This window comes from Parahaliea maris, from assembly GCF_008064665.1.
Classification (GTDB): domain Bacteria; phylum Pseudomonadota; class Gammaproteobacteria; order Pseudomonadales; family Halieaceae; genus Parahaliea; species Parahaliea maris.
This window is the reverse complement of record NZ_VRZA01000001.1, coordinates 57,672-173,014: the sequence shown is the minus strand read 5'-3', so window position 1 is coordinate 173,014 and position 115,343 is coordinate 57,672. Positions and strand designations below refer to the sequence as shown.

Sequence of the window (115,343 nt, the reverse complement as noted above, 5' to 3'; positions counted from 1 at the left end):
GCGGTCGGTGCAGCGGTGTTGGGCTTTTATGTCGGGGCGCTGTCGGACCGGCACGGCCGGCGCAGCATCATGCTCGCGGGTACCGGCATCAACGCGCTGGCCTTCGCGGTACTGGCGGTGGCGGAGAGCCTGCCGGCCTTTGTCGCCGCCATGAGCCTGTGCTCCGTCGGTAGAGCGATCTGGGAACCACCTTCAAGCGCATTGATAGGCGACCTGCTGAAGGAGCGGCGGGCGCGGGAGCTGGCGCTCCAGTTGCGCTATTTTCTGGTCAATGCCGGTGCGGCCATGGGGCCGATTGTCGGTGTCTGGGCGGGGCTGAGTGCCCAGCAGTCCACCTTTGGCCTGACCGCGTTCAGCTACCTGCTGCTCAACCTGGCAATCATCTGGGCCTTCGCTCACACCGCCAGCGGAAGAGTGGCGCGGCAGCGGCGCGACAGCAACGCCTCCTTTCGCGGAACGCTGCAGGTGCTGCGCCAGGACCACAAGTTCATGGTGGTCATTCTCGCCAATGTGCTGGCCCTGTTCATCTATGCACAGATGGACTCCAGCCTGGTGCAGTACCTGACGCGGGTTGAGGCCCCGAACCTGGTGGCGCTGATCTCCAGCCTGATCCTGGTGAATGCATTGACGGTGATCACGCTGCAGTTTCCGCTGCTGTCGCTGATGTCCGGGATGCCCGCCAACCAGCGCATCATCATCGGGCTGGTGATCCTGGCGGCAGGACAGTTGTGGGTTGCCCTCAATCCGGTCGACTTCATCCTGGGCTGGCTCGGTGCCACTTTCGTGGTGAGCGTTGCGGAAGCGATCCTGTTTCCGACAATGAGCGTGCAGATCGACCAGATGGCGCCAGATCACCTTCGGGGCAGCTACTTCGGTGCTTCCTCGTTTTACTCGCTGGGCTGGTCGCTGGCCCCGCTCGCGGGGGGGATTGTGATCGAACTGTGGAGTGGCTCCATCCTGTTCGGCGCCATGTTCCTGCTCTGTGGCCTGGTATGGCTGCTGTATCGCTATGCCGAGGGCCTGAGCCGGCCGGACTGGAGTGAGATCGAGCAAGGTGACCGCACACCGATAGCCAGCGCGACCGCCGAGTCGTAGCAAATCCGCCTCCCGGCGTGGTCGGGAGGCGCTTTCCTCTGCTAGTCTTTTGGCTACCGATTCCAACAGCCAGCAGAGGTATTCCCATGGGCTTCGCTCTTTCCGACATCCAGATCACCAGCAGCGCTTTTGAACCCGGCGGCGCCATCCCAGGCAAGTACACCGGCGAGGGCCCGGACGTATCGCCGGCACTGAGCTGGAATAACATTCCAGGCGGCACAAAATCCTTCGCGGTGTTCTGCCACGACCCGGATGCCCCCCTGATCAAGCCCCGTGGCGTGTACGGTTTCGTGCACTGGGTGCTTTACAATCTGCCTGCCTCGGTGACCGAGCTGCCGGAGGACTGCAGCGAGTACACCTCGGGGGTCAATGATTTCGGCAGCACCGGATACGGCGGCCCGATGCCCCCTCCCGGCCACGGCACCCACCTCTATTACTTCTGGATCGTGGCCCTGGACGCGGAGCTGAACCTGCCGGAGGGACTTGAATTGTGGGACTTCCTCGCGAAGGTAGAGCCCCACGTCCTGGGCATCAACCGGCTGGTGGGCAGCTACCAGCGGAATTAGGGCCCACGCGGGGCGCGCTACACCAGTTGCGCGGAGTGCGCCCCATCCACCAGCAGTACGCTGCCGTTCACGAACGAACCCGCGTCGCTGGCCAGCAGTAGCACCGGCCCGGTTAACTCTTCCACTTTCCCGAGCCGCCCGGCGGGGAGAATTGCTTGATCGGGTTCACAGGTCGCAACCTCCCTTTTACGCTGTTCAGCTGGTGTAGGCCTTGATGATCTGCTTGCCCAGCGCCATCTGGTGGACCTGGTCGGGGCCGTCCGCCTGGCGGCACCAGCGCGCGTAGTTGAAGGCTTCGGCCATGCAGTAATCCTCGGTGAGGCCGCCGGCGCCGTGCATCTGCATACAGCGATCGATAACCGTCTGGATCATGATCGGCACGCTGATCTTGCTGGCGGCAATCAGGTCCATGGCCCCTTTGGCGCCTACCTCGTCCATGCGCTTGCAGGTTTTCAGCACCAGCAGGCGTGCCATTTCGATTTCCGCGAAGCTCTTGGCGATATCTTCCCGAACGGACTGGTGGGTGCTCAACTCGCGGCCGAAGGTGGTGCGCGAAGTGACCCGCTCGCAGGCCAGTTCCAGGGAACGCTGGGCGGCGCCAATCAGGCGCATGCAGTGGTGGATGCGGCCCGGGCCGAGGCGGCCCTGGGCGATTTCGAAGCCGCGGCCCTCACCCAGGAGCAGGTTCTCCTTCGGCACGCGCACGTTGTTGAAGCGCAGTTCCGCATGGCCGATGGGGGCGTCGTCATAACCCAGGGTGGTCAGCGGACGCACGATTTCCAGCCCCTCGGTACCCTTGGGTACCAGGATCTGGCTTTGCTGCAGGTGGCGGCTGGCGTTATCCGGGTCGGACTTGCCCATCACGATGAAAATCTTGCAGCGCTCGTACATGGCGCCGGTGATAAACCACTTACGGCCGTTCAGCACGTAGTCGTCGCCGTCGCGCTCGATGCGCAGTTCGATATTGGTGGCGTCGGATGAGGCCACCTGGGGTTCGGTCATGGCGTAGGAAGAGCGTATTTCACCGGCCAGCAGGGGCTTCAACCACTGTTCCTGCTGCTCGGCATTGCCGTACTTCATGAACACTTCCATGTTGCCGGTATCCGGGGCGTTGCAGTTGAACACCTCCGGACTCCACAGCACCCGGCCCATCTGCTCCGCCAGCGGAGCGTAGTCGAAGTTGGACAGGCCGTCGTGGTCGGCGAACTCCGCCAGTGACGGGGGGATGAACAGGTTCCACAGACCGGCCTCACGGGCCTTGGCCTTGAGCTCGTCCATCAGCGGCAGGGCGGAAAAACGGGAGGGTGCGGCCGCCAGCTGCTGGTGGTAGTTCTCCTCGTTGGGGTAGATGTGGGTGGTCATGAAGTCGGCCAGTTGGGCCTGGTACTGCCGGGACTGCTCGCTGAACTCAAACATGCTCGATTCTCGCGGTGGATACATGGGGATACAGCTTAGCGGCAAATCAGTGTATTAAGATAATTTATTATGATTATGGGTTAATATTAAAAATATGAATTGTCTAGCCCACGGGAAATGCCGTTGTGCGCCTTGATCAGGTCGACCTCAATCTTTTCGTGCTGTTTGATGCCCTCTATCAGGAGCGCAATGTGACCCGGGTAGCCCAGCAACTCAACCTGACCCAGCCCGCCGTCAGTAACGCATTGGGGCGTCTCCGGCAGTCCTTTGATGATCCCCTTTTTATTCGCACCCCGGACGGCATGCAACCCACTCCCGTGGCCGACAGCATTGTCGCTGACGTGCGCGAGGCCCTGTCCCTGTTGCGCCGCAGCGTGGGAGTGACGGCAAGGTTCGATCCCGCTATTTCTGAAAAAACCTTTCGCCTGGGTATGAACGATCTGGCGGAATCCCTGTTGTTGCCGTCACTGCAGGCCAGGCTGGCGGAAACGGCACCGGGCGTAGCGGTGGCCAGTTACTACGTGGACAGGGCGACGGCGGCTGAGGAACTGAAAGCCGGGCGCTCTGACCTGCTGCTCGATGCGCCGGTATTCAACGCCCGGGAGTTGCAGCAGCTACCACTGGCCCGACTGCCCTACGTGGTGGCGATGCGGCGAGGCCACCCGCTGGCGCGGCGAAAACTGACCGAAAAGGCCTATCTCGCGGCAGAGCATCTGCACGTATCCAGCCGTCGGCGGGGAAGAGGGCAGGTGGATATCGCCCTGCACAGCCTGGGATTGCGCCGCCGGGTTGCCATGCGGGTGCAGAACTACCTGGTGGCAGCGCGGATCGCCCAGCAGACCGACCTGTTGTGGACCATGCCCGGCGTGCTGCTGCCCCTGCTGGACCTCGTTTCGCGGCCCGTTCCCTTTGCCGTGGCGCCGCTGGAATGGAATCTGTTCTGGCACAACAACGCTGATAACGATCCCGCCAACCGCTGGATGCGGGATTGTCTTGCCGAGCAGGTGCAGCAACTGTTGTAGGGTTTTCAGGCCAGGGCAAGGAGGCCGAACAGCGCCACAAACCACAGCAGCAGTACAATGCTGCGCCAGCGCCAGTTGAGGTTCGAGGCCTGCGCCAGGACCTTGAGCGGATGTGGCTGTGGCAATGCTTCGGGTGCTTTCGAGGTGCTCTCACTGAAGAGCAGGCCGAACGCAAAGCTCACCCCGAAACCAATGACGTTCCACCACAGCCAGGACACCCCGGGCGCGTAGAGCCACAGGCCGGCATTGCCGCCAATGCCCAGCACCAGCCCGATACAGGCGCCGCGGCCGCTGGCCCGGGTGGTGAGGATACCCAGCGCGAACACCGCGAGGATGGGGCCGTTGGCCAGGGAGCCAATTTTATTGATGGCCTCCAGCACTGTGGGGGCGATGTCGCCCACGTAGAAGGACATGACCAGGGTCAGTACGCCCCAGGCCACGGTAATCAGCCGGGAAATGAGCAGTTCCCGGGCCGCGCCCGGCGGGGTGCGGGCAAAGCGCAGGACAAAGTCCTCCATGGTGGTGGCACTCAGTGAGTTGAGCACAGAGTCCAGCGATGACATGGCCGCTGCGAACAGGGCTACCAGGCCCAGGCCCACCAAACCCGGAGGCAGGGTGTCGATCATGTAGCGCGGCACCGCCAGGTTGTACTGCGGCTCTCCCTCGTGCAGCGGCAGGCTGGGTACAAAGCCCGCGTGCTGGCTGGCGTAGACGGCGATGCCGATACCGACCAAGCAGTACAGCGCCACCAGTGGAAAGCGCAGAATCCCGTTGATCAGTAGCGCCCGGTTGGTGGTGTCGATATCGCGGGTACTGAGCAGGCGCTGGACCTGGCTCTGGTCGCAGCCGTAATACGCGAGGTAGAGGAACAGGCCGCCAAACAGCATTGGCCAGAAGGCGAAGGTCTCGCCGTCGCCAAGGCCGTGGTGACTGAAATCCAGGGCCTGGCGGCGGGCGGGTTCCACTGCGTCCAGCAGGCCACTGATGCCGCCATACTCCGCTGCGAGCAGGAACAGTAACAGCACCAGCACCGCCACCAGGATCAGCATCTGGATAACGTCGCTGTAAATCACCCCACGGATGCCACCGAGCACGTCGTACACGACGGTGAACACGCCCAGCAGCACCACCGACCAGAAAAACCCGATGCCGAGAATGAGGTCGATGACAATCGCGATGCTGAACACGGTTACCGCGGTGGCGAAGGCACGCACAAACTGGAACAGGGCCGACAGCAGCAGCCGGGTGCGCAGGTCGAAGCGACCCTCCAGGTAGGCGTACACCGAAACCAGGTTCAACTGCCGGAACAGCGGCATCACCGCAAGGATCAGCACCACCATGGCCAGCGGGACGGCCAGTTCATATTGCAGCCACACCAGCCCGCCACCGGCGGCGAAGGCCACGAAGGCGGGGGCGCCGAGGATACTGTTGGTGGAGCACTGTGTCGCCATGACCGAAATGGCCACCGGCCAGGCACCTATCTGCCGGCCGCCCACATAGTAGTCACTGCGATCGCGCTGGCGCCGGGCCAGCCACAGGGCGAACAGCACCAGGAACACCAGGTAAACGCCGATCACCAGCCAGTCCAGCGGTGACAGTGAAGGGTTCATCGATGCCGCTCGCTTTTCTCCATGACTCCGATGGTAGGGAGGTCATCCATGAAATGCCAGTTGCACTGCATGGCGCGGTCATCGACTGTCCTATATTCTGCGTATCTGATAGTTATTTTCATTTAGCCAGGGATTGACCTACTTCGTGCGACGCCTTTTCTGTATCCAGAGTTTTTGCCTGTCCATGATCGTTATTCCCGCGCTGTTCGCCGCGGGGGCGCGGGCCCAGTCCGGCGTGCCGGTGACGGTAACCGCGGTGCGGGAGATGCCGATTTTGCAGCAGGTGCCCCTGACCGGGACGGTCATGGCACAGCGCAGTGCCCGCCTGTCTACTGCGACCAGTGGCCTGGTGAAGGCGTTGCAGGTGGACGCCGGGGTGCAGGTGGAGGCGGGCGACGTCCTGCTGGAGCTCGATCCCGAACTGGCCAGGCTGCAACTGGATAGCGCTGAAGCGCGAGCGCGGCAGGCGGACAATGCCCTGGCTGATGCCCGGCGCCGTCTCAAGGAGGCCCAGGAGCTCATTCCCCAGCGCAGCATTGCCGAGACCGTGGTTCGCGACCTGGAGTCCGAGGTACAGCAGGATCTGGCCGCCCGGGAGCAGGCCCTGGCGGACGCCGCCTACCAGCGCGCCGTATTGGCCCGGCATACCCTGAAAGCGCCCTTTGCCGGTGTGGTCAGCGCCAAGCTGACGGAACTGGGCGAGTGGGTCACACCGGGGCAGGCGGTATTTGACCTGGTGGCCACCGACAGCATCCGCATGGACTTTCCCGTCGCTGAGGATTACCTGGCGGCGATCCGTGATGGGGGCAAGGTCTATTACTCCCCCACCGCGAGCCCCGGGCAACGATTTATTGGTGAAGTGGAAAACGTGGTGCCGGTGACGGATCCCGGCGCGCGCACCTTCCTGCTACGGGTACTGCCCGTAGAGCGCAATCCATTATTGCTGCCCGGTATGTCGGTGAGTGCCGTGCTGCAGCTGCCCACCGGACGCGAGGGCCTGGTGGTGCCGCGCGATGCCACCCTGCGCTACCCCGATGGCCGCACCGTGGTGTGGACGGTCACCCGCGGCGGCGATGGTGCCATCGCCAGGGAGAACCTGGTCCAGACCGGTCTCCAGTTTGACGGTATGGTTGAGATACGCAGTGGGTTGTCTGGTGGTGAGCAAGTGGTAACGCAAGGCAACGAGGCACTGCAGATGGGCCAGTCGGTCGTTGTGCGACAGGGATCGACGTCACCGGGAGGTCGGTAGCTCATGTTCGAGAAGATTGTCGCCCGCGGCACCCTGGTAACGGTGACGGTACTGATTGTTTGCGTGCTGGGAATTGTCGCTGCCACCCGTATCCCCGTGCAGATGATTCCTGACCTCGACGTGCGGGTGATCAGCGTACGCACCAACTGGCCCGGCGCCACGCCCCAGGATGTGGAGAAAGAAATTCTCATCGAGCAGGAAGAGTACCTGCGCAACCTGCCCAACCTGTCGCGCATCGTGGCCTCGGCCCAGAGCGGTTCCGCCGAAATTGAACTCGAATTTCCCTTCGGTACCGATATCACCGAAATGCTGATCCGGGTGAACAATGCCCTCAGCCAGGTTCCCTCCTATCCGGAGGCGGTGGACGAGCCGCGTATCTACGCCAATTCGTTCTCCGCCAACAATTTCATGTTTTTTTCGGTGACGCCGTTACCGGGCAATCCGCGACAGCTGGACATGGATCTCAGCCGGGACTATCTCGAGGATAACGTGCGTCCGCGGCTGTCGCGGGTGCAGGGCGTTTCGGAAGTCAGTATCTGGGGCGGCGCAGAACGCCAGGTACAGATTCTTATCGACCCGGCGCGCCTGGCGCAGCGGGGCCTGTCCCTTGCCGACGTCCGCTCGGCCATACGCGCCCGCAACCGTGATCGCTCGGGGGGTGAGATTGAATCCGGCAAACGCCAATACCTGCTGCGCACGGTGGGTCGCTTTGACTCGGTCACGGCGCTGAACAACCTGGTGCTGGCCCGTCGTGGCGATTCGGTGATTCGCCTGTCGGATGTTGCGCGTATCCGCCTCGATCACTTCGAAAAGCGCTCGACCTCCTCGTTCAACGGCCAGGACAGCATCATGGTCTCCCTGCGCAGGGAGTCCGGTTCCAACGTAATCGACATCAAGCGGGCTATCATGGCCGATCTGGAGCCGCTCAATCGCGAGGTGCTGGAACCGGTCGGGCTGCAGATGACGCACATCTCCGACGACGTACGCTACGTCGAGGATTCAGTGGCCAATGTCTGGCAGAACCTGATCCTGGGGGCGCTGCTCGCCACCCTGGTGATGTACCTGTTCCTGCGCTCGTTTCGTACCACGCTGCTGGGGGTGATGGGGATTCCCGTCTGTATCATCGTGGCGTTCTTTGGCCTGTTGCTGGCCGGACGGACGGTGAATGTGATCTCCCTGGCGGGGATCGCCTTTGCCATCGGCATGACCCTCGACAACAGCATCGTGGTGCTGGAGAGCATCGAACTGGAGCGTCGGCGAGGGTTGGACCGGGTGAAGGCCGCCATCAACGGTGTCCGCCAGGTCTGGCCAGCCGTATTTGCTTCCACCATGACTACGGTGCTGGTGTTCATCCCGGTGTTGTTTGTGCGCGAGGAGGCAGGCCAGCTGTACTCTGATGTTGCCATGGCGATCTCGGCAGCCATTCTCGCCTCGATGCTGGTGGCCATCACCGTACTGCCCACGGCAGCGGCGCGGTTGAGTGTGCGATCCCGCGGAGCCGGGGAGGGCAGCGCCACCGGTGAACGCCTGCGTCGGCGTACCCTGGCGCTGGTGAGTGCTCTGTTGTCGACGCCCGCACGGCGCTACACCTGCATTGGCGTTACCCTGTTGCTCAGCCTGGGAATCATCATCTGGCTGACTCCGCCCGCGGAGTACCTGCCGGAAGGAGAGGAGCCCAAGGTGTTCGCTGTCATGAACGCGCCGCCCGGCTACAACCTTCCGGCAATGCAGGAGATTGGCGCGGAGATCGAGGCCGTCCTGCTGCCCTATGTGGACGCGGATCCTGCTGACTTCCAGCGCGGTGATGCCCCGGTGCCGGCCATCGCCTACGTCAACCTGCGGGTGCAGGCCAGCGGCCTGCGCGTTATCTCGGAACCGATCGACAGCGCCGATATTGAGCCGTTGATGGATGCGCTCACCGGGATCTTTGAGCAGTATCCCGGCATGCGTGCTTTCGCCGCTCGCGGCTCCATTATTACCAGCAATGACGGCGGTACCCGTAGTATCAACCTCGACATCGGTGGTCCCCGGCTGGAGGATATCTATCGCGTTGCGCTGGCGGCCTACCGGCGGGCGGAGGAGGTGTTCGACAATCCGCGCATCCAGAGCCAGCCCTCGTCCCTCACCCTGGCCCAGCCCATGATTGAGATCCGACCCAACTGGGAGCGGGCGGCAGAGCTGGGGCTGACGGCGGACGACCTGGGCTTCACGGTGGCCGCGCTTACCGACGGCAGCTATGTCGATGAATTTTTCATGGAGGACGACAAGGTCGACATCTATCTCTACTCCGATGTTGGCCAGCGGGCGGAGCTCGATAATCTTGCCCAGTTGCCGGTCTACACGCCGTCGGGTGGTGTCCTGCCGCTGGGGGCCCTGGCCAGGATCGAGGAAACCGTGGATACCAATTCGCTGCGCCGGGTCAACGGCCGGCGCACAGTGACGCTCAATGTCATTCCCCCGCGCAGTGTGCCGCTGGAAGTGGGCGTGGCCATGGTGCGGGAGAACCTGGTGGCAGACCTGCGCGAGCGCGGCGAGATTCCGGCCGGGGTCAGCATAGATATCTCGGGCGCGGCGGACCAGCTCGACGCCACCCGGGAATCGCTGATGGGTAACTTCGCCGTGGCGCTGTTCATTATCTACCTGCTGATGGTGGCCATTTTCACCCACTGGGGTTATCCCCTGCTGATCATGACTTCCATTCCGCTGGGCATAGCGGGGGGGATTGTCGGCCTCGCCCTGTTGAATGGCGTGGGTGCACTGTTGCCCGCCCTGGGGATGGCGGCCATTGTGCAGCCTTTCGACATGATTTCCATGCTCGGCTTCCTGATCCTGATGGGAACAGTGGTCAACAATCCTATTCTCATCGTTGACCGTGCCGTGCGGAATGTGAAAGAGCAGGCCATGCAACCGCTGGACGCGGTGCAGGAAGCCGTGGAGGCGAGGTTGCGTCCCATCGCCATGTCTACCATTACCACCCTGTGTGGCCTGGCGCCGCTGGTGATGATCCCGGGAGCGGGTACCGAGCTGTACCGCGGGGTAGGCGCGATCGTGATGTTCGGTATCCTGGGCGCCGCGCTGGTGACCCTGAGCATGCTGCCGGCCCTGCTGGTGGTAGTGCTGGAGTTCAGCCAGAAGTTGCGGCCGCTGGCACCCGCAGGTAGCGGTACATCGTCTGAATAACTGGACTGCTCTCAAGGTGTTGTCGCCGGCAGTAGCGCTATACTGTCTTCGGCCGTCACAGCAGCCGTGTGGCGGCCGTTACAGTTGGAGCAACCATAATGAACAATACGCTCGAACGCCTGCAATCCGAGAGTGAGATACGCGCGGTGCTGGCCGGTTACTGCCGCGCCCTCGACCGGATGGACAAGCCCGCCGCCTACGCAGTCTGGCACCCCGATGGCACAGCGCTCTATCACGATATTTTTGAGGGTACAGGTCACGGCTTCGTGGACTGGGTGTGGGATGCTCACGCCGGGATGGAACGGCACTCACACCAGATTTCCCAATCGGTGATCGCAGTGAATGGCGATGTTGCCCGCAGTGAGACCTACATCACCGTGTCGCTGTGGATGTTGCCCAACGCCGACGGAGCCCGCCAGGAGATCGTCAGCCGGGGGCGCTACCTCGACCGCTGGTCCCGTCGCGAAGGGCGCTGGGCCATCGACCATCGGGAGCATGTGCTGGATATGCAGACCCTGCATCAACTGGTGCCGGGTTACGTCAGCCAGGTGTCCGCCCGCGATTACAGCGACCCCTCCTTCAATTACCTGTAAAGCCAATACCGGCGCGCTGGTAGCCGCGCGGGGGTGATGGTGAGAGCCCGATGGCCGCCTGATCGACAGCTCGACCTGTGTATGACGACGGGCCCCGCGGGGCCCGTTCGTTATTCAGCCCAGGCTGTCTTCCGCTACGAAGTACTTGGGATCCTCGATCACGTTCACTTCCACCAGGTCACCGGCCTGGTGCAGCAGCTTGCGGCACTCCTCGGACAGGTGCACCAGGTGCAGGGTCTTGCCGGCATTGAGGTAGCGCTCGGCCAGTGAGTCGATTGCCTCCAGCCCCGAGTGATCCGCCACCCGGGAGCGGGCGAAATCGATAATCACGTCGTCGCGATCCTGGCGCGGATCGAACTGCTCCAGGAAGGAGGCCACAGAGCCGAAGAACAGCGGGCCGTACACCGCGTACACGGTGGAGCCCTTGTGATCTTCCTTCGCTTCCACCCGGATGTGCTTGGCGTGCTCCCAGGCGAAGACCAGGGCCGAGATGATCACGCCCACGATGACGGCAATCGCCAGGTCAGTGGCCACCGTCACGGCAGACACCATGATCAGCACCAAAGCATCGGAGCGGGGAATTTTGCGCAGCACCCGGAAGGAGCTCCACTCGAAGGTTCCGATTACCACGATGAACATCACCCCGGTCAGGGCCGCCAGCGGGATCTGCTCGATCAGCGGCGACGCCACCAGAATGAACAGCAGCAGGCTGAGGGCGGCGGTGATGCCCGACAGGCGTCCGCGGCCACCGGAGTTCACGTTGATCATGCTCTGGCCGATCATGGCGCAGCCGCCCATCCCGCCGAAGAAGCCGGTGACGGTGTTGGCCACGCCCTGGCCCACACATTCCTTGTTGCCGCGGCCGCGGGTCTCGGTGATTTCGTCCACCAGGCGCAGGGTGAGCAGGGACTCGATCAGGCCGATGGCCGCGAGAATCACCGCGTAGGGGAAAATAATGCCCAGGGTCTCGAAGTTCAGCGGCACCGCGGGAATGTGGAAACTGGGCAGGCCACCCTTGATAGAGGCGACGTCCCCGACCACGCGGGTGTCGAGGCCGAGGCCGATGACCAGCAGGCTGACGATGAGGATGCCTGCCAGGGAGGCCGGCACTGCCTTGGTCAGCCGCGGCAGGAAGTGGATGATGACCATGGTCAGGAACACCAGGCCCAGCATCAGGTAAAGCGCCTCACCCTGCAGCCAGGCCACGTCGATCACCGAGCCTTCCAGCCCGGTGCCTTCGAGCCAGCCAGGCTGGCCCTTTTCGCCGAACTGGCTCAGCTGGGCGAGGAAAATCACGATGGCCAGGCCATTGACGAAGCCCATCATCACCGGGTGGGGGACCATGCGGATGAACTTGCCCAGGCGCAGGGCGCCGGCGGTGATCTGCAACAAGCCCATCAGCACGACGGTGGCGAAGAGATACTCCACTCCGTGTTCCGCCACCAGTGACACCATCACCACCGCCAGCGCACCGGTGGCGCCGGAGATCATGCCGGGGCGGCCGCCGATGCAGGCGGTGATCAAACCCACCATGAAGGCAGCGTACAGACCCACCAGCGGTTCAACGCCGGCGACAAAGGCAAACGCGACCGCTTCGGGCACCAGGGCCAGGGCGACGGTCAGGCCGGACAGCACATCGTTCTTGACGCTGCTGGTCCGGTTGGGGCGAATCTCAAACATGTGCTGCTGCTCCAATAGCGAAATGCCCGATCCCGGCCATGGCGGGTACAGGCGACGAGGGGTCCGGTCGGGCTATTGTTATGCGGGGACGTTGTGGCGGCGAATGATACCCAAGGCAGGCCGGCGGCTCAAACCGGCCGTGGGCCGGGCGCCCTATGGGGTGCCGGCTTCCAGGGCCTTTTTGCGTGCCGCGGCCTGCTCCAGCAGGGCGTCGAGGACGGCGCGGTCGTAGAGCTGGCCGCCGTGGACCAGCGCCTGTATGCGGGTCGTCGCCCGGATATCCTCGAGCGGATTCTCCTCCAGTACCACGAGGTCTGCCTGCTTGCCCGGGGCGATGCTGCCGTAGTCATCCCCCAGGCGCATGAAGCGGGCGCCATTGATGGTAGCGGCCTGCAGGGCGTGCAGTGGCGACAGACCCGCGTCGGTGAACAGGGCCAGTTCATCGTGCAGGGCCTGGGCGGGGTAGACGTAGGTATTGAGGGCGGCGGAGTCGCTGCCGGCCAGCAGGGTGACACCTGCCGCCTGCAATTGCGGCACCTGGGCCGCGGTCAGGTTGTAGCGGGCCTTGCGTGCGGCGCGCTGATCTTCTGTCTCCCCGGCCATGCGATCGATGCGCCACTGGTACTTGGCGGTAAAGTCATCCGTCAGGTAACGCAGGAAGGCGTCCTCCCGGTGGTCGGATTCCGCCAGCCAGGCGAGTTGGCGGCCGCCGATCAGGGTTGGGGTCACGGCGACCCCCGCGGCAGCCAGGCGCATATAGGCCGCATTGGCGGTGTCCTGGTCAAAATGATCGCTGTAGGCGGCGTTGGCCTGCTCGGTGCCCAGCCGCCCGTCGCGGACCTGGCGGGCGATCGTCTCCTCGTCGACATTCTCCTTGTCGATATAGCCCAGACGCAGCAGGTAGCTGGCGTGCTCGATGCTGGAAAGCCCGGCCTCGGCCAGCTCGAAAATGCCGAGACCCAGCGGCACGTGCGTCGACACCAGCAGGCCCCGGCGGTGGGCTTCGGCCACGGTTTGCAGGAACAGCTCCGGTGGCAGGGTATTTTCCGTCACCTTGATGAAATCCACACCGAGTTCCTGCTGCTCGTCCATACCTGCCAGCATCTGTTCGCGATTGCCAACCTCGCGATCCCCTTCCCAGAGAGAGTCGATACCCTCGAACTTCTGGCCGGAAGTGAAGATGCGCGGCCCCAGGCGCTCGCCCCTGGCAATTTCACCGCGCCACTGGAGGACGGTGTCGGCGAGGCTGCCGGAAGCGTCACGCACGGCGGTGACGCCGTAAGCCAGGTACACCGGCAGCAGTAGCGCATTGTCCTCTACCAGGTCGCGGCCCTCGAAGTGGACGTGCATGTCCCACAGGCCGGGGATCAGGTAGCGACCTGCCAGGTCGACGCGCTGGCCCCCGTCTGGACCATCTCCAGGGGGCAGCAGGGCGCTGATCCTGTCGCCTTCCACCAGTACGTCGAGCAGCTGCACCGTACCCTGTTCGACATCGACCACCTGTGCATTCTGCAGCAGTAGAGTGTCACTGGCGGCGCTGGCCAGAGGCGCAAGCAGGGCCAGTGTGAGACAGCACAGGGCGTGCAAGGCTTGTGACATGGGGGGCGGCAGGGGGGCTGGCATGGGAACTCCGGGCTCGAACAGCGTAGTTAGCGTGTATAGTGAAGTGAACGCCAGCACGGGGCGGCGTCTTTCGACGGGCGAGGATGGTACGTGAAAAGCAGTCTGGACAACAATTACCGGGCCAGCCAGTGGCCGTTGCCGCCACGGCAGGAGACCGCCACTGGTGACCCCCGGCGGGTGGGCGTGGAGCTGGAATTTTCCGGGATGGATATCGAATCCATTGCCGGGATCATGCTCTCGGAACTGGGGGGCGAGGCCGAGGTGATTTCCCCCTACGAGCAGATACTGCGCGACTCGAGCCTCGGTACCTTCGGCCTCGAACTGGATTACGGCTACCTCAAGCAACTGGGGCGTGAACGCAATATCGAGGAGGACAGTGATCTCGAACAATTCGGCGAGGCCCTGCTCAAGCTGGTGGCCGAGCAACTGGTACCCCATGAGATTGTCAGTCCGCCCATTGCCATGGGAGACCTGTGGCAGCTCGGTGACCTGTTGCAGCGTCTGCGGCAGGCGGGCGCGAAAGGCACGCGGCACGCGGCGGTCTATGCCTTCGGGCTGCATCTCAACCCGGAGCTGCCGGATCTGGAAGCCCCGACCATCCTGGCTTACATGCGCAGCTTCCTGTGCCTTTACGAGTGGCTGGTAGAGCGCGAGCAGGTCGATCTCAGCCGTCGTATCACACCCTACATCGATCCCTTTCCCCGCAAGTACGTTACCCGGGTGCTGGATGCGGACTACAGTCCGGACCTGCCCCTGCTGATCGACGACTACCTCAAGTTCAACGCGACCCGCAACCGGGCCCTGGACATGCTGCCGCTGTTTTCCCACCTGGATGCCCCCCGGGTGCGTGCAGCGGTAGACGATGACCGGGTCAATCCCCGCCCGACCCTGCACTACCGGCTGCCCAACTGCCAGGTAGATGAGGGCAACTGGAGCCTGGCATCGCCCTGGCGTAACTGGCTGCAGGTGGAAGCCCTGGCCAGTGACGAGCGGCGCCTGGCACTCGCCTGTCGCGCCTACCGCCAGCATCTCGATTCGCCAGCCGGCGGCCTGTTCCGGGACTGGCCTGAAGGTGTGAGCCGCTGGCTGTTGCCGGAACTGCTCTAGACTGCGGAGACGCCGACGCGTGCATCGACCCCTGATTGGCGTGACCGGTGACGACGGCCATTTTCCGGTGGCCTGGTGGTTTATTCGCTGGGCCCTGTGGCGTTGCGGTGCCCGGGCCTGCCGGATGACACCGCGACGCGACGTCATCGAAGCGGTGGACGGCCTGATCGTTAGCGGTGGCGACGACATCGACCCCGGGCTCTACCTGCCCCACGACCCGGAACGTGCGCCGATCAATCCCGAGCGCGACCGTTTCGAAATTGAAGTGCTGGAAACGGCACTGCCCGCCGACCTGCCGGTGCTGGGCATCTGTCGCGGCGCCCAGCTGCTCAATGTGGTACTGGGAGGATCCCTGCTCACCGACCTGCGCCCGCTGCGACGCCGAACCTCCAACCGGCGTACTCCGCTGGCCAGGAAAACCCTGCTGGTGGAGTCGGGTTCGGCCCTGGAGGGCATCCTCGGGGCCTCCCGTCTGCGGATCAACAGCCTGCACCACCAGGCCATTGACCGGCTCGGAGAAGGGCTGACGGTGTGCGGTCGTGACCTCGATGGATTCGTGCAGGCGGTAGAGTCACCGGGCCGGCGCTTCCTCAAAGGCGTGCAATGGCATCCGGAGTACCTGCCCACCCACCGTGCCCAGATCAACCTGTTTCGCAGCCTGGTGCAGGCGGCTTCGCCAGCAGGCGGCCGAGAGTGCTAGAATCGGCGCTTTGTTACCAGCCAATATAGAGGATTCAGGCATGGCTACTCCGGAAGAAGCCGAACAGCACCAGCAGTGCATGCAGCGATTTATCGATCTCGCCAACACCATGAAGAATGAAGGTGTGGCCACCCGGCTGATTTCCGCCGCGTTGATGACGGCATCGGGCGTGTATACCACTTACGCATTCGCCGGCAACTCCGGTGGCCTGAATGCCAAGGGTATCGACAAGGTCACCCAGGCCTACCGCCAGAACCTGGAAAACATCCAGGAAGCCAAGCGCGAAGAGCAGGCGCAACAGCAGCAGTAATCTGCCCGGTACTACCTGCTCCTTTAACCCGATCCCCATCGCCCGCGGCATGCCGCGGGCCGACCGAGTCCCGATGAAGACAAGCCCCCCCGATATCGACGCGGCCTCCCTGCTGGATCCAGCGGACTGGGAGAGCTTTCGCGACGAGGCCCACGCCGCCCTCGACGTGGCGCTGGAACATATTCGCGAGCGCCAGGCCCAGGGCGTGTGGCAGGAGTTGCCAGACCGGGCGCGGCAGGTCGATGCGCCGCTGCCGGAGGAGGGGGAACCCCTGCCGAACCTGGTGGGCGAGTTGCAGGACAGGGTGTTGCCCTACACCCTGGGCAACATTCACCCGCGCTTCTGGGGCTGGGTGAACGGTACCGGCACGCCCAGCGGAGTGATTGCCCAGATGATGGCGGGCGCCATCAACGCCAACATGGGGGGGCGGGATCACGCGCCGATTTACCTCGAGCGCCAGGTTATTCGCTGGATGCAGGATCTGTTTGGCATGCCCGCGGGCGCCAGCGGGATGATCTGCAGCGGGACCTCCACTGCCACCCTGCTAGGCCTGGCGGTGGCGCGCCAGCGAGCCACCGGCGGCGAGGCCCGCACCGGAGGCAATGCGGTGCGACCCGGGCTGAGGGTGTACGCCAGTGCCCAGGCCCATGTGTCGGTAGACAAGGCGCTGGAGCTGATGGGGCTGGGCAGCGAGGCCTTGTGCAGTGTGCCGGTACAGCCCGATTTTCGTATGGATACCGTCGAACTCGCCCGGCATATAGAAGCCGACATCGCCGCCGGGCTCACGCCCCTGGCCGTGGTGTCCTCGGTCGGCAGCGTCAACTCCGGCGCCATCGACGACCTCCCGGTCATCAATCGCCTGGCGCGGGAACACGGCCTGTGGCATCACGTGGACGGCGCTTTCGGTGGTCTGTGCGTGCTCTCCGATGTTCTGAAACCGCGCCTTGCGGGCATTGAGGCAGCCGACTCTATCGCCTTTGATTTTCACAAGTGGATGCACGTGGGCTACTCCGCCGGCTGCCTGCTGGTGGCCGACGGCGAATTGCACCGGCAGACCTTCCAGACATCCCACGCCTACCTGCAGGGGGAGCGGCAGGGTATTGCCGGCGGTTCACCCTGGCCAAACGATTTTGGCATCGAACTGTCTCGTGGCTTTGCCGCCCTCGGGGTCTGGTTCCAACTCAAGGAGATGGGCACGCGGCGCCTGGGGCAGGCAATTTACCGCAATTGTGTTCAGGCCAGCCGGCTTGGCGAGTGCGTCGAAGCCAGCGAGCACCTGGAACTGCTGGCGCCGGTCTCCCTCAATATCGTCTGTTTCCGCTATCGCATCCCGGGTCTGGATGGCCCCGCGCTGGATCGGCTCAATCGGCGAATAGTGGTGGAACTGCAGTGTCGCGGGATCGCCGCGCCGTCTTTTACTGTCATCAATGGTGTGGTTGCCATTCGCGTAGCAATCACCAACCACCGCACGCGCTGGCGCGATCTGCAGGCGCTGCTGGATGCCGCCGAGGCCTTGGGCAGGGAATTACTGGGCAGCCCCGATATCGGGCCCTGACGTTTCCGGAACTCAGCCCAGGCTGGGCTCGGCGCGCTCTGCTATGGTCTCGATCACGCCGGTGATGTCCATGACTTTGCTCGCAAACCGGCCTGGCCGCAGCACTTCATGCAACTCCTCCAACGGCAGTGGTTTGCTGAACAGGTAGCCCTGGAAGATGCGCGCGCCCTGTCCGGTGAGGTGGCGGAATTGCTCGCTCGTTTCCACCCCTTCAGCGACCACTTCCAGGCCCAGGTTGTTGCTCATGGCGATGATGGCGGCGACCAGGGCGGCCTGCTGGTTTTCCCGCTCCACCCCGTCGACGAAACTGCGGTCGATTTTCAGTTCGTCCAGGGGAAAGCGGCTGAGGTAGCCGAGGGAGGAGTAACCGGTGCCGAAGTCGTCGATGGACAGCTGGACGCCGAGCCCCTTGAGCCCGTGCATGGTGTTGAGGGGCTGGTCGCCGCTTTCGACGGCGATACCTTCCGTCAGTTCCAGTGACAGGGAGCGCGGGTCCAGGCCGGTCCGGGCCAGTGCATCGTCCACCTGCTCGATCAATCGCGGGTCAAACTGCAGGGCGGAGATATTGACGGCGACCTTGCTGAGATCGGTGTCGATGCCCTTCAGGCTCACCATGTCCACGCAGGCCTGGTGCAGGCACCAGTTGCCGATATCACCGATCAGTCCCATCTCCTCAGCGAGGGGAATGAACACGGCGGGCGAAACCATGCCCCGCTGCGGGTGCAGCCAGCGCACCAGGCTCTCCACACCCACTACGCTGCCACTGCGGGAATCCACCTGGGGTTGGTAGTAAAGCTGCAGTTCCTTCCTCTCCAGTGCCCGGCGCAGGTCGGTTTCCAGTTCCAGGCGGTCGATGCCGGCGGCATCCATGTCCGGGTTGTAGAAAACACAGTTGCTCTTGCCGCCGCGTTTGGCGTGGTACATGGCGGTATCGGCAGCGCGCAGCAGTTCCTCGATGCTGTCGCCGTCCCGGGGGGCAACGGCAATCCCGATGCTGGGGGTCACCACGATTTCGTGACCCTCGATGGTAACGGGCTCGGTCAGTGCCGTGAGCAGGCGCTCGGCGACGAGGCCCGCGGTTTCCGGCTCGTTCAGCTGGTTGAGAATAACCGTAAACTCGTCGCCGCCCAGGCGCGATACACCAGGCCGCTGCTCCGGATCCTCGAGGTGGGCGACCACGTCGCTGTCGCGCACGCAACTGGTCAAGCGGTTGGCAACCTCCTTCAGCAGCAGGTCCCCGGCGGCGTGACCGAGGGAATCGTTGATGCGTTTGAAATTGTCGAGATCCAGGAACAGCAGTGCGAGCAGCTGCCGGTTGCGGCGGCTGAGCCGCAGCAACAGGTCCAGTTGCTCCGTGAACAGGCGGCGATTGGGCAGGGCGGTCAGGCTGTCGTAGTAAGCCATGTGGCGCAGGCGATTGCGGGCCTCAGTTGCTTCGCGCACCGCGGCGTTGAGTTCCCGGTTGCGCGTGGACAACTGCTCGGTGCGCTCGTCGACCTTCATGCGCAACAGGGTCTGGTCGACGCCGGTGCGGGCGCGGTAGGAACTGAGGCTCTCGATCATGGTGTTGAGGGCGGCCGCCAGGTCGCGGATTTCGCTGCTGCCGGAGACGCTGATGGTCCTGTCCTGGGTGCCGGAGGCAATCCGTTCCGCCACGGCGCTCAGCTCATTCAGCGGGCGGGTGATGCGCCCGGCGCTGAGCCGGACCATGAGGACGCAGAAGGCGGCAAACACCAGGTTGGCCAGCGCGATCACGCTGAGCGAGGGCAGCGCATCCGACAGCAGGGTGGTGCGGCTCATGGCCAACTGCACATAGCCCATGACATGGCGGCTGGCATTGGCGGACGGGTCGGCGAGGGCGCGGGCAAAATCGTTGCGCGAAAGCCCCTTATCGATCGGGCTGAGCAGGGAAAACACCGGTGTGGTCAGGTGCATCACCCGCTCGCCGCCGGTAATGGTGGCAAGGGGAGAATGCGCCGTGCCCGATTCGGTGTCGGTCACCGTTATCAGGGTGGTGGCGAGGGCGTCGGCGTTGTCCCGGGCGCGGTCGAAGGACAGGCGCGGCGGGCTGCCGTTGCCCACGGCGTGGCGCTCGGCGAGGATTTCGCCGTCGCCATTGAGCAGCGCGGCGCGCTGTACCGCGGGCGAGACGGCCAGCAATGCCTGCAGTGCACTCTGCATACGGACGGCGTCGCGCAGGTACATATCCGCCTGCAGTTCAGGGCGACTGGCTACCACTGAGGCGAGGTCTCGCAGCAGTAGCCGTTTTTCGGTCTGGAACTGGTGTAAGCAGAGAAAGAAGGAGAGTAGCCCCGCGGCCAGCAGTGCCACGAAACCGACTGTCAGATTGATACGTCCGGCAACGGTCATGGCCGCGCCCTCGTTATAGCGTCCCCACAGGCAAAACTAGCACGGTGGCTGGCGCTGGTGCAATGTCAGCCCGCCGCCCGGTGGGGCAGGAACTCCGGGCGAATCTCCGGGACGGGGTACACCTCCGCCAGTGGTTCGGGCAGGCCTCGCTCGTTGATGATCTGGGCGTGGCTGCGGTTCAGCTGGCGCGGCTCAGTCGCCCCGCAGGAGTGGGCGATGAGTTCCACCTCGTGCATGAGGTTACCGGCATAGTGCGCCACACGCTCGGCCTTGTCGGTGGGGTCCAGCCCCTGCTGCAGTTTCGGGTCGTGGGTGGTCACCCCGGTGGGGCAGGTATTGCGGTTGCACTGCATCGCCTGGATACAGCCCAGGGCGAACATGAAGCCGCGCGCCGAATTCACACAGTCGGCCCCCAGGCAGAGAGCGGCGGCGACCCCGGCAGGGTTGATCATTTTGCCCGAGCAGATCACCCGGATGCGCTGGCGCAGGCCGTATTCCACCAGTTTGTCGGCCACCAGAGGCAGGCTGCGGCGGACCGGCAGGCCCATCAGGTCCATCAGGCTGAGGGGTGCGGCACCGCTGCCGCCGTCGGCGCTGTCCACGGTAAAAAAGTCCGGCGCATAATCCAGGCCCAGCTCATGGATGCGCTGGCAGAACTCGTCCAGCCAGGCGGTCTGGCCGATCGCGGCCTTGATGCCCACCGGTTTGCCGGTGACATTCCGCACGTGATGAATCAGGTGCAGCAGGTCCTCGACCGTGTGGATTTCCCGATGCCGGTTGGGGCTGATGGAGTCCACCCCGACCGGGATACCGCGGGTGCTGGCGATGATATCGGTCACCTTGATCCCGGGCAGGATGCCGCCCTTGCCGGGTTTGGCGCCCTGGGACAATTTGATCTCGAACATGCGCACCTGTTCGTGCTGGGCGATGTGCCGCAGGCGGTCATCGCTGAGTCGGCCCTGTTCGTCGCGCACTCCATACTTGGCGGTGCCGATCTGGAAGATCAGGTCACAGCCACCCTCCAGGTGGTAGGGCGCAAGCCCGCCTTCGCCGGTATTGAGCCAGATGCCCGCCTTGGCTGCGCCGCGGGACAGGGCCCGGACCGCGGGTTCCGACAGGGCGCCAAAGCTCATCGCGGAGATGTTGAAGAAGGCTTCGGTGGTGTAGGGCTGCTCTGCGTAGCCCTCGCCGAAGCTGAGCTTGCTGCGCGGCTTGATGTCTTCTTCCAGCGGGGGGATCAGGCAGTTGAGGAAGAGGATGTCCCCGGGCTGGTTGAGGGGCAGGGTAGAACCGAAGGCCACCGTGGAGTCGAGATTCTTGGCCGCGCGGTAAACCCAGCTGCGCTGGGCCCGGTTGAAGGGGAGTTCCTCGCGGTCCAGGGCGAAGAAGTACTGGCGGAAGAATTCCCCGAGGTGCTCGAAAAAATAGCGAAAACGGCCGATGACCGGGTAGTTGCGGCGCACGGCATGCCGGGTCTGGGTGACATCCACCACGTACATCCACGCCAGTACTCCCAGGCCCACCACTACCGACACGGCGGTGGCCACCGCCAGTAGTTCCAGAAATCCGAGGGTGAATTGTTGCAGTCCGTTCATCGGGGCACTCCCTTCCGCTTGGGGCCTGGCACCCGGCAGGCTTCACGATACGCTTTACGATACATGCCGGGCGACAGGCAGGTACCCGCCATTTTGGCACAGTGAGCAAGCAAGTATACTGCCCGCATGCTCCCACCCGGCGCGTGTGGCGTCGGGGCTGACCGGAACGCCACAGGGGATAGTGAATACGCCGAATACGCTCAGGTTGCTCGCCATGCCCGCCCTGTGGATGGGGGTGGTGCAGTTTCTGTTCGGCGCCGTAGCGCTGGTGCTCCACGACGACACCATCGCCGAGCCCTTTCTCATTCCCGGTGGCATCACGGTGCTTGCCGCCGGCGCGGTGCACCTTGTCCTGCGCACCCGTATTCACCAGATTTCCTATCGTGACGCGCTGGTGTTTGCCACCCTGACCTGGGTGCTGACCGGGGTGCTGGGCGCGCTGCCCATTCACCTCATTGCCGGTATCAGCTATACCGATGCGGTGTTCGAGTCGATCAGCGCCCTCACCACCACGGGCGCCACCGTGCTGACCGGGCTCGATTCAATGCCGGGCACCTTCCTGATGTACCGCCAGTTCCTGCAGTGGATGGGGGGGCTGGGGGTGGTGATATTCGTGGTGGCTGTGCTGCCCATGCTCAACGTGGGGGGGATGCGCCTGCTGAAGGCGGAGACGTCCGGGCCGGTGAAGGACGACAAGCTGTCGCCCCGGGTCAGCCACGCGGCCCACAGTCTCTGGTTTGTCTACATTGTGATCACCGGGGCCTGTGCGCTGGCCTTCTATCTCGGTGGTATGAGTGTCTTCGATGCGGTCGCCCACAGTTTTACCGCAGTCTCTACTGGTGGGTTTTCCACCCACGACGCCAGCATGGGCTATTTCAATAGCCACCTGCTGCTGAATATCGCCAATGTGTTCATGCTGTTGGGGGCGATCAGTTTTGGCCTTCATTACCGGATCCTGCTGACCGGTGACGTGGCTCGCTACTGGAAGGACGAGGAAACCCGGGTGTTCCTGCTGACCGTCGCGATCATCTCGCTGGTGCTGGCGCTGTACCTGTTCGGGTGCGGCCGGTATGACAGTTTCTGGGAATCCCTGAGCTTCGCTACATTTCACCTGGTTTCCTTCATCACCAGTACCGGTTTTGGCGACGAAGACCTGTCCAGCTGGCCCCTGGTTGCACCAGTGGGGCTGATCATCGCCGGCTACCTGGGCGGCTGTGCAGGGTCCACCGCCGGGGGTAGCAAGTTCATTCGCAATATCATCGCCTTCAAGACGGTGCGCAGTGACGCCCAGCGCATCCTGCATCCGGCAGCCGTCAAGGAGATTCGCTTTCAGCGCCAGATCGTGACACCCGATATTCGCCATTCGGTGATGGCCTTTTTCTCCTTCGTGGCGGGGAGCACGCTGGTATTGACCATGGCACTGGTCTATACCGGGCTGGATCTGCTGTCGGCCTTCTCGGCGGTAGCGGCCTGTCTCAATGTGCTGGGTCCGGGCCTGGGGCAGGTGGGGAGTAATTTCCAGGTCGTGACGGACACCGGTATCTGGATTCTTTCCGCCGCCATGATTCTGGGCCGGCTGGAATATTTTACCGTGCTGGCCCTGTTTTTCCCGATGTTCTGGCGCTATTAGTCCTGCCGGCCGGTTGGATTGGGCTGCAACGCGGCGGCCAATGGCAGCTGCTATAGTGACACTGAGCCGGCCCGACTTGAGGCCGCCAGCCCACTGACCGACGGAGACCGCCATGAGTACCCGCTATAGCAAAGCCGCCTCCCTGGACACTGCCGGCAAGCAGTACCGCATCTACCCGATGGATCATCTCGCTTCGCTTGGCGATGTGCGCAGCCTGCCGTTCTCACTGAAAATCCTGCTGGAAAACCTCCTGCGCCACGGCGCCGAGGACTACGTCACTGACGACGACGTGGAAGCCCTGGTGAATTGGGATCCGCAGGTCGAGCCGACCCAGGAAATCGCCTTTGTGCCCGCGCGGGTGCTGCTGCAGGACTTCACCGGGGTGCCGGCCATCGTCGACCTGGCGGTGATGCGCGATGCCATGGTCGAACTGGGTGGAGAGGCGGGCCAGATCAACCCCCTGTCGCCGGTAGAACTGGTGATCGATCACTCGGTGATGGTGGATCATTTCGGCAGTGAGCGTTCGCTGGCGCAGAACACCGACATCGAGCTGGAGCGAAACCTTGAGCGCTACCGCTTTCTGCGCTGGGGGCAGGAGGCCTTCAGTAACTTCAGCGTGGTCCCCCCGGGCACGGGGATCGTGCACCAGGTCAACCTGGAATTTCTCGCCCGGGGTGTCTTTGCCGGGGAGCAGGACGGGGAGGCCGTGGCCTACCCGGACACCCTCGTTGGCACCGACTCCCACACCACGATGATCAACGGCCTGGGGGTACTGGGCTGGGGGGTTGGGGGCATCGAGGCAGAGGCCGCCATGCTGGGGCAGCCGGTGACCATGCTGATTCCCCAGGTAGTGGGCTTTCGCCTCGATGGACGTATGTCCGAGGGGGCCACCGCCACTGACCTCGTACTTACCGTTACCCAGATGCTGCGCCAGCACGGCGTGGTGGGCAAGTTTGTGGAGTTTTTTGGTCCCGGTCTCAAGCACCTGACCCTGGCGGATCGCGCCACCATCGCCAATATGGCGCCGGAGTACGGGGCGACCTGCGGTATCTTTCCGGTGGATCAGCGCACCATCGACTACCTGGAATTGACCGGGCGCGACCAGGCCCAGCGAGCCCTGGTCGAGGATTACATGAAAGCGGTGGGCCTCTGGCACGACGACAGCTCACCCGAGGCACGCTATTCCGCGACGCTGCAGCTCGACCTGGGTGAAGTGGTGCCGTCCCTGGCGGGACCCAAGCGGCCCCAGGACCGGATTCCCCTCACCGACAGCAAGTCCAGCTTCGTCGGGGTACTGCGCGAGTTCGACGAACTGGCACTGGTGCCCGAGCCGGAGGGCGGCTGGGAAGACGAGGGCGGTCACCTCGACGAGCACAAGGAGGCGGTCAAGGGTGTTCATGTGGAGCGCGGCGCAGACAGTTTCGATCTCCGTCACGGTGCGGTAGTGATTGCGGCAATCACCAGTTGTACCAATACCTCCAATCCGGCGGTGCTTATCGCGGCGGGGCTGGTGGCCCGCAAGGCCCGGGAGTTGGGCCTGACTTCCCGGCCCTGGGTGAAAACCAGCCTCGCGCCGGGCTCCAAGGTGGTGACGGGCTACCTCGAAAAAACCGGGTTGATGGATGACCTCGAGGCGCTCGGCTTTTACCTCGTGGGCTATGGTTGCACCACCTGCATCGGCAATTCCGGGCCGCTGCCCGATGACATCACCGACGCCATTCGCAGCGGCAACCTGCTGGTGACCTCGGTGCTCTCCGGTAATCGCAACTTCGAAGGGCGGATTCACCAGGATGTCCGGGCCAACTACCTGGCATCGCCGCCGCTGGTGGTGGCTTACGCCCTGGCGGGCAACATGGATATCGACCTCTACAAGGAGCCGCTGGGTAGGGGGGCCGAGGGCAAGCCGGTCTACCTGGCGGATATCTGGCCCTCCAGCGATGAGATCAACGGTATCCTGGCGGGCGCGCTGGATACGGCGATGTTTCAGGACAAGTATGCCGACGTTTACAGTGGCAATGCCGACTGGAATGCCCTGCCGGTCGAGGGCAGTGAGCGCTATCCCTGGCCGGACTCCACCTATGTGCGCAAGCCCACCTTCTTCGAGGGGATCGCTGGTATCGAACCGGGTGTCGCCGCCATAGAAGGTGCCCGCTGCCTGGTGAAGGTGGGTGACAGCGTCACCACCGACCATATCTCGCCAGCCGGGGCGATTGCCGCCGACAGCCCGGCGGGCAAGTACCTGCAGGACAAGGGCGTGGCAGTGAAGGACTTCAATTCCTACGGCTCACGCCGGGGGAACCACGAGGTCATGATGCGCGGGACCTTTGCCAACGTGCGGCTGAAAAACCAGCTGGCTCCCGGCACCGAAGGGAGCTGGACCACCAACTTCCTGAACGGCGAGCAGGAGTCGATATTCGATGCTTCGATGGCCTATCAGGAGCAGGGTATCCCGCTGGTGGTACTGGCCGGGGCAGAGTACGGTACCGGGTCCTCCCGGGACTGGGCAGCGAAGGGCCCGTCGCTACTGGGCATTCGCGCGGTGATCGCCAACAGCTATGAGCGCATTCACCGTTCCAACCTGGTGGGGATGGGCATACTGCCTTTGCAGTTCCAGGGCAGTGACAGTGCCGACAGCCTCGGGCTGGACGGTAGCGAGCTCTTCGCCATACCGGCGGTCAGCAAGGGGCAGGGTGAAGTGACGGTGACCGCTACCCGCAGTGATGGTGAAACCGTGAGTTTTACCACCCGGGTGCGCATCGATACGCCCAACGAGTATGCCTACTATGAGAATGGCGGCATTCTGCATTTCGTGTTGCGGCGACTAGCGGCGCGCTAGCGTCGCGAGGCCTGGCACTACCGTCCAGCGTGCTGGCGGTAGGCCGCTGCGTACTCCAGCGCGTCACGGTTGTCGATCAGGGTGCCGTTGGCTAACTCCCCGGGGCGCGCACTGATCTCCAGCATGGCGCGGCCGAGATCAGTGCCGCGAATGACCAGGTGCCCCGGGCGCAGGAGGCGCTCCAGGAGGTAGATCCCCCAGTGGGCATTTTCTGCCGTGGGCCGGATCCAGGCGGAACGGTGACCGAAGCTGCGCAAGCCCGTACCCTCGGCCATTTCCGCCACCAGTCGCTCCGCGCGGCCCTTGTCGCGGGCCCATTCGGCGCTCTCGTTCTCGCCGGTGCCCATCCCGGTGACGTAGTGGAAGGCCATGGGGCCCCTCGTCCTTGCTGCCAGCCAGGCGCTGACAAAGGCGGTGGGAAAATCCACGTGAATCCGTCGGTACAGCTCCGGATCCATACCGATGGAGGATGTACCCAGCCCCCACATCACCGTATTCACCCGGGCGAGGATATCCTCCATGCCCTGGTAGCGGGTGAAGTCTTCGTGCAGGAGCACGGTGACCCGGCCGGAGGCCTGGCCGGCCTCAAGCCGCGGTGACAGGCGCCGGGTGACGGCATAAATCTGCTCGACCTCCGGGTCCTGCATTGCGGCTTTCAGCAGGCCGTCGCCCACCGAACCGGTGGCTCCGAAAACCATCACCACCCGGTTGGCCCCGGGTTGGCGCACTGCGCCGGGGTCTGGAGTGAGGTGACCCAGGGTCAATGCGCCCCAGGTGTTCAGGCCGATAATCAGCACAGCCAGTGTCAGCAGGAGCGCAATGAAAGATTTTTTCAGCATGACCGTACCGGGGTGTTATTGGTATCGGGCTAGCTGACCACAGCGCTGTCATCCGGGCAAGTTGGTCGTAACTGGGCTGCCGGGCCGCAGCGTGCTGCCTCACGCCCGCCGTGGACTGTCACCCTGTTGCTTCAGTCTTACTTCAGTTGTCCACGCAGGTGCCTGCAGCCGCGGTCGTCGAATTCGTCTTTCTTCTCCTGTCGCGCGCGCTTCCAGCGGTCCATCTGCGCTGTGGAACCGCCCGCCCGGCGTTTTTCCTCGTAACGGTCCATACTGTTTTTGAGACGCTGACAGGCTTTCACATCGGGATCTTCGGCTGCTGCTGTCTGCCCCTGCAGCACCCACAGTGATACCAGTATCCAGGCTGGTGTTCTCATTGGCTGACCTCCTTGTTCATGCCATGCATGGCTTTTCGACCTTGCTCTTCCAGCCTAGCCTACGGGGCCAGATAATCAGCCGGTTGGCGGCATCTGATGGAATGCAGCTGGCGCCGCTGGAGGGTGGTTCCCGCCCGGTGCTATTATCGGTCGTTTGCAAGTCAATCAAGGATTAGAGATGGATAAGGCCGCGGTTATCGCCAGAATGAACGAACATATCCCCCCCTGTTTGCAGGTGCTGAACGGCAGGGTTGTGGACGCGGATCCGGAAGCGGGCGAATGTGAAATCCAGTTCGAGGTATCCCGGCAGTTTTGTCACTCGGTCAACGTCGTTCAGGGCGGCAATGTTACGGTGATGCTGGATGCGGCCATGGCCCATGCGGCTTTCGCCATGGACGCGTCCATAGCGGCCTTGCCTTCGCTGGAAATCAAAGTCAGTTTCCTGGCGCCGACGCTGGCGGGGCCTGCGCGGGCTGTCGGCAAGGTGATCAAACTCGGCAGGAGTACCGCCTTCCTGGAAGGCACCCTGATCAATGGCGACGGCGAGGTATCTGCCCGTTCGACCTCGACCGCCAAACTGGTTCGCCGCAAGTGACACCCGAAAAGTACAGGGAAAGCCCATGAAGTTGATACCAAAAACGTTGCTGGCATTTGCCATGGCGGCAGCTACCGCCGCCTCACAGGCACAGGACATCTACATCACGGCAGCGGCCATGGTGGATACGGTGAGCGGCAAACTTATTGAATCACCTGCAGTGCTGGTGTCCGGTGAACGTATAGTTGCCGTGGGCCGGGAAGGGGCGCTGCCGGTGCCTGACGATGCGCAGCAAATCGACCTCGGCAACCTGACGCTGGTTCCCGGCCTGATGGATATGCACGTGCACCTTTCCTCAGCCGCAGAGGGAACGCCCTTTCTCGAGGAGATGCTGCAGTCTACCCCGCGACAAACCGTTAACGCCGTGCGCAATGCCCGCGCCACCCTGCAGGCGGGCTTTACTGCAGTGCGCGACCTGGGCGATTCAGGTTATGCAGTGATTGCTGTGCGCGACGCCGTCGCCGCCGGCGAGTTAGAGGGACCGCGCATCTGGAGTGCCGGCAACGCCCTGAGTGTGACGGGCGGGCATTGCGACAACAATTTTTACCCGCCCGAGCTGGATTTCAAGGCAGAGGCGGTCGCGGATGGCCCCTGGGCGGTCCGCGAGGCCCTGCGCAAGAACATCAAGTACGGCGCCGACACCGTGAAGTTCTGTGCCACCGGCGGGGTGTTCTCCCGCGGCACCAAGGTGGGCGCTATCCAGTACACGCCAGAGGAAATGAAGGCGATTGTTGACGAAGGCCACCACCGCGGCCAGGTGGTGGCGGCTCACGCCCATGGTACCGAGGGTATCAAGGCGGCCATCGAGGCCGGTGTCGATAGCGTCGAGCATGCCAGCATCCTCGACGGGGAGGCGATCAAGCTGGCGAAGAAGCAGGGCACCTGGTTCTCCATGGATATCTACAACACGGACTACACCCAGACCCAGGGGCGGGCCAATGGTGTTCCCGAGGAGAACCTTCAGAAGGATGCGGCGATTGCCCAGGTTCAGCGCGACAGTTTTCGCGCTGCGGTAGAGGGGGGAGTGAACATGGTGTTCGGCTCCGACGCCGCCATTTACCCCCACGGGCAGAACGCCCGGCAGTTTGCGCGGATGGTGGAGTACGGAATGACGGAAGTGCAGGCATTGCAGTCGGCCACCATCAATGCGGCGACGCTGATGAAACGGGATGACCTGGGCGCCATCAAAACCGGCTACCTGGCGGATATCATTGCCGTCGAGGGGAATCCCCTGGAGGATATCACCGTGCTGGAACGAGTGTCCTTTGTGATGAAGGGCGGGACTGTCGTCAAGGCGCAGACACCGTAAGTCGGGTTGTTCACGGGCTATCCGGGCTTTGTTACGGGGACAGTACTGAAATGTCGTTAAAAGTCATTGGTGCGGGCTTTGGCCGCACTCAATGGCAATCCCGACTGGGGTAGCATTTTCGAGGCCTTCGAGGCAACGGTGGACTTTCCCGCCTGTACCAGCTTACGGGCACTGGCGGAGTATTCGGTTTTTAACGCCTGAGGCTAACGTTCCCGGTTGGGAATGCCCGCCTTGCGGCGGGCAATGAAGCAGAACAGGGCGTCGTCCCCGTTCTGGGGGGCTCAGTACAGCACCACCGAGCGAATACTTTCCCCCGCGTGCATCAGGTCGAAGGCCTGGTTGATGTTGTCCAGGGGCATGGTGTGGGTGATCAGGTCGTCGATGTTGATACGACCGTCCATGTACCAGTCCACAATCTTTGGCACGTCAGTACGCCCGCGGGCGCCACCGAAGGCGGTGCCACGCCAGGAGCGGCCCGTCACCAACTGGAAGGGCCGGGTGGAGATTTCCTGGCCCGCGCCGGCCACGCCAACGATGCAGCTTTCGCCCCAGCCTTTATGGCAGCACTCCAGCGCCTGGCGCATCACATTGACATTGCCGATGCACTCGAAGCTGTAATCGACACCGCCGCCGGTCATCTGGATGATGTGATCTACCACGTTCTCCACCTCCTTCGGATTCACGAAGTCGGTCATGCCAAAGCGTCGGGCCATGGCTTCACGGGCGGGGTTGAGGTCCACGCCGATGATGCGGCTGGCGCCCACCATCTTCGCGCCCTGGATCACGTTGAGGCCAATGCCGCCCAGGCCGAACACTGCAACGGTGGAGCCGGCTTCGACCTTCATGGTGAAAGCGACGGCGCCGATGCCGGTGGTAACACCGCAACCGATGTAGCAGATCTTGTCGAAGGGGGCGTCCTTGCGCACCTTGGCCAGTGAAATCTCCGGCAGTACCGTGTAGTTGGAGAAGGTGGAGCAGCCCATGTAGTGCAGGATCGGCTTGCCCTCAAAGGAGAAGCGGCTGGTGCCGTCCGGCATCACGCCCTGGCCCTGGGTAGTGCGCACGGCCTGGCACAGGTTGGTTTTGGGATTGAGGCAGAAGTCACACTCGCGGCACTCTGCCGTATAGAGCGGAATGACGTGATCGCCTTTCTGTAGGTGTTTGACGCCGGGGCCGACGTCCACTACCACACCGGCACCCTCGTGGCCCAGGATGGCCGGGAAGGCGCCTTCCGGATCGTCGCCGGACAGGGTGAAGGCGTCGGTATGACATACGCCGGTGGCCTTGATTTCCACCAGCACTTCGCCGGCCTTGGGGCCCTCCAGGTCGACTTCGACAATTTCCAGTGGTTTGCCTGCTTCGAAAGCAACAGCGGCGCGCGTTTTCATCTTCGGCTATCTCCTGAAATACCTGAATGGGTCGTCATTCTATTTGTTTCTAAATAGACCTAAAATAGAAAAAATGAAATATACAATTTCTATATAGAAATAATAGTTTGGTCGGGAGTCGATATGCATAACTTTGAGGCGATTGAGGCCTTCGTCAGCGTGGTCGATCACCAGAGCTTCGCCCGCGCCGCGGAAGGGCTCGGGGTTTCCCGGTCCCATGTCAGCAAACTCATCGCCGCGCTGGAGTCGCGCCTTGGTGCCCAGTTACTGGTGCGCACCACCCGCAAGCTATCGGTGACAGAGGTGGGCCAGGCCTTCTTCCTGCGCTGCCAGGATGTACTGCGCACCCTGAGAGAGGCAGAGGAGGCGGTGCAGGACCTGCAGGAAACACCGAGGGGGCGATTGCGGATTACGGTCGCCGGAGCTTTTGGGGAGGATTTCATCGCTCCCGCTGCGGCTGAGTTCATGGCCCGCTATCCGGATATCTCCATTGAACTGGATTTCAGCAACCGCCTTGTCGACCTCATTGCCGAGGGCTATGACCTGGCCATTCGCGCCGGCACCCTGCAGGACTCCTCACTGATCGCCCGGCGCATTGGCAGCCGGCGGCTGGTGACCTGCGCCTCCCCGGATTACCTCGAGCGCTGCGGAGTGCCCGGCGAAGTACACGAACTGGTCAATCACAATTGCCTGGTCGGTACACTCAGTACCTGGCGCTTCCGCGAAGCCAGGAAAAATTTTGATCTTGCGGTGAGTGGTAACTGGCGCAGCAACAACGGCAGGGCGCTCACCCACGCGGCCATCATGGGGGTGGGAATCGTCCAGCTACCTGACTTTTACGTACGCGAGGCGTTGAACCGGGGCACCCTGTTGCCCGTACTTGCTGACTGTGTGGCAACGGATGCTGCGGTGTGGGCGGTGTATCCGCACAACCGGCACCTGTCCGCCAAGGTGCGGATGTTTGTCAGCCATCTGGCGGAGGTGTTGCCCGACTGACAGGTATCAGGCGGTGACTGGCCCACCCTCAGTTCTGTCAGTGTCTGGACCGCTACTCGCAGTTCTATACTACTGAGTGCAGGACAGGCAGGCGGTTGCTGCCAACGTTTATCGCGCTTACCAAGGAGACCTTGATGATTACAATCCACCACCTCGGCGTATCCCAGTCGGACCGAATCGTCTGGCTGATGGAGGAACTCGGCCTGCCCTATGAACTTAAGTGGTATGACCGCGGCGAGGACTTTCTCGCGCCGCCGGAGTACCGCGCGCTGCACCCTGCGGGCACGGCGCCGATCATTACTGACGGTGACCTGGTCCTGGCCGAGTCAACAGCGATCGTCGAGTACATCTCCCAGCGCCATGGCGGTGGCCGCCTGTCAGTTCAGCCCGACAGCCCGGACTACCCGCACTACCTGTTCTGGATGCAGTTCAACAATAATCTGCAATCGGCACTGTTCATCAAGATCGCTGCCGGGCCGGAGGCGGGCCCGGATAACCTGATTCTCACCACCGCTCAGCGGCGGGCGGACGGTTTGTACCGGGCCCTGGAGGAACGACTGTCTGCATCGGAATACCTGGGTGGTCCCGAGTTCAGTTGTGCCGACATCATGTCGATCTTCAACCTGACATCCCTGGCTATGTTGGGCGCCCGTGAGATAGATGACAGTCTGCCTGCGACCAAGGCCTACGTTGAGCGAGTGACGTCGCGACCGGCCTACCAGAAGGCGATGGACATCGCCGGGCCGGGGGCGAGCCGGCCCTAGAATGCTGCCGTACCCATTGCCGAGGCTATCGACGTGAATCGACCGGTATGGACCTGACCAGTGCGCTTCTGGTGTTGGTCGTCATCATGGTCGCGCTGTTTGATTTCACCAATGGCTTCCATGACGCCGCTGATATGGTGGCCACCGCCATCGCCTCGAGAGCGATGAGCCCCGGCATTGCGATTGCCTTGCTGACGTTCTTCACGTTTATCGCGCCCTTCACCGTCGGCCTGGCAGTTGCTGACACCATCGGCACCTTTGTCCAGATCGACAATGTCAGTGTGGTCGTCGGTGAAAGTCTGGTCATCGCGGCCCTCGCGGCTGCGGTTACCTATAACATCGTGACCTGGCAGCTCGGTTATCCCTCGTCCTCTTCGAACTCACTGGCCGGGGGGTTGGTTGGCGCTGGGCTCTACGCTGTGGGTGCAGCACAGATCAACTGGGGAGTGACGGCGTTGCAGGCGGGCGAACTGCAAGGTATTGCAAAGGTCGTCACCGGGCTTTTTGCGTCACCCCTGTTGGGCTTCCTGCTGGGCTTTCTCCTGATGAAGGTCCTCATGCGACTGCTGTCGCGTGCAACCATCCAGATGGAACGCGTATTTGTTGTCTCACAATACGTCAGTGTCGCCTGGTTGGGCTTCTCACATGGCGGTAACGACGCCCAGAAGGGCATGGCGGTGATCGCCATGATGTTGCTGGCCAGCGGGGTCACTCCCTCGTTTACCGTGCCGGACTGGGTGATTGTATTGTGCGCCTCCTCGATTACCGCGGGCACGGTCTTTGGCGGCTGGAGCATCATTAAAACGCTGGGGTTCGGTCTGTTCCGGGTCAGGCTGATTCACTCTGTTGCCAGCCAGATCAACGCTGCGCTGGTCAACTCGGTCGCCACATTATTTGGCGCACCCACGTCGACCACGCAGGTGGTGACTGCCTCGTTATTGGGCGTCGGCGCCGCGGAGAGGCCGGGTCATGTACGCTGGAAAACGGCGCTGGGTATCGTTGGCGGGTGGTTTCTCAACGTTCCGGTGTCGATCTTACTGGGCTATGTTTACTGCTATCTCTGCCTGGAGCTGTGGCAATGAAAACGGGATTTATCGAGAAGTTCATACTGCCGAAGTCGGAGGATTTCGAGGACGCGATGCGGCAGCAAACCCTTATCACCCTGAACATCGTTGGCAGACTGGAGGATGCCTGTGCATGCCAGCGCGAAGAGGCTTTGGCTGCGATCCGGGAAGATGCGGCCCGCGCGCTGGAGATGAAAAACGAGAACATGCAGCGATTGCTGAATGTGTTCCTGACGCCCTACGACAAGGAGTCCATCTACCGGTTTCTTACTCAACTGGACTGGGTGGTACTCAGTGTGAAGCATTTCGTCATCGAGCAGGAGGTTTACGGTATTGCCTCGGTTGCCGATTACCGGGAGATATGTGCCCTCCTTACCGAGATGATGACCCTGCTGGGAAAATCTTTCGATCTATTGGCGGCCCGGGAGATGATCGCGCTGGCGGCCACCACCGACCGTATCGAGGACAAGTACGACCGCGTGGTGGAGGGCTGTGCTCGCGCCATCGCGACGCTGCTCGAAGCGGAAGACTGCCGGGAGATCCTGCGTCACCGGGATATCGTCGGTCAATTGAAGGAGATTGCGAAGCGCATTCATATCACTGCCAATACGCTGGAGGATATGGCGATCAAAGTTGTGTAGCGGCTTTAGCGAAGGCGTCTATATCCGAGTTATCCCTTTGAGGGAGCTACTGGAACCAGGTCAGGCGTACTCACCATCGCGGGCTATCTGGTCCTGGGCCAATACGTAGGTGCGAGGCGCCACCAGGGATGCGAGGGAAGCCGTAGTAGCGATAGCGATCAGGATGATATTCATTACCTTTTCCTCAGTTGAAATGGTAGCAATAGGATGGCCAGCGATTGAGCCATGAGGCTCGACTATTCTTCGGCTGGCACAGGTAGGCTACTGCGTGACGCAAATGGAGTGCATGGCACCGAGCGCCAATTGCATGGCTTGTTGCGCCGAGGGTTTGCCCGTGGAAATGTGGTGCCGCAGGCCGGAATCGATGGTCCGGCATCCCGGCCGGCGCGCGCAAGCGTGCCGCGCATATCAGGTGGTACCGGAGGCCGGAGTCGATGGTCCGACACGTCGGCCGGCGCGCGCAAGCGTGCCGCGCATATCAGGTGGTACCGGAGGCCGGCCAGAAGACCCGCCCTGCAAAGACATTATAAAACAAGAGGTTAGAGGTCTGTAGAGGGGGGCGCGTTTCGGGCTTTGCTTCGTGAGGAGGTGTGTAGCTCTGTTGGCCGCTGTGGCGGCCTGCTGGCGCGGGGTAGGCTAGGGTGTTGCCGGGGGGCTGGCGTGGCCGTAGGGGGCTCTGTGGGGCGCTACGAGGGGGGTTGCGCGTTGCCCTTACGCTTGCGGCTGGCGTATACCCGGCACTTGGCCCCGCAGTATCTGCCGGTACTCCGCTTGGGGTAGAAGTCCTCCCCGCAGTGGGCGCACTGTTTGATTGAGGGCAGCGTAAGCTGACGCCCCCTCCGCTCCGTTGTTTTACGACAATTATGACTACAGGTTACGTCACCCTTACGCAGCCCCTCGCTCCAGTACAGGTAGGTGACGGGTATGCCGCAAACGCAGCACTCTTTGCGAACGTGCTGAAACTCTCGATCACTGTGTACCCCCTCCACAATTAGTTGGTCACCGTTTTCTTCTGGATTGGTCGCCATTGCACAACGTCCGCACAAGGTCACACGACGCTTGCGGTTCGCCCTTCGCTTGTCAGCATCGTTGCGTCGCCCGATGGCTTTCGCGGTTTCAACGTCGTTGCGCTCCAGGGCGGCGAGCATGATGCCGTTCCGCCATTCAAAGATCTCAGACGCGGACATACGTCGGACCCAAACTGCGTCAGTCTTATTGATACACAAATCGCACTCAGCCAAGTTCAGCACTCTTGTTACGTCAAAACATGCCGCCATAAAAGCTGGCATGTTTTAGCGTAACAGGGTTAAAACTCAGAGCAAGCTGTTTATTGGTTCGGTACCAAAGCATTAGTCTGTGAGTTCTGAACGTAGTAAACTCGCTACATGGACTTGGCGATAGACATTACGACACTAGCCGCAAACGGGATAGCAATCACTGCTGCTCTGGCTGCGTTTGCCGAGGCCTTTTTAAAAACGCCGAAATTTTATCCACACGATATCCACAGCACATCCACAAGACATTTTGCCTGATTTGGTAAATGTCACCGCCCCGCTCTAAGCGCCGCGCGCTCAGCACACGCCTTGTCGAACTCGTCTTGTGCCAATTTCAGCTTGGCCGCGTGGTAAGACCCCGACTGGGGGAACTTTTGCAGCTTGTGTAGAGCGCGGTGCGCCCGGCTCCATCTGGCTGTGGCTTGGTCTAGGGTTCTCATCTACCTCCCCCGTTTCACGTAAGCCCTGAAGCCTTCACATTCCCGGCGACATCGGTAGCGGTCGGGGCAGGTGAAGCAGGGGCAGCGTTGAGCTATAGCTATCTGGTCTTCAACCATCTTGCCCCCGGTCTCCGGGCCGTGATCTGCCAGTAGGGCAGTGTCTACGCTAATGGATAGTGACTGCACCTTCCCACTCCACGGCAACCGTATCGCCCTGTTCCAGTTCCACGTACCGGGTAGCGGAGTCCGCGCCCTTTAGGAAGCCACTCACCATCTCCCGGACTGCCTGCACCTCCTCGCCAGCGTGCTCGGTGTGGAGGGCGATCAGGTTGGCGAACATCTGCCCCACCGAAAAGGCCAGGTCCTGAGTAGCGAGGTCGTGGTGCTGAGGGGAGGCTGATAGCTGCTTCTGCAACTCCTGCTGTAGCAGTTTCACGATACGCACCATGTCGCGGTGGGGGAGCGTGTGGGGGTTCATCGTAGGATTCCCATGCTTTGTAGCAATTCTTCAAGTTCCCGCTGGTAGGTTGAGCCAGTCGCAGCGGGTAGTCCCGAGGCGGCGGCAGCGGCGAGGGGCGCTGATAAGCCCTCCGCCCCATGACTACGCAGCATGTTCGCCATCGGGGAGGCCACCGCGCGGACCGGCATGGCGGCTGGATACAGCACAGGACTGAACTTGGTCGAGAACTCCTGTAGCCTGTTAGACGCTGGGTCGCCCAGCACGTTGAGGCCGCGTTGAGCCTCCTGCTGCATCAAGGCTTCGCCCTGAGCCGCTGCGGGCCGGTTGGACTTGGCGCTACTCGCCAGTAGTTCAGAGGGCGTGATGGTGCCGGGGGGCACTCGCTTGAGGGGGGCGACTTTGGCGGTGGCGTCCTGCAGCACTTTGAACGCGGCGTAATCGCGGTTGTGCTTCACGATCTGCTTGCCTGCCTCACCTGGAAGTTGCTGGCGTAGCAGTCGTTGAGCAGCGTCGTAGGCTTCGCCGGTGACGCCATCACCGCGCTTGTACGCTTGGTTCGCCAGCTTGCCAATGTTCCTGTCCACGACCTGTATAGCCCGCCCGCTGACGTCGGGGCGGTTTATCATGTCAAAGTAGCTGCCGAGGGTCTTGAATACTCGGTTGGCTTCTTCGTCCGGCAGTTCTCGCCTGAGCGGGATTTGTATGCCCATCCACTTCCGGCCAAGCTCGTTGGTGTCGATGGTCCAGTTACCGGCGAATATCCTGTCGTACTCCTTGCCGAGGCCCTCCTTGATCTTCTTCATGGCCTCCTGCGGGGGGCGCTCGCCGTTGCGAAGCATGGTGTTCCACGACTGTAGCGCCTCGTCTTTGCCCTTGCGGACGCCACCAGCGAGGCCGGGAATGTAGGAAGCCAGTTCCTCAATGCCCTGTAGCAGACCGCCCGTGTAGGCTTGTCCGGGGGTGAGCTTGACGCCCTGATCGAGCAGGTAAGCGGCGTCCGGGGTCACACGGCCCGCAAACAGGAAGGGGAACACGGCCCCTAGAGCCATCGTGGTGGCTGCTGCCCCGGCCCCCGTGGTTAGCCTGTCTGTGGGTGCCTGTAAGCCCTCCACAATGCCTGACCCCAGCCCCTCTAGGCCCAGCGTCGCCGCCACGCGTTGACCACGCGCAAGGTTTGACAGCTTCCCGGAGAAACCGACCACGGGGGCAGTCGCCATTGCTGCATCACCGGCTATCTGGCCTGTGGTCTTCCAGCCACCCTCTACGGCCTGCTGGCGGGCCAGTTCCTGCCGTTCCTGCGGGGTGAGATCGGGCAGGCCGGGGATAAGCTCTTGCAGCCCGTGGCCAAGCTCCCGCAGCGACTGGTTCACTCCAAGCTGTAGCTTCTCCCACGGCGAGGCCGCGTTGTACGCCTCTTGGTCAAGCTGTGCCTGCGTCTTCACGGTGGGCGGAGGTGTACCCGCCCCGTTTAGCCGCTTCAGTAGCTCGGCCTGCGTGATGTGGTCCGGTACGTCCTCGATGATCGTGCCGTCCGGCATTTCAACGTCATAGGGCATGGTCTAGCTCCCCGGGGGCAAGTCCCCGAACTTGATAACACGCTTGGCAGGAGGGGGCTGACCCGTTCCGGGCGGGGTGCCTCCCTGACGCTGCGCGTATGCCGCCTCGGCGGTGGCCATTGCCTCCTCTCGCATCTGGGCCTTGCGCTGGACGTCTTGGGGACCATCGCCAGGTTGAGGCCAGAAGTTTTGCATGGCCGCGTCCACCTCGTCCTTGCGGGCGGTGGCTCCGGAGCGCATGAACACCAGCGTTGCGGCCCACTCGCGGGCGCGGTTGTTCATGGCCTTGTACTCGTCGGAGGTGAAGTAGCCCTTCAGAAACTCGGGCGCGTACTGCTCGGCAGCAGCGTCCGTGATACTTGGGACCATCTCGCTGGCTGCGTTGTTCAGTTGTCGCAGATTGGAGGTGGTGTACTGGCCCCGCTTCTCGCCCTCGGTTGGAGGCTTCGGTACAAAGTCCGGAGTACCACGCCTGCCGCCCATGAAGCTGGTGTCGTAGCCGGGGGTGATGTAGGTGCCCTCCGGGGTGGCGACGGTGGTCTGGCGGCCGAGGCGCTGGGAGGCCACGTCCCGCATGAAGTCGTCATGGCTCATCTGGCCACCGCCGACTGACTGCCGGTACGCCTCGTTGAGCATTTGGGCCTCCATCCCGGTGCCCTTGAAGGGGCCAGCGCCCTTGTCGCGGGAACGGCGGAGGGCTTCGGCCAGTAGCAGGTCATCCCGGGACTGACCGGCACGTTGTCTGGCCAGCCGGGACGCCGCCTGTTCACGGCTGCGCATCTCAGCAGCCTGAGCGGCCTGTGGGATGTTGGTTTGCGATAGGATGGCGTTCAGCGCGTCGGCCTGAGCCAGTATGTGCTTCTCGCGTTCAGCTAGTGTGTCCATTTCACGTGCCCTCCTGGGCGGCGGTGAACTCGTCTTTGTATTCCGGGTCGATGTCGTAAGTAGGCCCTTCGTAGTTGGATACGTCTGCTTCCATAGCCTGCTCATGCTGGAGCATGGCGCGAGCTATGTCCCCGGAGCGGCCTGTGTCTTCGAGGTAGGAGGGGTGGTATCGCTCAACCAACTTTTCACGGGAGTTGGGGGACTTAACCGCGTCATTCACCCAAGCGTCGGCCAGTTGTGAGCGCAACACCTCCGATTTTGTGGGGGCAGTCATGTGATCGGGGGTTGTCCGCCCCTTTGTCAGCGCCATGACCTCCGAAATACCGGAGTTGTTGAAGCCTTCAATAAGGTCGCCCATTTGGGACGCCTTTTTCCCGAATTTCTCGGTGAGATATTTGGCAGGGTCACGTCCGTGGCGCTTGGCGTCGTCCACCGCGTCCACGTGGGCCAGGAACTGATCGTAGTTGAGCTTGTGGCCAGCCTTTTTCAGTATAGATTCCACCCGTACTCTCGCTTGTTCCGGCTGGAATCTACTGCCTTTCACGGCGTACTTCTGGCCGTCCTTAGCGGCGACAACTTGGTCCGCTGTTAGCCCCGTCATAGACTTGGCAAGGTCATCTCGGTAGTAATGATTTGCTGCGGCCTCGCGCTGGGCGTCCCGTGCCACGGCATGTTGAGTGTATTGGGCCTTCAAAGCGTCCACGGCCCTCAAAGCCATTGACGCCTCCTGTGGGGTCAGGACTGAGGCGGCCTTGTTGTACAGGAAATTGGCCCGGTCTGTGACGTGGGAGGGAACGGGCTTACCCCTCGCGCGGCAGTGGTCAATACCTGCTTGAAGGTAAGCGTATTCTTGTACAACTTGAGTCATATTCATAATTAGGGGCCTCCAAACAGGCGTGCTCTAAGGGCTTTACGTTCTTCTTCCTCTTTGGCGGCGCGTGTCGCCGCCACCTCTGCGTCGATGGCGTCCCTCCGCGTGAGCAGGTCAGCCGCAGCCTCACGGCCTTGTCGTTCTCCGCGGTTAGCTCGCCCGACCAAGTAGCCCCCCACGCCCTTCTGCAGAGCATCGGCAGCAATCTCCCAAGCGTTCGGGGCGACGTACAGACCGCTAGGACCTACGCGCTTGCCCTGCGGACCGGGGGCGAGGGTCATCTCGGTGCCTAGGTCACGCTGGGCTTCCCAGTTCTTAAATACCGCTCGCTTCTCCTCCTCGGAGAGCTGTTCCCATCCCCTGCCGGGGTGCATCGTTGCGGCGTACTCAATGAGCTGCTCAATTTCTTGGTTTGTCATGGTTAGATCCTCCCTGCAAATCTGCGGGACAAACTTAGACGCTCATCATGATCGTCCCAGAGTTGCCCCAGCGTGGCGGTGGTCTGCATGTTGCCGTAGGCGTCTAGTTCTATGCTGCTTCTGATAATGGGCTGGGCTACTTCATCGGACTCCGCGCTTGGGTTGGACTGCTTACCGATGTGGCGGCCGATGAGGGCAAGGGCGTCTACAAAGTCGTCATGTATGGCCTTGGTCTTGGGCGGGAAGTTCAGGATTTGCTTGATAGCCTCCTGATTCCACCCGGATTCAACAAGGAACACCTTGTTCTGCATGAATAAACTACGGATGGCCGCCCCACGCGTCTCCTTGTCCCTGCCACGGGTGGGCATGGGATACAAAGGTATTAACTCACTGCGAGTCCGGCTGTGCTCCCGCAGCGCCTCAAGGAACACCTTTTCGGCCGGCGAGTCTTCAATGAGAACCACAGAGGGGGAGTACTGGGCGCAGACCGCATTGAGCTTGGCCATCGTTTGATGCACTGGCACCTTGTCTAAGTGGACGTCCACAACGTACAACTCGCGGGAGGGACCTATCCCCGCCACCACGATCGCTGTGTAGTCACCGACTCCGTCGCTCAGCGCTAGATCAACCGACACCACGTACTTCAACGGGTGGGGCGGTTCCGTAGTTTTGATAATCTGGATGTACTGCGCGTCTACCCAAGTGCCTGACGCGTCCACTGGCTCCTGTTGATACAGCGCGGACCACAGCAGCGGGTCTTTCTTGTTCTCCTCTACTTGGGTCGCGCTAAACCAGTCTGGCCACAGTCTCTCTCCAGGTTCCCTGCCCAGCGGGTCGTCGTCTTTGGCTTCCATTGGGAGGGTTAAAATTTTCCACTTCCGCTTTTCTTCTCCGGAAGCTATTTGCTCCTTAATCCTGCCTATCAAGTCCCACTGCGACCAGCGGGTGCTGATAATCACTTGCTTGCCGTGGGGGAGCAGCCTGTTCCGGTACTCGTAGAGGTATGACCCCCACTGCTTTTCCAACTGCCCCGGACTCATTGCCTGCTCAAGACTGGCAATGGGATCGTCGATTATTAGCAGGTCCGCTCGGCGACCACTGACCGCCGAGCCCATACCCACGGCCAGCATACTTCCACCTTTACTGGTCCCGAAGTTGGCGAGTGATTGGTGGTCCTTAGGTATGGAGCAGTCAGCTAGATTTTGCCATTCCTGTTCTAGACACGCCGACCTCCGCCGCCTTGAGAAGTCTTCGGCCAGCGCCGTGGTATTCGAGATGGCGACTATTTTCCTGTCCGGATGCTTGGCGAGATACCAGCACGCGAAGTGAATAGAACTGTAGGTGCTCTTGGCGCTACCGGGGGGCATCTCAACGATCAGCCCGTCATAGTCTCCGTGGTACAGCTCCATCAGGTGCTGCTGTAACAGTCGGTGGTGGGCGACGGGAGGGTGCTGGAAGTCGCTGTGATACGTACGGGAGAGATATTGCCGGAAGCCTTCAATGTCGTTCAGGGCGCGCTGGCGGGAGGTAAACTCCTCCAGTAGCGCCTTATCTTGGCGGGAGAGGTTAGGCACGGCAGCGGCACCGGGGCGTGGCGCAGGGCGTCCTCTGTGGGGGCCTACAGAGGACGTGTGAGGGCTTTTGTGGCCGGGGTAGGGCTAGGGTAGGGGTACACCCATTTGAGGGCTTACAGGTGTTCAGGTTATATGCCGATTGTACTTTATTGAGTATTCCGGTTGGCATGTATTGAGTGCTACGCGCCACTTCTACGTACTCCGGATTTACCTGATATTTGTGTGGCGACGGGGCAAGGGCAACTCCTCGTCGTTTAAAATTGATCACGGGGGTGAGTTTGACGTCCGGAGCGCAAGGCGTGGAGTTCCCAGCCCGCCGACCTCCGTGCCCAGTGCCACGCACCGAGGACGATGAGGATGAAGGTGCCCTAGACAGGTACATCGGAGTCCCCGTAATCTGCTGTTTCTAAAAGCATTTCCTCCACGTTGGCAACGTCTACGTCGCAGCGTACTTCGCTAAACTCCGCGTCAATGGCTTCCTCGTCCGGTGGGGCGGCAAGGAGGCGTTCTGCGGCGGCTGCCAGTTCTGCCGTGGACATGGTGCCGGGGTTGGAGGACTCTTGGGCCACCAGAACGCCCTGTAGCGCCTTTCCCCATCCGCGGTCGAGTACCTTATCGGCTGCTATTAACTTCTCCTTACGCGAGGCGTTAGGGTCCTCTAGCACGGCTATGATTGTTTGAAAGGCGACCTGGGTCTTTTCCCGGGCCAGTTCGCATAGGGTTTTGTTGTCTTTGTAACGTGGCGCGGAGTTGCGGCGGGGGTCGTATCCGGGCTTGAAGGAACCAGAGTGCTTCTGTCCCGGTTTTAATCCTGAAAGACCTGCTACTCCTGCCATACTCGTTTTACCCTGCGCTTAGCGCTCCGGAGTCCGGTTTATTACAGTATTTTGCAACAGTGGTTTTGTAGATGAAATGACTCGACCGGAAAAAGACTATAAAAATAGTGGTTTTAGAAGGAGTCCTTAGTTCTTGCCCCTATATTTTCAGTACCAATTCGCACCCCAACCGCTATAACGCTATAACCGCTATGGCAAATAACGTGTATGGTCTATCGGGAGGTTTTGTAGCCCATTGGGGCTATAGCGGTTATAGCGTTATAGCCCGGTTATAGCCCTCAATACTTCCTGTCTATCGGTGTGACCACGCCACCTTCATGGAAGTAAGCCACTATCATCCCCGGTTCAAGCTGGTCGGCGCTGAACACGTAGAACTTAGTGTCACCAACCGCGTGTCTGTACACCCAGAAGTTTTCCACGTTAACCTCATCACAGGTAAGGGAAGATGTGCGGACCTGCGTTACGTCGTTCTTCTTAAACGCTGGTCCGATCTTACGTCCGATGGTTCGAACTTTTGCCACGTCGTCCGCGTCCTGCTTGGTTGTTACATCAAGCGAGTAGGCCTCGCACACTTCCAGGATTTCAGACGCCCTTACGACCCTGCACAGTTGGCCCTCCTGCTTAAGAGCGTTGAACACTTGGCGCAGCCAGCTTTGACTGGCATCCCGCACTGTCTCCTTGGTTTTGCCATGACCCTTTAGCGCGGAGTGCAGGCCAAACAGTTCTTGAACCATGTACTCAATCGCACCGCCCCACCGCGTCATGTCATGGTCATAGGTGCTGACTGGCAAGCGTGGAGCGCCACGCGCCCACCACTCTCTAATAACGCTGTAGACACAGGACAGGTAGTGATGCTGGTTTTGGGTGACGTGGTTACGCAGACTGCCCTCAGGCCATGCGTGGAACGTGTAGTCAGAAGGCTGCTTTTCCAGCGTAGACATGCACATCCGGTTAACAAGGTCCGGAGTAGCGGACATGCCGTTGCTTGTCATAAAGCCAGACAACATACTGATGTCAACGGTGCGGAGTGGCTTGAACGCCATGCGGACTTGCAGCTCGCCCTCGGTGATGGCCGATTCCAAGGACTGGCTGGCAATGTGACCCCGCACGTTGTCGATAACGTAGAACTCGGCGGCGCGGAATATGGCGTCACCTAAGCGTTCCTCGAAACTTCCAACACCGTTGTCGTCGTCCTTGTTGGTGCTCTTAGGTGGAGGTTTACCAGTCCACACCAACACAGTCACGTTCACCAGTTCGCCCTTACCTGCCTGACTTTGGTCAGCAAGGACGCAGCCGAGAGGGAACGGGCCGTCGAGCAGCCTACCCCGGCGGAGGGCCGGGGTAAGGAGCATGGCGATAGCGCGTGAAAAGTCAGAGGGTGTCGTAAACTTGAAGTCTCGGTACAAGTTCTTAAGGTCAGCGACAGCCCGTTCCCACTGGACTGCCGCTAACGGTTGGTCGGAGCACACGAACACCTCAGCATCGGGGTTGTACCCCGGCTGTAGTTCTACAAGCTCCGTACCGCGTCGGTGTAAGAACGGGAACTGGCTTATGATCTCCACGTTACTGAGTTGCTCTATGCCTTCGTCATTGGCAAGTAGCAGCTCCGCTTCGGACACCAGCAGGTGACTTTCCTTAAACCTGAGCTCCTCTCTTCCATTTCTACCAGTACGAAGCGTCACCGCGTGGACAGGTAGCCCCGGCTTCTCAACCACGGAGCAGAAGCGGTGCTTGCTGATAGCAGAGAACCTCAAGTTCTTTTCATCAACAGTCACCACGCTGTTCCAGCGCCTGTAAACTCCGCCCATATCCGCGAGGTGCTTGAAAACACAGCGCCCTGAGAACATAACGCCCACGTTCAGTGGGCGTATGATGGCGTGGCGTGCGGCGGCGATAACTTGTGGGCTGTCTTGCAGACGCATCGGTAATCCAGCGGCTGCCATTTCAAGTATGTCTTGCTCAGCTTGCTCAATTTCGTCAGTCATAACAGCCCCCGCTCGAAACGGTCATACAAGACCTCAAAGCGAATGCCCGACTTCCACGCTGCCAGCCTGTGGACAGCAGATCTGGCATTTTTGATGCGCTTGTCTTGGCAGTGAGCGTGCTGGCATTTGAACCCGCCGCTAAACCAGTTGGCTTCGGTAGGCTCGAAGTACACTGTACCTGACTGGTCACCGTCCGTGTGGCGGTGGACCCACGGACATATGACGTTGTGCCGTCCAGTAGACACCTCACCTAGATACATCCCGGCCACCTGAAACCACGGCACCAGATTGTTGGGATGGCGCTTTTCCGGCGGGCCAGAGGGCTTACAGATGGGCACCGGGGGCGGAGCGCTACCTAACCACGCGGTGAGGTTGTCCTGCGTAAGCGGGACCGGCTCGGCTGCCCGGTGGATAACACTAGACAGGAACGGCTCTGCTTTGTGGTGGTAGAACCCGGGGACGCGCAGTATACGAGCCAGGTCGAAGCAGCTAGGGTCGCCGCCGTACTTATCAATAAGCTGCTTGCTCCGGCCTTCGTAGTGCTCGACCGGTAACGACGCCTGCCAGTAGCAGTGATACTTGCCGGGGCTGGATTCGACAACCAGATGCGGGGCGTGGACACCCTGCATGACAGCCTCCAACTTGGCAGGCCCGTCCTCGTCCAGATCGACAAACAACGCGCGGATGCGCTCAACGTTCGCCTTGCCGAAGCCCTTGCTATCGTTGGCCTGTATCATTAGGTAGACAGCGGCGCGGTGGGTGACATTGGCAGCGCTGAGTTGTGCGTTTACCTGACCGAACGTGCCCCGAACATTCCGGGGCCGAGCAGGGGTTGGGATGAAGCCCTTGTTACAGGGCGGCTCTATGACACGCCACGAAAACACTGTATCTATAGCGTTTTGGGGTTCCAAGAGGGTTAAAAGCTCTATCGTCTGCGCTGGCGCAGTGCTATAGTTGCTCATGTAAAACTCCTTGCATGGCCCTGACTCAAGCTGCAACTTGGTCAGGGCTTTTTCATTACGGGTTCGGGATAAAGGCGTTCCCAACAGGGCGTTCTTGCTTGGCCCAGCGTCGGTACGCGTCGCACGAGGCGCAGTAAAGTCCGACGTGTGTGACTCCGTTCTTACAGTGCTTTAGCTTCACAGTTGAAGGGCCAGTGACCCCGCAGTGGTAGCAGTAGACTTCCTCAGCCGCCTGTTCTTCGATGTACTTAACGTCTGGATTTGTCACGCTGCGTCTCCTTTAGATTTTGGGGCAAAGCCAATGCGATCACGGTGCCGGCGAATTAGCTCACCCATGACGTACATGCACATCGGAACAACAGACCTCAAAACTTCACTGTCCGACATTCGCTGCATGGTTCCGCGTATGGGCGTTCTATCCCACCACCATGAAGCACTGGGAAACGCAGCGTAGAACTCCACGCCTACAAGTCCCTGTCTGTTTGCCAGCACGTGGAACGTGGCGTCATACCTGTCGTTAAGCTCGTCGTAGTGCAGGGTGCTGTGAGGGGCGGCTATACATCGGCCTTGTACAATCGGTGTGGGGTTGTCGTTATCTTCTACCCGTGGGTGAAACTGGTAGCGCTCCTTGTAGTTTTCAACAGGAAGGAGGGGCGTCCGTGAAATGATGCCCACTTCTTCGAATGTCGGGGTGTGTGTGGGGTAGCCTCTATCTGTACGGGCGTAGTCCACGCTGGCATCAACGCGGACGTACGCTTCTCGCTCTATTTTCATACGTCACCCCGCCTTCTTTGCGCCGGGGATCTCCACCAGCTTTAGGAGGCCGACAAGGTCGGTGTGTAGGATGACCATCTGGCCAGAACCGCCGAACTGGTAAACGGGGAGCTGCCCTAGGTCTTTCTTCTTGCGAAGGTAGGACTGGGATAGGCCGGACACTTCCTCAGCTTCAGCGAAGCTGTAGTGCTTCGGAAAAATGTCGCCGCCTTTGAAGTTTGGGTTGGACATGGTGCTGTCTCCAAAGTTAATCGGTGAGAAATTTGGTGACAGTTTTTTGATCTACTTGGAAGGCGTACGCAGGTACTGAATCCTGCGCCTCGGGCTCTGTATTATTATGGTGTGGCCTATGTGCCAGTGTAGCAAGCCGGGGGCCAATGAGTAAGCCCCCGCGCTGTGTTTTATAGGGTCAAACGTACTTTGGCTTTGTAATATCCCTGTGTGAACGGAGCGCCACAAGTTCTCCTTCTTCAAAGTATAGCGACAGGGAATAATCACCCACCCACCAGCTTCCTCTTTCAAGATGACGCATAACGTGCGCCCTGTTCTTAGGCGCATCCTTGCCACGGGTTTGAAGATAGCGTTGCACTGCCTCGTGCAATGACATACCGACACGGTAGCCCCGGCATTCTGTGTACTCGTAAGGTTCTTCCTTGCTAGCACTCATAGCAACGCCACCTCTGCTAGCTTGTCATCTACGCTTCCCTCAATTAGATGGAAATAATTTTGGTTGATGCGCTCAATGGACGTGCCGCACATTCTGGCCACCGCTGCCACCGGAATGCCTGCCGTGACCCAGTCACTAATCGCTGCATGGCGGAAGCAGTAGGCCACGACGCCCTTCGGTAGTGCTAACTTCCTGCGTACCTTTCGGATAGAGCTACTTAGCACTGCCTCCGCTATGAAGCCTCCTGCTGCCGTGGGGAACAACGGAGCGCTAGGTAGCTTCCCGGAGGCCTGCTGTTTGAAGAAGGCGTAGGCTTGGGGGTTAGATAATGGGAAGTGGCGCACCCGCAGAGTTCCGCCGTTGCCTTTTCTGGTGGACAGCTTCAGGGTGCGGGCTTTCAGGTCAAGGTCGCCAACTGTGGCCTGTCTCAGTTCCCCAGGTCGTGCGCCAGTGTGGGCGAGGCCAGTCAGGAACGCCGCGAGCCACGAGTAGGCTCCGTCGATCAGTTCCCGGCGCTCAGCGGGGGACAGGTACAGCTCCCGCCTGCCGTCTGCACCGGGGAACATGCCCACCAGTCCCCACGCATCATCGGTGGATGCCAGCCCCTGTCGGCGGGCGTAGTTCATGGCTGCTTTGAAGGAGCGTAGGTTGCGGTTGGCGGCACACTTCGTGGACTTGGTCGCCATACCATTGCGCCACTTCTCGACGTCCGTGGTGCTGAGCTTGCGTAATTGCTTCTTGCCGATGGGGTGGTCATACACTTGGGCCTTGAACCGCCGTTCGGCATCATCGGCGGTACTGTCGCCTTTCTCTACACGTCGGTTCTCGACGTACAGGCGGCAAGCCTCGGTCACGGTCACGTAGGATGTTTTTTGGCCAGCCTCGCACTCAGCGAACCACTTCTGGGCTTGCTTGAGTGCCTGCTCCCATGTGGTGACGGATACCCGCCCGAACTTAGCGAACTGCTTTACCCCGTCCAGGCGGTAGCGACCCACCCACGTATCCTCCCCGGTGCGGTTGCGGCGGAGGCCCACCGCACAGCCCTTCTTGATGACCCGCCAGTAGGGAGCGGAACGCTGGGGTAGGGTGTCTCTTACTTTGGCAATGTGGATATCCATTATCCGGTTCTCCTGCATTTTGCTGCGCGAAATGCTTCGCGAAATGACGTAGAACCCCGTGTAGACCTGTGGCCTGTGCGGGGACGTTGTGCAGGGCGGATATTAGAAATATGCTGCTATACAAGCACGAAACGTGTGTTTCTGTGAGGAATCGTGTTGGCCTGTGGAGGCCCGTATAGCGGATATGTGGTACCGGAGGCCGGACTCGAACCGGCACGCTTTTAAGGGCGGGGGATTTTGAATCCCCTGTGTCTACCAATTTCACCACTCCGGCACAGGAGTTGGGGCGGCGTGAGCGCCCCGGGAGAAGCGCGCGATTATAGCAATCGCCGGCCAAATGGCAATCACCCAGGGCCTTAACCTTGGCCCGGATTACCTGTACACTGCGCGCCGTCCCGCATGTGGCGGAAAACGGCGTGGCTGCCCGCCAGGCAGCGTGCTATGAGTACCCGAGGAGAAACAACATGGCGATGAAACTGGTTAAGAAAACCGCAGACTACAGCATCTTCCAGCGTGGCGATGAGCGCTACGCGGTCAAGGACGCGGCCAAGAAGCCCGTCAACGGCGAAGAGAAAGTGGCCATCCTGCTGGCCGAAGGCCTGATCACCGTAGCAGCGCCTGCGCCCAAGCCGGTAGAGGAAGAAGCTCCCGCCGAGGAAGCAGTTGAAGAAGCTGGCGGTGAAGAAGCCGCTGAATAAGGCTTTTCGCGCTATCATAAGCCGGCCGAGTGCCGGCTTTTTTATGTCTGAAACCGTCAAACCATGAAACGCAGCGATTTTGCCTACCATTTGCCTCCGGAACTGATCGCCCAGCACCCGCTGGCCGAGCGCAGTGGCAGCCGCTTGCTGTGCCTGGACGGCCAGAGCGGTGATTTGGCACACCGGCAGTTTCCGGAATTGCTGGACCAGTTGCAGCCGGATGACCTGCTGGTGTTCAACAACACCCGGGTGATTCCCGCACGGCTGTGGGGGCAGAAGGAGACCGGCGGCAAGCTGGAGATTCTGGTTGAACGCCTGACCGGTATCGACATGGCCCTGGCCCATATTCGCTGTAGCAAATCGCCCAAGCCGGGCAGCCGGATCCTGTTGTCGACAGCCGAGGGGGGCGAACCGGGGCCCTTCACCCTGGAAGTCACCGAGCGGGTGGGGGCGCTTTTTGGGCTGAAAACGCCTGAGGGTCAGCCTCTCAGCGAGATACTGCAGGTGATCGGCCATATGCCGTTGCCGCCCTATATCGAGCGGCCGGACGATGCCGAAGACCAGGGCCGCTACCAGACAGTGTACGCCGAGCGCGAAGGCGCCGTAGCGGCGCCCACCGCGGGCCTGCACTTCACCGATGACCTGCTCGCCGCCATCGATGCCCGGGGCATTCGCCGGGCCTTCGTCACCCTGCACGTGGCGGCCGGCACTTTTCAGCCGGTGCGTACGGAGGAGATCGAGGATCACCCCATGCACGCCGAGTACCTGGAGGTTGACGAAGCCACCTGTGCCGCCGTGGCCGAGACCCGGCGCCGGGGTGGGCGGGTCATTGCCGTGGGCACCACCGCGGTTCGTTCGCTGGAGACCGCCAGCCAGGCCAGCGGCGAGCCCCGGCCCTACTGCGGCGACACCGATATTTTCATTTACCCGGGATATCGCTTCCGCGCAGTGGACGCCATGGTTACCAACTTCCATTTGTCGGAGTCCACGCTGCTGATGCTGGTCAGCGCCTTTGTCGGACGCGAGACCATGCTCGCCGCCTACGCCGAGGCGATTGCCCAGCGCTACCGTTTCTTCAGTTATGGCGATGCCATGTTTATCACCGCGGGCCCCCAGGCGGGGAGACGGCCCGACCCAGAGCAGGGAAATGACGCATGAGCCGCGAATGCCACATGCAGTTTGAACAGTTCGGCAGTGACGGCGCAGCCCGCCGTGGCCGCCTCCACTTTCCCCGTGGCGTGGTGGAAACCCCCGCCTTCATGCCCGTGGGTACCTACGGCACGGTCAAGGGCATGCTGCCCCGGGATATTCGCGAGATCGGTGCCCAGATCATCCTGGGGAACACCTTCCACCTCTGGCTGCGGCCGGGTACCGACATCATCGAGCAGCACGGCGACCTGCACGACTTCATGGCCTGGGACGGCCCCATTCTCACCGACTCCGGCGGCTTCCAGGTGTTCAGTCTCGGCGACATGCGCAAGATCACCGAGGAGGGCGTCAAGTTCCAGTCGCCGGTCGACGGTTCGCCGGTGTTCCTGGACCCGGAAAAGTCCATGGCGATCCAGCGCAGCCTCGGTTCGGATATCGTCATGATCTTCGATGAGTGCACGCCCTATCCGGCGACCGAGAAGGAGGCGCGAGACTCGATGGAGCTGTCCCTGCGCTGGGCCGCCCGCAGCAAGGCCGCCCACGGTGAAAGCCCGGCGGCCCTGTTCGGCATCGTACAGGGGGGCATGTACAAACAGCTGCGGGAGGAATCCCTCGCGGGGCTGAGTGAGATCGGCTTTGACGGCTACGCGATTGGCGGGCTCTCGGTTGGCGAACCCAAGGACGAGATGATGGCGGTACTGGAGATCATGCAGTCCATCATGCCCGCGGACAAACCTCGCTACCTGATGGGGGTGGGCACCCCGGCGGACCTGCTGGAAGGTGTGCGGCGCGGCGTGGACATGTTCGACTGCGTAATGCCCACCCGCAACGCCCGCAACGGCAACCTGTTCACTTCGAAGGGCCAACTCAAGTTGCGCAATGCGCGGCACAAAACCAGCACCCTGCCGGTGGACGAGAACTGCAGCTGCTACACCTGCCAAAACTTCAGCCGCGCCTACCTGCACCACCTGGACAAGTGCAATGAGATCCTCGGCTCCCAGCTGAACACCATCCACAACCTGCACTTCTACCAGCAGCATATGGCCGGCATTCGCGCGGCGATTGAGACTGAGAGCCTCGATGAATTCAGCCGACAGTTCTATGCCGAACAGGCAGAGGGTGTGTAGGGCTATGTACAAGCTGTGTTTCTACGTGCCCGAATCGCACCTGGAGGCGGTCAAGGCCGCCGTCTTTACTGCCGGTGGCGGCCGTATTGGCGATTACGACCAGTGCTGCTGGCAGGTGGCGGGGCAGGGGCAGTTTCGTCCCCTGGCGGGTGCCAATCCCTTCCTGGGCAAAGCGGGTGAACTGGAGACCGTGGACGAGTACCGGGTGGAACTGGTGTGTGAGGACGACAAACTGGCCGCGGTGATTGCCGCCCTGCGCGCAGCGCACCCTTACGAGGAACCGGCTTTCGACGTCCTGCGAACGGTCACGGATTTCGGTGCCTGAATGAATGCGACCTGCGCCCTGCTGTCTCCGCTGGCGGAACACTTTCCCGCCGATGACGCCCCCTGGCAGGGGAGCGGCCGGCAGGCCGGGGTATTGGTGGCGCTTACCGATGAATCCGAACCGCGGGTGATCCTCGGGCGTCGCGCACGGCATTTGCCCCTGCACCCGGGGGAAGTGGCCTTTCCCGGTGGCAAGCGGGAGGCGGAAGATCGCAGCCCCTGGGACACCGCCCTGCGTGAAGCCACCGAAGAAGTCGCCCTGCCGGCCGGACTGGTGCGCCCCGTGGCGCAGATGCCGCCCCTGGTGACCCGCACACGCTACGAAGTCCTGCCCTGCATTGGGGTCATCCCGGCGGACGTGTCCCTGCAGGTGGACCCGGCTGAATTCGACAGTGCGTTCATGCCGCCGCTGTCTGCCTTCGATGGCCGGGAGGGCTTCCGCCTGGAGCTCATGCCGTACGGTGAACATAAAGTCTATGTACCCCACTACCAGATTGGTGACGACAATGTCTGGGGTGTCACCGCGGCGGTGCTGGCCCGCATCGCCAACCTGGTCTACGATGCCGGCCTCGATTTGAAACGCAACTGGGAGGATCTGCCATGAAATACGCCCTGGGTGACAAGGCTCCGCAACTCAACGGTGAAGGCCACTTCATTGCGCCCAATGCCGCTGTAATTGGCGATGTGACCTTGCAGGACCGGGCCAGTGTCTGGTTCTCCTGTGTCTTGCGCGGCGACGTGGAGCGTATCGAAATCGGCGCGGGCAGCAATATTCAGGACGGGACTGTTGTGCATGCGGACCCGGGATTTCCCTGCGTGGTGGGGAGCAACGTGACCGTGGGTCACAATGCCATGCTGCACGGTTGTGATATCGGTGAAGGCTCGCTGGTCGGCATCGGTGCCGTGGTTCTGAACGGCGCCAAAGTGGGCAAAAACTGCCTGATTGGCGCCAATGCCCTGGTCACCGAAGGCATGGAAATCCCGGATGGCAGCCTGGTGCTGGGCGCACCGGCCAGGGTCAAGAAAACCCTCGGCGAGGACGCTATCGCCATGCTCCAGATCAACGCCGAGCACTATGTGAACAACGCGGCCAATTTCAATGCCCTGCTCGCGGAGCTGCCGTGAGCGAGCAGGAACCCAAATCTCCCTGCATCTCGGTGTGTGTACTGAACACCGATGACGTCTGTCTGGGCTGTTACCGTACCGCCGAGGAGATTACCGACTGGTTTATGGCCAGTGCCGAGGAAAAGCGCGCCATCATCGAGCGGGCCCGGGAACGCATGCTGGCGGACAATCCCATCCGCCTGTCCTGACCTTTCGCCCGCCTGCTCGGAGGCTGCTTCAGGTATCGCCCATGGGGGGCAGGAAGCTGGTGTCCATGTGGTAGCGTGAGGGGTTCCCCCGCTGTACGTACACCGTAATCTCGTCGATGGCGACGTAATCGCTGGGGTCGTACCAGATCGCGTCACTGCTGAATACGTAGACCTTGCGCGATCCGGGGTCCTGCCACTGGGCGTGTATCCGGTAGGGGCTGCGACCGTTCTGCTTGAAAGAGGTGTCGAGGTCCACGGAGGTAATCTCCGCGCTGACTGGCAGGCCATGTTGGCGCAGGTGCTGGTTGCGGCGCTTGCGCAGCACCTGGCTTGCAATGATCCCCCAACCGACCAGGCTGAACACCAGGCCCATGCCGCCAACAATCATTGGCAAGCCCCACAGGGAGAAAAAGGACCCGATGCGAGCCTGCTCCGGCGTATCCGGCTGGTAGAGTACGGTCACGGTCTCACCCCGGTGGAAGGAGGGCGGATTGCTGCCCGAGCTGGAGGTGAATTCCACCGACCGGCCCGCGGCCGTGGTGAAGACCACGACCGGTCGATAGGTGTCAGAGTCCGAAGACCGTGAACGCACCAGCTCGGTGACTTTGCCCTCGGTCACCGCGGCGGTAGCAATGAAATCGCGCGTGTTCAGGAATAGCGCCGTAGCGCCAGCCAGCATCAGCAGGCCAGTCACCCCAAAGATAGCCGGGACTATTTTTAGTACCTTCATGGCATTCCCCTGTTGTCCGCCGCACGTGGGTAGCGGGCGGCACGTTCCCGTCTACAAGCGCCAGCGGCATCCCCCAAGCCCTTCAGCGTGACGCGGATTGTCGTCTGGTTGCCAGAGTTTTCTACCAGCTTAGCTAAAATCGGGACTCAGCGTGGGAGTATTGCGGCCCGTTCGGGTTACAGCTCCTGTCACAACAGCCAGATTGACTCAGGCGGGAGATAACACCATGAATACACCAGCTGTCATCAGCCCCACGGCAGAGGCCCACTCCGCGGACCACATTCGCGACGAACTGATGGAAGCCTTCGAGCTGCAGCGGCAGGCTTACCTGGCCGAGCCTTTTCCAAGCTACGCCCAGCGCAAGGAAGACCTGCTGACCCTGAAGCGGATGGTATCCGAGAATATCGATCCCATTATCGCTGCCATCAGCGAGGACTACGGCAACCGCTCCCTGCACGAGAGCAAGTTCGCGGAGATCGTCTCCGTGGTCGATGGCATTGCCGACACGCTCAAGCACCTGAAGTCCTGGATGAAGCCCCAGAAGCGCCATGTCGACAAGACCATGTATTTTGGCGCCAAAAACCGGGTCATTCCCCAGCCGCTGGGCGTCATGGGCATGATCATTCCCTGGAACTTCCCGATCAACCTGACCATCTCCCAGCTGACGGCGGCCTTCGCTGCCGGCAACCGCGCCATGGTCAAAATGTCGGAGAACTCAATCGCCCTGACCCGGCTGCTGCAGGAGCTGTCGCCGCGTTACTTCCCGAAAGAGAAACTGGTGTTCTTTGAGGAGACTGGCGGCGTCGGCATCCAGTTTTCACAGATTCCCTTCGACCTGATGATCTTTACCGGCTCCGGCCAGACCGGCCGCGCGGTGATGGCCTCGGCGGCCCGCAACCTGACCCCGGTAATCCTCGAGCTGGGTGGCAAGGCGCCGGCGGTGATCGCCCCGGACTACCCGCTGGCCAAGGCGGTCGAGCGCATCATGTTCGTCAAACAGTTCAACGCCGGGCAGATCTGTACCAACGTCGATTACGTGTTCGTGCACGAGAGCCAGCGCGAAGAGTTTGTCGCGCTGACTCGCGAGTACGTCGCCAGCCACTGCCCCGACATCAACCACGTGGATTACACCTCCATCATCGACGACCGCTCGTTCCAGCGTCTCGAGGCGACCCTGGCGGATGCCCGTGACAAGGGGGCGACGGTCATCAACCTGAGCGAGGGGCAGGAACCGAACCCGGAGCTGCGCAAAATGCCGCTGCACCTGGTGCTGGATACCACGCCGGAGATGACCATTCGCCAGCGTGAGACCTTCGGCCCGCTGCTGATGGTGCTGACCTACGACAAGCCCGAGGAAGTGCTGGAGTACGTCAATAGCAACGACCGCCCGTTGGCGCTCTATCCCTTCACCAACAACAAGGCCCTGGCCGAGATGTACATCGAGCGCATCATGTCCGGTGGCGTAACGGTGAACGATGCCCTGTTCCACGTGGCCCAGCACGACCTGCCCTTTGGCGGTGTCGGCCCTTCCGGTATGGGTCACTACCATGGCTACGAAGGCTTTGTGGCGTGCTCCAAGATGCGTCCGGTGTTCTACCAGGCCAACCGCACAGCGATGAAGCTGCTGGCGCCGCCTTACGGCAAGCTGGCCACGCGGATCCTGGATACCATGATCAAAATGAAGAGCTAGGATCAAGATAAAAAGCCAGGATCAGGATGAAAGGCTGACAAACAAAAACGGGCGCGATAATCGCGCCCGTTCAGAGAAGATAAAAAGGGAAGGGCGAGAGCTCTTCCCTTTTTTGTTTTAGAAGCGGTACATCGCCTGGATCATGTAGCTGCGAGGGCGGTCGGTCAGCTTGAAGCCGTTACCGGCCACCAGTGGCTGGTCGTTAGCGTTACCAGTGGTAGTGCGCTCATCGGTCAGGTTCTTGCCGATCAATGCTACTTCCCAGTCTCCCGCGACGTTACCCAGAGCCACACGCAGATCGTACTTGGTGAAGGACTCCTGGTAGGCGTAGACCGGGTCGAGGTCGGAGGCTACGAACTGATCATCGGCGTAGTTGATGTTCAGAACAAAGCGGGCTTCCAGGGACTCAGCAACCGGTTGCACGTAGTTGAAGTTCAGGTTGTAGGACCACTCGGGGGAGAACACGTTGGTGTCACCTCCCGCATCGCGATAGGCGCCGGGCGTACCGAAATCAACGCAGCCACCGCGGACGTCGTCAGCCGGGCTGGCCCAGCAGGGAGCATTGGGCCACTCGGCGTAGCTGGCGTCGAGGTAGCTGCCGGCAAAGCGCACGGTCAGCTCTTCGGTCGCCGCCCAGTTCACATCCACCTCTACGCCCTGGGACTCGATCTCCGCTGCGTTCTGGACAAAGAAGCCCGTGGCGCCGTCGAAGATGTTCACCTGGTAGTCTTCCACGGTGCTGTAGAAGGCCGTGGCGTTGAAGGTCATGGTGTTGTCGAGCAGGTAGGCCTTGATGCCGAGCTCGTAGTTTTCCGCAGTTTCCTCGTCGTACTCGAACAGCGGGTTATCGGTGGTCAGCAGGAAGCGACCGTCGAAACCGCCGCCCTTGGTACCGGTCGACGCCGTGGCAAACACCATGATGTCCTGGGTCAGGTCGTGCTCCAGGGTGAGCTGCCAGTTCCAGTCCTGTTCCTTGCGCTTGCGGTTCTGGATGTCGTGCTCGTAGGTACCCAGCAGCTGCTGGTAGATGAGCTCGGTGATCTGGCCGCCGGTGATGCCGCCCAGGTCGACGCTGCCGAAACCGTTGAGAAAGGCGTCGTAATCTTCCGGGGTATCGCCAAACGCGATGCTGCCCGCGGGCAGGCCAGCCAGGGCGCTGAAGTCCCAGCCGCCGCCGAAGTATTTGTCGAGTACGTGGCCGGCGGTCTTCTCTTCTTCAAAGTAGCGCAGGCCTACGGTCAGGCGGGTCGTGTCGGTGAAGCTGTAGGTGGTGGAGCCAAATACCGCCCACATGTCCTGTTCCTGGTCCATGGTGTACTCGCGGGCCAGGTTGGGTACCAGCAGCGGGCTGGGTACGCCCAGCATCTGGTAAGCCATGGTGGTGCCAAAGCTGTCGCGGGCGTTATAGGTCAGGTCGCTCTCGTGGTAGTACATGCCCACGATGTAGTCGAGCTTTTCGCCGCCGGGGGAGGTCAGGCGAATCTCCTGGCTGAACTGGTCGTAGTCTTCGCGGGCGTCGGCCTGGGTCAGGGGCAGGGCAGCGAAGTCGCAGTCACAGATGTCCCGGTACTCGTACTGGGCGTAGCCGGTGATGGCGGTCAGGGTGTGGTCACCCATGCCCCAGTCCAGGGTCAGGGTGCCGATATCCATCTCGTTGGTGTTGCCTTCCTCGAGGTCGGGGAAGCCCGGCAGGCCGGCAAACACAGGGAGAACCTGGCCCAGCAGTTCGCCGCCATCGTTGACCACGGCGCGTTCGTCGTCGTATTTCTCCAGGCCATTACCGCCGGTGGCGGCGGCCACCAGGGCCTGGTTCAGGTCGCTGAATCCCTGGGCACCCGCATTGAAGGGGTTAAAGGTAGAGAGCTGGGAAGTCGTGCCACTCGCATCGAACTGGCTGTTCTCCCACTTGCCGGTCACGGTGAGGTTGTCGGTTGCGTCCCAGGCTAACTGCACACGTACGGTGGTGTCCTCGCGCGATGGTTCGTCATCGCCGGTGATGACGTTATCCAGGTAGCCGTCGGTCTCGTAACCACGAGCCGAGATGCGGCCGCTCAGGGTGTCGGTGATGGGGCCGGACAGGTAGCCGTTCAGCTCTTTTTCACCGTAGGAGCCATAGGTCGCATTGACCATGCCTTCCAGCTCCTGGGTCGGCTTGGCGGTGATCAGGCTGATGGCGCCGCCGATGGTGTTCTTGCCGAACAGGATGGACTGGGGTCCGCGCAGTACTTCCACCCGCTCAAGGTCCATGAAGGGGGAGCGAGAAAGCTGGTGCCGCCCCATGTAGATGCCGTCGTGGAAGATCGACACCGACTGTTCCATGCCCTGGTTGGCGCCGGGGGTGCCGATACCGCGTATGAAGATGAAGTTACCGATGGGGTTCTGGGCGATGGTCACTGCGGGCATGTCGACAGCGAAGTCTTCGCCGCGGGTGATGTTCATTTCCTGGATCGATTCACCGCTCATGGCGACCATGGAGATCGGCACATCCTGCAGGCTCTCTGCCCGCTTGGTGGCGGTTACGACCACTTCTTCCAGCTGTTGGGCGGAGGCGCCATGGGCGACCAACAGTCCTACGGCGATGGCAGAAAGTTTTGACAGGGGTTTCATTGGTTGCGTCACGGGATTCCCTCTTTACATTTTTAGGTTGGGACAGCAAGGCTTTACTCGCGCCTGCGTTAGCGCGGTGAGTGGCAGGCTACGGCAATACGACTCCAGGCTCTGTCACGCCGGCGACAAAGCTGGTGAATTTATAGGCACTGGTAACCGAAAGGAGGCTGTCCCGCCACCGGCTCGGTGGCGGGCGCAGTATGCTTATTTCCCGGTGCTTTCGCCACCTTCTTCTGCGCGACTCGCGTCCTGCTTGAGCAGTTCGCTGCGCCAGTGGTGGCTGCGGGAAATGATGTACTGGCGGATGCTTTCCACCTGGTCAGGCTCGAGAATGCCACCGAAGGGCGGCATGCCCTTATTGGAGCGCAGGCCAAACACAATGGGCAGGAAGTCCTTGTGCTGCTGCTCGCCGAGATAGCGCAGGTCGGGGATGATATCGGCGCTCATGGCGGACAGGCCGTGGCATACGCCGCAGTGCAGGGCGAACAGTTCACCGCCCTCGGCAAGCGTTGCCTCATCTGCTTCAAGTGGCGGCGGGTTGGGCAGTTCGATCGTGCGGCGTTTGACCGGCGGCAGGTCCGCCTTGCCGCCGAGCTTGAACACGTACAGGCGGGAGTCGTTCACCACGTGGGTGCGGTAGGCCAGGGCGCCGAAGGTGATGGGGAAGGCGCCGCCCCAACCCACGTTGAAGGCAATGTACTGTTCGCCGTCCACGGAGTAGCTGATGGGGCCCGCACCGACACCGCTGGACACCGGTTGCTCCCAGAGTTTCTCACCGGTATCGGCGGCGTAGGCCAGGACCCGGCCATCCGCAGTGCCCTGGAATACCAGGTTACCGGCGGTGCTCAGGGTGCCGCCGTTGGCGATGTGTTCGTAAGGCTGGCTCCAGCGCTCCTCCTGTTTGACCGGGTCCCAGGCCAGCAGTTTACCGCGGTAGATGCCGGCCAGCTGTTCGATTTCCTCGATTGTCTCCGGCACTTTGGGGACCACAAGGCCCAGGTTGGGCACGCCGGCCTGGGGGGGCTTGGCGTCCATTTCCGTGAGCGGCTCGAAGTACTCCATGGTCACCTGCTGGGGAATGTAGACCAGGCCTGTATCGGGGTTGTAGCTCATCGGGTTCCAGTTGTGGGCACCCTGGGAGCCGGGGAACACGATCTTTGGTTCGCTGCCCTTGCTCCAGTAGTCTGCCGCTTCCATGTCAAAGATGGGGCGGCCGGTTTCGGGGTCGATACCCTTGGCCCAGGTCAGCTTGCCGTAGGCCTCTGCTGACAGGAACTCGCCAGTAGCGGCATCAAGTACGTAGAAGAAGCCGTTCTTGGGTGCCTGCATCACGACCCGGCGCGGCTTGCCAGCGAATTCCAGGGTGGTGACGATGATGTGCTGGGTGGCGGTGTAGTCCCAGGCGTCACCGGGGGTAGTCTGGTAGTGCCATACGTACTCGCCGGTGTCCGGGCGAATGGCCACGATGGAGGAGACGAACAGATTGTCGCCCTTGGCTTCCGAGCGCAGCATCGGGTTCCAGAAGGAGGCATTGCCCACCCCGATGTACAGCAGGTCCAGGTCCGGGTCGTAGGCCATGGAGTCCCACACGGTGCCGCCGCCACCCTGCTTCCAGTAGTTGTCGCCGTGCCAGGTCTTGCGAATCATGCTGATGGTGTCGGATTCGTCACCCTTGGCAGGGTCTCCCGGTACGGTAAAGAAGCGCCAGGCCTGCTTGCCGGTTTCGGTGTCGTAGGCGGTGATGTAGCCCCGTACGCCAAATTCTGCGCCGCCGTTGCCGATGATCACCTTACCCTTGACGATACGCGGGGCGCCGGTGATGGTGTAGTTGCGGTCGGGGTCGACCAGCGTGTTGACGGACCAGACCAGTTCGCCGGTGCTGGCGTCGAGCGCTTCCAGGCGACCGTCGTACACCCCCACAAAGACCTTGTCACCCCACACGGCGACGCCGCGGTTGGCCGCATCGCAGCAGCCCCGGCCCTGGATGCCGCGCCAGACTTTGGGGTCGTAGCGCCACAGTTCCTCGCCGGTTTTGGCGTCCAGGGCGAACACCATGCTGTAGGCGCCGGTGGTGTACATCACACCGTCGACCACGATGGGGGTCGCTTCAACCACGCGGTCAACTTCGTATTTGTAGCTCCAGGCGAGCCCCAGGTTGTCGACGTTGTCGTCGGTAACCTGCTTCAGGGGAGAGTAGCGTTCCTCGCCGTAGTTGCGGCCGGTACTCATCCAGTTGCCGGGCTCGCTGTCAGCCTTGACCAGGCGCTCTTCAGTGACCGCCTTACCCTGGGCGGAGGCCGCCAGGCAGGAGGCCAGTAGCAGCGGGGCAATCTTTCTTATTGTGGTCATGGTGTTCCTCTTAGTACACGGCCTTTTTCTGGTTGTCGTTCTGTTCACCGCTGGCGGTGGTCAGCGCCTGCTGGGCGCCGCTGCGGAAGAAGCTGATATCGGTGCCGGCGGAGGCGAAGGCAAAACCGTTGTTGATCGCCATGTGCGCCATCTCGGCAGTGTAGCCAAACATGCCGGCGGCGATACCGGCGCTGCGGGTGGCGGCCAGGATGCGTTCGATGGCCGCGGTAAACACTGGATTTTCGAAATCCCCCGGCGCCAGGCCCAGACCGTAACAGAGGTCCATGGGGCCGACGAACAGGGCATCCACGCCCTCGGTGGCGGCGATGGCCTCCACGTTGGCCAGGCCCTCGTCGGTTTCGATCATGGCGATGCAGGCAATCTGTTCGTTGGCCGTTGCCAGGTAATTGAAGCCTTCGATCATGGCGTCACGCAGGGGGCCGCAGGAGCGGGTGCCGGCTGGCGGATAGCGGCAGGCGGAGGCGGCCCGTCGGGCGTCTTCGGCGCTGTTGACCATAGGCACGATCACACCGTGAGCGCCTGCATCCAGTACCTTGCCGATCTGTTCCGGCTGGTTGGCCGCAACGCGTATCAGGGGGGTGACCGGCTGGCCGCAGATGGCGGGCAGCAGGCGGGTCAGGTCGCCGTAGTCCATGAGGCCGTGCTGCAGGTCGAAACAGATCCAGTCAAAGCCCATGCGGGCCAGCGTTTCCGCCAGGTGGATATCGGGCAGGTTGGACCACGCGCCAAGGGAAGCTTCCCCGGCGCGCCAGTGTTGTAGTGCCTGGTTGATCATGGTGTCGCTCCTGTGAGTGCCGAGGCGTAATTCAGTCGAAGGTCAGCAGTACGTCGCCGAAGCCGTTGTCAAAGCGGGCGACCACCTCGTCACCGGCCTGTACAGGCAGGGCACGGAGGAACGAGCCGGACAGAATCACATCGCCGGGCTCGAAGGTAACGCCAAATTCCGACAGCTTGTTGGCCAGCCAGGCAACGGCGGTGAGCGGGTTGCCGAGTACAGCGTCTGAGCAGCCGGACTCGCGTACCTCGCCGTTGATCAGCAGATCGCCCCGGACGCCGCGCACGTCGAAGTCTTTCAGGTCGAGCGGGTTGCCGCCCAGGACCACGCCGCCCACGGCGGCCAGGTCGGAGATGGTGTCACGGACGGTCATACCCGGCGCCATGGCGACCCGGAAGTCCACGATCTCGATGGCGGGGAGGACGAAGTCGGTGGCGCGGATGACATCGGCCACGTTGATGCCGGGGCCCTCCAGGCGCTCCTTCATGACAAACGCAAGTTCGATTTCCACCATCGGGCTCTGCCAGTCGCTGCGCGGGGTGTGGCTGGCCTCGGGCAGAAACATATGATCCAGCATGGCGCTGTAATCGGGTTCGTCGGTGCCGGCCATTTCCTGCATGGCTTTGGAGGTCAGGCCGATCTTGTAGCCCTTGATCTTGCGGCCGTCCGCCTGGAAGCTGGCAACGACTTTCTCCTGTATGCGGTAGGCATCTTCCATCTCCAGATCGGGGTACTGGGCGCTGAGGAGGGGGATTTGCTCACCCTGCTGGAAACACCGGTAGATCTGGGTGGCGATGGTACTGCGCAGTTCTTCTGAGAGCATGCTGACCTCACTTTATAGGGTTTTGCGAGGTTGCCGAGTGTAGCGCCGCCCTGAGGCGGCATCTGTCGCGCGCGTGACAGTCCTGCGGTGCAGTTTAGCCGGCGGAGGCCCGTACTGCCTGCACGACGTTGCCCTGTAATTCGAGGATCTCCAGGCGGTAGTCTTCTATCTTCAGGCCGGCATTGGCGTCGGGGAAGGATTCCAGGTACTCCAGAATCAGCCCGCTGAGGGTTTTGGGGCCATCGGTTGGCAGTTCCCAGTGCAGGGACTTGTTGATCTCGCGGATGTTGGCGTTGCCGGTAATGATGTAGCTGCCGTCGCGCTGGGGGAAGATGGTGTCGGCCGTGTCCACCAGGTTGGAGGTGAATTCACCGACGATCTCTTCGAGGATATCCTCCAGCGCCACCAGGCCCATCACGTCGCCGTATTCATCCACCACCACGCCCAGGCGCAGCTTGTTCTTCTGGAAGTTGAACAGCTGGGTGTGCAGCGGGGTGCTCTCGGGGATGAAGTAGGGGGTTTCCATCTCCCGCTCCAGCGCGTCGCGGTCGAGGCCCTGCTTGTCGATCACCCGGCTGATGTTGCGCATGTGCAGCACACCGACGATGTTATTGATGTCGTCGCGCCACACCGGCAGGCGGGTGTGGGAGCTGGCCTGGATGGTGCCGAGAATTTCCTCGTCCGAGTCGTCCAGGTCGATGCCGTACACATCGTTGCGCGGCACCATGATGTCATCCACCGACACCTCTTCGAGGTCGAGGATGTTCAGCAGCATGCCGCGGTGGCGGGTGGGGATGAGCTGGCCGGCCTCGGTCACGATGGTGCGCAACTCTTCCGTGGACACGTGTTCGTCGCCGCCCTTGGATGGGTCCACGCCCAGCAGGCGCAGCAGGCCGTTGGTGACACTGTTGATCAGCCACACCGCCGGGTACATCAGCTTCATCAGCGGCAGCAGGATGATGCTGGCGGGGAAGGCGACTTTCTCCGGGTGCAGGGCGGCGATGGTTTTAGGGGTGATCTCGGCGAAGATCAGGATGACCAGGGTCAGGCCGCCGGTAGCGATGGCGATGCCGGCATCGCCCCACAGGCGAATGGCGATCACCGTGGCGATAGCGGAGGCCAGGATATTGACCAGGTTATTACCGATCAGGATCAAGCCGATCAGGCGGTCGGGCCGCTGCAGCAGTTTGCTGGCCCGGCGCGCTCCGCGATGCTTGTTTTTCCTGAGGTGTTTCAGCCGGTAGCGGTTCAGGGACATCATGCCGGTTTCGGAACTGGAGAAGAAACCGGAAAGCAAAATGAGGACTACCAGAACTGAGCTTAAAAGACCCAGCGGTGCTTCGTTCAAGTCAGGAAAAAACCCTTGGTAATGAGCAAACGGCTATCTTGAAGAAAAAGCCCGGGCGGGGCAAGCCTGTTTGCGGCGTGAATGGAGGGGCTGGATTAGCGCTGGAGGATGAGTTCCAGCACCAGTTTGGAGCCGAAAAACGCCAGCATCAGCGCCAGGAATCCCGCCAGGGTCAGGCGCACCGCCGTCTGGCTGCGCCAGCCCAGCTGGTAGTGGCCCCACAGCAGGGACGAGAAAGTCATCCACGCCACGATGGTCAGCACCGTCTTGTGGACCAGGTGCTGGGCGAACAGGTCTTCCACAAAAATGAAGCCGGTGACAATCGCCACCGTCAGCAGGATCACGCCCACCCACAGCAGTTCAAACAGCATGGCTTCCATGCGTTGCAGCGGCGGCAGCCATTTTACGATGCCGCCCGGGTGGCGTTCGTGCAGTTGCCGGTCCTGTACGGCCAGTACACCGGCCTGGACTGCGGCCAGGGTGAGTACGGCATAGGCGATGATCGAACTGGCCACATGTATAAGCAGGCCGTGGCCGAGGTGGCTGGCGTGCTCGGTCTGGGGGCCGAGGCTGGATACCATGACCGCGACGGCGGACAGTGGAAACAGCACCAGCAGCAGGTTGTGAAGTGGCCTTTTCAGCGCAATCGCCACCACGCAGGCAATATTGACGGCCAGGAACACCAGTGCAGCCACCTTGTAAAAGCCCAGGTGGACCCCGTCCTCGGTGCTGATACTGTCCCAGGCCACGAGCGCGTGACAGGCCATGGCCAGTACCGCGATGCTGACTGGCAGGCGGCTCGCGTTGGTGCCGCGTTGCGCCAGCGCAACGAGCTGCATCCCGGTCGCCACCAGGTAGAGCAGGGCGGCCAGGGTGGCTATCAGAGGTAATGGCATGAGTTTGGGGGATGGGCCCGGGTGGCGTATACTTCGGCCCTTTGTACCGATTTGTCCCCGCGGAATCAATAGCATTGGCTGCTCCGCGGCAGCTTCCATTCAAGAGTTTTGTCCATGTTCCAGAGTTTGTCCGATCGCCTGTCCAACAGCCTGCGCAATATCACCGGCAAAGCGCGGCTGACTGATGAAAATATCCAGGACACCCTGCGTGAAGTGCGTATGGCCCTGCTGGAAGCCGACGTGGCCCTGCCGGTGGTCAAGCAATTCGTGGAGTCGGTCAAGCAGCGCGCCCTCGGTCAGGAGGTCATGTCGAGCCTGAGCCCGGGGCAGGCCTTCCTGAAAATCGTGCAGGCGGAACTGGAATCCGTCATGGGCAGCGCCAACGAAGGGCTTAACCTGGCGGTCCAGCCACCGGCGGTGATCCTGATGGCTGGCCTGCAGGGCGCCGGTAAGACCACCTCCGTGGGCAAGCTGGCCAAGCTGCTGAAAGAGCGCGACAAGAAGTCGGTAACCGTGGTCAGTGCCGACGTCTACCGCCCGGCGGCGATCAAGCAGCTGGAGACCCTGGCCGCCGAGGTAGGTGTGGATTTCTTCCCCAGCCAGCCAGACCAGAAACCGGTGGACATTGCCCGCGCGGCGGTGGACCACGCCAAAATCAAATTCTCCGACGTGCTGATCGTCGATACCGCCGGCCGCCTCACGGTGGATGAGGCCATGATGGCCGAGATCACCGAGCTGAATAAGGTGCTCAACCCGGCGGAGACCCTGTTTGTGGTCGACGCCATGACCGGCCAGGACGCCGCCAATACCGCCAAAGCCTTCGGCGAGGCCCTGCCCCTGACCGGGGTGATCCTGACCAAGGTGGACGCCGACAGCCGCGGTGGTGCCGCCCTGTCCGTGCGCACCGTGACCGGCAAGCCCATCAAGTTCCTCGGTGTGGGCGAAAAAACCGCTGCCCTGGATCCCTTCCACCCCGACCGCCTGGCCTCCCGGATCCTGGGCATGGGCGACATGTTGTCGCTGATCGAGGAAGCGGAGCAGAAGGTCGACCGGGCGAAAGCGGAGAAACTGGCGCGCAAGGTCAAGAAGGGCCAGCGCTTCGACCTCGAGGACTTTCGCGACCAGCTGCAGCAGATGAACAATATGGGCGGTATTACCGGCATGCTCGACAAGCTGCCGGGCATGGGCAACATGGCGCAGATGGCCCAGCAGAACCTGGATATGAAACAGTTCGTCCGTATGGAGGCCATGATCAATTCCATGACCCCCATGGAGCGCCGCAAGCCTGAGCTGATCTCCGGTTCCCGCAAGCGCCGTATCACCCAGGGCTCCGGCACCCAGGTGCAGGACCTCAATCGCCTGCTGAAGCAGCACAAGCAGATGCAGAAAATGATGAAGAAGATGAAAGGCGGCGGCATGGAGAAGATGATGCGCGGCCTTGGTGGTATGGGGGGCGGCATGGGGGGCGGTGGCGGTATGATGCCCCCCGGCGGAGGCGGTGGTTTTCCCTTCCGTTAAGCGGCCCTGAGAGGCTGGTTTCGCCCTGCCGGGGGCGGCCAGCCCCGGCCCGCCAGCCCCCGCTGCCGGGTATCCCGCCCGATTTCCGGCTAAACCCCCGAAAACACTGCAAAATTTCTGCCTGAAGGGGTTTTACTACAGCCCCAATTTCCGTATGATACGCCACCTTTCCGGCCCCGGTGCCGGTGTTTGCCGTGGAATTTTGGCGGGTTCGCCTTAATTTCCCTTTATTTTTCAGGAATTTACGGAATATGGTAACTATTCGTTTGTCTCGTGGCGGTGCCAAGAAGCGCCCGTTCTACCACCTGACCGTGGCTGACAGCCGCAACTCTCGCAACGGCCGCTTCATCGAGCGCGTGGGCTTTTTCAACCCGGTCGCCCGTGGTCAGGAACAGCGTCTGCGCATCGACACCGACCGCATCGAGTACTGGCAGGGCCAGGGCGCCCAGCTGTCCGAGCGCGTTGCCAAGCTGCTGAAGGACAACGCTGCAGCCTGATAAGGCCGTCGGAATGGGTGATCTCGCCACCAGTGAGCTGTTGGTCGTCGGCAAGATAACCGGCTGCTACGGTATCAAGGGCTGGGTGAAGATCCACTCGTTTACTGACCCCCAGGAAAATTTCCTGAATTACGGGGGTTGGGTGTTGCGGCGTCGCGGGGGCACTGAGCCCATCGAATTCGACGCCGGCAAGCGCCAGGGTAAAGGGCTCGTGGCCCATATCCGGGGCGTTGATGACCGCACTGCCGCGGAGAGTTTCCGCGGTCTGGAGGTGGCGGTCGCTGCCGACAGCCTGCCGGCGCTGGAAGAAGGTGACTTCTACTGGCACCAGCTGGAAGGTCTTGAGGTCTGGTGTACTGCCAAAGAAGGTACCAACAAAGGTGCTGAAGAAGGTACTGACGGGGGAGAGGTCCTGCTGGGCAGGGTCGACTACCTGATCGAGACCGGCGCCAACGATGTGTTGGTGGTGAAGGCTTCAGACGGCAGTATTGATGACAGGGAGCGCCTGATCCCCTACCTGCCCGGCGACGTGGTGACCCGGGTGGATTTAGAAGCAGGCAGATTGGAGGTGGACTGGTTCCTCGAAGAGTAGGGGCTGGCCGCCAGGAAAGGACATCAGAAGGGCAGGGCACGATGCATATTGCACTGGTAAGCCTGTTCCCGGAAATGTTCGCCGCAGTGACCGAACACGGAGTGACGGGCAGGGCGGTAAAGCAGGGGCTGGTGGCGGTGCGCCACAGCAACCCGCGCGACTACACCGTGGACAAGCACCGCACGGTGGACGACAGGCCCTACGGCGGTGGCCCGGGCATGTTGATGAAAATCGATCCCTTGCAGCAGGCCATTGCCGCTGCCAGGGAGCAGGCGGAGCAGGAGACCGGCGCCAGCGCCCACGTGGTCTACCTCTCGCCCCAGGGCAGGCGCTTCGACCACTCCCGGGCGGTGGAGCTGGCGCAGAAAGACGCGCTGATCCTGGTAGCCGGTCGCTATGAGGGCGTGGATGAGCGCCTGATAGAAACCGAGGTGGATGAGGAACTCTCCATCGGTGATTACGTACTAACAGGTGGCGAGCTGGCCGCCATGGTGGTGATCGATGCGGTCACGCGCCAGCTGCCCGGAGTGCTGGGGCACGAGGCTTCGGCGGAGGAAGACTCCTACGCCAACGGCTTGCTGGACTGCCCGCACTACACCCGGCCCGAGGATTACCAGGGCAGGGTGGTACCGGAAGTATTGCTCAGTGGGGATCACGAGAAGATCCGCCGCTGGCGCCTGAAACAGGCCCTGGGCCGGACGCTGGAGCGCCGCCCCGACCTGCTCGAAGGCAGGGCGATGTCGCCCGAGGAAGTGGAACTACTGGCCGAATACCGCAGTGAGCGGGCGGCCCCAAACGAACACTGAAACACTGATTTAAATGATCGCTAGCTGTGAAGCTACGAGTTTGATACGACAGGAGCACACCATGAGCACCAACAAGATTATCTCTCAGCTGGACGCTGAACAGATGCAAAAAGAACTGCCTGAGTTCAGCCCGGGTGACACCGTGGTTGTGCAGGTAAAAGTAAAGGAAGGCAACCGCGAGCGTCTGCAGGCCTTCGAAGGCGTTGTGATCGGCAAGCGTAACCGCGGCCTGAACTCTGCTTTCACTGTACGCAAGATCTCCCACGGTGTGGGCGTTGAGCGTACTTTCCAGACCTACAGCCCGCTGGTTGACAGCATCAGCGTCAAGCGTCGCGGCGACGTACGTCAGGCCAAGCTGTACTACCTGCGCGAGCTGAGCGGCAAGGCTGCTCGCATCAAGGAAAAGCTGGCCAACTAAGCCTCTTCCAGCTCCCCTTTTCAAAGCGGCCCCAGTGGCCGCTTTTTTCGTTGTACGCTGGCTTCTTCTCTCCGGCATCAGTCACCGCTTGTTCATCCTAGCGTCACGTTTTAGCCATTAATTCTTAATGCTTTGCGGGCACCCTGTTGCGGGTCTGTGTCCGGAGAGCCCCGTGTCCCTGTTGCGCCATCTAAAACTGTTTTCCTGTGCCGATGAGGGCGCAAGGGTGACCCTCGTGGGCGCTGCGCTGGACACCCTGATAGGTCTGCTGAAACTGCTTGCCGGTCTGTTGGGCCATTCGTCGGCACTGGTCGCAGACGGCTTGCACTCTCTCTCCGATGCAGCCTCGGATCTGGTGGTGGTGGTGGCGCACAATCTGTCGCAGCGCGCGCCCAGCGAGCGCTTCGCCTACGGTTTCCAACGTGCCGAGACCCTCGGGGTCCTGTTCATCGGACTCTTGTTGCTGGGTTTTGCCCTTGGCCTTGCCGGGCAGAGTGCGCTGACGTTGTGGCGAGGAGCTGAGCCGGTGGCACCGGGCCTGCTGACCATTGGCCTGGCCGTGGTTTGCCTGCTGGTTAAAGAAGCCTATTACCACGTCAGCCTCGCGGTTGGACGGCGTCTCGAGTCACAGCTACTGATTGCCAATGCCCAGCACAGCCGCACGGATGTCTACACCTCGCTGCTGGTGGTGGCCGGGTTGCTGGCGGTCAGTTCCGGCTGGTACTGGCTGGATCCGCTGATGGCCCTGTTCATCGCCGGTATGGTTCTGCGCGTGGCACTGGGGTTCCTGGTGGACGCAGTCAGCGAGTTGATGGAGGCCAACCTGCCCGACGAAGAGCGGGCGAGGGTGATCAACAGCCTGCGCTCGGTGCCCGGGGTGCTGGGCTGCCATGAGCTGAGAGGCCGCCGTGTGGGACGGTCGTACCTGTTGGAATGCCATGTGGAAGTTGATGCCACCTGCAGTGTGTCCGAGGGACACCAGATTGGCGCCGCCGCTGCGGACTGTGTGCGCGGCCACTGCGACATGGTCCGGGATATCTCCGTCCATATAGACCCCCAGGGGCTGCAGGACGGGCACCTGGAGCCCTTGCCCTGGCCCGGTCGGGCGGAGGTACTGCAGACCTTCCGCGGACTGTGCGCCGATCTGTCCCTACAGGTGGACAGCGTGCGAACCCGCTTGCATTACACCGACTCGGGCCTGCAAGTGGACCTGGTCTGCCAGCTGCAGGGTAGTGCGGAGCCTCGCCTGCCTGGCGAGCTGCAGCACCGCCTGCAGTCCCTGGTGGAGCGTGAAGTCTGGCTGGATGCAGTCCATCCGGCATTTATTCCTGCGCCGGCGGGCGCCAACCGACGGGTAGTCTACCTCGCTGCCGAGAGGGAAATGAGAGGCTGACATCCGCGCGTCACAGTAACGACATATTTGGGACGTACTATCGCTGCCTCAGCCACACAGGAGACAGGTACGTGAAACGCCCCAGCGCAAAGCTCATCGCTCTACTGCTTACCACCGGACTCGCATCTGGACTTGCCACTGCCGCCCGTGCGGTTGACGCCGAGGAGAACCTGCCCGAGGCCTGGTTTGCCCAGCAGGGCACGATGGAGAAACTGCGCGAGGAAACCGGCGTCCGCCCGCCGAAACCGGACCAGCATCCCGTGGCAGCCATGTACAACCGGGAAGCGATCATTCCGCCCCAGTGTTACACCCGGACCGAAGGCAAACACAACCCCTGCTATGTCTGCCACCAGGATGCCCTCCCGGGTCGCGAGAACGTCATGAATGATCGCGACCTGCAGGAGGCCTACAGTTTCAGCGACCTCGGCCAGACCAATCACTGGGCCAACCTGTTTCGCGACCGGGCGCAGCGGGTAGCGGGTATATCCGATCGGGAAATTCTCGACTGGGTAGACGATGACAACTACAGCGACCTGCAGCCACGTCTGCAAGCGGCCGGGTTCAAGGGCTGGATACCGGACCTGGAAAATCTCGAAGAGCGTGCCGATGCTTTTGACGAGCAGGGTATTGCCAGAGACGGCAGTGGCTGGGTGGCCTTCAACTACAAGCCCTTCCCCAGTACCTTCTGGCCCACCAACGGCTCCACCGACGACGTGATGATTCGCCTGCCTGCGATCTACCGGGAAGATGCAAAAGGCGAGCCCTCCCGGGCCGTGTACCAGGCCAACCTGGCGATCCTCGAGGCCAACATCAAGGAGCTGGGCAGCATTACCACTGCACCACTGGATGAGCGTGAACTGGGTGTCGACCTCAATGGTGACGGAGCACTCGCGGTAATTACCGAAATCACAGACGTGAGTCGCTACGTCGGTGCTGCCCGGGAGCAGTACCTGGAGCCCTTTCTCTACCCGAAGGGCACCGAGTTCCTGCATACCGTGCGCTATCTCGGCATGGATGACGAAGGGCGCATTGGTGTCTCCCGGCGCATGAAAGAAGTTCGCTACATGAAGAAGTGGCAGGCTTACAACAAGCCGACCCTGGCGCGCTACTACGAGGAAGAGGCTTTTGAGAAGGAAGCGGGTTTCCTGCCGGGCTATACCCGTCTGGGAGACTGGGGGCTCGACAATGGTTCCGGCTGGTCCATACAGGGCTTTATCGAAAACCGCGAAGGCAAATTGCGCGTGGCGACCCACGAGGAGAACACCTTTTGCATGGGCTGTCACAGCTCCATCGGCTCAACCATCGATAAAACCTTCAGTTTCGCCCGCAAGATCGACGGTGCCGCTGGCTGGGGATATATCAACCTGAAGGGTATGCCCGATGCGCCCAACGTGGGGGAGTTCGAGGGCGAGTTTCTCACCTATTTTCGCCGCGCTGGTGGTGGCGACGAGTTTCGCAGTAATCCGGAAGTCCTGCAGCGGTTCTTCGATGAAAACGGCAAGGTGGATGCCGACAAGGTGGCCGGGCTCGATGTCTACGACCTTATCGTTCCCTCGGCGGTCCGGGCCCTGCAGCTCAACAAGGCTTATCGGGTGATTGTCGATGAGCAGAGCTTCCTTTTCGGGAGAGATGCCACCTGGCACCCACCCATGAATGTCTATGACGCAGTCAGTAACGTGGACTCCCCCACGCTGGAGGAAACTCGGATATTCGACTGGGACATTCGCCTCGATTGGCAGGCGGCCAATGCTTCGGGCGAGGGGCGTAGCAAAACTGTTATCGCAGTGTCACAGGATGCTCACTGATCTGTCACAGTCCAACTGGATAATTTCCCTCGCCTGCAGCGCAGGCATTCCAAAGCTGCTGCATTGACAGGGGCATTGCCTGAACACAGGTGAGCCCCGCCATCACATGGAGAATTTTTGATGAACCATCGTAAAACCGCCCTGGCCGCCGGTCTGTTGGCGATTGCCTCAACTTACGCGACTGCCGGCACCCAGCCGTTCTTCACCCCGCTGACCCAGTCCTCTGCCGTTGCCACTCCGGACCACGTCAACGAAAAGAACTCTCCCTGGCAGGCCCCTGCTGGTATTTCGCAGGTCAACCTGACCAGCATGAAGGAAATTGAAGCGGACGCCGAACAATCTGTGGTTCGCGCACCCGGTCTGGGCACTGGCGCCTCCATGTGGGACATGGTGGCTTACGACCCCACTGGTGAGTACATATTCATCCCCCACGAAACCAGCCACGGTGCCGGCGTATCCCGATACAATATCGCTGAGGATTTCAATGAAGTCCTGTTCCACGGTGACTCCACTGGCGTCTGGAACAATGGCACGCAACCGACCGATTTCGGCGCCTTCGACCCTGCACGCTTCACCCCTTACGGTACGGTTATCCTCGGTGAAGAATGGTCTGGACAGGGCCGCGTGATTGAAGTCCTGAACCCTTATGCGAATCCGGCTGACATAGAAATCGTAGAGAAAGAGTCTTTTGCCAACACCTCGCAAGAAGGTATTAGTTTCGGCGTAGTAAATACCAATGTGGTGTACTATGTGGACGAAAACCATTCTGGATCCATCTACAAGTTCGTAGCACAAGACGAGCATTTCAATAATGGGGCCACTTACGTTCTCGACGTCAAAGCTTTCGACGGTGATCCCAGCAAGAACTGGAACCAGGATGAAAATGCGGGAACTGTGCGGACTGGTAAGGCGCACTGGAGAAAAATTTCCAACACCAATGGGAAGCTGACCAACGGCGTTACACAGAACCCGTTTGATAATGTAGCCCCCGAAGGCTTCGAAGGTGAGTTCCGTGCTGGCCGAATCGCTGCAGACCAGGCCGGTGCTACACCCTTTGGCCGCCCCGAAGACACCGAAATCGGCACTCTCGCCAACGGCAACGAAGTTCTATACTTCACCGCTACCTCCGAGAGCGCGGTTTACTCCGTTGAGATGGACCCGAACAACAAGAATGTAGCCACCGTCCGTGTTTTCGCCAGTGAATCTGATACGCCCAAAAACGTTGGCTTCCTGCCGACCACCGGTGTGATCAACTCGCCGGACAATCTCGCGCAAGATGGTCTGGGTAACATCTACATCATCGAAGATGCCCCCAATGGTGGCAGCGTGGGTGGCGACATCTGGTTCGTGCGGGATGCGGATGGTGATGGTGTGGCTGAATCTGTGGACCACTTCCTGAGCATTCAGGTGGATGGTGCCGAGGCCACCGGTATGGTCTTCAATCCGGCCAAGCCGACTGAATTCGTCGCTGCAGTTCAACACCCTGACACTACCGGCAGCACTGACGGTACTGGTGATGCTCTGTGGAAATTTGATATCAGTGGCGTTGTACCTCCGACCTGCGAAGACGGCCGCTACAATGAGGTCAGCGTGAACAACGAGGGTGCTATCTTCCGTACCTGCACAACCGACGATGCTGAATTCGTCAGCGAACTGGAAAACACCGCATACTAATAAGTAGTATTCCTGTCGAATCAAGGGTCGCCATGACGGCGGCCCTTTTCTTTTTCCGGCTCATAGCCGCGCGTGTTACGCTCACCGGGTGACCGCCAATCAAACCCCACATCAGCCCGATATCGACCGCTACCTCGACGCCCTGTGGATGGAGCGGGGGCTGAGCGAGAATACCCTCGGCTCCTACCGTCGCGATCTGCGCCAGTTCGGCGAGTGGCTGCATCAGCAGCAGGTCGGTGGCTTACTCCGGGCCTCGGCGGCCGATATCCAGCGCTACCTCGGGGTACGGTTGCAGGAAGGTGTCTCCCCCCGCTCCAGCGCCCGTTTCCTGTCCTGCGTGCGGGGCTTTTACGCCTATAACATCCGCGAGGGGCGTCTGCAGGTAGATCCGACCCTCGATATCGACAGCCCCAAACTCGGCAGGCCGTTGCCCAAGTCGCTGTCGGAGGCGGACGTGGAGCGCCTGCTGGCCGAGCCGGTGCTCGACGACCCCATTGAATACCGCGATCGCACCATGCTGGAGGTGCTCTATGCCTGCGGACTGCGGGTCAGCGAACTGGTGGGCCTGCAACTGTCCCAGGTCAGCCTCAACCAGGGGGTGCTGCGGGTGTTTGGCAAAGGCAGCAAGGAGCGCCTGGTGCCGATGGGGGAGGAGGCGCAGTTGTGGCTGCAGCGCTTCCTGCAGGGGCCGAGGGCCGACCTGATCCGCGGCAATCCCACGGAAACGGTGTTTCCCAGCCGTCGTGGTGCCGCCATGACTCGCCAGGCCTTCTGGTATCGTATTAAACTCTACGCCCGGCGTGCGGGGATCAACAAGCCGTTGTCCCCGCACACGCTGCGGCACGCCTTTGCCACCCATCTGCTCAATCACGGTGCCGATCTGCGGGTGGTGCAGATGTTGCTGGGGCACAGTGATCTGACCACCACCCAGATCTATACTCATGTGGCCAGGGCGCGCATGCAGGAGCTGCATGCACAGCACCATCCACGGGGTTAAGGGCGATATGGCTGAACTACAATAGCCTGGCCCGTGTGCAGGGCCCGGTGACAAAAAAGGAACTTATAAGCCGTGCCGGGCTCAAAGCCTGCGCACACAGTAATCCGCCCCCAGGGGCGTACAGGGAATTGACTATGACCTTTCACAGAATGGCCGCCGTAGTGGCCACAGCTTGCGCTCTCGTCGCGGGCGGAACCCAGGCCGGCGAACCCGTGGACAAGGCGGTGGCGGACAAGCTGCGTGCCACCATGGAGGTGGCCAGCACCGGCTTGAAGATCGAGTCGGTCTCCACCAGTGAGCTGCCCGGCATGTACGAGGTCCAGTTTGCCAACGGGCCGCTGGTGTATGCCACCGAGAAAGGTAACTATTTCATTGTCGGCGACCTGTTCACCGTCGGGCCCCAGGGCTACGTCAACCTGGCGGAAAAGCGCCGTGACGGCGTCCGTCTCGAACGCCTGGCATCACTCGAGCCCGAGGACATGATTATCTTCTCCCCCGAAGGCGAGACCCGGGCGCATATCACCGTATTTACCGATGTCACCTGCTTCTACTGCCAGAAACTGCACAAGGAAGTCCCGGAGTTGAACAAGCGCGGTGTTGAAGTGCGGTACCTGGCTTATCCACGCGCCGGTCTCGGCTCCCCGGGTTTCCGCCAGCTGGCCAGCGCCTGGTGCGCCGACGACCGCCAGGATACCCTGACCCGGCTGAAGAATCGCGAGACGGTGGATGAAAACGTCTGCCCCGGCAACCCCATTGCCGAGGAGTACGCCCTGGGCCAGGAGCTGGGCGTGCGCGGTACTCCGGCCATCATCACCGAGTCCGGCAAGATGATCCCCGGATACCAGTCCGCCGACGAGCTGATGGCCACCCTGGGCCTCAATTGATCCCGTTGCCGCGGCCCAAATCCGCGGCATAATGCGCTATTGCTACCGGGCGCGTTGACAGTGCCCGGTGGACTCAGTACTGTTTCCCACCTTTTTTGACAATCCCGCCGCCTGATGGCGGCCTCCGATCGGGTCCAATAGCCGTGGATAGCCAGTTTCAGCGCATTCAGCGCCTGCCCCCCTATGTGTTCAACATTATTGGCGAGCTGAAGCAGAAAGCGCGCGCGGCGGGCGAGGACATCATCGACTTCGGCATGGGCAACCCGGACCAGCCCACGCCCGAGCATATTGTCGACAAACTGGTGGAAACCGCTCGCCGCGGCGACACCCATCGCTATTCCCAGTCCAAGGGCATTCCGCGCCTGCGCAAGGCGATTTGTGACTGGTATGCGCGGCGCTACGACGTCAACCTGGACCCGGGCACCGAGGCCATCGTTACCCTGGGTTCCAAAGAGGGGCTCGCTCACCTGGCGCTGGCCACCACCGGCCCCGGCGACGCGGTGCTGGTGCCCAACCCCAGCTACCCGATTCACCCCTATGGTTTTGTGATCTCCGGGGCGGATATCCGCCACATCCCCATGGCGGCGGAACACGAGTTCTTCCAGGAACTGGAAAACGCCATTCGCAACAGCTGGCCGCGTCCCAAGATGCTGGTGCTGAGCTTCCCCTCCAACCCCACCGGTCACTGTGTGGAGCTGGATTTCTTCGAGAAGGTGGTGGCCATCGCCCGCGAGCACCAGATCTGGGTGGTGCACGACCTGGCCTATGCCGACCTCTGCTTCGACGGTTACAAGGCCCCGTCCATCCTCCAGGTGGAGGGCGCCCGGGAAGTCGCGGTGGAATTCTTCAGCATGTCCAAGAGCTACAATATGCCCGGCTGGCGGGTCGGCTTCTGCTGCGGCAATGCCGAACTGGTGGGCGCTCTCGGACGGATGAAGTCCTACCTCGATTACGGTATGTTCACGCCTATCCAGGTGGCGGCGATCGCTGCCCTGGAGGGCGACCAGACCTGCGTGGCGGAAATTACCGCCATGTACAAGTCGCGCCGGGATGTACTGTGCAGCGGCCTGAACTCCGCCGGCTGGCCGGTTGAGCCGCCCAAGGCGACCATGTTCGTGTGGGCCCAGGTGCCGGAGTTCTATCGCGAGATGGGCTCCCTCGAGTTCAGCAAGAAGCTGCTGGAGGAGGCCAAGGTGGCCGTCTCCCCGGGCGTGGGCTTCGGCGAGTATGGCGAGGGCTACGTGCGCTTCGGCCTGATCGAGAACGAGCACCGCACCCGCCAGGCCATTCGCAATATCCGGCGCATGTTCAAGCAGGACGGCGCCATCCCGGCCTGAGCGTGTCGCGCTGACACCCGGGCATCACAGACAGCAAGCCAGAAACAAGCCAGACAGCAAGCAGACAGCAAGAAGGTATAGATTGAAACCTGTAAAAATCGGCATTTGCGGCCTCGGTACCGTCGGCGGCGGTACCTTTAACGTATTGCGTGAAAACGCGGCGGAGATTGCCGCCCGCGCCCAGGCCCCGCTGGAAATCGCCCTGGTCGGCGCGCGCCGGGACAACCCCCTGTGTGACCTGTCCGGGGTGCGGGTGAGCCGCGATATTTTCGACGTGGCCCAGGACGAGGACGTCGACATCGTTGTCGAGTTGATCGGCGGCACCACCGTGGCCCGGGAACTGGTGGAAACCGCCATTCGCAACGGCAAGCACATTGTCACGGCCAACAAGGCCCTGATTGCCGAACACGGCAACGACATTTTCGCCCTGGCTGCCGAGCACGGGGTGGCGGTGCGCTACGAAGCGGCCGTGGCCGGCGGTATTCCGATTATCAAGGCCCTGCGCGAAGGCCTGGCAGGCAACCGCATCGAGTGGCTGGCCGGCATCATCAATGGTACCGGTAACTTTATTCTCAGCGAGATGCGCGAGCACGGCCGGGAATTCGGCGATGTGCTGGCGGAAGCCCAGGCCCTCGGCTATGCCGAGGCGGACCCCACCTTCGACGTGGAGGGTATCGATGCCGCCCACAAGCTGGTGATCCTGGCCTCCCTGGCTTTCGGTATCCCGCTGCAGTTCGAGTCGGTCTATACCGAGGGCATTACCCGCCTGACACCCCAGGATATGGATTACGCCGAGGAACTCGGCTACCGGGTCAAGCATCTCGGCGTGGCCAAGCAGAGCGACGCCGGAGTCGAGCTGCGGGTGCACCCCACCCTGATTCCCCAAGAGCGCCTGCTGGCCAACGTCAATGGTGTGAAGAACGCCGTGCTGGTCGAGGGCAGTGCGGTCGGCCCGACCCTCTACTACGGCGCCGGCGCCGGCGCCGCGCCCACCGCCTCGGCGGTGGTGGCTGACCTGGTCGACCTGGCCCGGGATATCAGCGCCGAGCAGGAGAACCGGGTACCGTCGCTGTCGGTGACCGACGACGCCCTGCGGGACCTGCCCATCGTGCCGATGGCCGATGTGGTGACGCCCTGGTACCTGCGTATCGAAGCGGAGGACAAGCCGGGTGTACTGTCCAAGGTGGCGACTATCCTCAGCGACCTGGGCATCAGCATCGAGGCCCTGATCCAGAAGGCGCCGCCGCCCGGCGCAACCCGGGTACCGGTGATTGTGCTGACCAGCGACGCGCCCCAGGGCAAGGTGGATGAGGCCGTGGCCCGGATGGAGGCACTGGACAGTGTCAGCAACAGCATTTCCCGCATTCGCGTGGAAGAGCTGGACGGTTAAGAAACACATAGGCGCAGCGGCATCGGCGCGACAGCATCAGACAGGTAGCAGACGTGAAGTACATCAGCACCCGGGGCCAGGCCCCCGCACTCAGTTTCGAAGAAGTCCTGCTGACGGGGCTGGCCAGCGACGGCGGACTCTATGTGCCGGAAACCCTGCCCACCTTCAGTGCGGCAGAAATCCGCGAGATGGCCGCCCTGGACTACCCGAGCCTGGCGCAGCGGATCATCGAGCCCTTCGTCGCCGACAGCATTCCGGCGGGCGACCTGAAGCAGCTGATCGACGACACCTATGCCGAGTTCCGTCACGGCGCCGTTGCGCCGCTGGTGCAGATCGACGCCAACCAGTGGGTGCTGGAGCTGTTCCACGGGCCGACCCTGGCGTTCAAGGACTTCGCCCTGCAACTGCTGGGCCGCCTGCTGGACTACGTGCTGGAGCGCCGCCACCAGAAAGTGGTGATCATGGGCGCGACCTCGGGCGATACCGGCTCCGCGGCCATCGAGGGCTGCAAGCGCTGCAACAACATCGATATCTTCATCCTGCACCCCCACCAGCGGGTGTCGGATGTGCAGCGCCGGCAAATGACCACCGTGGTGGGTGACAACATCCACAACCTGGCGGTACAGGGCAACTTCGACGACTGCCAGGCCATGGTCAAGGCCAGTTTCGCCGACAAGTCCTTCCTGCCGTCGGATCGCAGCCTGGTGGCAGTGAACTCCATCAACTGGGCCCGCATCATGGCCCAGATCGTCTACTACTTTTACGCGGGTGTCGCCCTCGGTGCACCGTCCCGTCCGGTGGCGTTCTCTGTACCGACGGGCAACTTTGGCGACATTTTTGCCGGCTACCTGGCCCGCAACATGGGCCTGCCGGTAGAACGCCTGATCATCGCCACCAACAGCAACGACGTGCTGCACCGGGTGATGACCACCCGCACCTACGGCCGCCAGCCGCTGGAACACACCCTGTCGCCGAGCATGGATATCACCGTGTCCAGCAACTTCGAGCGCCTGTTGTTCGACCTCTACGACCGCGACGGTGCCGCGATCGCGGACCTGATGCAGCGCTTTGACCAGGGCGACATCAGTTTCTCCGCGGAGGCCATGGACCGGGCGGCGACCCTGTTCAGCAGCCACCGGGTGTCGGACGAGGAGACCTGCGCGCAGATCGCCAGTACCTGGCAGCGTTGCGAATACCTGCTGGACCCCCACAGCGCCATTGGCGTCAATGCCGCCCTGCAGGCGGGCCTGCCTCCCGAAGTGCCGGTGATTACCCTGGCCACCGCTCATCCCGCCAAGTTCCCGGACGCGGTTGCCAAGGCCGGGATTGGTGAGAAGCCCGGGCTGCCCCTGCACCTGAAAGACCTGTTCGAGCGCCCCGAGCGCTGCGAGGTGCTGCCCAACGCCCTGGCGGACGTGCAGGCCTTCATGGCGGACAACCTCAGCGCCTGAGGGTGTGAGCGGCCTTGTCGGCGGGATCAGGTAGCAGCTCCGGCGGTAGCGCCGGCAATCGTGTCCAGCGCCAGATCCGGCGCCGCCCAGCGGTAGCGGACTTCGAGGCACCGGGGCTACATCCTCTGCTGTCCCGGGTCTACCGCAATCGCGGGGTGGCCTCTGTCGACCAGCTCGAGCTCGGCCTGGCCCATTTACTGCCCCCCTCCAGTCTGCGCGGTGCCGAAGCCGCCGCGGTATTACTCGCTGATAGCCTGGCACAGCAGCAGAGCCTGCTGGTGGTGGGCGACTTCGACGCCGACGGCGCCACCAGTACCGCGCTGGCGGTATCGACCCTGCGGTGTTTTGGCGCCGAGCGGGTCGACTACCTCGTTCCCAACCGCTTCGACTACGGCTACGGCCTGACTCCGGAAATCGTCGCCCTGGCGGCCGAGCGTTCACCGGACCTGATCATCACCGTCGACAACGGTATCTCGAGTATCGATGGCGTCGCTGCAGCCCGGGAACGGGGCATCGAGACCCTGGTGACCGACCATCACCTGGCGGGGCGGTCCCTACCCGCGGCGGCGGTAGTGGTGAACCCCAACCAGCCGGGGTGCGACTTCCCCAGCAAGGCCCTGGCAGGGGTCGGGGTAATTTTCTACGTTATGCTGGCCCTGCGCGCCGAGTTGCGCCGGCGCAACTGGTTTGAGGCCCGGGGTATGGCCGAACCCGGCCTGGGCGATATCCTCGACCTCGTGGCGCTCGGTACCGTGGCCGATGTGGTACCCCTGGATCACAACAACCGCATCCTGGTCGACGCCGGGCTCAAGCGCATTCGCGCCGGGCGGGCGCGTCCCGGTATCCAGGCCCTGCTGGAGGTGGCCGGACGCGGACACCACAATGTGGTCGCCTCGGACCTCGGCTTTGCGGTGGGGCCCCGTCTCAATGCAGCCGGCCGGCTGGACGATATGAGTGTGGGCATTGAGTGCCTGCTGAGCGAGGAGCCGCAGCACGCCCGCCGCATCGCCGCGGAACTGCACCAGCTCAACCAGGACCGGCGCAATATCGAACGCGGCATGGAGCGCCAGGCCCTGGAAATGCTCGGCGGGCTCGACCTGGACGAGGGCGGTGAACCCCCGCTGGCGGTGACGCTGTACGAGCCGGACTGGCACCAGGGTGTAATCGGCATCCTCGCCTCCCGGGTCAAGGAGAGGATGCACCGGCCCACCATCGCCTTTGCCAACGCCGACGACAGTGGCGAGGAGATCAAGGGCTCCGCCCGCTCGATCCAGGGCATCCACATTCGCGACGTGCTCGACGCCGTGGCCACCCGCCACCCCGGCCTGATTACCAAGTTCGGCGGTCACGCGATGGCGGCGGGGTTGAGCCTGCCCCGGGCGCATTACGAACAGTTCAACCAGGCCCTGGTGGACGAGGTCGCCCGCCATGCCGAGGCGGTGGACCTGCAGGCGGTGGTGGAGTCCGATGGCGAATTGACGGCGCAGGATATTGATCTCGAGGTGGCCTCCATCCTGCGTTACGCAGGCCCCTGGGGCCAGCACTTCCCCGAGCCCCTGTTCGACGGTCGCTTCCGGATCGTAAGCCAGCGTATTGTGGGGGAGCGTCACCTCAAGCTGGTACTGTCCCTGCCCGATAGCGCGGTGGCGGTGGATGCCATTGCTTTCAACATCGATACAGAGTGCTGGCCCGATGAGTCCGTGGAATTCATCCAGGCCGCCTACCGCCTGGACGTGAATGAATATCGCAGCCGCAGCAGCGTCCAGTTGATGATCGAATTCCTTCAGCCCGCCGCTTGACCTTCCAGTAGCTGGAAGGTTTATGCTTCCTTCCAATGATGTTGGAGGGGCCTATGAATATCTCCCAGGCCGCCCGCCACAGCGGGCTCAGTGCCAAGACGATTCGCTACTACGAACAGATCGGGCTGGTGGTGCCCGCCGCCCGGGCCGATAACGGTTACCGCCAGTATGTCGAGCGCGACCTTGAAGAGCTGCAGTTCCTGCACCGGGCCCGGCAGGTGGGCTTCGACCTCGATGAGTGCCGCCAGTTACTTGCGCTGCTGCGGGATCACGCTCGGCACAGTGTCCAAGCCCGCGAACTGGTGCTGGAAAAACGGCGACATGTGAAGGAGCGTATTCGTGAGCTGCAGGCGATGGAGCGGCAACTGGCGGACATGGCGCGGCGTTGCCGGGGGGACGAGGGCCCGGACTGCGCGATACTCGATGACCTGAGTGGGGGAGAGCACCATCATGGCTGATTGTCACAGCGAGGCCAGGACCACACCGTCCTGTCATGCGCCCGCGGCCACAGAGGGCGCCCCTTCCTGCCACACCCAGCAGGCCGTTGGTGACAGCTGCTGCCCGACCAAATCCCGCGTGGATTACCTGCTATGGGGCAGCCTGTCGGTGGTCGTACTGGCCTACGCCTGGGCCCTGGTGACGGGCGCCCACCAGCACGACTCGGTGTTGGGAGCGTTCACCGGGGGCATTTACGAACTGTTCAACCGCATGTGGTGGGGGCTGGCCCTGGGGGTGTTTTTTGTCGGCCTGCTGGGCAAGATCCCCCGGGACCTCGTGCTGGCCATGCTGGGCCGCAACGGCGGACTGAATGGCATGTTTCGCGCCACCCTGGCCGGGGTTTTCCTTGACCTTTGCAGTCACGGCATCCTGGCGGTGGGCATGAAGCTCTACGAGCGCGGTGCCACCGTGGGGCAGGTCATGGCCTTCCTGCTGGCCAGCCCCTGGAACTCCTTTTCCCTGACCCTGATCCTGTTCGGCCTGATCGGGGTGGGCTGGACCTTGCTGTTCATCCTCATTTCCCTGGTCATCGGGGTGTTGACCGGTCTGGTGTTCGATGCCCTGGTCGCCCGGGGGACATTGCCCGGTAACCCCTTCCGGGAGGAGTTGGGGGCAGCGGCACCCCTGGCTGATCAGTGGCGGGATTTCCGTCGCAGTGTCTCCCTGTCTTTCGGCGGCACCCTGGAAGTACTGCGTGAGGGGGTAAGCGGCTCCCGGGTGGTGTTGCGCTGGGCTCTGTTCGGGCTGGTGCTGGCGGCGCTGATCAGGGCATTTGTGCCGGCCGATGCCTTCGCTGCCTGGTTTGGCGCCTCCTTTGCGGGCCTCTGGCTGACCCTGCTGGCGGCCACGGTGATCGAGGTCTGTTCCGAGGGGGCGACTCCTATCGCCGCGGACCTGATGAACCGGGCCGGGGCTCCCGGCAATGCGTTTACTTTCCTGATGGCGGGGGTGGCCACCGACTACACCGAGATCATGTCCATCCGGGATACTACCCGGTCCTGGAAGATTGCCCTGTTCCTGCCGCTGGTGACGGTGCCCCAGGTGATGCTGATCGGGTATATCCTCAACCAGTTCTGAACGGGCTGGCGGTGCCACCGCGGGCGGTGCGGGCGGGCTGATGCAGCCGCCCCGTGTTTTCGGTAAAATGCGCGCCTTTTCACGGGAACCCGCACCCCTTTTTACAGGAAATCGAACTCCATGGCAGAGATCAATCCGCTGTTGAACGCCCTCAAGGACATCGAGGCACGCACTGACGTGCTTAGGGGGTATCTTTGACTTCGCCAATCGCAAGGACCGACTGGCAGAAGTAGAACTGGAGCTGGCTGAACCCAGCGTCTGGGACGATCCGGACCGGGCCCAGGAGCTCGGCCGCGAACGCGCCTCGCTGGAGGCGGTGGTACACACCATCGAGCAGCTCGATGCCGGCGCCGGCGATGCCGCCGACCTGCTGGAAATGGCCGCGGCGGAAGATGACGAGTCCACCATCGAGGAAATAGCCGCCGATATCGATGGCCTGGTGAAGGCGCTGGAACAACTGGAATTCCGCCGCATGTTCAGCGGTGACAACGACGAGAACAACGCCTTCCTGGATATCCAGGCGGGCTCCGGCGGCACTGAGGCCCAGGACTGGGCGGAGATGCTGCTGCGGATGTACCTGCGTTGGGGTGAGGCCCACGGCTTCAAGACCACCCTGGAGGAGGCCTCCGCCGGGGATGTGGCCGGCATCAAGAGCGCCACCATTCACTTTGCCGGCGAGTACGCCTTTGGCTGGCTGCGCACCGAGACCGGTGTCCACCGCCTGGTGCGCAAGTCGCCCTTCGACTCGGGCAACCGTCGCCACACCTCTTTCAGTTCGGTGTTTGTGTCGCCGGAGATCGACGACAACATCGAGATCGAGGTGGACAAGTCCCAGGTGCGGGAAGACACCTACCGGGCCTCCGGGGCCGGTGGCCAGCACGTCAACAAGACCGACTCCGCGGTGCGCCTGACTCACATCGAGAGCGGCATCGTGGTGGCCTGCCAGAGCGAGCGGTCCCAGCACCAGAACCGCGACAAGGCCTGGAAAATGCTGCGCGCGAAGCTGTACGAGCAGGAGATGCTCAAGCGCAGTGCCGAGAAGCAGGCGATGGAGGAGAGCAAGTCCGATATCGGTTGGGGCAGCCAGATTCGCTCCTACGTGCTGGATGACCAGCGTATCAAGGACCTGCGCACAGGCGTGCAAACCAGCAACTGCCAGGCAGTGCTGGACGGAGACCTCGACGATTTCATCGAGGCCTCACTGAAAAGCGGATTGTAGGAACTGAGTGGATATGAGTAACGAGCAGCAGGCCCCGCAGGGCGTCGAAGACGAAAACAAGCTGATTGCCGAACGCCGCGCCAAGCTGGCGGCCATTCGCGAGCAGCGCAACGCCTTTCCCAACGACTTTCGTCGCACCGCCGAGGCCGGCGAATTGCAGCGCGAGTACGGCGAGCGTGACAAGGCGGAGCTTGAGGCACTGGATGCCCAGTACTCGGTGGCAGGCCGCCTGGTCCGCAACCGCGGCGCCTTCATGCTGATCCAGGATGGCTCCGACAGCATCCAGCTGTACGTGGACCGCAAGGGCCTGGACGAAGACACCCTGGCGGAGATCAAGGCCTGGGACCTGGGCGATATCGTCTGCGCCAGTGGACCTATCCACAAGTCCGGCAAGGGTGATCTCTACATCAACATGAAGGAGGCGCGCCTGCTGACCAAGGCCCTGCGCCCGCTGCCCGACAAGTACCACGGCCTGGCCGACCAGGAAATGCGCTATCGCCAGCGCTACGTCGACCTGATCGTGAACCCCGAGTCCCGGGACGTGTTCCGCACCCGCTCGGCCGTTATCACTTTCATCCGCGACTACATGAACCAGCGCGCCTTCATGGAGGTGGAAACCCCCATGATGCAGGTGATCCCTGGCGGCGCCGCGGCCAAGCCCTTCGTAACCCATCACAACGCGCTGGACCTGGACATGTACCTGCGCATTGCGCCGGAGCTTTACCTGAAGCGGCTGGTGGTGGGCGGCTTTGAACGGGTGTACGAAATCAACCGCAACTTCCGCAATGAAGGCCTGTCGACCCGCCACAACCCCGAGTTCACCATGCTCGAGTTCTACTGGGCCTACGCCGATTACAACGACGCCATGGACCTCACCGAGGACATGCTGCGGGAGCTGACCGCCAGCGTGCTGGGCAGCACCACCGTGCGTTACCAGGACAGCGAGTACGATTTCTCCCAGCCCTTCCAGCGCATGAGCGTGTTTGACTCCATCCTGCACTTCAACCCGGATATTGCCGCGGATCAGTTGTCCGACGACGCCGGGGCCCGCGCCATTGCCAAGGGCCTGGGTATCGAGCTCAAGGACAGCTGGGGCCTGGGCAAGGTGCAGATCGAGATCTTCGAGAAGACCGTGGAGCACCGGCTCGACCAGCCCACCTTCATCACCGCCTACCCGACGGAAGTGTCACCGCTGGCACGGCGCAGTGACCACGACCCCTTTGTCACCGACCGTTTCGAGTTCTTTGTTGGCGGGCGCGAAATCGCCAACGGCTTTTCCGAGCTCAACGATGCCGAGGACCAGGCCGAGCGCTTCCGCGCCCAGGTAGCGGAGAAGGACGCCGGCGACGAGGAGGCCATGCACTACGACGCGGACTACGTCCGCGCCCTCGAGTACGGCCTGCCGCCGACCGCCGGAGAGGGGATTGGTATCGACCGGCTGGTGATGCTGCTGACCAATTCTCCCTCCATTCGCGACGTGCTGCTGTTCCCGCACATGCGTCCGGAGTAAGGGGCCGGGAGGCACAAAAGTGCTACACTGTCGCGACTCCTGATCCCGACTCGAGGTCATGCTGCAATTGAGCCCGCGATACCCCCTAGCTGTAGTGATCACCGCCCTGTTACAGGGCTGTGCGCCGGCCCCGGAGGAGCCCCAGGTGGCGAACGCGAGCGAGCCGGCCCCCGCAGCAGCCCAGCAGGAGGTTCCACCCCTCACGCTCAACCTGCCGGGCAAGGCCGAGGGTTGCCAGTGCGTAGAGGGTGAAGAGGATCCGGCAAGGGACCTCACCTTCCTCGAGCGGGGCTTCGATGCCCTGTCGAAGGGCGACCATATCGAGGCGGTGCAGTACTTCCAGCGCTACCAGCGTCTGGAAGACTCACCCGAGGCGGCCTGGGAAGCGGGCATCGGCATTGCCTTTGCCAGCATGGTCTCCAGCAGCCCCTTCCTCGACCCGGAAGCCTCGCGCAAAAGCTGGCGCCGGCTGAACAAGCAGTTGACCCCTGAGATGAAGGTCCACCCCACCAGTCTGCTGATGCGCGACGCCCTGGAGTCCTTCGCCATGATGGACCGCCATATCACCGATCTGGAAAACAACAACGCCACCCTCAAGGAAGACCTGGAGAAGCGCGAGGAAGCGCTCAAGCGGCTGCGTGAACTGACTCTGGGTCAGCGGGGAGCACGACAGTAAAGGTCGCCCCCTTCCCGGGCTGGCTGCGGACCGCGATGTGTCCGCCCATCAATTCACAGTACTCCCGGCAGATCGCCAGCCCCAGCCCAGTGCCCCCGTAGTTGGCGCTGGTGGAGGATTCGGCCTGCACGAAGGCCTCGAACACCCGGGCCTGCTGTTCCTCATCCATGCCGATGCCGGTATCGCTCACCCCGAACTCGAACCAGCCGGGACGCCCGTCGAGCGGCGCCGCGCTGACGCTGATATCGCCGTTTTCGGTGAACTTGCAGGCGTTGCTCAGCAGGTTGAGAAAGACTTGCCGGAACTTGGTGGCGTCGTTGTTCAGTTCGGGCAGCTTGCGCAGGCCGGTAAGCGAAAGGGTATTGTTGCGCTCCAGCAACAGGGGCTGGATGGCGTCGCAGACCTGCTGCAGTACGTCCGCGGGGTTGAATTCCTCGGCGTGCAGCTCCATCTTGCCGGTCTCGATTTTTGACAGGTCGAGGATGTCGTTGATGAGCGAGAGCAGTTGCCGCCCGGAAAGGACGATCTTGTCGAGATCGCGCTGGAATTGCGGGCGGTCGACTTCGGTATCGTCGTCCAGCTCGTCGTGCAGCATTTCGCTGTAACCGATGATGGCGTTCAGGGGAGTGCGCAGTTCGTGGCTGACGTTGGCCAGGAAAATACTCTTGGCAGCGTTGGCCTCATCGGCGGACTCCTTGGCCTGGCGCACGTCGTAGATCGCCTTGCGCAGTTTGTCGGCCATGTCGTTGAAGGCCTGGGCCAGGTCGCCCAGCTCGCCCTTGTCCTCGATGTTCCTGATGCGGTAATTCAGCTCACCGCTGCCAATACGCTGGGTGCCTGTTTTCAGGCGCTTCAGTGAGCGGTTGGTGTAGCGGACCAGGAAGAAGCCCAGGGTGGCGGTGAGAAAGATGGAGGCCAGAAACCCGATCACCGTGATGCGATCGGTCAGGGCGATGGTGCGGTCGATGATATTGGAACGCTGTACCGCGATGAAGGCCTGGCGCTGCTCCAGCTCTTTCAGGCGCTGAACGGCTTCCAGAAAGGGAATGGGGTCGTCCATGTCCGCCCGGAAGCCGGGGTCGTTGTAGTTGCGGTAGTACGTCAGCCAGCCGTCCAGCAGGGCATTGCTGCTCTCCTGCAGTTTCTGGAAATGGGGCTGGGTGACCTCGTGGCTCAGTTCCCCCAACTGGCTGATCTTGCTGCGAACCGAGGCGATATCCGACTCCGCCTGTGCCAGTTCCAGGTTGTCCAGGGGCGCCTGGGTGGTCTCCCGCAGGGTCGCCAGCACCAGGATCTGCTGGCGCTGGTTGTCCAGTTGCTGTTCGATCTCGGTGGACAGCTGGGCCGCGGTGACCGAGTTGCGATAGGCGATCATGCTCTCGTTCCGCGCGTAGCTGCCCCAGAAATGGGTGCCCACGTTGGCGGCGAACAGGATCAGGATCGCGAACAGTGAGAGGGTGAGCCGGCGGCGTAGACTCATGGGCGGGCCAGCTTCTCGATCTTGGCCAGCAAGCCGGGGAAGTCGATGGGTTTGGTGGCGTAGTCGTCACAGCCGGCCTTGAGCGCGCTCTGGCGATCCGCCTCCATGGCGTGGGCGGTGAGGGCGATGATCGGGATATCGCGCAACTCGCTGTCGGCCCGGGCGGTGCGCACGGCCGTCCAGCCGTCCATGATCGGCAGGTTCATGTCCATCAACACCACCGAAGGTTGCGCCTCGGCCATCAGGCGCAGGGCCTCGGCGCCGTCGCCGGCGCTGATGACCTCGATACCGGCGCGCTTGAGCCGCCGGATCAGCATGTCGCGATTGAGTTCGTTGTCCTCCACCAGCAGGACCGGGCGCAAGCCGCTCATTGGCAGGCCCCCTGCAGGCTGTAGACTTCGACTTCCTCGTCAATGCCCTTGACCTTGAGGGTCTGTGGCGCACCGACGGCGTAGTGGCCCTCGAGTTTGTCCAGCGTGCTGCGGGAGATCAGTGTCTCACCGCCGGCGCAGTGATCCTCGATCCGCGAGGTGACGTTCATGGGGTGGCCGACGAATCCGTACTTGCTGCGCCGCTCCGAGCCGATGTTGCCGGCAATCACCGCACCGGTGTTGAGGGCAATGCCGGTTTTCACCGCGGGTAGGCCCTCTGCCAGGTTGCGGGCGTTGATGTCGTCCATAGCGGCCTGCATGGCCAGGGCGCAGCGCACCGCGCGGTCGGCATCGTCGTCTCGCGACAGGGGTGCGCCGAACACGGCGAGAATGGCGTCGCCGAGAAACTCGTCGATCGTACCCTGGTGGGCCATGATGATGTCGGTCATGGTGCCGAGGTAGCGATTGAGCATGGTGACGACCTGCGCCGGCGCCAGTTTTTCACTGAGGGTGGTGAAGCCGCGGATGTCCGACATCATGATGGTGACTTCGCGCAGGTCGCCTCCCAGTTCCAGGCCCTCCGGGCGCTCGAGGATGTCGGTGACGATCTCGTCGGACAGGTAGCGGCCAAAGGTCGCGCGGATAAATTTTTCGTTGCGCTCGAGCTGCTGGCGGTAGAGCTCTTCGCGGTCGTGCCAGCGCTTACGCTCGATGCCCGCCTTGATCCGCGCCTGCAGCAACACCGGGTTGAAGGGCTTGAACAGGTAGTCGTCGGCACCGGCTTCAATGCATTCGATGATGTCCTCCATGTCCTGGTGGCCGGAGATCACGATCACCGGCGTGGCGCGCCAGTCCTCGTGCTCCTTGATCCGCCGCAGTACCTCGCGGCCGTCCATGCCCGGCATCACCAGGTCCAGCAGGACCACGTCGACATCGGCCTGTTCCAGCGTCCGCAGGGCTTCTTCCCCGCTGGCGGCGGTCACCACGAGGTGGCCGGAGCGGGACAGGTAGCGTGCCACCAGTTCCCGGTTTTCCTGGCGGTCGTCCACTGCGAGGATAAACCCTGGCTCGGAGGTGACCGCGGTGCTGCGACCCTCAGCGGAGCTCTCGCCCCCGGCATCGGCAGTCTGTATCGCCAGCAACAGGCGGCTCAGCGAGTCTGCCAGTTCGCCGTGGGACGGCTGCAGGTCTTCCCGCAGCATTTCCGCGTAGCCGCGAATGGCGGCGAGCACGTTCATCAGTTCATGCCGGCTCTCGCGGCTGTCGCCGCCGTCCAGGCAGTCATCGAGGCGCTCGGCCGCCTGCAGCAACTTGCCGAAGTCTTCCTGCGCCATGTCGTCGAGGCTGGATTTATCCCGCTCGTACAGCGAGCGCAATTCAATCAGCGTACGCAGCAGGGCGTCGCTCCAGAGGGATGTGGCCTGTCGGGTTGTGCTGCTCACGAAGGTGTTTCGGCCTGCTGCAGGGTGTGGGCCCGAGTATAACGAGGGCGAAGCGAGTGTGGAAACGGCAGATTCATTCGTTACAAGTGTAGTAACAGGAGTTGTTGCGTCGTGTTTTATGCCCTACGGGTGCGCATTCCGTAGAGTTTGGGTTACTATTGTCGGCGTAGCTACAGGGACAAGGCTGATCACGGGGCAGGTACAGAACGCATGTTGCAACAAGTAGAAATCTTCCAGGGTTTGTCTCGGGAAGAACTGGATGCACTGGCATCCAGCAGTACCAGCCGGTCGTTCCCCAAAAACACCGTGGTCATCCACGAGAACGATCCGGCAGACTCGCTGTTCATTATCGAGAGCGGCAAGGTCAAGGTGTACTGCAGCGACAAGAACGGCAAGGAGTTCATCATGAACACCCAGGGCGCCGGCGACTACTTCGGCGAACTGGCCCTGCTCGACGACTCGGTGCGCTCCGCCTCCGTGCGCACGGTGGAAAAGTCCAACTTCTGCATCATCTACAAGGAAGATTTCAACCGGGTGCTGGACCAGTACCCCAACATCTCGCGCCAGCTGATCCGCAACCTCGCCCAGCGGGTGCGCAAGCTGACCGCCGACGTCAAGAGCCTCGCCCTGCAGGATGTTTACGGCCGGGTTGCCAATGTGCTCATGGACCTCTCCGAGGAGCGCGGCGACGGCACCCTGTATATCCCCGAGAAGCTCACCCAGCAGGATATCGCCGACCGGGTTGGCGCCTCCCGGGAGATGGTGGCCCGTATCCTCAAGGACCTCACCATCGGTGAGTACATCCGCTTCGAGGGCCGCCACATCATAATTAATACTCGCTTACCGGCGAAGTATTGACCGTTTCGCCGGGCCCGGCTGTCAAGTTCGGGCCCTTGGCAATCCTCCACTGAATCATCCCGGCAGGGTGCGTGCCAGTTGCTATGCTTTTAGTACGGCTGGCGGTTCGGGAGGGCACCCCATGGCACAGAAGTACGATGCGGCGGAAACGGTCCTGCTCGGCACAGCCTCACTTACCGGTCTGCTGATCCTCGTCGCCTTCCTCGGCGTCTGACACCTCGTCCACCGTCAGGTCCAGCCGGCCCCGCGCCAGGCGGGCTTGCAGTTTCTGGCCTGATTTGACCTTTCTGGCGTCTCGCACCACCTCGCCATCGGTGGTGGTCAGGACCGCGTAACCCCGGTCGAGGGTGGCCAGGGGGCTCACTGAATCCAGTAGCTGGGCCAGCTGCGCCAGGCGAGTTCGGGCCTGTTCCAGTTTGCGTTGCATGGCGCGGTTGAGGCGCTGTTCCAGGCTGCTGACATCCTGCTGCAACTGGCGGACACGGGGCAGGGGCGAGCGTGCCAGCAACCGGCTTTCCAGCAGGGCGAGCTCGCTGCGCCGGCGTTGTAACTGGTTGTGCTGGGCCCGTACCAGGCGCTGTTCCAGGTCGTCCAGGCGCTGGGCCTGTTCCCGCAGTTGCTGCCCGGGGTGGCGCAGGCGCCGGCGCAAATGCTCCAGTTGATTGCGGGCCTCGGCCAGGCGGCGCTCCATGGCGCGTTTGAGTCGGGCCTCCAGTTGCGCCAGCCGGGCCAGCCACTCTTCCCGGTTGGGGCTGACCAACTCCGCCGCGGCCGACGGGGTGGCCGCGCGGATGTCTGCCGCCATGTCGGCGATGGTGAAGTCCACTTCGTGCCCCACGGCACTGACCACCGGCAGGTCGCTGGCGACAATGGCGCGAGCCACGACTTCCTCGTTAAAGGCCCACAGATCTTCCAGCGAACCGCCCCCGCGGCCCACGATCAGGGCGTCCAGGGGTACCTCGCCGCTGGCGCTCAGGCGGTTGGCGCGGGCTATTGCCGCGGCGATCTCGCCGGCCGCCGCCTCGCCCTGCACGGCAACCGGCAGAATGTAGACCTGCATGGCGGGCCAGCGGCGCTGGAGTACGGTGAGAATATCGTGAATGGCGGCGCCGGTGGGGGAGGTCACGACACCCAGGTGGTGGATGTGCTCCGGCAGCGGCTGTTTGCGCTCCGGGGCGAACAGTCCCTCCGCCAGCAGGCGGGCCTTCAGCTCCTCGAAAGCGGCCTGCAGGGCGCCGGCCCCCGCCGGCTCCATGTGCTCGCCAATCAGCTGGAATTCCCCGCGCCCCTCGTACAGCGAAACCCGGCAGCGCAGGCGGATGTGGTCGCCGTTTTTGGGCCGGAAACGCACCCGCTGGTTGCGATTGCGGAACATGGCGCAGCGCACCTGGGCGGTGGTGTCCTTGAGGGAGAAATACCAGTGCCCGGAGGAGGGGGCGGCAAAATTGCTGATTTCGCCCTCTACCCAGACAAAATCGAAACTGGATTCAAGTAAACCGCGCACCTGCCGGTTGAGCTGGCTGACCGTGAGGGTCTCGGGTGTGGGGCGGTCGATGCCGCCAAAAGGGGGTGAATTAGTACTGCTGGACACGGTCTGGACGCTTGACTTTAGTTTACCTGGGGTAGGGTGAGGATTTATAATTGCTCGTTTAACTTTTACCCGCCAGCGGAGCCCCCCTATGCTGCGTATTGCCCAGGAAGCCCTGACTTTCGACGATGTTCTGCTCGTACCGGGCTACTCCGAGGTCGTGGCGACCGATGTCTCACTGAAGACCCGCCTGACCCGGGAGATCGAGCTTAACATTCCCCTGGTGTCCGCCGCCATGGATACCGTCACCGAAGCCCGCCTGGCCATCGCCATGGCCCAGGAAGGTGGCATCGGCATCATCCACAAGAGCATGACCATCGCCGAGCAGGCCGACCAGGTGCGCCGGGTCAAGAAGTTCGAGAGCGGTGTGGTCAAGGACCCGATCACCATCCAGCAGGATGCCACCATTGCCGAGCTGCACGAGCTGACCACCGCCCACGGTTTTTCCGGGGTGCCGGTGCTGAACGGCGAAGACCTGGTGGGTATCGTCACCCGCCGCGATGTGCGCTTCGAATCCGACCCCACCAAGCTGGTGTCTGCCATCATGACGCCCAAGGAGAAGCTGGTCACGGTCAGGGAGGGCGCCAGCGCCGAGGAAGTCCAGCGCCTGCTGCACCAGCACCGGATCGAGAAAATCCTGGTGGTGAACGACCAGTTCGACCTGCGCGGCATGATCACCGTGAAGGACTTCGACAAGGCGGAGAGTTTCCCCCACGCCTGCAAGGACTCCTACGGCCAGCTGCGAGTTGGCGCGTCTGTGGGCACCAGCCCCGACACCGATGACCGCGTCGCCGCCCTGGTGCGCGCCGGCGTAGACGTGCTGGTGGTGGACACCGCCCACGGCCACTCCCGCAATGTGATCGAGCGGGTGCGCAAGATCAAGGCGGAGTACCCCTCCATCCAGGTGATCGGCGGTAATATTGCCACCGGCGCCGCCGCCCTGGCCCTGGCAGAAGCCGGCGCCGACGGCGTGAAAGTGGGTATTGGCCCCGGTTCCATCTGTACCACCCGCATCGTGACCGGTACCGGGGTGCCCCAGATCACTGCCATCGCCAACGTGATCGAGGCCCTGCAGGGCCACAATATCCCGGTGATTGCCGACGGCGGCATCCGCTTCTCCGGCGACATCGCCAAGGCCATTGTCGCTGGCGCCCACGCGGTGATGATGGGCAGCATGTTCGCCGGTACCGAAGAGGCGCCGGGCGAGGTCGAGCTCTACCAGGGCCGGACCTACAAGGCCTACCGCGGCATGGGCTCACTGGGCGCCATGTCCAAGACCCAGGGTTCTTCCGACCGCTATTTCCAGGATGCCAGTAAAGGCGCCGAGAAACTGGTGCCGGAAGGCATTGAAGGCCGCGTACCCTACAAAGGGCCCGTATCCGCCATCATCCACCAGCTGATGGGGGGCGTGCGCTCCGCCATGGGCTACACCGGCAGCACCACCATGGACGACATGCGCTCCCGGCCCGAGTTTGTGCGGGTGACCAACGCCGGCATGTCGGAAAGTCATGTGCACGACGTCTCGATCACCAAGGAAGCGCCAAACTACCCGGTGCGCTAGCGGCGAAGCGGCCCCGGCCACACTGAGCCGGGGGTCGCAAACGCCGCCCCTGTAGGGCCGAATTCATTCGGCCGACCACATGGTAATCGGCCGAATGAATTCGGCCCTACTCAGGACTTCAGATGACCACCAATATCCACGCCAGCAAGATACTCATCCTCGACTTCGGCTCACAGTACACCCAGCTGATTGCCCGCCGCGTGCGGGAAGTGGGGGTGTACAGCGAAATCCGCGCCTGGGACATGAGCGACGACGACATCCGCGACTTCGCCCCCAGCGGCATCATTCTCTCCGGCGGCCCTGAATCAGTCGCGGAAGTGGACTCCCCCCGCGCACCCGGACTGGTATTCGAACTGGGCATTCCCGTGCTGGGTATCTGCTACGGCATGCAGACCATGGCCGAGCAGTTCGGCGGCAAAGTCACCCCTTCCGATACCAGCGAATTCGGTTACGCCCAGATTCGCCAGGTGGGCAACGGCGGCCTGCTGCACGACATCCGCGACCACATCGCCGACGACGGCACCGCGCTGCTGGATGTGTGGATGAGCCACGGTGACAAGGTCACGGTATTGCCGCCGGACTTCGAGTTGATTGCCGAGACCGATTCCTGCCCCATCGCCGGCATGGCGCACAAGGAAAAGCCCTTCTTTGGCATCCAGTTCCACCCGGAAGTGACCCACACCCTGCAGGGCAAACGCATCATCGAGCACTTCGCCCTGGAGCAGTGTGGCTGCGAGGCCCTGTGGACCCCGGCCAATATCGTCGAAGATGCCATCGCCCGGGTGCGCGAGCAGGTAGGAAGCGACAAGGTCCTGCTGGGCCTGTCCGGCGGTGTCGACTCCTCCGTGGTGGCGGCCCTGCTGCACAAGGCCATCGGCGACCAGCTCACCTGCGTGTTCGTGGACAACGGCCTGCTGCGCCTCAATGAAGGCGACCAGGTGATGAAGATGTTCGCCGACAACATGGGCGTGAAGGTTATTCGCGCCGACAAGGAAGCCCTGTTCCTCGGCAAACTGGCGGGCGAAAACGACCCGGAAGCCAAGCGCAAGATTATCGGTAATACCTTTATTGAAGTGTTCGACGAGGAAGCCGCCAACATCACCGACGTGAAATGGCTGGCCCAGGGCACCATCTACCCGGACGTGATCGAGTCCGCCGGCGCCAAGACCGGCAAGGCTCACGTGATCAAGTCACACCACAATGTCGGCGGCCTGCCGGAAGACATGGCACTGGAACTGGTGGAGCCCCTGCGGGAGCTGTTCAAGGACGAGGTGCGCCAGATCGGCCTGGAACTCGGCCTGCCCTACGACATGGTTTACCGCCACCCCTTCCCGGGCCCGGGCCTCGGTGTGCGTATTCTGGGCGAAGTGAAAAAAGAATACGCGGATCTGCTGCGCCGTGCCGATGCCATCTTCATCGAGGAACTGCACGCCGCCGACTGGTACCACAAGACCAGCCAGGCCTTTGCCGTATTCCTGCCGGTCAAGTCGGTGGGTGTGGTTGGCGATGGCCGCCGCTACGAGTACGTCATCGCCATTCGCGCGGTGGAGACCGTCGACTTCATGACCGCGCGCTGGGCGCACCTGCCCTACGACCTACTGGAGAAGGTCTCCAACCGGATCATCAACGAGATCTCCGGTGTGTCCCGTGTGACCTACGACGTGAGCAGTAAGCCGCCGGCGACGATCGAGTGGGAGTGATTCAGCCGACATACTGACTTCGCTAGTTTTGGGGCAATGTGAGTAAAAAAGTAATGAATCCTTGGTGTCGAGTACTCAGCGCAGCGGTGCTGTTCATGATCTGCTGTGCTCCAGGGCTGGCTACTGCTCAGGTGAGTCAACTCCCCCCGCGGAGTGGGGAGCTACAGGGGGTAGAGCGCGAGGACCGGGAAACGTTGAGGAAAAGGCTGGAGGAGCAGGATGACTTCGCTCCGACCCAACCGCCAGCACAGCCAGTCGTGCCCGATCGCTACTTCGCCATTCAGTCTGTCGAGTTTATCGGTAACTCGGTCATCGCCGGTGAGGAACTGGCCGCAGCGGCCAACCTCGCGGGAAAAACAGCGTCAACCTCAGGGATCATCGAAGCCGCAGAAGCTGCCGCAGATGTCTATCACCAGCGTGGCTACAATCTCGCGCAGGTCGTGGTGCCGCCACAGGATCTGGCCGACGGCGTACTGAGGCTTGTGGTCCTCGAAGGCCGGCTCGATCGAGATGGCCTTGAGGTGGTCGATTTTTCAGAGGGAAGGATCGACGTTGAGCGCATGACGGAAATCCTGCTCGACGGGGTCAATGAAACAGACCTGATCCAGCGGGAGCCCTATGAGCGGGCGCTCAGGGTTGTGGATACCATGCCCGGTGTCCGCAGCCGTTCCTGGCTGTATCCGGGCGATGCCGTAGGAACGGCCCGGCTGCGCGCAGAGCTGTATCCAGAAGATGCCATCTCGGGGGGGCTCAGTCTTGATAACCATGGCTTTCGGGCGACTGGTCAGGAGCGATTGACGCTGGATTTGCGGGCATTGAACCCTTGGCAGTCACACCTCCAGGCCGATGTTCTGGCTTCTGTTTCTGCGGGCGGTAATTCCTATATTTACGGACATGTGGCGCTGCCAGTCGGCAATGACGGCCTGATGCTCGGCGCCGGTGGTGACTACGGGCGCTACGAAACGCTGGAAGAAAAGGGCTTTCTTCCGGCTGACGGTGATTACAGCCATATTGAAATCGACGCCAGATACCCCCTGTACCTGACCGCAGATGACGCGCTTTTCGGCGAAGTCTCGATCAACAGAACGACGCAGAACGACGACTCCGGGTTCGGTTCGTTTGGCGCATCGGTAGACTTTGCAGAGGCTTCCGTCGACTGGTTGAGCTCATCCATCGGCGCGCTTGCCCGGACCAGTGCCCGAGCAGTGCTGACCTACGGCGATGTGACGATCGACGAGGGTCTGGATATCTTCCAGACCGAGGGGGGCTTCGTTCGCGCCCGCATCGACATCGCGCATCTGCGCCGCTGGAACCCGCGGATTTATTCCTTGCACGTTGTGGGCGGCCAGGTTGCCGATCAAAACCTCAACGGCTATTTTCAATGCCATATCGGCGGTGCCATTGGTAATCGCGGCTATGCCGTTGGTGAGGGGACGGGGGATGCCTGCCTGAGTCTCGACAACGAACTGGTCTTTGAGGTCGGCCCTGAGGGTGCCGAGGACCGGTTGCAGCTTTTTGTCATTGGTGATGTGGCGAGAATCCGTGAGTTTGAACAGGACATCGCATTGTTTGAAAGCCAGTACTACACCCTGGCGAGTGTCGGCATAGGTTCGAGGTGGCGGCTGACCGACGATCTGGAAATTAATGCAGAGGTTGCCCACCAGTTGGAAGACTCGCTGCGCAGACAGCGAACCGGGCTGGATTCAGACAATCGCGATTCAAAGACGCGATATTGGCTTCAGGTACACTATGCTTTCTAGTAGCGACAGGCGCCGGGGGCGACAGACTGTGGAGCGATCCTCAACAAAAGCGACAACCATCGGCATGCTTGTGGCATTACTGGTCGCTGGACACGCCGCCCACGGGCAATCTGACCGTCCACGTCGGGATGCCAAGCCCAGCACGGGTGAACTCCATGCATACTCGCGTGAGGCCTACAACGAAAAGCGCAAGCGCTCGCGGGAGCTTCACCAGGATAACGCCGTCAATCAGAAGCACTACGCTGATCATGTAAGCGGAAGTGCCCTGCAAGAGCTTCATCCCCGGGCACCGCGTCGCTTATCGGGGCTGGATGACCTGCACCGCAAGGACAGATACCGCAGGCATAGAAGTGCCGAGCTCATCGCCCGACTTTCAGGCCCCAAACGACTTGAATTGCCGGTGCAGCAAGACCAGAGCGAAGCGGTTGAAGCAATAGTCGCCACCGTCTCGATCCCCAGCGCAGCGCCAGCGCCTTCAAGCCGGGTTGCTGGCACTGGGCAGCAAGACCAGCAGGATCAGCCAGAGTACTTTAATCCTGACGGCTCACCGATGACTGCAGGGCAGATTAAGTGGTGGACCAATTCGGGGCAAATCAAGGCAGATGGCTCACTTTCGCTCGCTTTGGTTGCTTCGGGGTACACAGTTGTGATCGCCCCCCGGCAGCCGGTACTGGTAGCGACCACGCAAGCCAATCCGCCGACCCTTACACCGGTGGACCAACCTTCGTTGCAAACACCAACACCCACCACATCCCAGACAGTCGTTACTGACCCTGGTAGTCCGGCACAGCTAACGCCGGTGCCGCCGCAGTTGGCGACCCAGACACCTGTGCAGGCCACTCCGCAAACAGTGACCACCGTTCAGGGTGATCCCGGACAGCTAACCCCCGTACCGCCGCAGTTGGCAACCCAGACGCCGGTACAAACGACGCCACAGACAGTGACCACGGTTTCGGGCAACCCGGGACAGTTAACGCCTGTACCGCCGCAGTTAGCAACCCAGACACCGGTACAAACGACGCCGCAGACGGTGACCACGGTACCGAGCAATCCAGGTCAGATAACGCCCGTCGCACCGCAGATGGCGGCGCAGACGCCGGTACAAACGACGCCGCAAACGGTGACCACGGTACCGGGCTACCCGGGGCAGATAACGCCAGTTGCACCGCAGATGGCAATGCAGACGCCGGTACAAACGACGCCGCAAACGGTGATTACGGTTCTGGGCAACCCGGGGCAGATGACGCCTGTCCCACCACAGATGGCAACGCAGACGCCGGTACATACGACGCCGCAGACAGTGACCACGGTACCGGGCAACCCGGGGCAGATAACGCCAGTTGCACCGCAGATGGTAATGCAGACGCCGGTACAAACGACGCCGCAAACGGTGACTACGGTTCTGGGCAACCCGGGACAGATGACGCCTGTCCCACCACAGATGGCAACGCAGACGCCGGTACAAACGACGCCGCAGACGGTGACCACGGTGCCGGGCAACCCGGGGCAGATAACGCCCGTCGCACCGCAGATGGCGACCCAGACAGCCACCCAGATTGCACCGCAGACGGTGACTACGGTGCCGGGTAATCCGGGACAGATGACGCCTGTTCCCCCGCAGTTGGCAACCCAGACACCGGTACCAACGACGCCGCAGACGGTGACCACGGTGCCGGGCAACCCGGGGCAGATGACGCAAGTACCACCACAGTTGGCAACCCAGACACCGGTACAAACGACGCCGCAGATGGTGACCACGGTGCCGGGTATACCGGGGCAGATGACGCCAGTCGCACCCCAGATGGCAACTCAGACACCCACACAGACCACACCGCAGATGGTGACCACCGTTCACGGTAACCCTTCGCAGGTAGCGTCGGTGCCGTCCCATCCGGTCATGCAGACGCCTACACAGTCCGCGCCACAGACAGTAGCGATGGTTCCAGGCAATCCTGGGCAAATAACACCCGCTCCTCAGATGACAACCCAGACGCCCACACAAACGACACCGCAGAGCGTGACCACTGTTCACGGCAACCCTGGGCAGCTGACACCGGTACCGCCACAGCTGCCAACTCAGACCCCGGTCCTATCCACACCACAAACGGTGACTACGGTTTCGGGTAATCCTGCGCAGATGGTCTCCGTACCGCCCCAGCAGACTACGCAGACGCCAGTACAACAGGCGCCGCAAGTTGTCGCGGGAGTGACAGGCAACCCGGGGCAGGTAACCCTGGTGTCGCCTTCGCAGACATCGCAAGCTCCCTTACAGACAACTCAGCCGGTAGTGGTATCAAACCCGGCCCAGCCCGTTGTCATGACCCCGCCGCAAGGTTCGGTGCAGTCGATTCCCGGCTCAGGTCAATTGCCCGGCGGATCGGGACATACCGCGCCGTCTGGAGGTCAGCTGCCGCAGCAAACGGGCTCTGGCCAAAGTTCGGAATTTGCACTTACTGCCATCGATCTGGCCGCCTGGCGGCCACTGCCATCCACCGCAGCCCATGATATTGACCATCAGGTGATTGGAATTACCCTGCCGGTCTTTTGCGATGAACTGACCGCCGATGCAGCGCCTGACGACGCTGATTGCATAACTGAGTAGGCCAGATTCGGATACGCCGACTTACCTGTCGAACCAATAGCCTGGCGGCAGGTGCCGCCGGGCCACGCCATCTTCATCGAGGAACTGGTAGTGATGGTCGTCGCCCACTCCGGCAACAGACGTGACCGGCATGAACGCAGCAAGGGTCTGGCTGGCCTTGTGGTACCAGTCTGCAGCGTGCAGTTTCTCAGCGCTATCGGCGCAGTGGAGACTGTGGACTTTATGACCGCGCTGGGCGCACCTGCCCTACGAGTTGCTGGAGAAGGTGTCCAACCGGATCATCAATGAGATCTCCGGTGTGTCCAGGGTGACCTATGACGTGAGCAGCAAGCCGCCGGCGACGATTGAGTGGGAGTGAGGGGCACTCCCTCGCGCTGGGCAGGTCAAAACATAATGTCCTAAACTTCCCTGACAAGAAGATCAAGTCAAGCTAAACCAAACCGGGGGAAAATATGCCCAGGCTCAAAGAAGCTGGCTTCGAGGCCGGAAACGAATTCGCCAACACCATCTTCAAGCAGATATTTGAAGGCCGCGACCCGGTCAAGGAAGGGGGCACCAACACCGGCACCCCGGGCAATTGGTGGACCGTGTTCAACATTGTGCCGGACGCCTTCCGTCATACTACCGAGGGCTTCCGGTTCTATCGCAGCCGCAATCGCAAGATATCGCCGCAGATGCGGGAGCTTGGCCAGACTCGCGCCGGCTATACGGTTGGCTCGCAGTTTGTCTATTCGCAGCATTGCAAGGCCTGCCGCCATTGGGGGTTTTCGGAGGAAAAAATTTCCGCAATCGCGCATTGGGAAGTATCAGACTGCTTTGACGCTGCAGAACGGTCGCTGCTGGCTTATACCGATGCACTGGTTCTGCAACTCGGTCGTGTACCCGAAGGCGTATTCGATGCGATGAAGAAGCACTTCTCCGACGAAGAGATCCTGGAGTTCACCTACATTACCTGTACCTACATGATGCATGCGATTATGAGTCGGGCGTTGCGGCTCGAGTTTGACGATGTCGATGATCCCGTTGTCGAAATCGATATGCCGCCGAACGCCAATCTTGACGTCATGCGGGTAATCGACGAAGCCTGAGCCGTTCTGGCGGGAACCTGCGAAAACAAGCGATCTTATGAGGTTAATGACAGGGCGACCATTCGGATCGGGAACACTTCCGATGACATTGTGGAGGTGCCGAAGATGAAGCGGGTGCACCCGGAAACTGAGTGGGTAACCCGTCTGCGGAGCTAGTGGATAGTTTGCTGCCGGGCAACAGGAAATCAGCTGGCCGGCGTCCGGGTCACTTTGCGTTTCCTGGTTTTCCCCGATTAATGAGTGACGTCAACCTGTTCTTCTCCTAACCTCATCGGTGAACCCATGAAATCACCGCCCGCAGCGGTGAGTGGATCGAGGAACCGGATATGGCCAGCCACTATCATCTCCCAGTGCTAATGCTCACTGCCGCAGCGGGCGCGCTGACTTTGCTACCGGTAGAGCAAACGTCTGCTCAGGGGCGCGCGGCTGAGCACTCTCCAGTCTTCGATTTCTGGACATCAGAGCGCCGGAAGGCGGCGCAACCGAGGGACCTGGTGCTTGATCCTCGCGGCCTTGCCTACCTCAAGGGGGCAAATGGCCGGCTGCGACCCTACGGACATGAGGTGGCCGCAGCGCCGGCCCCGGCCAAGGGCAAGCCCCCGGGTGATGACGCAGTACCGCCGAGTGTCTCTGACATGTCGCCAGCCAGCGGGGCCACTATCGGTTCGCAGGCGACATTCTCAGCGACAGTGACGGATGCCAGTGGCATCAAAACCGTGTCCTTTGTCATCAATCTGCCGAGTGGACAATCCCAGAGTTTTTCCCCCAGCGCCAGCGGCGACGTGTATTCCCTCGGATTGTCGGGTTTCAGCGATGGAGACTGGTCCTGGCAGGTACAGGCCACTGACGGTGCCGGCAAGGGGGGGAACACGACCCTGACGGCCCCCGTATCGTTTACTGTCGATACCGGCGGCACAGCGCCACCCCCGTCCGGTGATATCATTATTAATTCTTCCTGGGCCGGCGGTGGGGAAGTGCAGGACGCGGCGGGGCGTATCTATTTCCAGATGCCCGAAATCCAGCGCCGGGGGCGCACGGAATCCATTACCTGGCTTAGCTATGTGTGTTCCGGGACAGTCGTGAACGACGGCGTCAGCGGTCGCTCCGTCATCCTGACGGCCGCACACTGCGTCTATGACGATGTCGCCAAACTGTTCGCGCGCAATGTGCTGTTCATCCCTAACCAGGCCGGTACCGATGGCAGCGGCACTGACACGCAGTGCGGGAACGACCCCATCGGTTGCTGGGCGCCTGCCTTCGGTGTGGTCGATGTGGATTGGACCACCGCGACGTTCCCCGACAACATCCCCTGGGACTACGCCTTCTATGTTGTCGACGATTCGGACACCGCGGCCCACACTGCCGGCCTGTATCCCTCTTCCAGTGTGCTCGATGTCGCGGCGACGCCAATGGATATAAGCTTCGCTGCGCCCGTGCTTGACGAGTACACCTACGCACTCGGTTACTCCTACAGCGAAGACCCGAACTTCATGTACTGCGCTGAAGCCGTGACGACAGAGGGCTCGTACAATGACTGGTGGCTGCCCAATTGTGGCTTGAGCGGTGGCGCCTCCGGCGGTCCCTGGGTACAACCGGCGGATTCCGAGGACGAATCACTGGGCACTGGACCGGTGATGTCCGTCAACAGCTGGGGTTATACCAACAGTCCGGGCATGGCCGGTCCCCAATTGAATGGGACCTCGGCATCCTGCTTGTTTGATATTGCAAAAGATTCCGATGCGACTCCCATTGGCACTGCCGATGGTGAGGCCGGCATTATCGGCTGCTGATACCGGCCAATCGATATCCTGCGGGCATCGACGGCTGGTAGTCCTGTGGCTCCACGGTTAAAAGGCTGCGCCGCTCCCGCACTCAATGAGTAGCTGCCCTTCCAGGCCGGCAGCGCGGTGCTGCTGCGCCGCCTGGTAGGTGGTGTCCCGTAGCATGTCGAGCATGACCTGGGTGCTGGGGTATTGAATGATCGCCACTTCGTCCCAGAGGTCTTCCCCGTCTCCGATCAGCAGGCCGTGCACTGCTCCTGCGTAGAGAATCCGTACTCCCCGTGGCTCCATGATTTCGCGGAATGAACGGGCGTACAGCTGGTAGGCCTCCCTGCCGCTCAGGTCGCAGGGGCGTCCGTCGTCGTAGGCGGCCTTCTCCCTGAACTTGAGCAGGTTGAGCATGGCAATGGGTTCGCCGGTCGCCCGGTCACGGAATGCGCGCACCTGGTCGCCGGTGGGTTGGAGTACGTTCTTGATGGTGAAATCCCTCACTCTGTCTGTTTCAGGTCCCGGTCCAGTTTAACCAATTCCCTGTACGCCTGTAGAGGCGAATCATTCGGGCGTTCTGCCCTGAATGCTCACGCGTTGGCGACCGCGGCGCGAAGAAATTTTTCCAGCCAGCGCAGCTCATCCGCTTGCAGCCCGGAGATGGACTGCTCCTCCTGGTCCGTAACCAGCACCAGCTGCCTCGAGGAAAAGGTCCGATTGATGAAATCGACAAAAGCCCTGTTCCCCTCCGCCTTGCCGATGGCCACGCGCATGACCTGGAGCTCCTCGATATCCGGGAGTTTCATGGTAAAGCCGCCGGATGTGCGCGCGGGTTCGCTATAGGTCAGCTCCGATCGGGTAATGCGGAGGGTGCGGGGATGTTCGAGGTCACGTTTGCGAGCGTACTCCAGTCCCCAGATCGGCAGAGCGCTACAGATGATCAGCAGGATGCTGAACTGCACCAGTCCAACGATAACAAGGGCTGCACAAACTGCCTGCATCAGACGCCACGCCAACAGTGGTATCGGCGGCGGCAGCGTCAGGGTCATGACCTGGGCGTCGCCCTCACCCTCGCGGCTGAGGCCAAAGCGCGCGGGGCGGGCCTCATTGTCCCAGGCCGTGTCGATTTTACCTTCGGCGGCCAATTCCTTGATCGATTTGTCGAGGTCCCCCGCTTCGCGTACCACCTCCGTCACTTTGCGGGCGTCGACGGCTGGCAGTCCTGTGGCCCTGGCCAAACGCTCAAAGGTGGCGCGCGTATTGGGTTCGGGGCTGATGTCGCGAAAGATCAGGAGTGAGCGCGCGGGATCCCGGTGCTCGGCTTCGATGATCTGGTAAGTGGTTGCACTGGAGCTCTGGGTATTCTCGCTTTGATTGATCAGATGCTCCTGGCGCCAACGGATGGCCTCATAGTTGGCCAGCGGTTCGGACCAGCGCTTACGCCCTTCACAATAGTGGATGGTGTCCTCATCGATCGTTGCCTCGGCAGAGCGGCCAAAGGATCGCGTGCCCCACCAGACGAAGCGCAGGAGGAAAATACCGAGGATGGCGAACGCAAGCAGGCGGTATTGGGGCTGGCGGTCAAAGACCGTGGCCATTTCTTCTGCGGTAAAGAAGTACACGCTGGCCCCGGCAATCATCACTGCGCCGATGATCCCGGTGAGTGCTTTACCGCGACTCGTGCTGAGGCTCACCGTGATGGGCAGGCTTTCGCCTGTGGAGGGTTCGGCTCTGTCGAAGCCTTGCATAGAGTGTGCCATAGGTTACCCTCGTCTCGGCTTTACCCTTCAGGGTATCAGCCATGCCTGAAACTGCAATTCGGGGTCATGGGCCTTGAGCCTGATAGCTGACGGATGCAACTTTGTTACAGGCGATCCAATGGGGTGACATCGACCTGCCTCTGTGATGTCGTACAATTGGCTCGTGACACGGAGGAAGCAATGCCCGTCAAATTGATCGACCATGCCCGCTACTGGCTCGGTATTTTTCGCCAGGCGGCGGATATCTGGCTGAAGAGCAACGCCTTCGCCAACGCGGGCTCGCTGGCCTTTTTCACCCTGTTTTCCATCGCCCCGGTGATGATTGTGATTGTCAGTGTGATCGGTGTCTTTTACGGCCAGGAAGCCGCCGAGGGGCAGATCGCGGCGCAACTGCAGGAAACGATCGGTGCCGATGCCGCCGAGGCCGTCCAGAATGCGGTCTCAGCCTCCTCCTTCAAGGAGGGAGGCCTGCTGCCGACCATCGGTGGCCTGCTGGCCATGTTGATCGGTGCTACTACGGTTTTCGGCCAGATGCAGAACTCCCTCAACGCAATCTGGGCGGTGATACCCAAGCCGTCGCGCAACAGCATTTTCCTGCTGCTGCGCAAACGCCTGACTTCCCTCACCATAGTCCTGGCGGTGGGCTTTGTGATGCTGGTGTCGTTGTCCCTTGGCGTCGGGCTCAGAATCCTGTTACAGCATGTGCAGGGCTGGCTGCCCTGGTACGACGTGGCGTTCAGTGCGGTCGATCTACTGCTGTCGCTGCTGGTGGTCTCGCTGCTGTTTGCCACCATTTTCAAGGTGTTGCCGGATGTCGAGCTGGGCTGGCGGGATGTTGCGGTGGGCTCCGTACTCACGGCGGTGCTGTTCACGTTGGGGCGCTACCTGATCGCGCTCTACCTGTCCTATTCCGCCACCGCATCGACCTATGGCGCGGCGGGTTCCCTCGTGCTGTTGCTGTTGTGGGTCAACTATTCCTCGCTGATCCTGCTCTACGGCGCAGCGTTTGTCAGGGCACACCTGCTGGCCCGTGGTGTCACGGTGAAGCCCCGCAGCGTGGCGGTGAGGGTGCGGCACGAGATCATCGAGGATTAGGTCGTCCACAGCGCATTGGGGGTAAAAAAGTCGAATTAAGACCGCTGCAGGGCCAGAAATGAGAAGCCCGTCACTACCTCGGGCTGGTCATTGCCCTTGTCGAGCGTGGATAATTTTCCTGAATTAACGCGATGCGGTACGAAACCGATTGGCAGAGGTTGCAGACATGGGACTGGCGTTGGAACGTGAGGGCAGCGAATCACAGGAGGACAGCGGACATCCCGTTGCCCTGTCGCCAAGTGTGATTCCGGAAAACTCCGCAATTGAGGAGGTCATCCCGGAGGACGCCTACAAGCAGAATCATATTTATCGCCTGTTGGTAAAGCCCCCCAGGAAGAGCGGAGACTCCGCCTGAGCGGACGGTCCCAGCGCCTCTTCACCCCGGAATTTCCTACTCGCGAATCTCCCTCGCAACCCGAAAACCAACGTCTCCCAGGTGGGTCTTGCGCAGGGCCGAGGCCCGGGCCGCGGCGCGGATAGACCAGGCGTCAGACTGCGCGGAACCGCCGCGTAGCTCGCGCAGGTCGCAATCGCCGAACAACTGGGGCATGCCATTGGCTGGAGGCGCGCTGTTGGCGTCGATACAGTCCTTGGTCCACTCCCACACATTGCCGTGCATGTCGTAGAGGCCCCAGTCATTGGCCTTGAAGCTGGCTACCGGCGCTACCTCGCCCTCATAGGTCACTCCGCAGTCCATGCAGTTGGCGCGCTTCTCGCCAGCGTCATCACCCCAGCTGTACAGTTTTGACGAGCCCGCCCGGGCCGCGTATTCCCACTCCGATGAGCTCGGCAGCCGGTAGTAGTGGCCGGTTTCCCGGCTGAGCCAGGTCGCGTAGGCGTCGGCGTCGTCCCAGTTGACCCCGGTGACCGGAAGGTCGTCACCGCCCTCGGGGAACGACTTGAGGGCGCCCGAGCGCGACGCGGTGAGGAACTGTCGGTACTGGCCGCGGGTAATCTCGGTGACGCTCATGGCGAGGGGGTAATCGATGGTCACTACGCCCGCCCCGTCAGGGCCTGCCCTGCCGCCGCCGAGGACAAAATTGCCCTGTGGCAGCACCATCATCCTTGGCCCCTCGCCGCCGGATTTGATGTTTTCGGTGAAGTCCTGGCCCCGCAAATACTCATCGCCAAAGGTGGGGCTGCTGCCCAGCGCCAGAAGAAATACAACTGATACAGTCCGTTGATAGAGCGTCATTATTATTACTCCTTGCCACGGGGTTTCTGCCCTTGTTTCTCCCAAGCATAGACCAGGAAACACAATGTGAAGGGAATTTGCCGGGGGCGGCCTACCGCTACCCGCGCTCGACCCCGTTGCCTGCCAGGGTAGCGGCGTGGAATCGCTCGCCGCCTCCCGCTGGCCGGTTGTCTATACTTGTCACTTTCCCTGCCTGAACGGGAGTGCTGGTGATGGGTAAACTACTTGCCGCGACGTGCTTCGTTGCCATTGCCGCCCTGTCCCTGCTGCCGGGCAGTGTCCTGGCTTCGGCCGGCGCGGGCGATACGGTGCGCAATGTGTTTGGCCCGGACGTGGGCTTGGGCGCCAACCAGTGTCGCGGTGCCTGTGGTGGAGGCTGCCCGAAAACCTGCCGCTCCGAAGTGCGCTTTGAGTGCCTTGGCGACACGAAGTTGCGGCGCGTGAATGCCTTCATTTGTGGTACCCACCAGGGTTGCCGGGACCACGACGACTGTCTCGATGCCTGCCTGCGCAACAGCCCGGAGGACAGGGACTGCCAGTCGGAGTGTAACGCGATGGTGGTGGAGCGCTACGGCTTTGATAAATCGACCCCATGGCTGCTGGGCAAAGGGCCCTACGACGGTGAGATCACCTTTGAGTACACGCGGTATGCCCCGGAAGCGCCCGAGCCGCTCTACCGCTGCCCCCCTGGAGCGATTCGCCAATGCGGCGCGGATGGCCCTTGTGTGGGGCCGAACGATGGGCGCGCTGTCGATGCGATATTCGATTCCTATCCGGCGGCGAGTACCGGGGCCATGCAAATCAGTGGCTTGCGAGCCGGTCCCCTTTGCGACGCGGAAGAGCGGGTGTGTGAGCAGTCGCTGAATATCAAGGTGGGAGGCGACAGCCGCTGTCCGAACGGCCCCTGTACGCGCTTCGGACTCGAATTCGAGTACCGGAATGCGAACCCCGTGGCCGCCCTGGAATGCCGGACTTCCACTCGCAGTAACGAGGACGATTTCGTCGGCGACCTGATCAAGCTGGGCGGCGACGCGATCGCGGAGAAGGATGCAGCTTCCGGGGGACCTGACCCGGAAGACGGCCTCGGCCAGTTACTGGGTGCTTTCAGCAAGGTCATCGCCAGCGCGGACTCGCCGGAAGATCTGCAAGTGACTATCACGCCCCTGGATGAAGACGGTAACCCGGACGAATCGCGGCGGGTGGGTACCGGGGCCGACGGTGTGCCGCCACCCATCCCGACTTCGGTAGAGCTGCCCAGAGCCAGTGGCCGCCTGGTAGTACAGATGTACCAACTGGCCTCCGGTGGCCGGAGAGGGACTATCAAGGAGCGAAGAGTCACCTGTACCCACCAGGGAGAACCGGTGTTGGAAACCGTGTTTGTATTGCGTTACTGACCCGCCAGGGTGGGCAACGGCCTTCAGGCCGCGGCGGGTACCGGAAGGCTGAACTCGAAGCGGGTTCCCTTGTTCGTGGCGCTGGCCACGGTAATCCGGCTGCCGTGCAGGTCGAGAATACGCTTGACGATGGACAGGCCAAGTCCGCTCGACTGATCGCGCTCGATCGGGCCGTGATCGCTGCGGAAATAGCGCTCAAAGATGTTATCGATCTGCTCCGCGGGGATACCGCAGCCGGTATCTGCCACCGAGACGGCGACCTTTTCCGGCTCGGTTTCGACCTCCAGGGTAATGGTGCCGCCCCGGGTGGTGTAATCCAGTGCGTTGTGAATCAGGTTTTCCAGCACTCGTTGCACGAGCCCGATATCCGCGTGGACCAGGGCGCGATCGGGCTCGTGGCCGAGGCGAAGGGTAATCCCTCGCTGGCGTGCCTCCAGCTCGAAGTCCTGCACCACATCGTTCAGCAGCTCCGACAGGGAGAAGGTTTCCAGCGCCAGTGGCGCGCTGCCCGCGTCGAGTTTCGATAACTGAAACAGGTCGCCGATCAGGTCGGCCAGGCGCTTGGTATGTTTGCGGGTGACAAGCAGGTAGCGCTCCCGCTCGGCTTCGTCCAGTTCATGGTTCTTGAGCAGCAGGGTTTCGACGTAGCCGTGCATGGTCGCCAGCGGTGTGCGCAGGTCGTGGGAGACGTTGCTGACCAGTTCCCGCCGCAGGCGATCGTTTTCCTGTAGCGCGACGAATTGCTCGCGCAGTTGGGTGGCCATGGCGGCAAAGGCAGCCTGTAGCTTGCCGATTTCGTCCCCCTGGCCGTTGTCCGGTTGTCGAGCCTGCAGCTGTGCCAGCGCGGTCTGGTCATCACTATCCGGCCCGGTCAGGGTGAAGGATTCCACATCCCGGGTGAGTTGGGTCAGGCGCCGGGTCAGCAGGGCAAACACCAGCAAGCCGGCCGCAAAGCCACCGACCACCAGCGCACCGATGGCTAGCGCGCTGCTCTGGCGGGTGTAGGTTGTCCTGACCTCACCCGCCAGTTCGTCGTACTTGCGGCCTCCCAGGACCACGTAGAGGTAACCCTCCAGCTGGTCGCCATCCATAACAGGCGAGGCCGAGAATACTTTTTCCAGCCCCGGACTGCGGGGGTCGGTGCCGTAGACGGGGGGCTGGGCGCGCCCGTCAATCAGGCGCTTTACCGGGCCCAGGTCGACCGTCTCGGCCTGGACTGATTCCGGGGGCAGAGCATGGCCGAGAATGTGGCCGCGGCGATCCAGCAGATAGACCTCTACCGAGGGGTTGATGATCATGGCCCGCTCTGCCAGCCGCTCCAGCTCGGTTCGGTTGACCGCCCCGTCCCGGATCAGCGTCGTTTGCTCGGTGACATACATCGCTATCGCGCCGTTGAGGCGTTGGGTCACTTCCTCGTGATAGCGGCGCGAACTCCATTGCTCAAAGGCGTAGAACCCGCCACCGACGGTGAGCATGATCAGGAGCAGGGCCAGGGACAACCGGGTAAAAAGTGAGTTCACGGGACGGCCCTCGGTTCGGGCGCAGGCATCTTGTAGCCGACACCCCATACGGTGACGATGTACTGCGGCTGTTCATGATCCGGTTCGATTTTGCCCCGCAGGCGGTTGATATGGGAATTGACCGTGTGCTCGTAGCCCTCGTGTCCGAAACCCCAGACGGAGTCCAGCAGTTGCGCCCGGCTGAACACCCTGCCGGGGTGGCGGGCGAAGTGCAGCAGCAGGTCAAACTCCCTGGCGGTCAGCTCCACGGGTGCGTCGTCCACCCGGACTTCGCGGGTCGCCGCGTCAATGGCCAGCGCGCCGACAGACAGGGACTCAGCGCCCGCGGCTGGCGAGCGGCTGATCGCGTCGACTCGCCTGAACAGGGATTTTACCCGGGCAACCAACTCCGACACGCTGAAGGGCTTGGTGACGTAGTCGTCGGCACCCAGCTCCAGCCCGAGGACCCTGTCCAGTTCCGAGGACTTGGATGTCAGCATGAGAATGGGTACGTAGTTCTGTTCTGCGCGCAGAGCCCGGCAAATACTGAGGCCATCCGTCCCGGGCAGGCGCAAGTCCAGTAGGACGAGGTCCCACGGGCGAGCGAAAGCCTCGCGCATACCGGTGTGGCCATCCTCGGCAACCGTTACCCGAAAGCCCTCGTCCCGCAGGTGCAGGGCAATAAGCTCGGCAATATCGTGCTCGTCCTCGATGACCAGTAGATGACGTTCTTTCACAGTGATTGCCTCCCTCTCGATCCATGTTAGAGGGCAAATGTCACGAAAGTATCCCGGCAGCGGTCGGGCTGCCGGGAAAGTCGTGCATCCCGACCGCGTTACGGCGTCGCCCGACCCGGTCCCAACAACGGGCAGGAGAAGTACATGTCGCCGGCGTCCATTTCGCCATCGTTGTTGGTGTCCACCCACCAGCGGCCGCCAACATAGTCCTTGTCACCGGGGCCGTAGGGGGTGCTGGGACCGCCCCCCGGGGCCCCGGTCGGGTCCAGGGGCTGGAAGCGGCCGACGCCGGGTAATACGGTGGTGGCAAAGGTCTCGTAGTACAGTCCCTGGCTTTCGACGTAAATGATGCCGAGGCCGTCGTTGTTGCCGCGGCCCTTGGCCATGGCTGGCGCCGCGAGCAGGGTGGGAACCAGGGCGGTGGCCGCGACCGCCGCTGCGATCTTGCGATTGATCCGTTTCATGTGCGCTCTCCTTCGGGTTGATGTGGGGTGTTACCCGGTAAGGAGACTAGGCTCCAGATGTCACGCAAATCTCACGCAGCGATGAAGATTTCATCGCGCTCTATTACAGTACGTTCATGGAGTGCAGATTCGCCAGATGATATCGTTTTGCCCATGACGGAATGGCAAGCCTGCGTTCCCGAATCCGAAATCATGAGTCGTTAAGTAATCCTTAAGTCAATCCGCTTAGAGTGCAGCGTATGAAAATCTACCTGCCTCGAACCACGGTTGGCATAGCGCCGCTCATCCTCACTGTATCGGCTTACTTTACCCTCGCTCTGAACTGGGCCTTCTTTCGTAATAGCTACGCGGTGTTCGGTCATGAACCGGGCGGGCTCGTCTTCCTGGTGTCGCTGGGATCGTTGTTGTTTGCAGTGACGGTCCTGCTCCTGTCGCTGGTCTGCGTCCGCTACCTGACCAAACCGGTGCTGGTCGCGTTCCTGCTGGTGGCTGCGTGCGGCAATTACTTCATGTACCGCTACAACATCATTGTCGATACCACCATGCTGTCCAATATCCGGGAGACGGACGGCGTCGAGGTTTCCGATCTTCTCACCCCGGCCCTGCTGCTGCAGGTAATCCTGCTGGGGGTGCTGCCCGCTGCGCTGGTCCTGAGTGCGCGTATTTCCTATCCTTCATTCGCACGGGAGCACTGGCAGCGAGTCAAGCTGGCCTGCTTCTCTATCCTGTTGGCCCTGGCAAGTATTGAGCCATTTACCGCTTACTATTCCAGCTTCTTTCGCGAACACAAGGCGTTACGTTATTACACCAACCCGCTCACTCCGGTGTACTCCGTCTCCCGTGTCGTGGGAGGATGGTTGGCCAGTGACGGCGACCACACGCTACAGATTGTAGGGAAGGATGCTCACCTCCCCGAGACTGACCAGGATCGGGAACTCGTCATTCTGGTAGTGGGTGAGGCCCTGCGATCGGATCATTTTGGCCTGAATGGCTATTCCCGTAATACCACCCCCTACCTTGAGCGGGAGGCAGTCTTCAGTTTCCCGAGGGCGTTTTCCTGCGGCACCGCCACCGCTTATTCAGTGCCCTGTATGTTCTCTTTGGCGGGTCGTAGTTCGTTCGATATTGATGAGGCGAAGGATCAGGAAAACCTGCTCGATGTATTGCGTCACGCCGGCGTGAATGTATTGTGGCGGGACAATAACTCCGACTCAAAGGGGGTGGCAACGCGGGTTGCTTTTCAGAATTTTCGCAGCGATGCCAACAATCCGACCTGCGATACCGAGTGCCGCGACGTTGGCATGCTGTCCGGCCTCGACGACTTTATTGTCGAACACCCCGAGGGTGACGTTGTCATCGTTCTGCACCAGATGGGAAATCACGGGCCAGCGTACTTCAAGCGCTTTCCCGAAGAGTTCGCTGTATTTGAGCCCTATTGCCATTCCAATCGCCTTGAAACCTGTAGCGATCAGGAAATCGTCAATGCTTACGACAATGCCGTGCGCTACACGGACTACTTTCTCGGCAAGGCTATCGAGTTCCTGAAGGGCTACGACGACCGCTTTGAAACGGCCCTGCTCTATGTCAGTGATCACGGCGAGTCTCTGGGAGAGCGGGGAATCTACCTGCACGGCCTGCCGTATTATCTGGCGCCGGACAGCCAGCGTCACATTGCTTCAGCACTTTGGTTGGGTAACCGTTTCGAGGCGGATCGAGACATCGTAAAGGCAAACACCTCGCGCGAAGTTTCCCACGACAACTACTTCCACACAGTGCTTGGCCTGCTGGAGATCCAGACGGCTGTCTACCAGCCGGAACTTGATTTGCTACGGCCCTTGGGTATGCAGTAAGGGGAGAAGGCCAACCATCGACGGTAGCCATTTTCCGCCCGATCGCAAACCCGGAGATTTCGGCGGGCGGGTCGATGAAGAGACCTGCCTCGGTGATTCATGACTTTCGTTGGCCGATGATGCACCCCCGTTCCAGGCAATTTTCTGATCGATGCGGTCGAACTCAAATAGCGAATATCGACCATTCTGGAATACAGGCTCTGACAGGTTGAGCGTTGAGATCATGCCTGGCCTGGCGAGTTCGCGATTGGGTATCGCAACATAGGAGGGTAAATTCCGCGATTCCTCTATTACTGCGCTGATCTGCTTCCCGTCGATATGCCGGGCGTGGCCGTGGGAGTAAAAACGTGCGGAAAAAGGCAGGTCGCCAAGGTAGTAAAGCGCTGGAGGGCGGTGGGAGTGAGGTGCATGACTGGCGACATATTCCACCAGCGACTTCTCGGTCTTCAGGTCGTTTCCCCAGTTGGCGTTCCCGGAAGCCAGTGTCAGGACCAGCGTGCCGATGGGCAATACGAGTGCGGCGTAAGCCAGTCCGGTGACTCTGCCTGGGCTCAGTCGGGTGATTACACTGGCGAGCAATATCGCGAAGGGCGGTAAGGCGGGCTGTACGTAGGTCCACAGGACATTGCCAGCGAAGGTGAAAAATACCAGTGGCCACAGCGTCCATAGCAGCAGGAGTACAGTCTCTCCGCTGCGATTGGACTGGCGAGATATATTCGCCGAATTGCTGCGCAGAAGCCTTTTGAAGAACAGTGCAAGGGCGATGAATCCCCAGGGTAGCGTGGCCCACGTTGCAAACCACCATATCGTACCGCGCGCGTAGCGATGGGCGCTGCCGTAAAGATCTCCATTCCAGCCCGGGTCGAGGAATCGCTTGAAGTGCTCGCCTACGATGAAATAGTCAAGAAAGCCCGATGTTTTAAGCTCTGCCGCGATGTACCAGGGCAGGGCAATCAGTAACATCAGCGCTACACCCGTAAGCCAGGGGATGACCCTGAATCCCGCTCTCCAGTCCAGTACAAGCCACAGGCCGAGGGGGCCACCCACCAGAACCACGGCGATGGGACCTTTGGCCAGCAGGCCAATACCCAATGCCAGAAAGAGCGTATAACGCCAGACAGCAGCACATTCCGGGTCGCGGTACATTTTGATAATCGAGAGTAGGGCCAGGGTGGTAGCAAGGGTCAGGAAGGGGTCGGTAAGCACCGCTCCGGAAAGCAGGTAGCCGGAAGCGGAGGTGAAGTAGATCAGTACAGCGAACCAGGCAGCAGTTCGTCCGGCCAGAAGTATGCCGATGCGAAAGATGAACGCGCAGATTGCCAGGGTTGCCAGCAGTGACGGCAGGCGCACGGCAAATTCACTTGCGCCCAGTGCTTTGATGGCCGCAGCCTGGGACCAGAAAGAGAGAGGCGGTTTGCCCCAGAACGGTGTCCCATAGTCGAACCAGGGCGTTATCCAGTCACCGGTTTCGGCCATGATACGGGCGATTTCCGCGTAGCGTGGTTCAGTCGTTTCTACCAGGGGTATCAGGAGCATGGCCAGCATTCGGATGAGGGTGGCAATGAAAAGCAGTGCGAAAATAGGTTGCGAAATCCGGTTCAGGGGAGGCTTCCTTATCTGTCGGTGAAAGGGCGTATGGGCAGGCAAAATTGTGTTGGGTATGCAAAGGGCGATGCCGCAGATTGCTGTAGTTCGGGTATCGGACGTTGTTTGGGCATGCCCAGAATAGCGGCGAATCCTTAACGCCAAATTATCGAAGGGCAATCAGCCGGCCGGCACTGGGTGGTTGCATTGTGGTGGTGTATTTTTGCCGACAGAATGCTGCAAACCATCTATCATGGACAGTCAGTTAAGGTCGGGTTTCCAGTTGCATAACGGTGGCCCGTAATGCGTCTCGTTATTGGTGAAGGAGTATGGCGATGAGAGCCTGTGTAGTGGCACTGCTAGTGGCAAGTGCATCGGTAATGGCGGTTGCCCAAGAGGAAGATCAGGATAGCTGGGATAAGGCCAAGGCATCTTCCAGCGAAGCCTGGGAAAAGACCAAGGAAGCTTCCGGAGACGCCTGGGAAGCAACCAAGGAGACCTCAGGTGAAGCCTGGGAGGCAACCAAAGAGGGCAGTGGCAAGGCCTGGGACGCCACCAAGGAAACCACAGGTGAGGCTTGGGACGCTACCAGGGAGGGCAGTGGCAAGGCCTGGGACGCCACCAAGGAAACCACGGGTGAAGCCTGGGACGCTACCAAGGAGGGGAGTGGCAAGGCCTGGGATGCCACCAAGGAAACCACAGGTGAGGCCTGGGAAGCCACCAAAGAGGGCAGTGAAAAAGCCTGGGATGCCACCAGGGAGACGAGTGAAGAGGCCTGGGAAGCGACCAAGGAGGGTAGCCAAAAGGCCTGGGATGCTGCGAAGGATACCGTGGATCCGGCGGATGATCAGTAGTGCCCACGGGCTTGGCTCGGCCTATTGCAAGCCGGGAAGCGCAGCGCGGTCGTGGCGTCCATGATTACAAGTCGTCCTCAACCTCTCCCGACTTACTGATCGCGACACGTGCGAGATTGCGCTGTAGCGCGATCTCAACACGAACAATCATGCGCCATGCCCCGTCACGCTCATCGTCATAGTTGCGCCGGCGGTAGTTGTAGGAAGGTTCGAGTTCCAGGAACAGGTAATCCCGATAGACCTGTCTTCGCCAAAGTACGCCGGTACGGTAGTTCTTGCTGAAGCCTTCGGGACGAGTAACACCATTGGCTGACACAAAGTAACTGGTGGCGATGGGCCTGGGGTGGTCCAAGCGGTAGCGTTGGCGCAAGCTGAGCCCCGTACTCCACTCCACGCCCTCGGTTTTCTCTCCGTAGAGCAGGCGTGAGCCCCAGCGCACCACACTGTTCTCTCCCACTGCGTGATTGAGGTCAAACTGTGTCTGGGAGAAAAAATTCTCCCCATCTTCATACTGGATTCGTTCGACTAACCGATAGCTCAGGCGGTCCGAGAATGAACCCTGGTTGCGGTATTTGACGCCCGGGCGCAAGTGACCCGAAGAATACCCCAGGGTCAGATCAAACCGGGATCGGGCCCGGTCGAGCAGTTCGTACTGCAAGCCGATTTCATCATTCACCTGGCGCTCTTCGCTGGAATCCAGTTCCGAATCCTCGCCACTGAACAGCAGGTTGAGACGTCGGGAAATTTTGGGAAGCTGCAGCTTGCCTCGCAGGCGCACCTTGAGATCCGTGCCGTCGTCGCTGTCCCAGGTGTCGATGAGTTCGAGACGCAACTGGGATTCCGCTTCCTCCAGTATGTACTCCTTATCGCCAAAATAGTCGTCCATCCACCGGGTCATGGCCTGCGCACGCCCCGTGGCATAGGCGTGACTGGTATCGACCCAGTTGACCTCGCCGTCCTGGTTTTCGTCCTCGCCGGCCTCGGCTTCGGGTTCGGCTGCTTCCCAACCCTCTATGATTTCTTCTGTCAGGGTAGGGTCCGACGATTCCACAGCCGACACGTAGGCCGTGTTACAAAGCAGGCACACCAGCGCGCCGTGGGCCAGGCTTCGAGTCAGCCATCTTCCATCAGTTAGAGCCCCTTCGGTCATGTCTGTGTTCCCTGTTGCCCGGCCATAGTCCCCTGTTCAAGCCTGCTTAAACGACTATAGCCCCGCATTGTCCAGAATCAATTTAACGCCGGGTTGCCTCTGTTTTTCGGTTCTCCAAGAGGAGTTCTGGTGCAGGTGTCGTCAGGCCGCGAGACAGGATCGCGACAGGCCCCCTGAAACGGTCTTATGACCTAATAGAGCTCCTTTGGAAACAACATGA

At 61.8% G+C, this 115,343-nt stretch carries 98 protein-coding genes, 1 tRNA gene and 1 pseudogene (2 of these 100 cut by a window edge); 59 read left to right on the top strand and 41 right to left on the bottom strand.

Annotated features, from left to right (window positions below; all coding sequences use genetic code 11):
* Positions 1 to 1,095 carry the 3' portion of an MDR family MFS transporter gene (locus FV139_RS00725; protein ID WP_148066331.1) on the top strand. It extends 177 nt beyond the left edge of the window, so the window shows 1,095 of its 1,272 coding nt (coding positions 178–1,272); its start codon lies beyond the left edge, outside the window; the stop codon is at positions 1,093 to 1,095.
* Positions 1,096 to 1,181: 86 nt separating this feature from the next.
* The gene (locus FV139_RS00720; RefSeq protein WP_148066330.1) at positions 1,182 to 1,661 is read left to right on the top strand and encodes a YbhB/YbcL family Raf kinase inhibitor-like protein; all 480 of its coding nucleotides are present in this window, start codon (positions 1,182 to 1,184) and stop codon (positions 1,659 to 1,661) included.
* Positions 1,662 to 1,856: 195 nt separating this feature from the next.
* On the opposite strand, the gene FV139_RS00715 is transcribed toward FV139_RS00720, so the two are convergent.
* Positions 1,857 to 3,077, bottom strand: coding sequence for an acyl-CoA dehydrogenase family protein (locus FV139_RS00715; RefSeq protein WP_148066329.1), 1,221 nt, complete (start codon positions 3,075 to 3,077; stop codon positions 1,857 to 1,859).
* 125 nt (positions 3,078 to 3,202) lie between these two features.
* Here FV139_RS00715 and FV139_RS00710 point away from each other — a divergent pair, with 125 nt between their 5' ends.
* On the top strand, positions 3,203 to 4,099 hold the full coding sequence (locus FV139_RS00710) for a LysR family transcriptional regulator (RefSeq protein WP_148066328.1): 897 nt from the start codon (positions 3,203 to 3,205) through the stop codon (positions 4,097 to 4,099).
* 5 nt (positions 4,100 to 4,104) lie between these two features.
* Here the strand turns inward: FV139_RS00710 and FV139_RS00705 are convergent, their stop codons facing one another.
* The gene (locus FV139_RS00705; protein ID WP_148066327.1) at positions 4,105 to 5,709 is read right to left on the bottom strand and encodes a sodium:solute symporter; all 1,605 of its coding nucleotides are present in this window, start codon (positions 5,707 to 5,709) and stop codon (positions 4,105 to 4,107) included.
* A gap of 145 nt (positions 5,710 to 5,854) precedes the next feature.
* Here FV139_RS00705 and FV139_RS00700 point away from each other — a divergent pair, with 145 nt between their 5' ends.
* From FV139_RS00700 to FV139_RS00690, 3 genes are all read left to right on the top strand, one after another.
* Positions 5,855 to 6,958: an efflux RND transporter periplasmic adaptor subunit gene (locus tag FV139_RS00700; protein ID WP_148066326.1), complete on the top strand. Its 1,104-nt coding sequence runs from the start codon at positions 5,855 to 5,857 to the stop codon at positions 6,956 to 6,958.
* 3 nt (positions 6,959 to 6,961) lie between these two features.
* Positions 6,962 to 10,138: an efflux RND transporter permease subunit gene (locus FV139_RS00695; RefSeq protein ID WP_148066325.1), complete on the top strand. Its 3,177-nt coding sequence runs from the start codon at positions 6,962 to 6,964 to the stop codon at positions 10,136 to 10,138.
* Between the two features lie 98 nt (positions 10,139 to 10,236).
* Positions 10,237 to 10,731: a nuclear transport factor 2 family protein gene (locus FV139_RS00690; protein ID WP_148066324.1), complete on the top strand. Its 495-nt coding sequence runs from the start codon at positions 10,237 to 10,239 to the stop codon at positions 10,729 to 10,731.
* 114 nt (positions 10,732 to 10,845) lie between these two features.
* On the opposite strand, the gene FV139_RS00685 is transcribed toward FV139_RS00690, so the two are convergent.
* On the bottom strand, positions 10,846 to 12,411 hold the full coding sequence (locus FV139_RS00685; RefSeq protein ID WP_148066323.1) for a SulP family inorganic anion transporter: 1,566 nt from the start codon (positions 12,409 to 12,411) through the stop codon (positions 10,846 to 10,848).
* Positions 12,412 to 12,564: 153 nt separating this feature from the next.
* Positions 12,565 to 14,034: an amidohydrolase family protein gene (locus FV139_RS00680; protein ID WP_213003988.1), complete on the bottom strand. Its 1,470-nt coding sequence runs from the start codon at positions 14,032 to 14,034 to the stop codon at positions 12,565 to 12,567.
* A 90-nt stretch (positions 14,035 to 14,124) separates the two neighbouring features.
* Between FV139_RS00680 and FV139_RS00675 the strand changes: the two genes are divergently transcribed.
* The 4 genes from FV139_RS00675 (at position 14,125) to FV139_RS00660 (ending at position 17,706) form a co-directional block, all read left to right on the top strand.
* A complete protein-coding gene (locus FV139_RS00675) occupies positions 14,125 to 15,141 on the top strand; it encodes an amidoligase family protein (RefSeq protein WP_213003987.1) in 1,017 nt (338 codons plus the stop codon).
* A gap of 19 nt (positions 15,142 to 15,160) precedes the next feature.
* The gene (locus FV139_RS00670) at positions 15,161 to 15,841 is read left to right on the top strand and encodes a gamma-glutamyl-gamma-aminobutyrate hydrolase family protein (protein ID WP_235898460.1); all 681 of its coding nucleotides are present in this window, start codon (positions 15,161 to 15,163) and stop codon (positions 15,839 to 15,841) included.
* Between the two features lie 40 nt (positions 15,842 to 15,881).
* Positions 15,882 to 16,151 carry a DUF3144 domain-containing protein gene (locus tag FV139_RS00665; RefSeq protein WP_235898459.1) on the top strand — a complete coding sequence of 90 codons (270 nt, stop codon included), beginning with the start codon at positions 15,882 to 15,884 and terminating at the stop codon, positions 16,149 to 16,151.
* Positions 16,152 to 16,224: 73 nt separating this feature from the next.
* Positions 16,225 to 17,706: a pyridoxal phosphate-dependent decarboxylase family protein gene (locus FV139_RS00660; RefSeq protein WP_148066322.1), complete on the top strand. Its 1,482-nt coding sequence runs from the start codon at positions 16,225 to 16,227 to the stop codon at positions 17,704 to 17,706.
* A 12-nt stretch (positions 17,707 to 17,718) separates the two neighbouring features.
* On the opposite strand, the gene FV139_RS00655 is transcribed toward FV139_RS00660, so the two are convergent.
* The gene (locus FV139_RS00655) at positions 17,719 to 20,076 is read right to left on the bottom strand and encodes a putative bifunctional diguanylate cyclase/phosphodiesterase (RefSeq protein ID WP_148066321.1); all 2,358 of its coding nucleotides are present in this window, start codon (positions 20,074 to 20,076) and stop codon (positions 17,719 to 17,721) included.
* A gap of 65 nt (positions 20,077 to 20,141) precedes the next feature.
* Positions 20,142 to 21,671, bottom strand: a complete 1,530-nt coding sequence (locus FV139_RS00650; RefSeq protein ID WP_148066320.1) for an FMN-binding glutamate synthase family protein — start codon at positions 21,669 to 21,671, stop codon at positions 20,142 to 20,144.
* 181 nt (positions 21,672 to 21,852) lie between these two features.
* Here FV139_RS00650 and FV139_RS00645 point away from each other — a divergent pair, with 181 nt between their 5' ends.
* Both FV139_RS00645 and acnA read left to right on the top strand, forming a co-directional pair.
* Positions 21,853 to 23,301: a TrkH family potassium uptake protein gene (locus FV139_RS00645; protein WP_235898458.1), complete on the top strand. Its 1,449-nt coding sequence runs from the start codon at positions 21,853 to 21,855 to the stop codon at positions 23,299 to 23,301.
* A 112-nt stretch (positions 23,302 to 23,413) separates the two neighbouring features.
* Positions 23,414 to 26,137, top strand: coding sequence for an aconitate hydratase AcnA (acnA, locus tag FV139_RS00640; RefSeq protein WP_148066319.1), 2,724 nt, complete (start codon positions 23,414 to 23,416; stop codon positions 26,135 to 26,137).
* 17 nt (positions 26,138 to 26,154) lie between these two features.
* Here the strand turns inward: acnA and FV139_RS00635 are convergent, their stop codons facing one another.
* On the bottom strand, positions 26,155 to 26,976 hold the full coding sequence (locus FV139_RS00635; RefSeq protein WP_148066318.1) for a Rossmann-fold NAD(P)-binding domain-containing protein: 822 nt from the start codon (positions 26,974 to 26,976) through the stop codon (positions 26,155 to 26,157).
* Between the two features lie 137 nt (positions 26,977 to 27,113).
* The gene (locus tag FV139_RS00630) at positions 27,114 to 27,353 is read right to left on the bottom strand and encodes a hypothetical protein (RefSeq protein ID WP_148066317.1); all 240 of its coding nucleotides are present in this window, start codon (positions 27,351 to 27,353) and stop codon (positions 27,114 to 27,116) included.
* A 178-nt stretch (positions 27,354 to 27,531) separates the two neighbouring features.
* Here FV139_RS00630 and FV139_RS00625 point away from each other — a divergent pair, with 178 nt between their 5' ends.
* From FV139_RS00625 to FV139_RS21290, 3 genes are all read left to right on the top strand, one after another.
* Positions 27,532 to 27,948: a PaaI family thioesterase gene (locus FV139_RS00625; RefSeq protein WP_148066316.1), complete on the top strand. Its 417-nt coding sequence runs from the start codon at positions 27,532 to 27,534 to the stop codon at positions 27,946 to 27,948.
* Between the two features lie 25 nt (positions 27,949 to 27,973).
* Entirely contained in the window at positions 27,974 to 29,257 is a 1,284-nt protein-coding gene (locus FV139_RS00620) for a Xaa-Pro dipeptidase (RefSeq protein ID WP_148066315.1), read from the top strand.
* Positions 29,258 to 29,335: 78 nt separating this feature from the next.
* Positions 29,336 to 29,458, top strand: a complete 123-nt coding sequence (locus tag FV139_RS21290) for a hypothetical protein (protein WP_268939923.1) — start codon at positions 29,336 to 29,338, stop codon at positions 29,456 to 29,458.
* An 80-nt stretch (positions 29,459 to 29,538) separates the two neighbouring features.
* Here the strand turns inward: FV139_RS21290 and FV139_RS00615 are convergent, their stop codons facing one another.
* Positions 29,539 to 30,645 carry an S-(hydroxymethyl)glutathione dehydrogenase/class III alcohol dehydrogenase gene (locus tag FV139_RS00615; protein ID WP_148066314.1) on the bottom strand — a complete coding sequence of 369 codons (1,107 nt, stop codon included), beginning with the start codon at positions 30,643 to 30,645 and terminating at the stop codon, positions 29,539 to 29,541.
* Positions 30,646 to 30,768: 123 nt separating this feature from the next.
* Here FV139_RS00615 and FV139_RS00610 point away from each other — a divergent pair, with 123 nt between their 5' ends.
* From FV139_RS00610 to FV139_RS00595, 4 genes are all read left to right on the top strand, one after another.
* Complete coding sequence (locus FV139_RS00610) at positions 30,769 to 31,641, top strand: LysR substrate-binding domain-containing protein (RefSeq protein ID WP_148066313.1); 873 nt, start codon at positions 30,769 to 30,771, stop codon at positions 31,639 to 31,641.
* Positions 31,642 to 31,775: 134 nt separating this feature from the next.
* Positions 31,776 to 32,405 carry a glutathione S-transferase family protein gene (locus tag FV139_RS00605; RefSeq protein WP_148066312.1) on the top strand — a complete coding sequence of 210 codons (630 nt, stop codon included), beginning with the start codon at positions 31,776 to 31,778 and terminating at the stop codon, positions 32,403 to 32,405.
* 47 nt (positions 32,406 to 32,452) lie between these two features.
* On the top strand, positions 32,453 to 33,487 hold the full coding sequence (locus FV139_RS00600; RefSeq protein WP_148066311.1) for an inorganic phosphate transporter: 1,035 nt from the start codon (positions 32,453 to 32,455) through the stop codon (positions 33,485 to 33,487).
* Positions 33,484 to 34,110 carry a DUF47 domain-containing protein gene (locus tag FV139_RS00595; protein ID WP_148066310.1) on the top strand — a complete coding sequence of 209 codons (627 nt, stop codon included), beginning with the start codon at positions 33,484 to 33,486 and terminating at the stop codon, positions 34,108 to 34,110. Before FV139_RS00600 ends, FV139_RS00595 begins: the two co-directional genes overlap by 4 nt.
* Before the next feature lie 1,880 nt (positions 34,111 to 35,990).
* Here the strand turns inward: FV139_RS00595 and FV139_RS00590 are convergent.
* The 12 genes from FV139_RS00590 to FV139_RS00535 form a co-directional block, all read right to left on the bottom strand.
* Complete coding sequence (locus FV139_RS00590) at positions 35,991 to 36,302, bottom strand: hypothetical protein (protein WP_148066309.1); 312 nt, start codon at positions 36,300 to 36,302, stop codon at positions 35,991 to 35,993.
* Complete coding sequence (locus FV139_RS00585) at positions 36,299 to 37,840, bottom strand: hypothetical protein (protein WP_148066308.1); 1,542 nt, start codon at positions 37,838 to 37,840, stop codon at positions 36,299 to 36,301. The genes FV139_RS00590 and FV139_RS00585 overlap by 4 nt, the downstream gene beginning before the upstream one ends.
* A gap of 3 nt (positions 37,841 to 37,843) precedes the next feature.
* On the bottom strand, positions 37,844 to 38,725 hold the full coding sequence (locus tag FV139_RS00580; RefSeq protein ID WP_148066307.1) for a hypothetical protein: 882 nt from the start codon (positions 38,723 to 38,725) through the stop codon (positions 37,844 to 37,846).
* Between the two features lies 1 nt (position 38,726).
* A complete protein-coding gene (locus FV139_RS00575) occupies positions 38,727 to 39,599 on the bottom strand; it encodes a hypothetical protein (protein WP_148066306.1) in 873 nt (290 codons plus the stop codon).
* A 2-nt stretch (positions 39,600 to 39,601) separates the two neighbouring features.
* Positions 39,602 to 40,015 carry a hypothetical protein gene (locus tag FV139_RS00570; protein ID WP_148066305.1) on the bottom strand — a complete coding sequence of 138 codons (414 nt, stop codon included), beginning with the start codon at positions 40,013 to 40,015 and terminating at the stop codon, positions 39,602 to 39,604.
* Between the two features lie 2 nt (positions 40,016 to 40,017).
* A complete protein-coding gene (gene terL, locus FV139_RS00565; RefSeq protein WP_148066304.1) occupies positions 40,018 to 41,589 on the bottom strand; it encodes a phage terminase large subunit in 1,572 nt (523 codons plus the stop codon).
* 368 nt (positions 41,590 to 41,957) lie between these two features.
* Entirely contained in the window at positions 41,958 to 42,425 is a 468-nt protein-coding gene (locus FV139_RS00560) for a hypothetical protein (RefSeq protein WP_148066303.1), read from the bottom strand.
* A 278-nt stretch (positions 42,426 to 42,703) separates the two neighbouring features.
* Entirely contained in the window at positions 42,704 to 44,410 is a 1,707-nt protein-coding gene (locus tag FV139_RS00555; RefSeq protein WP_148066302.1) for a hypothetical protein, read from the bottom strand.
* Positions 44,407 to 45,372, bottom strand: a complete 966-nt coding sequence (locus FV139_RS00550) for a DNA-primase RepB domain-containing protein (RefSeq protein ID WP_148066301.1) — start codon at positions 45,370 to 45,372, stop codon at positions 44,407 to 44,409. Before FV139_RS00550 ends, FV139_RS00555 begins: the two co-directional genes overlap by 4 nt.
* 777 nt (positions 45,373 to 46,149) lie before the next feature.
* Positions 46,150 to 46,377: a hypothetical protein gene (locus FV139_RS00545; RefSeq protein ID WP_148066300.1), complete on the bottom strand. Its 228-nt coding sequence runs from the start codon at positions 46,375 to 46,377 to the stop codon at positions 46,150 to 46,152.
* A 432-nt stretch (positions 46,378 to 46,809) separates the two neighbouring features.
* A complete protein-coding gene (locus FV139_RS00540; protein ID WP_187276331.1) occupies positions 46,810 to 47,931 on the bottom strand; it encodes a tyrosine-type recombinase/integrase in 1,122 nt (373 codons plus the stop codon).
* 187 nt (positions 47,932 to 48,118) lie between these two features.
* Positions 48,119 to 48,205: transfer RNA gene (locus FV139_RS00535), tRNA-Leu, on the bottom strand.
* A gap of 190 nt (positions 48,206 to 48,395) precedes the next feature.
* Between FV139_RS00535 and FV139_RS00530 the strand changes: the two genes are divergently transcribed.
* The 7 genes from FV139_RS00530 (at position 48,396) to FV139_RS00500 (ending at position 52,542) form a co-directional block, all read left to right on the top strand.
* On the top strand, positions 48,396 to 48,629 hold the full coding sequence (locus FV139_RS00530; protein WP_187276330.1) for a hypothetical protein: 234 nt from the start codon (positions 48,396 to 48,398) through the stop codon (positions 48,627 to 48,629).
* Positions 48,630 to 48,692: 63 nt separating this feature from the next.
* Entirely contained in the window at positions 48,693 to 49,787 is a 1,095-nt protein-coding gene (queA, locus tag FV139_RS00525) for a tRNA preQ1(34) S-adenosylmethionine ribosyltransferase-isomerase QueA (protein ID WP_148066298.1), read from the top strand.
* 14 nt (positions 49,788 to 49,801) lie between these two features.
* Entirely contained in the window at positions 49,802 to 50,905 is a 1,104-nt protein-coding gene (gene tgt / locus FV139_RS00520) for a tRNA guanosine(34) transglycosylase Tgt (RefSeq protein ID WP_187276395.1), read from the top strand.
* Between the two features lie 4 nt (positions 50,906 to 50,909).
* Positions 50,910 to 51,230 (top strand): NGG1p interacting factor NIF3, encoded by a 321-nt coding sequence (locus tag FV139_RS00515; protein ID WP_148066296.1) that lies wholly within the window; start codon positions 50,910 to 50,912, stop codon positions 51,228 to 51,230.
* The gene (locus FV139_RS00510) at positions 51,231 to 51,833 is read left to right on the top strand and encodes an NUDIX hydrolase (RefSeq protein WP_148066295.1); all 603 of its coding nucleotides are present in this window, start codon (positions 51,231 to 51,233) and stop codon (positions 51,831 to 51,833) included.
* Positions 51,830 to 52,354, top strand: coding sequence for a gamma carbonic anhydrase family protein (locus FV139_RS00505; protein ID WP_148066294.1), 525 nt, complete (start codon positions 51,830 to 51,832; stop codon positions 52,352 to 52,354). Before FV139_RS00510 ends, FV139_RS00505 begins: the two co-directional genes overlap by 4 nt.
* Positions 52,351 to 52,542 (top strand): DUF1289 domain-containing protein, encoded by a 192-nt coding sequence (locus FV139_RS00500; protein WP_148066293.1) that lies wholly within the window; start codon positions 52,351 to 52,353, stop codon positions 52,540 to 52,542. Before FV139_RS00505 ends, FV139_RS00500 begins: the two co-directional genes overlap by 4 nt.
* Before the next feature lie 28 nt (positions 52,543 to 52,570).
* On the opposite strand, the gene FV139_RS00495 is transcribed toward FV139_RS00500, so the two are convergent.
* Entirely contained in the window at positions 52,571 to 53,272 is a 702-nt protein-coding gene (locus tag FV139_RS00495) for a DUF3592 domain-containing protein (protein ID WP_148066292.1), read from the bottom strand.
* Between the two features lie 226 nt (positions 53,273 to 53,498).
* On the opposite strand from FV139_RS00495, the gene FV139_RS00490 reads away from it, so the two are divergent.
* Positions 53,499 to 54,962 (top strand): coniferyl aldehyde dehydrogenase, encoded by a 1,464-nt coding sequence (locus FV139_RS00490; protein ID WP_148066291.1) that lies wholly within the window; start codon positions 53,499 to 53,501, stop codon positions 54,960 to 54,962.
* A 117-nt stretch (positions 54,963 to 55,079) separates the two neighbouring features.
* On the opposite strand, the gene FV139_RS00485 is transcribed toward FV139_RS00490, so the two are convergent.
* The 6 genes from FV139_RS00485 to FV139_RS00460 all read right to left on the bottom strand — a co-directional run bounded on the left by FV139_RS00485 (position 55,080) and on the right by FV139_RS00460 (position 63,781).
* On the bottom strand, positions 55,080 to 57,569 hold the full coding sequence (locus tag FV139_RS00485) for a TonB-dependent receptor (RefSeq protein WP_148067013.1): 2,490 nt from the start codon (positions 57,567 to 57,569) through the stop codon (positions 55,080 to 55,082).
* Positions 57,570 to 57,773: 204 nt separating this feature from the next.
* Positions 57,774 to 59,918 (bottom strand): PQQ-dependent dehydrogenase, methanol/ethanol family, encoded by a 2,145-nt coding sequence (locus FV139_RS00480; protein ID WP_148066290.1) that lies wholly within the window; start codon positions 59,916 to 59,918, stop codon positions 57,774 to 57,776.
* Positions 59,919 to 59,928: 10 nt separating this feature from the next.
* Positions 59,929 to 60,714 carry an HpcH/HpaI aldolase family protein gene (locus tag FV139_RS00475; protein ID WP_148066289.1) on the bottom strand — a complete coding sequence of 262 codons (786 nt, stop codon included), beginning with the start codon at positions 60,712 to 60,714 and terminating at the stop codon, positions 59,929 to 59,931.
* A gap of 31 nt (positions 60,715 to 60,745) precedes the next feature.
* The gene (locus tag FV139_RS00470; protein ID WP_148066288.1) at positions 60,746 to 61,537 is read right to left on the bottom strand and encodes a 2-keto-4-pentenoate hydratase; all 792 of its coding nucleotides are present in this window, start codon (positions 61,535 to 61,537) and stop codon (positions 60,746 to 60,748) included.
* Between the two features lie 94 nt (positions 61,538 to 61,631).
* A complete protein-coding gene (locus FV139_RS00465; RefSeq protein ID WP_148066287.1) occupies positions 61,632 to 62,885 on the bottom strand; it encodes an HlyC/CorC family transporter in 1,254 nt (417 codons plus the stop codon).
* A gap of 95 nt (positions 62,886 to 62,980) precedes the next feature.
* Positions 62,981 to 63,781: a cytochrome C assembly family protein gene (locus FV139_RS00460; RefSeq protein ID WP_148066286.1), complete on the bottom strand. Its 801-nt coding sequence runs from the start codon at positions 63,779 to 63,781 to the stop codon at positions 62,981 to 62,983.
* A 114-nt stretch (positions 63,782 to 63,895) separates the two neighbouring features.
* On the opposite strand from FV139_RS00460, the gene ffh reads away from it, so the two are divergent.
* The 19 genes from ffh (at position 63,896) to FV139_RS00365 (ending at position 85,322) form a co-directional block, all read left to right on the top strand.
* Complete coding sequence (gene ffh, locus FV139_RS00455) at positions 63,896 to 65,299, top strand: signal recognition particle protein (RefSeq protein ID WP_148066285.1); 1,404 nt, start codon at positions 63,896 to 63,898, stop codon at positions 65,297 to 65,299.
* Positions 65,300 to 65,550: 251 nt separating this feature from the next.
* Entirely contained in the window at positions 65,551 to 65,796 is a 246-nt protein-coding gene (gene rpsP / locus FV139_RS00450) for a 30S ribosomal protein S16 (protein WP_148066284.1), read from the top strand.
* Between the two features lie 13 nt (positions 65,797 to 65,809).
* Positions 65,810 to 66,388, top strand: coding sequence for a ribosome maturation factor RimM (gene rimM, locus FV139_RS00445; protein ID WP_148066283.1), 579 nt, complete (start codon positions 65,810 to 65,812; stop codon positions 66,386 to 66,388).
* Between the two features lie 41 nt (positions 66,389 to 66,429).
* Positions 66,430 to 67,194 (top strand): tRNA (guanosine(37)-N1)-methyltransferase TrmD, encoded by a 765-nt coding sequence (trmD, locus tag FV139_RS00440; RefSeq protein WP_148066282.1) that lies wholly within the window; start codon positions 66,430 to 66,432, stop codon positions 67,192 to 67,194.
* 61 nt (positions 67,195 to 67,255) lie between these two features.
* Entirely contained in the window at positions 67,256 to 67,612 is a 357-nt protein-coding gene (gene rplS, locus FV139_RS00435) for a 50S ribosomal protein L19 (protein ID WP_148066281.1), read from the top strand.
* Between the two features lie 172 nt (positions 67,613 to 67,784).
* On the top strand, positions 67,785 to 69,005 hold the full coding sequence (locus FV139_RS00430) for a cation diffusion facilitator family transporter (protein WP_187276329.1): 1,221 nt from the start codon (positions 67,785 to 67,787) through the stop codon (positions 69,003 to 69,005).
* Between the two features lie 71 nt (positions 69,006 to 69,076).
* Positions 69,077 to 70,810, top strand: coding sequence for a hypothetical protein (locus FV139_RS00425; protein WP_148066279.1), 1,734 nt, complete (start codon positions 69,077 to 69,079; stop codon positions 70,808 to 70,810).
* Positions 70,811 to 70,930: 120 nt separating this feature from the next.
* Positions 70,931 to 72,484 (top strand): PhoX family protein, encoded by a 1,554-nt coding sequence (locus FV139_RS00420; RefSeq protein WP_148066278.1) that lies wholly within the window; start codon positions 70,931 to 70,933, stop codon positions 72,482 to 72,484.
* Positions 72,485 to 72,572: 88 nt separating this feature from the next.
* Complete coding sequence (gene xerD, locus FV139_RS00415) at positions 72,573 to 73,481, top strand: site-specific tyrosine recombinase XerD (protein WP_268939922.1); 909 nt, start codon at positions 72,573 to 72,575, stop codon at positions 73,479 to 73,481.
* A gap of 134 nt (positions 73,482 to 73,615) precedes the next feature.
* Positions 73,616 to 74,365, top strand: coding sequence for a DsbC family protein (locus tag FV139_RS00410; RefSeq protein WP_148066277.1), 750 nt, complete (start codon positions 73,616 to 73,618; stop codon positions 74,363 to 74,365).
* A gap of 143 nt (positions 74,366 to 74,508) precedes the next feature.
* Positions 74,509 to 75,702, top strand: a complete 1,194-nt coding sequence (gene alaC, locus FV139_RS00405; protein WP_148066276.1) for an alanine transaminase — start codon at positions 74,509 to 74,511, stop codon at positions 75,700 to 75,702.
* Between the two features lie 82 nt (positions 75,703 to 75,784).
* Positions 75,785 to 77,092, top strand: a complete 1,308-nt coding sequence (locus tag FV139_RS00400; RefSeq protein WP_148066275.1) for a homoserine dehydrogenase — start codon at positions 75,785 to 75,787, stop codon at positions 77,090 to 77,092.
* Between the two features lie 53 nt (positions 77,093 to 77,145).
* On the top strand, positions 77,146 to 78,543 hold the full coding sequence (thrC, locus tag FV139_RS00395) for a threonine synthase (protein ID WP_148066274.1): 1,398 nt from the start codon (positions 77,146 to 77,148) through the stop codon (positions 78,541 to 78,543).
* A 74-nt stretch (positions 78,544 to 78,617) separates the two neighbouring features.
* Positions 78,618 to 80,342 carry a single-stranded-DNA-specific exonuclease RecJ gene (gene recJ / locus FV139_RS00390; protein WP_148067011.1) on the top strand — a complete coding sequence of 575 codons (1,725 nt, stop codon included), beginning with the start codon at positions 78,618 to 78,620 and terminating at the stop codon, positions 80,340 to 80,342.
* Positions 80,343 to 80,395: 53 nt separating this feature from the next.
* Positions 80,396 to 80,800, top strand: coding sequence for a Cu(I)-responsive transcriptional regulator (cueR, locus tag FV139_RS00385; RefSeq protein WP_148066273.1), 405 nt, complete (start codon positions 80,396 to 80,398; stop codon positions 80,798 to 80,800).
* On the top strand, positions 80,793 to 81,917 hold the full coding sequence (locus FV139_RS00380) for a permease (RefSeq protein WP_148066272.1): 1,125 nt from the start codon (positions 80,793 to 80,795) through the stop codon (positions 81,915 to 81,917). The genes cueR and FV139_RS00380 overlap by 8 nt, the downstream gene beginning before the upstream one ends.
* Before the next feature lie 120 nt (positions 81,918 to 82,037).
* Positions 82,038 to 83,136 (top strand): peptide chain release factor 2 gene (gene prfB / locus FV139_RS00375; RefSeq protein ID WP_148066271.1). Its coding sequence is split into 2 segments (ribosomal slippage): positions 82,038 to 82,112 and positions 82,114 to 83,136, totalling 1,098 coding nucleotides; the frame shifts between segments, so codons are not numbered across the junction.
* A gap of 13 nt (positions 83,137 to 83,149) precedes the next feature.
* Complete coding sequence (gene lysS / locus FV139_RS00370) at positions 83,150 to 84,646, top strand: lysine--tRNA ligase (RefSeq protein ID WP_148066270.1); 1,497 nt, start codon at positions 83,150 to 83,152, stop codon at positions 84,644 to 84,646.
* Between the two features lie 145 nt (positions 84,647 to 84,791).
* Positions 84,792 to 85,322 (top strand): hypothetical protein, encoded by a 531-nt coding sequence (locus FV139_RS00365; protein ID WP_235898457.1) that lies wholly within the window; start codon positions 84,792 to 84,794, stop codon positions 85,320 to 85,322.
* Here the strand turns inward: FV139_RS00365 and FV139_RS00360 are convergent.
* From FV139_RS00360 to FV139_RS00350, 3 genes are read right to left on the bottom strand one after another with little or no spacing between them, the layout of a single operon-like run.
* The gene (locus FV139_RS00360) at positions 85,273 to 86,802 is read right to left on the bottom strand and encodes a sensor histidine kinase (RefSeq protein ID WP_148066268.1); all 1,530 of its coding nucleotides are present in this window, start codon (positions 86,800 to 86,802) and stop codon (positions 85,273 to 85,275) included. The two genes, FV139_RS00365 and FV139_RS00360, sit on opposite strands and share 50 nt — an antisense overlap.
* Positions 86,799 to 87,173 carry a response regulator gene (locus tag FV139_RS00355; RefSeq protein WP_148066267.1) on the bottom strand — a complete coding sequence of 125 codons (375 nt, stop codon included), beginning with the start codon at positions 87,171 to 87,173 and terminating at the stop codon, positions 86,799 to 86,801. Before FV139_RS00355 ends, FV139_RS00360 begins: the two co-directional genes overlap by 4 nt.
* Positions 87,170 to 88,615, bottom strand: coding sequence for an adenylate/guanylate cyclase domain-containing protein (locus FV139_RS00350; RefSeq protein WP_148066266.1), 1,446 nt, complete (start codon positions 88,613 to 88,615; stop codon positions 87,170 to 87,172). Before FV139_RS00350 ends, FV139_RS00355 begins: the two co-directional genes overlap by 4 nt.
* A 210-nt stretch (positions 88,616 to 88,825) precedes the next feature.
* Here FV139_RS00350 and FV139_RS00345 point away from each other — a divergent pair, with 210 nt between their 5' ends.
* A complete protein-coding gene (locus tag FV139_RS00345; protein WP_148066265.1) occupies positions 88,826 to 89,473 on the top strand; it encodes a Crp/Fnr family transcriptional regulator in 648 nt (215 codons plus the stop codon).
* Between the two features lie 169 nt (positions 89,474 to 89,642).
* Here the strand turns inward: FV139_RS00345 and xseA are convergent, their stop codons facing one another.
* A complete protein-coding gene (gene xseA / locus FV139_RS00340) occupies positions 89,643 to 91,064 on the bottom strand; it encodes an exodeoxyribonuclease VII large subunit (RefSeq protein WP_235898456.1) in 1,422 nt (473 codons plus the stop codon).
* An 88-nt stretch (positions 91,065 to 91,152) separates the two neighbouring features.
* Here xseA and guaB point away from each other — a divergent pair, with 88 nt between their 5' ends.
* The 7 genes and pseudogenes from guaB to FV139_RS00305 all read left to right on the top strand — a co-directional run bounded on the left by guaB (position 91,153) and on the right by FV139_RS00305 (position 101,562).
* On the top strand, positions 91,153 to 92,622 hold the full coding sequence (gene guaB / locus FV139_RS00335; RefSeq protein ID WP_148066264.1) for an IMP dehydrogenase: 1,470 nt from the start codon (positions 91,153 to 91,155) through the stop codon (positions 92,620 to 92,622).
* A gap of 122 nt (positions 92,623 to 92,744) precedes the next feature.
* Positions 92,745 to 94,322: a glutamine-hydrolyzing GMP synthase gene (guaA, locus tag FV139_RS00330; protein WP_148066263.1), complete on the top strand. Its 1,578-nt coding sequence runs from the start codon at positions 92,745 to 92,747 to the stop codon at positions 94,320 to 94,322.
* A 257-nt stretch (positions 94,323 to 94,579) separates the two neighbouring features.
* Positions 94,580 to 96,082, top strand: a complete 1,503-nt coding sequence (locus FV139_RS00325; protein WP_187276328.1) for a POTRA domain-containing protein — start codon at positions 94,580 to 94,582, stop codon at positions 96,080 to 96,082.
* 28 nt (positions 96,083 to 96,110) lie between these two features.
* Positions 96,111 to 98,684, top strand: a complete 2,574-nt coding sequence (locus FV139_RS00320) for a hypothetical protein (protein ID WP_148066261.1) — start codon at positions 96,111 to 96,113, stop codon at positions 98,682 to 98,684.
* A gap of 198 nt (positions 98,685 to 98,882) precedes the next feature.
* Positions 98,883 to 99,042 (top strand): annotated as a pseudogene (locus FV139_RS21340) (GMP synthase (glutamine-hydrolyzing)); the annotation flags it as partial.
* Between the two features lie 94 nt (positions 99,043 to 99,136).
* Positions 99,137 to 99,772, top strand: coding sequence for a carboxymuconolactone decarboxylase family protein (locus tag FV139_RS00310; RefSeq protein ID WP_148066260.1), 636 nt, complete (start codon positions 99,137 to 99,139; stop codon positions 99,770 to 99,772).
* A 494-nt stretch (positions 99,773 to 100,266) separates the two neighbouring features.
* Positions 100,267 to 101,562 (top strand): Ig-like domain-containing protein, encoded by a 1,296-nt coding sequence (locus FV139_RS00305; RefSeq protein WP_148066259.1) that lies wholly within the window; start codon positions 100,267 to 100,269, stop codon positions 101,560 to 101,562.
* A gap of 57 nt (positions 101,563 to 101,619) precedes the next feature.
* Here FV139_RS00305 and FV139_RS00300 read toward each other — a convergent pair whose 3' ends face one another.
* Positions 101,620 to 102,045, bottom strand: a complete 426-nt coding sequence (locus FV139_RS00300) for a DUF1330 domain-containing protein (RefSeq protein WP_235898452.1) — start codon at positions 102,043 to 102,045, stop codon at positions 101,620 to 101,622.
* A gap of 86 nt (positions 102,046 to 102,131) precedes the next feature.
* Complete coding sequence (locus FV139_RS00295; protein ID WP_148066258.1) at positions 102,132 to 103,301, bottom strand: hypothetical protein; 1,170 nt, start codon at positions 103,299 to 103,301, stop codon at positions 102,132 to 102,134.
* Positions 103,302 to 103,481: 180 nt separating this feature from the next.
* Here FV139_RS00295 and FV139_RS00290 point away from each other — a divergent pair, with 180 nt between their 5' ends.
* Together FV139_RS00290 and FV139_RS00285 are read left to right on the top strand one after the other, a co-directional pair.
* Positions 103,482 to 104,396, top strand: coding sequence for a YihY/virulence factor BrkB family protein (locus FV139_RS00290; protein ID WP_148066257.1), 915 nt, complete (start codon positions 103,482 to 103,484; stop codon positions 104,394 to 104,396).
* A 166-nt stretch (positions 104,397 to 104,562) separates the two neighbouring features.
* Positions 104,563 to 104,751: a hypothetical protein gene (locus tag FV139_RS00285; RefSeq protein WP_148066256.1), complete on the top strand. Its 189-nt coding sequence runs from the start codon at positions 104,563 to 104,565 to the stop codon at positions 104,749 to 104,751.
* A 36-nt stretch (positions 104,752 to 104,787) separates the two neighbouring features.
* Here FV139_RS00285 and FV139_RS00280 read toward each other — a convergent pair whose 3' ends face one another.
* Positions 104,788 to 105,591, bottom strand: a complete 804-nt coding sequence (locus FV139_RS00280) for a formylglycine-generating enzyme family protein (RefSeq protein ID WP_148066255.1) — start codon at positions 105,589 to 105,591, stop codon at positions 104,788 to 104,790.
* A gap of 212 nt (positions 105,592 to 105,803) precedes the next feature.
* Here FV139_RS00280 and FV139_RS00275 point away from each other — a divergent pair, with 212 nt between their 5' ends.
* Positions 105,804 to 106,985 (top strand): hypothetical protein, encoded by a 1,182-nt coding sequence (locus FV139_RS00275; RefSeq protein ID WP_148066254.1) that lies wholly within the window; start codon positions 105,804 to 105,806, stop codon positions 106,983 to 106,985.
* Between the two features lie 23 nt (positions 106,986 to 107,008).
* Here FV139_RS00275 and FV139_RS00270 read toward each other — a convergent pair whose 3' ends face one another.
* The 3 genes from FV139_RS00270 to FV139_RS00260 all read right to left on the bottom strand — a co-directional run bounded on the left by FV139_RS00270 (position 107,009) and on the right by FV139_RS00260 (position 109,685).
* Entirely contained in the window at positions 107,009 to 108,505 is a 1,497-nt protein-coding gene (locus FV139_RS00270; RefSeq protein WP_187276327.1) for a sensor histidine kinase, read from the bottom strand.
* Positions 108,502 to 109,221: a response regulator transcription factor gene (locus FV139_RS00265; RefSeq protein WP_213003985.1), complete on the bottom strand. Its 720-nt coding sequence runs from the start codon at positions 109,219 to 109,221 to the stop codon at positions 108,502 to 108,504. The genes FV139_RS00270 and FV139_RS00265 overlap by 4 nt, the downstream gene beginning before the upstream one ends.
* A 98-nt stretch (positions 109,222 to 109,319) precedes the next feature.
* Entirely contained in the window at positions 109,320 to 109,685 is a 366-nt protein-coding gene (locus tag FV139_RS00260; protein WP_148066252.1) for a hypothetical protein, read from the bottom strand.
* Positions 109,686 to 109,924: 239 nt separating this feature from the next.
* Here FV139_RS00260 and FV139_RS00255 point away from each other — a divergent pair, with 239 nt between their 5' ends.
* A complete protein-coding gene (locus FV139_RS00255; RefSeq protein WP_148066251.1) occupies positions 109,925 to 111,535 on the top strand; it encodes a phosphoethanolamine transferase in 1,611 nt (536 codons plus the stop codon).
* Here the strand turns inward: FV139_RS00255 and FV139_RS00250 are convergent.
* Positions 111,512 to 113,071, bottom strand: a complete 1,560-nt coding sequence (locus FV139_RS00250) for an ArnT family glycosyltransferase (protein ID WP_268939926.1) — start codon at positions 113,069 to 113,071, stop codon at positions 111,512 to 111,514. The genes FV139_RS00255 and FV139_RS00250 overlap by 24 nt on opposite strands.
* A gap of 383 nt (positions 113,072 to 113,454) precedes the next feature.
* On the opposite strand from FV139_RS00250, the gene FV139_RS00245 reads away from it, so the two are divergent.
* Positions 113,455 to 113,973 (top strand): endoglucanase, encoded by a 519-nt coding sequence (locus FV139_RS00245; RefSeq protein ID WP_148066249.1) that lies wholly within the window; start codon positions 113,455 to 113,457, stop codon positions 113,971 to 113,973.
* A 64-nt stretch (positions 113,974 to 114,037) separates the two neighbouring features.
* On the opposite strand, the gene FV139_RS00240 is transcribed toward FV139_RS00245, so the two are convergent.
* On the bottom strand, positions 114,038 to 115,123 hold the full coding sequence (locus tag FV139_RS00240) for a hypothetical protein (RefSeq protein WP_148066248.1): 1,086 nt from the start codon (positions 115,121 to 115,123) through the stop codon (positions 114,038 to 114,040).
* A gap of 191 nt (positions 115,124 to 115,314) precedes the next feature.
* Positions 115,315 to 115,343, bottom strand: the 3' end of a protein-coding gene (locus FV139_RS00235) for a phospholipase D family protein (protein ID WP_148066247.1). Its footprint extends 1,417 nt past the window's final position; the window shows 29 of its 1,446 coding nt (coding positions 1,418–1,446); the start codon falls outside the window, past its right edge; the stop codon is at positions 115,315 to 115,317.

Excerpts from the sequence above, each read along its gene's own strand:
- FV139_RS00460 (WP_148066286.1), bottom strand. The coding sequence starts at position 63,781 with ATGCCATTACCTCTGATAGCCACCCTGGCCGCCCTGCTCTACCTGGTG.
- FV139_RS00240 (WP_148066248.1), bottom strand. The coding sequence starts at position 115,123 with ATGACCGAAGGGGCTCTAACTGATGGAAGATGGCTGACTCGAAGCCTG.
- FV139_RS00650 (WP_148066320.1), bottom strand. The coding sequence starts at position 21,671 with ATGAACGGACTGCAACAATTCACCCTCGGATTTCTGGAACTACTGGCG.
- FV139_RS00540 (WP_187276331.1), bottom strand. The coding sequence starts at position 47,931 with ATGGATATCCACATTGCCAAAGTAAGAGACACCCTACCCCAGCGTTCC.
- FV139_RS00475 (WP_148066289.1), bottom strand. The coding sequence starts at position 60,714 with ATGATCAACCAGGCACTACAACACTGGCGCGCCGGGGAAGCTTCCCTT.
- FV139_RS00600 (WP_148066311.1), top strand. The coding sequence starts at position 32,453 with ATGGACCTGACCAGTGCGCTTCTGGTGTTGGTCGTCATCATGGTCGCG.
- FV139_RS00295 (WP_148066258.1), bottom strand. The coding sequence starts at position 103,301 with ATGGCACACTCTATGCAAGGCTTCGACAGAGCCGAACCCTCCACAGGC.
- FV139_RS00245 (WP_148066249.1), top strand. The coding sequence starts at position 113,455 with ATGAGAGCCTGTGTAGTGGCACTGCTAGTGGCAAGTGCATCGGTAATG.
- trmD (WP_148066282.1), top strand. The coding sequence starts at position 66,430 with ATGCATATTGCACTGGTAAGCCTGTTCCCGGAAATGTTCGCCGCAGTG.
- FV139_RS00630 (WP_148066317.1), bottom strand. The coding sequence starts at position 27,353 with ATGAGAACACCAGCCTGGATACTGGTATCACTGTGGGTGCTGCAGGGG.
- FV139_RS00580 (WP_148066307.1), bottom strand. The coding sequence starts at position 38,725 with ATGGACACACTAGCTGAACGCGAGAAGCACATACTGGCTCAGGCCGAC.
- FV139_RS00280 (WP_148066255.1), bottom strand. The coding sequence starts at position 105,591 with ATGACGCTCTATCAACGGACTGTATCAGTTGTATTTCTTCTGGCGCTG.
- FV139_RS00605 (WP_148066312.1), top strand. The coding sequence starts at position 31,776 with ATGATTACAATCCACCACCTCGGCGTATCCCAGTCGGACCGAATCGTC.
- FV139_RS00680 (WP_213003988.1), bottom strand. The coding sequence starts at position 14,034 with ATGCCAGCCCCCCTGCCGCCCCCCATGTCACAAGCCTTGCACGCCCTG.
- FV139_RS00660 (WP_148066322.1), top strand. The coding sequence starts at position 16,225 with ATGAAGACAAGCCCCCCCGATATCGACGCGGCCTCCCTGCTGGATCCA.
- FV139_RS00555 (WP_148066302.1), bottom strand. The coding sequence starts at position 44,410 with ATGACTGACGAAATTGAGCAAGCTGAGCAAGACATACTTGAAATGGCA.
- FV139_RS00490 (WP_148066291.1), top strand. The coding sequence starts at position 53,499 with ATGAATACACCAGCTGTCATCAGCCCCACGGCAGAGGCCCACTCCGCG.
- FV139_RS00470 (WP_148066288.1), bottom strand. The coding sequence starts at position 61,537 with ATGCTCTCAGAAGAACTGCGCAGTACCATCGCCACCCAGATCTACCGG.
- FV139_RS00495 (WP_148066292.1), bottom strand. The coding sequence starts at position 53,272 with ATGAAGGTACTAAAAATAGTCCCGGCTATCTTTGGGGTGACTGGCCTG.
- FV139_RS00690 (WP_148066324.1), top strand. The coding sequence starts at position 10,237 with ATGAACAATACGCTCGAACGCCTGCAATCCGAGAGTGAGATACGCGCG.
- rpsP (WP_148066284.1), top strand. The coding sequence starts at position 65,551 with ATGGTAACTATTCGTTTGTCTCGTGGCGGTGCCAAGAAGCGCCCGTTC.
- FV139_RS00595 (WP_148066310.1), top strand. The coding sequence starts at position 33,484 with ATGAAAACGGGATTTATCGAGAAGTTCATACTGCCGAAGTCGGAGGAT.
- queA (WP_148066298.1), top strand. The coding sequence starts at position 48,693 with ATGAAACGCAGCGATTTTGCCTACCATTTGCCTCCGGAACTGATCGCC.
- FV139_RS00665 (WP_235898459.1), top strand. The coding sequence starts at position 15,882 with ATGGCTACTCCGGAAGAAGCCGAACAGCACCAGCAGTGCATGCAGCGA.
- guaB (WP_148066264.1), top strand. The coding sequence starts at position 91,153 with ATGCTGCGTATTGCCCAGGAAGCCCTGACTTTCGACGATGTTCTGCTC.
- guaA (WP_148066263.1), top strand. The coding sequence starts at position 92,745 with ATGACCACCAATATCCACGCCAGCAAGATACTCATCCTCGACTTCGGC.
- tgt (WP_187276395.1), top strand. The coding sequence starts at position 49,802 with ATGCAGTTTGAACAGTTCGGCAGTGACGGCGCAGCCCGCCGTGGCCGC.
- FV139_RS00255 (WP_148066251.1), top strand. The coding sequence starts at position 109,925 with ATGAAAATCTACCTGCCTCGAACCACGGTTGGCATAGCGCCGCTCATC.
- FV139_RS00260 (WP_148066252.1), bottom strand. The coding sequence starts at position 109,685 with ATGAAACGGATCAATCGCAAGATCGCAGCGGCGGTCGCGGCCACCGCC.
- FV139_RS00620 (WP_148066315.1), top strand. The coding sequence starts at position 27,974 with ATGAAGTTGATACCAAAAACGTTGCTGGCATTTGCCATGGCGGCAGCT.
- FV139_RS00570 (WP_148066305.1), bottom strand. The coding sequence starts at position 40,015 with ATGACAAACCAAGAAATTGAGCAGCTCATTGAGTACGCCGCAACGATG.
- FV139_RS00285 (WP_148066256.1), top strand. The coding sequence starts at position 104,563 with ATGGGACTGGCGTTGGAACGTGAGGGCAGCGAATCACAGGAGGACAGC.
- FV139_RS00550 (WP_148066301.1), bottom strand. The coding sequence starts at position 45,372 with ATGAGCAACTATAGCACTGCGCCAGCGCAGACGATAGAGCTTTTAACC.
- FV139_RS00695 (WP_148066325.1), top strand. The coding sequence starts at position 6,962 with ATGTTCGAGAAGATTGTCGCCCGCGGCACCCTGGTAACGGTGACGGTA.
- FV139_RS00485 (WP_148067013.1), bottom strand. The coding sequence starts at position 57,569 with ATGAAACCCCTGTCAAAACTTTCTGCCATCGCCGTAGGACTGTTGGTC.
- FV139_RS00720 (WP_148066330.1), top strand. The coding sequence starts at position 1,182 with ATGGGCTTCGCTCTTTCCGACATCCAGATCACCAGCAGCGCTTTTGAA.
- FV139_RS00420 (WP_148066278.1), top strand. The coding sequence starts at position 70,931 with ATGAACCATCGTAAAACCGCCCTGGCCGCCGGTCTGTTGGCGATTGCC.
- FV139_RS00715 (WP_148066329.1), bottom strand. The coding sequence starts at position 3,077 with ATGTTTGAGTTCAGCGAGCAGTCCCGGCAGTACCAGGCCCAACTGGCC.
- FV139_RS00560 (WP_148066303.1), bottom strand. The coding sequence starts at position 42,425 with ATGGCAGGAGTAGCAGGTCTTTCAGGATTAAAACCGGGACAGAAGCAC.
- rplS (WP_148066281.1), top strand. The coding sequence starts at position 67,256 with ATGAGCACCAACAAGATTATCTCTCAGCTGGACGCTGAACAGATGCAA.
- FV139_RS00410 (WP_148066277.1), top strand. The coding sequence starts at position 73,616 with ATGACCTTTCACAGAATGGCCGCCGTAGTGGCCACAGCTTGCGCTCTC.
- FV139_RS00505 (WP_148066294.1), top strand. The coding sequence starts at position 51,830 with ATGAAATACGCCCTGGGTGACAAGGCTCCGCAACTCAACGGTGAAGGC.
- FV139_RS00250 (WP_268939926.1), bottom strand. The coding sequence starts at position 113,071 with ATGCTCCTGATACCCCTGGTAGAAACGACTGAACCACGCTACGCGGAA.
- FV139_RS00685 (WP_148066323.1), bottom strand. The coding sequence starts at position 12,411 with ATGTTTGAGATTCGCCCCAACCGGACCAGCAGCGTCAAGAACGATGTG.
- FV139_RS00625 (WP_148066316.1), top strand. The coding sequence starts at position 27,532 with ATGGATAAGGCCGCGGTTATCGCCAGAATGAACGAACATATCCCCCCC.
- FV139_RS00530 (WP_187276330.1), top strand. The coding sequence starts at position 48,396 with ATGGCGATGAAACTGGTTAAGAAAACCGCAGACTACAGCATCTTCCAG.
- FV139_RS00345 (WP_148066265.1), top strand. The coding sequence starts at position 88,826 with ATGTTGCAACAAGTAGAAATCTTCCAGGGTTTGTCTCGGGAAGAACTG.
- rimM (WP_148066283.1), top strand. The coding sequence starts at position 65,810 with ATGGGTGATCTCGCCACCAGTGAGCTGTTGGTCGTCGGCAAGATAACC.
- FV139_RS00590 (WP_148066309.1), bottom strand. The coding sequence starts at position 36,302 with ATGAACCCCCACACGCTCCCCCACCGCGACATGGTGCGTATCGTGAAA.
- FV139_RS00355 (WP_148066267.1), bottom strand. The coding sequence starts at position 87,173 with ATGAGCGGCTTGCGCCCGGTCCTGCTGGTGGAGGACAACGAACTCAAT.
- FV139_RS00610 (WP_148066313.1), top strand. The coding sequence starts at position 30,769 with ATGCATAACTTTGAGGCGATTGAGGCCTTCGTCAGCGTGGTCGATCAC.
- FV139_RS00705 (WP_148066327.1), bottom strand. The coding sequence starts at position 5,709 with ATGAACCCTTCACTGTCACCGCTGGACTGGCTGGTGATCGGCGTTTAC.
- FV139_RS00515 (WP_148066296.1), top strand. The coding sequence starts at position 50,910 with ATGTACAAGCTGTGTTTCTACGTGCCCGAATCGCACCTGGAGGCGGTC.
- FV139_RS00510 (WP_148066295.1), top strand. The coding sequence starts at position 51,231 with ATGAATGCGACCTGCGCCCTGCTGTCTCCGCTGGCGGAACACTTTCCC.
- FV139_RS00615 (WP_148066314.1), bottom strand. The coding sequence starts at position 30,645 with ATGAAAACGCGCGCCGCTGTTGCTTTCGAAGCAGGCAAACCACTGGAA.
- FV139_RS00275 (WP_148066254.1), top strand. The coding sequence starts at position 105,804 with ATGGGTAAACTACTTGCCGCGACGTGCTTCGTTGCCATTGCCGCCCTG.
- FV139_RS00360 (WP_148066268.1), bottom strand. The coding sequence starts at position 86,802 with ATGAGTCTACGCCGCCGGCTCACCCTCTCACTGTTCGCGATCCTGATC.
- FV139_RS00545 (WP_148066300.1), bottom strand. The coding sequence starts at position 46,377 with ATGTCCAACCCAAACTTCAAAGGCGGCGACATTTTTCCGAAGCACTAC.
- FV139_RS00655 (WP_148066321.1), bottom strand. The coding sequence starts at position 20,076 with ATGACCGTTGCCGGACGTATCAATCTGACAGTCGGTTTCGTGGCACTG.
- FV139_RS00310 (WP_148066260.1), top strand. The coding sequence starts at position 99,137 with ATGCCCAGGCTCAAAGAAGCTGGCTTCGAGGCCGGAAACGAATTCGCC.
- FV139_RS00575 (WP_148066306.1), bottom strand. The coding sequence starts at position 39,599 with ATGAATATGACTCAAGTTGTACAAGAATACGCTTACCTTCAAGCAGGT.
- lysS (WP_148066270.1), top strand. The coding sequence starts at position 83,150 with ATGAGTAACGAGCAGCAGGCCCCGCAGGGCGTCGAAGACGAAAACAAG.
- ffh (WP_148066285.1), top strand. The coding sequence starts at position 63,896 with ATGTTCCAGAGTTTGTCCGATCGCCTGTCCAACAGCCTGCGCAATATC.
- FV139_RS00380 (WP_148066272.1), top strand. The coding sequence starts at position 80,793 with ATGGCTGATTGTCACAGCGAGGCCAGGACCACACCGTCCTGTCATGCG.
- FV139_RS00290 (WP_148066257.1), top strand. The coding sequence starts at position 103,482 with ATGCCCGTCAAATTGATCGACCATGCCCGCTACTGGCTCGGTATTTTT.
- acnA (WP_148066319.1), top strand. The coding sequence starts at position 23,414 with ATGAGTACCCGCTATAGCAAAGCCGCCTCCCTGGACACTGCCGGCAAG.
- FV139_RS00585 (WP_148066308.1), bottom strand. The coding sequence starts at position 37,840 with ATGCCCTATGACGTTGAAATGCCGGACGGCACGATCATCGAGGACGTA.
- FV139_RS00480 (WP_148066290.1), bottom strand. The coding sequence starts at position 59,918 with ATGACCACAATAAGAAAGATTGCCCCGCTGCTACTGGCCTCCTGCCTG.
- cueR (WP_148066273.1), top strand. The coding sequence starts at position 80,396 with ATGAATATCTCCCAGGCCGCCCGCCACAGCGGGCTCAGTGCCAAGACG.
- FV139_RS00635 (WP_148066318.1), bottom strand. The coding sequence starts at position 26,976 with ATGCTGAAAAAATCTTTCATTGCGCTCCTGCTGACACTGGCTGTGCTG.